97 protein-coding genes, 1 tRNA gene, 1 pseudogene and 1 riboswitch (1 of these 100 only partly in view) are annotated in these 115,343 nt (G+C 37.9%); of the genes and pseudogenes, 55 read left to right on the top strand and 44 right to left on the bottom strand.

All coding sequences use genetic code 11. The annotated features are described in order from the left end of the window. Nucleotides 1-175: 175 nt before the first annotated feature. Nucleotides 176-637 carry a DciA family protein gene (locus DBO93_RS16130; protein ID WP_108457257.1) on the bottom strand — a complete coding sequence of 154 codons (462 nt, stop codon included), beginning with the start codon at nucleotides 635-637 and terminating at the stop codon, nucleotides 176-178. 32 nt (nucleotides 638-669) lie between these two features. Here DBO93_RS16130 and DBO93_RS16125 point away from each other — a divergent pair, with 32 nt between their 5' ends. The 3 genes from DBO93_RS16125 (at nucleotide 670) to mutT (ending at nucleotide 4,954) form a co-directional block, all read left to right on the top strand. Continuing rightward, on the top strand, nucleotides 670-1,566 hold the full coding sequence (locus DBO93_RS16125; protein ID WP_108457256.1) for a M23 family metallopeptidase: 897 nt from the start codon (nucleotides 670-672) through the stop codon (nucleotides 1,564-1,566). Nucleotides 1,567-1,692: 126 nt separating this feature from the next. Beyond that, nucleotides 1,693-4,371, top strand: a complete 2,679-nt coding sequence (gene secA, locus DBO93_RS16120; protein ID WP_108457255.1) for a preprotein translocase subunit SecA — start codon at nucleotides 1,693-1,695, stop codon at nucleotides 4,369-4,371. Nucleotides 4,372-4,555: 184 nt separating this feature from the next. After that, entirely contained in the window at nucleotides 4,556-4,954 is a 399-nt protein-coding gene (gene mutT, locus DBO93_RS16115) for an 8-oxo-dGTP diphosphatase MutT (RefSeq protein WP_204100692.1), read from the top strand. A 76-nt stretch (nucleotides 4,955-5,030) separates the two neighbouring features. On the opposite strand, the gene yacG is transcribed toward mutT, so the two are convergent. The 9 genes and pseudogenes from yacG to DBO93_RS16070 all read right to left on the bottom strand — a co-directional run bounded on the left by yacG (nucleotide 5,031) and on the right by DBO93_RS16070 (nucleotide 13,546). Then, nucleotides 5,031-5,267: a DNA gyrase inhibitor YacG gene (gene yacG, locus DBO93_RS16110; RefSeq protein ID WP_108457253.1), complete on the bottom strand. Its 237-nt coding sequence runs from the start codon at nucleotides 5,265-5,267 to the stop codon at nucleotides 5,031-5,033. Between the two features lie 155 nt (nucleotides 5,268-5,422). After that, complete coding sequence (gene zapD / locus DBO93_RS16105) at nucleotides 5,423-6,169, bottom strand: cell division protein ZapD (RefSeq protein WP_108457252.1); 747 nt, start codon at nucleotides 6,167-6,169, stop codon at nucleotides 5,423-5,425. Between the two features lie 118 nt (nucleotides 6,170-6,287). Further along, nucleotides 6,288-6,902: a dephospho-CoA kinase gene (gene coaE / locus DBO93_RS16100; RefSeq protein ID WP_108457251.1), complete on the bottom strand. Its 615-nt coding sequence runs from the start codon at nucleotides 6,900-6,902 to the stop codon at nucleotides 6,288-6,290. A 106-nt stretch (nucleotides 6,903-7,008) separates the two neighbouring features. Continuing rightward, complete coding sequence (locus DBO93_RS16095) at nucleotides 7,009-7,881, bottom strand: A24 family peptidase (RefSeq protein ID WP_108457893.1); 873 nt, start codon at nucleotides 7,879-7,881, stop codon at nucleotides 7,009-7,011. A 132-nt stretch (nucleotides 7,882-8,013) separates the two neighbouring features. Next, nucleotides 8,014-9,267, bottom strand: a complete 1,254-nt coding sequence (locus DBO93_RS16090; protein ID WP_108457250.1) for a type II secretion system F family protein — start codon at nucleotides 9,265-9,267, stop codon at nucleotides 8,014-8,016. Nucleotides 9,268-9,489: 222 nt separating this feature from the next. Then, nucleotides 9,490-11,195: pseudogene (gene pilB / locus DBO93_RS16085) on the bottom strand (type IV-A pilus assembly ATPase PilB). 132 nt (nucleotides 11,196-11,327) lie between these two features. Beyond that, nucleotides 11,328-11,774, bottom strand: coding sequence for a prepilin-type N-terminal cleavage/methylation domain-containing protein (locus DBO93_RS16080; protein ID WP_108457249.1), 447 nt, complete (start codon nucleotides 11,772-11,774; stop codon nucleotides 11,328-11,330). A 362-nt stretch (nucleotides 11,775-12,136) separates the two neighbouring features. Further along, entirely contained in the window at nucleotides 12,137-13,024 is an 888-nt protein-coding gene (gene nadC / locus DBO93_RS16075) for a carboxylating nicotinate-nucleotide diphosphorylase (protein WP_108457248.1), read from the bottom strand. Beyond that, a complete protein-coding gene (locus DBO93_RS16070; RefSeq protein ID WP_108457247.1) occupies nucleotides 13,025-13,546 on the bottom strand; it encodes a TIGR02281 family clan AA aspartic protease in 522 nt (173 codons plus the stop codon). 105 nt (nucleotides 13,547-13,651) lie between these two features. On the opposite strand from DBO93_RS16070, the gene ampD reads away from it, so the two are divergent. The 8 genes from ampD (at nucleotide 13,652) to DBO93_RS16030 (ending at nucleotide 31,158) form a co-directional block, all read left to right on the top strand. Beyond that, nucleotides 13,652-14,245, top strand: coding sequence for a 1,6-anhydro-N-acetylmuramyl-L-alanine amidase AmpD (gene ampD / locus DBO93_RS16065; RefSeq protein ID WP_108457246.1), 594 nt, complete (start codon nucleotides 13,652-13,654; stop codon nucleotides 14,243-14,245). Nucleotides 14,246-14,387: 142 nt separating this feature from the next. Further along, nucleotides 14,388-15,296 (top strand): beta-lactamase regulator AmpE, encoded by a 909-nt coding sequence (ampE, locus tag DBO93_RS16060; protein WP_108457245.1) that lies wholly within the window; start codon nucleotides 14,388-14,390, stop codon nucleotides 15,294-15,296. Between the two features lie 467 nt (nucleotides 15,297-15,763). Continuing rightward, nucleotides 15,764-16,531 carry a pyruvate dehydrogenase complex transcriptional repressor PdhR gene (gene pdhR, locus DBO93_RS16055; protein WP_108457892.1) on the top strand — a complete coding sequence of 256 codons (768 nt, stop codon included), beginning with the start codon at nucleotides 15,764-15,766 and terminating at the stop codon, nucleotides 16,529-16,531. Nucleotides 16,532-16,684: 153 nt separating this feature from the next. Then, on the top strand, nucleotides 16,685-19,360 hold the full coding sequence (gene aceE / locus DBO93_RS16050) for a pyruvate dehydrogenase (acetyl-transferring), homodimeric type (RefSeq protein WP_108457244.1): 2,676 nt from the start codon (nucleotides 16,685-16,687) through the stop codon (nucleotides 19,358-19,360). 25 nt (nucleotides 19,361-19,385) lie between these two features. Continuing rightward, on the top strand, nucleotides 19,386-21,365 hold the full coding sequence (aceF, locus tag DBO93_RS16045; RefSeq protein WP_108457243.1) for a pyruvate dehydrogenase complex dihydrolipoyllysine-residue acetyltransferase: 1,980 nt from the start codon (nucleotides 19,386-19,388) through the stop codon (nucleotides 21,363-21,365). A gap of 261 nt (nucleotides 21,366-21,626) precedes the next feature. Continuing rightward, nucleotides 21,627-23,057 carry a dihydrolipoyl dehydrogenase gene (lpdA, locus tag DBO93_RS16040; protein ID WP_108457242.1) on the top strand — a complete coding sequence of 477 codons (1,431 nt, stop codon included), beginning with the start codon at nucleotides 21,627-21,629 and terminating at the stop codon, nucleotides 23,055-23,057. 156 nt (nucleotides 23,058-23,213) lie between these two features. Then, nucleotides 23,214-30,722: a PQQ-binding-like beta-propeller repeat protein gene (locus DBO93_RS16035; RefSeq protein WP_108457241.1), complete on the top strand. Its 7,509-nt coding sequence runs from the start codon at nucleotides 23,214-23,216 to the stop codon at nucleotides 30,720-30,722. Nucleotides 30,723-30,810: 88 nt separating this feature from the next. Next, complete coding sequence (locus tag DBO93_RS16030; RefSeq protein ID WP_162533810.1) at nucleotides 30,811-31,158, top strand: hypothetical protein; 348 nt, start codon at nucleotides 30,811-30,813, stop codon at nucleotides 31,156-31,158. Between the two features lie 248 nt (nucleotides 31,159-31,406). Here the strand turns inward: DBO93_RS16030 and DBO93_RS16025 are convergent, their stop codons facing one another. From DBO93_RS16025 to DBO93_RS16015, 3 genes are all read right to left on the bottom strand, one after another. Then, nucleotides 31,407-34,202, bottom strand: coding sequence for a bifunctional aconitate hydratase 2/2-methylisocitrate dehydratase (locus tag DBO93_RS16025; RefSeq protein ID WP_108457239.1), 2,796 nt, complete (start codon nucleotides 34,200-34,202; stop codon nucleotides 31,407-31,409). A gap of 628 nt (nucleotides 34,203-34,830) precedes the next feature. Next, nucleotides 34,831-35,661, bottom strand: coding sequence for a hypothetical protein (locus DBO93_RS16020; protein WP_162533809.1), 831 nt, complete (start codon nucleotides 35,659-35,661; stop codon nucleotides 34,831-34,833). Between the two features lie 73 nt (nucleotides 35,662-35,734). After that, complete coding sequence (locus DBO93_RS16015; protein WP_162533808.1) at nucleotides 35,735-36,436, bottom strand: transporter substrate-binding domain-containing protein; 702 nt, start codon at nucleotides 36,434-36,436, stop codon at nucleotides 35,735-35,737. Nucleotides 36,437-36,824: 388 nt separating this feature from the next. On the opposite strand from DBO93_RS16015, the gene DBO93_RS16010 reads away from it, so the two are divergent. Beyond that, nucleotides 36,825-37,205, top strand: a complete 381-nt coding sequence (locus DBO93_RS16010; RefSeq protein WP_108457236.1) for a YacL family protein — start codon at nucleotides 36,825-36,827, stop codon at nucleotides 37,203-37,205. A 46-nt stretch (nucleotides 37,206-37,251) separates the two neighbouring features. Here the strand turns inward: DBO93_RS16010 and DBO93_RS16005 are convergent, their stop codons facing one another. From DBO93_RS16005 to rapA, 3 genes are all read right to left on the bottom strand, one after another. Continuing rightward, nucleotides 37,252-38,250, bottom strand: a complete 999-nt coding sequence (locus DBO93_RS16005) for a DUF3530 family protein (RefSeq protein ID WP_108457235.1) — start codon at nucleotides 38,248-38,250, stop codon at nucleotides 37,252-37,254. 115 nt (nucleotides 38,251-38,365) lie between these two features. Next, nucleotides 38,366-39,049: a pseudouridine synthase gene (locus tag DBO93_RS16000; protein ID WP_108457234.1), complete on the bottom strand. Its 684-nt coding sequence runs from the start codon at nucleotides 39,047-39,049 to the stop codon at nucleotides 38,366-38,368. An 80-nt stretch (nucleotides 39,050-39,129) separates the two neighbouring features. Further along, a complete protein-coding gene (gene rapA, locus DBO93_RS15995) occupies nucleotides 39,130-42,042 on the bottom strand; it encodes an RNA polymerase-associated protein RapA (RefSeq protein ID WP_108457233.1) in 2,913 nt (970 codons plus the stop codon). A gap of 409 nt (nucleotides 42,043-42,451) precedes the next feature. Between rapA and DBO93_RS15990 the strand changes: the two genes are divergently transcribed. Both DBO93_RS15990 and DBO93_RS15985 read left to right on the top strand, forming a co-directional pair. After that, entirely contained in the window at nucleotides 42,452-43,831 is a 1,380-nt protein-coding gene (locus tag DBO93_RS15990) for a PhoH family protein (RefSeq protein WP_108457232.1), read from the top strand. A 207-nt stretch (nucleotides 43,832-44,038) separates the two neighbouring features. Beyond that, the gene (locus DBO93_RS15985; RefSeq protein ID WP_162533807.1) at nucleotides 44,039-47,350 is read left to right on the top strand and encodes a response regulator; all 3,312 of its coding nucleotides are present in this window, start codon (nucleotides 44,039-44,041) and stop codon (nucleotides 47,348-47,350) included. 10 nt (nucleotides 47,351-47,360) lie between these two features. Here the strand turns inward: DBO93_RS15985 and DBO93_RS15980 are convergent, their stop codons facing one another. Then, nucleotides 47,361-48,305, bottom strand: a complete 945-nt coding sequence (locus DBO93_RS15980) for a hypothetical protein (protein WP_108457230.1) — start codon at nucleotides 48,303-48,305, stop codon at nucleotides 47,361-47,363. Between the two features lie 152 nt (nucleotides 48,306-48,457). Between DBO93_RS15980 and DBO93_RS15975 the strand changes: the two genes are divergently transcribed. The 6 genes from DBO93_RS15975 to DBO93_RS18720 all read left to right on the top strand — a co-directional run bounded on the left by DBO93_RS15975 (nucleotide 48,458) and on the right by DBO93_RS18720 (nucleotide 54,222). Continuing rightward, nucleotides 48,458-50,236, top strand: coding sequence for an acyl-CoA dehydrogenase C-terminal domain-containing protein (locus DBO93_RS15975; protein WP_108457229.1), 1,779 nt, complete (start codon nucleotides 48,458-48,460; stop codon nucleotides 50,234-50,236). Nucleotides 50,237-50,630: 394 nt separating this feature from the next. Continuing rightward, a complete protein-coding gene (locus DBO93_RS15970; protein ID WP_108457228.1) occupies nucleotides 50,631-51,935 on the top strand; it encodes an alpha/beta hydrolase in 1,305 nt (434 codons plus the stop codon). Continuing rightward, nucleotides 51,935-52,690 carry a VacJ family lipoprotein gene (locus DBO93_RS15965; protein ID WP_204100630.1) on the top strand — a complete coding sequence of 252 codons (756 nt, stop codon included), beginning with the start codon at nucleotides 51,935-51,937 and terminating at the stop codon, nucleotides 52,688-52,690. The genes DBO93_RS15970 and DBO93_RS15965 overlap by 1 nt, the downstream gene beginning before the upstream one ends. A 152-nt stretch (nucleotides 52,691-52,842) precedes the next feature. After that, the gene (locus DBO93_RS15960) at nucleotides 52,843-53,616 is read left to right on the top strand and encodes a 1-acylglycerol-3-phosphate O-acyltransferase (RefSeq protein WP_108457227.1); all 774 of its coding nucleotides are present in this window, start codon (nucleotides 52,843-52,845) and stop codon (nucleotides 53,614-53,616) included. Further along, complete coding sequence (gene rraB / locus DBO93_RS15955; RefSeq protein ID WP_108457226.1) at nucleotides 53,616-53,966, top strand: ribonuclease E inhibitor RraB; 351 nt, start codon at nucleotides 53,616-53,618, stop codon at nucleotides 53,964-53,966. The genes DBO93_RS15960 and rraB overlap by 1 nt, the downstream gene beginning before the upstream one ends. Nucleotides 53,967-54,063: 97 nt before the next feature. Beyond that, nucleotides 54,064-54,222 carry a hypothetical protein gene (locus DBO93_RS18720; RefSeq protein ID WP_162533806.1) on the top strand — a complete coding sequence of 53 codons (159 nt, stop codon included), beginning with the start codon at nucleotides 54,064-54,066 and terminating at the stop codon, nucleotides 54,220-54,222. A gap of 81 nt (nucleotides 54,223-54,303) precedes the next feature. On the opposite strand, the gene ccmE is transcribed toward DBO93_RS18720, so the two are convergent. The 5 genes from ccmE to ccmA are packed head-to-tail and all read right to left on the bottom strand — an operon-like array spanning nucleotide 54,304 to nucleotide 57,120. Continuing rightward, the gene (ccmE, locus tag DBO93_RS15950; RefSeq protein WP_108457225.1) at nucleotides 54,304-54,789 is read right to left on the bottom strand and encodes a cytochrome c maturation protein CcmE; all 486 of its coding nucleotides are present in this window, start codon (nucleotides 54,787-54,789) and stop codon (nucleotides 54,304-54,306) included. Then, nucleotides 54,786-55,031 carry a heme exporter protein CcmD gene (ccmD, locus tag DBO93_RS15945; RefSeq protein ID WP_108457224.1) on the bottom strand — a complete coding sequence of 82 codons (246 nt, stop codon included), beginning with the start codon at nucleotides 55,029-55,031 and terminating at the stop codon, nucleotides 54,786-54,788. Before ccmD ends, ccmE begins: the two co-directional genes overlap by 4 nt. Beyond that, complete coding sequence (locus DBO93_RS15940) at nucleotides 55,021-55,776, bottom strand: heme ABC transporter permease (protein WP_108457890.1); 756 nt, start codon at nucleotides 55,774-55,776, stop codon at nucleotides 55,021-55,023. Before DBO93_RS15940 ends, ccmD begins: the two co-directional genes overlap by 11 nt. 4 nt (nucleotides 55,777-55,780) lie before the next feature. Next, nucleotides 55,781-56,464, bottom strand: a complete 684-nt coding sequence (ccmB, locus tag DBO93_RS15935; RefSeq protein WP_108457223.1) for a heme exporter protein CcmB — start codon at nucleotides 56,462-56,464, stop codon at nucleotides 55,781-55,783. A gap of 11 nt (nucleotides 56,465-56,475) precedes the next feature. Then, complete coding sequence (ccmA, locus tag DBO93_RS15930) at nucleotides 56,476-57,120, bottom strand: cytochrome c biogenesis heme-transporting ATPase CcmA (RefSeq protein WP_182256200.1); 645 nt, start codon at nucleotides 57,118-57,120, stop codon at nucleotides 56,476-56,478. Nucleotides 57,121-57,458: 338 nt separating this feature from the next. Between ccmA and DBO93_RS15925 the strand changes: the two genes are divergently transcribed. Both DBO93_RS15925 and hemH read left to right on the top strand, forming a co-directional pair. Continuing rightward, the gene (locus DBO93_RS15925) at nucleotides 57,459-58,037 is read left to right on the top strand and encodes a glutathione peroxidase (RefSeq protein ID WP_108457222.1); all 579 of its coding nucleotides are present in this window, start codon (nucleotides 57,459-57,461) and stop codon (nucleotides 58,035-58,037) included. A gap of 9 nt (nucleotides 58,038-58,046) precedes the next feature. Next, nucleotides 58,047-59,063 carry a ferrochelatase gene (gene hemH / locus DBO93_RS15920; protein ID WP_108457221.1) on the top strand — a complete coding sequence of 339 codons (1,017 nt, stop codon included), beginning with the start codon at nucleotides 58,047-58,049 and terminating at the stop codon, nucleotides 59,061-59,063. A 119-nt stretch (nucleotides 59,064-59,182) separates the two neighbouring features. Here hemH and DBO93_RS15915 read toward each other — a convergent pair whose 3' ends face one another. From DBO93_RS15915 to pepA, 4 genes are all read right to left on the bottom strand, one after another. After that, a complete protein-coding gene (locus tag DBO93_RS15915; RefSeq protein WP_108457220.1) occupies nucleotides 59,183-59,392 on the bottom strand; it encodes a cold-shock protein in 210 nt (69 codons plus the stop codon). Between the two features lie 305 nt (nucleotides 59,393-59,697). Continuing rightward, nucleotides 59,698-62,568 carry a valine--tRNA ligase gene (locus DBO93_RS15910; protein ID WP_108457219.1) on the bottom strand — a complete coding sequence of 957 codons (2,871 nt, stop codon included), beginning with the start codon at nucleotides 62,566-62,568 and terminating at the stop codon, nucleotides 59,698-59,700. Nucleotides 62,569-62,589: 21 nt separating this feature from the next. Beyond that, nucleotides 62,590-63,066: a DNA polymerase III subunit chi gene (locus tag DBO93_RS15905; protein ID WP_108457218.1), complete on the bottom strand. Its 477-nt coding sequence runs from the start codon at nucleotides 63,064-63,066 to the stop codon at nucleotides 62,590-62,592. Nucleotides 63,067-63,097: 31 nt separating this feature from the next. Continuing rightward, nucleotides 63,098-64,603: a leucyl aminopeptidase gene (gene pepA / locus DBO93_RS15900; RefSeq protein ID WP_108457217.1), complete on the bottom strand. Its 1,506-nt coding sequence runs from the start codon at nucleotides 64,601-64,603 to the stop codon at nucleotides 63,098-63,100. A 252-nt stretch (nucleotides 64,604-64,855) separates the two neighbouring features. Between pepA and lptF the strand changes: the two genes are divergently transcribed. Both lptF and lptG read left to right on the top strand, forming a co-directional pair. Further along, a complete protein-coding gene (gene lptF, locus DBO93_RS15895) occupies nucleotides 64,856-65,980 on the top strand; it encodes an LPS export ABC transporter permease LptF (protein WP_108457216.1) in 1,125 nt (374 codons plus the stop codon). Beyond that, nucleotides 65,980-67,047: an LPS export ABC transporter permease LptG gene (gene lptG / locus DBO93_RS15890; protein WP_108457215.1), complete on the top strand. Its 1,068-nt coding sequence runs from the start codon at nucleotides 65,980-65,982 to the stop codon at nucleotides 67,045-67,047. The genes lptF and lptG overlap by 1 nt, the downstream gene beginning before the upstream one ends. 87 nt (nucleotides 67,048-67,134) lie before the next feature. On the opposite strand, the gene DBO93_RS15885 is transcribed toward lptG, so the two are convergent. Continuing rightward, complete coding sequence (locus tag DBO93_RS15885) at nucleotides 67,135-67,635, bottom strand: RDD family protein (RefSeq protein WP_108457888.1); 501 nt, start codon at nucleotides 67,633-67,635, stop codon at nucleotides 67,135-67,137. A 139-nt stretch (nucleotides 67,636-67,774) separates the two neighbouring features. On the opposite strand from DBO93_RS15885, the gene DBO93_RS15880 reads away from it, so the two are divergent. The 3 genes from DBO93_RS15880 to DBO93_RS15870 all read left to right on the top strand — a co-directional run bounded on the left by DBO93_RS15880 (nucleotide 67,775) and on the right by DBO93_RS15870 (nucleotide 69,082). Further along, nucleotides 67,775-68,173 carry a hypothetical protein gene (locus DBO93_RS15880; RefSeq protein ID WP_162533805.1) on the top strand — a complete coding sequence of 133 codons (399 nt, stop codon included), beginning with the start codon at nucleotides 67,775-67,777 and terminating at the stop codon, nucleotides 68,171-68,173. A 143-nt stretch (nucleotides 68,174-68,316) separates the two neighbouring features. Further along, a tRNA-Leu gene (locus DBO93_RS15875) sits at nucleotides 68,317-68,401 on the top strand. Nucleotides 68,402-68,803: 402 nt separating this feature from the next. Further along, complete coding sequence (locus DBO93_RS15870) at nucleotides 68,804-69,082, top strand: peptidylprolyl isomerase (RefSeq protein WP_108457213.1); 279 nt, start codon at nucleotides 68,804-68,806, stop codon at nucleotides 69,080-69,082. A 17-nt stretch (nucleotides 69,083-69,099) separates the two neighbouring features. On the opposite strand, the gene DBO93_RS15865 is transcribed toward DBO93_RS15870, so the two are convergent. After that, on the bottom strand, nucleotides 69,100-70,038 hold the full coding sequence (locus DBO93_RS15865; protein WP_108457212.1) for a diguanylate cyclase: 939 nt from the start codon (nucleotides 70,036-70,038) through the stop codon (nucleotides 69,100-69,102). A 425-nt stretch (nucleotides 70,039-70,463) separates the two neighbouring features. Next, nucleotides 70,464-71,798, bottom strand: a complete 1,335-nt coding sequence (locus DBO93_RS15860; RefSeq protein WP_162533804.1) for a PAS domain-containing sensor histidine kinase — start codon at nucleotides 71,796-71,798, stop codon at nucleotides 70,464-70,466. 431 nt (nucleotides 71,799-72,229) lie between these two features. On the opposite strand from DBO93_RS15860, the gene DBO93_RS15855 reads away from it, so the two are divergent. Further along, entirely contained in the window at nucleotides 72,230-72,862 is a 633-nt protein-coding gene (locus tag DBO93_RS15855; protein WP_108457210.1) for an N-acetylmuramoyl-L-alanine amidase, read from the top strand. Between the two features lie 37 nt (nucleotides 72,863-72,899). Here DBO93_RS15855 and thiE read toward each other — a convergent pair whose 3' ends face one another. The 5 genes from thiE to thiC are packed head-to-tail and all read right to left on the bottom strand — an operon-like array spanning nucleotide 72,900 to nucleotide 78,741. Beyond that, nucleotides 72,900-74,516, bottom strand: a complete 1,617-nt coding sequence (thiE, locus tag DBO93_RS15850; RefSeq protein ID WP_108457209.1) for a thiamine phosphate synthase — start codon at nucleotides 74,514-74,516, stop codon at nucleotides 72,900-72,902. Continuing rightward, a complete protein-coding gene (locus tag DBO93_RS15845; RefSeq protein ID WP_108457208.1) occupies nucleotides 74,516-75,319 on the bottom strand; it encodes a thiazole synthase in 804 nt (267 codons plus the stop codon). Before DBO93_RS15845 ends, thiE begins: the two co-directional genes overlap by 1 nt. A gap of 3 nt (nucleotides 75,320-75,322) precedes the next feature. Continuing rightward, the gene (gene thiS, locus DBO93_RS15840; RefSeq protein ID WP_108457207.1) at nucleotides 75,323-75,541 is read right to left on the bottom strand and encodes a sulfur carrier protein ThiS; all 219 of its coding nucleotides are present in this window, start codon (nucleotides 75,539-75,541) and stop codon (nucleotides 75,323-75,325) included. Nucleotides 75,542-75,589: 48 nt separating this feature from the next. Continuing rightward, nucleotides 75,590-76,765 carry a glycine oxidase ThiO gene (gene thiO, locus DBO93_RS15835; RefSeq protein ID WP_108457206.1) on the bottom strand — a complete coding sequence of 392 codons (1,176 nt, stop codon included), beginning with the start codon at nucleotides 76,763-76,765 and terminating at the stop codon, nucleotides 75,590-75,592. A gap of 17 nt (nucleotides 76,766-76,782) precedes the next feature. Next, nucleotides 76,783-78,741, bottom strand: coding sequence for a phosphomethylpyrimidine synthase ThiC (gene thiC / locus DBO93_RS15830; protein WP_108457205.1), 1,959 nt, complete (start codon nucleotides 78,739-78,741; stop codon nucleotides 76,783-76,785). Between the two features lie 91 nt (nucleotides 78,742-78,832). Further along, nucleotides 78,833-78,931: riboswitch (TPP riboswitch) on the bottom strand. A 306-nt stretch (nucleotides 78,932-79,237) separates the two neighbouring features. Here thiC and DBO93_RS15825 point away from each other — a divergent pair. Genes DBO93_RS15825 through DBO93_RS15815 form a run of 3 tightly spaced genes read left to right on the top strand, consistent with a single transcriptional unit; the run spans nucleotide 79,238 to nucleotide 81,412 of the window. Then, nucleotides 79,238-80,131 (top strand): mechanosensitive ion channel family protein, encoded by an 894-nt coding sequence (locus tag DBO93_RS15825; RefSeq protein WP_108457887.1) that lies wholly within the window; start codon nucleotides 79,238-79,240, stop codon nucleotides 80,129-80,131. Between the two features lie 27 nt (nucleotides 80,132-80,158). After that, complete coding sequence (locus DBO93_RS15820) at nucleotides 80,159-80,890, top strand: 16S rRNA pseudouridine(516) synthase (RefSeq protein WP_108457204.1); 732 nt, start codon at nucleotides 80,159-80,161, stop codon at nucleotides 80,888-80,890. Nucleotides 80,891-80,938: 48 nt separating this feature from the next. Next, complete coding sequence (locus tag DBO93_RS15815) at nucleotides 80,939-81,412, top strand: FKBP-type peptidyl-prolyl cis-trans isomerase (protein ID WP_108457203.1); 474 nt, start codon at nucleotides 80,939-80,941, stop codon at nucleotides 81,410-81,412. A 59-nt stretch (nucleotides 81,413-81,471) separates the two neighbouring features. On the opposite strand, the gene DBO93_RS15810 is transcribed toward DBO93_RS15815, so the two are convergent. The 3 genes from DBO93_RS15810 to DBO93_RS15800 all read right to left on the bottom strand — a co-directional run bounded on the left by DBO93_RS15810 (nucleotide 81,472) and on the right by DBO93_RS15800 (nucleotide 84,975). Next, nucleotides 81,472-82,845, bottom strand: coding sequence for a sigma 54-interacting transcriptional regulator (locus tag DBO93_RS15810; protein ID WP_275403654.1), 1,374 nt, complete (start codon nucleotides 82,843-82,845; stop codon nucleotides 81,472-81,474). A gap of 79 nt (nucleotides 82,846-82,924) precedes the next feature. After that, nucleotides 82,925-83,512 (bottom strand): hypothetical protein, encoded by a 588-nt coding sequence (locus DBO93_RS15805; protein ID WP_108457202.1) that lies wholly within the window; start codon nucleotides 83,510-83,512, stop codon nucleotides 82,925-82,927. After that, nucleotides 83,512-84,975, bottom strand: coding sequence for a HAMP domain-containing sensor histidine kinase (locus tag DBO93_RS15800; RefSeq protein WP_108457201.1), 1,464 nt, complete (start codon nucleotides 84,973-84,975; stop codon nucleotides 83,512-83,514). The genes DBO93_RS15805 and DBO93_RS15800 overlap by 1 nt, the downstream gene beginning before the upstream one ends. A 403-nt stretch (nucleotides 84,976-85,378) precedes the next feature. Here DBO93_RS15800 and DBO93_RS15795 point away from each other — a divergent pair, with 403 nt between their 5' ends. From DBO93_RS15795 to DBO93_RS15760, 9 genes are all read left to right on the top strand, one after another. Continuing rightward, a complete protein-coding gene (locus DBO93_RS15795) occupies nucleotides 85,379-85,684 on the top strand; it encodes a hypothetical protein (RefSeq protein ID WP_108457200.1) in 306 nt (101 codons plus the stop codon). A gap of 94 nt (nucleotides 85,685-85,778) precedes the next feature. Continuing rightward, complete coding sequence (locus DBO93_RS15790) at nucleotides 85,779-86,129, top strand: hypothetical protein (protein WP_108457199.1); 351 nt, start codon at nucleotides 85,779-85,781, stop codon at nucleotides 86,127-86,129. 58 nt (nucleotides 86,130-86,187) lie between these two features. After that, entirely contained in the window at nucleotides 86,188-86,799 is a 612-nt protein-coding gene (locus DBO93_RS15785; RefSeq protein ID WP_108457198.1) for a fumarylacetoacetate hydrolase family protein, read from the top strand. A gap of 85 nt (nucleotides 86,800-86,884) precedes the next feature. Beyond that, nucleotides 86,885-87,115 (top strand): glutaredoxin family protein, encoded by a 231-nt coding sequence (locus tag DBO93_RS15780; protein WP_108457197.1) that lies wholly within the window; start codon nucleotides 86,885-86,887, stop codon nucleotides 87,113-87,115. Between the two features lie 159 nt (nucleotides 87,116-87,274). Further along, a complete protein-coding gene (locus tag DBO93_RS15775; protein WP_108457196.1) occupies nucleotides 87,275-89,134 on the top strand; it encodes a diguanylate cyclase in 1,860 nt (619 codons plus the stop codon). Between the two features lie 128 nt (nucleotides 89,135-89,262). Continuing rightward, a complete protein-coding gene (locus DBO93_RS15770; protein WP_108457195.1) occupies nucleotides 89,263-90,366 on the top strand; it encodes a hypothetical protein in 1,104 nt (367 codons plus the stop codon). A 53-nt stretch (nucleotides 90,367-90,419) separates the two neighbouring features. Beyond that, on the top strand, nucleotides 90,420-91,691 hold the full coding sequence (gene ovoA, locus DBO93_RS19210; RefSeq protein ID WP_343215933.1) for a 5-histidylcysteine sulfoxide synthase: 1,272 nt from the start codon (nucleotides 90,420-90,422) through the stop codon (nucleotides 91,689-91,691). After that, a complete protein-coding gene (locus DBO93_RS19205) occupies nucleotides 91,667-92,527 on the top strand; it encodes a putative 4-mercaptohistidine N1-methyltransferase (protein ID WP_343215953.1) in 861 nt (286 codons plus the stop codon). Before ovoA ends, DBO93_RS19205 begins: the two co-directional genes overlap by 25 nt. A gap of 40 nt (nucleotides 92,528-92,567) precedes the next feature. Next, nucleotides 92,568-93,737, top strand: coding sequence for a pyridoxal phosphate-dependent aminotransferase (locus tag DBO93_RS15760; RefSeq protein ID WP_108457194.1), 1,170 nt, complete (start codon nucleotides 92,568-92,570; stop codon nucleotides 93,735-93,737). A gap of 38 nt (nucleotides 93,738-93,775) precedes the next feature. On the opposite strand, the gene DBO93_RS15755 is transcribed toward DBO93_RS15760, so the two are convergent. Both DBO93_RS15755 and DBO93_RS15750 read right to left on the bottom strand, forming a co-directional pair. Further along, a complete protein-coding gene (locus tag DBO93_RS15755; RefSeq protein WP_239059019.1) occupies nucleotides 93,776-94,411 on the bottom strand; it encodes a hemolysin III family protein in 636 nt (211 codons plus the stop codon). A gap of 373 nt (nucleotides 94,412-94,784) precedes the next feature. Next, a complete protein-coding gene (locus DBO93_RS15750) occupies nucleotides 94,785-95,003 on the bottom strand; it encodes an EF-hand domain-containing protein (RefSeq protein WP_077286225.1) in 219 nt (72 codons plus the stop codon). A gap of 427 nt (nucleotides 95,004-95,430) precedes the next feature. On the opposite strand from DBO93_RS15750, the gene DBO93_RS15745 reads away from it, so the two are divergent. From DBO93_RS15745 to ribBA, 10 genes are all read left to right on the top strand, one after another. Further along, nucleotides 95,431-96,930 carry an alpha/beta fold hydrolase gene (locus DBO93_RS15745; protein ID WP_108457192.1) on the top strand — a complete coding sequence of 500 codons (1,500 nt, stop codon included), beginning with the start codon at nucleotides 95,431-95,433 and terminating at the stop codon, nucleotides 96,928-96,930. A gap of 3 nt (nucleotides 96,931-96,933) precedes the next feature. After that, nucleotides 96,934-97,680: an ATP-binding cassette domain-containing protein gene (locus DBO93_RS15740; protein WP_108457191.1), complete on the top strand. Its 747-nt coding sequence runs from the start codon at nucleotides 96,934-96,936 to the stop codon at nucleotides 97,678-97,680. After that, nucleotides 97,677-98,840: an ABC transporter permease gene (locus tag DBO93_RS15735; RefSeq protein ID WP_108457190.1), complete on the top strand. Its 1,164-nt coding sequence runs from the start codon at nucleotides 97,677-97,679 to the stop codon at nucleotides 98,838-98,840. Before DBO93_RS15740 ends, DBO93_RS15735 begins: the two co-directional genes overlap by 4 nt. 13 nt (nucleotides 98,841-98,853) lie before the next feature. Continuing rightward, entirely contained in the window at nucleotides 98,854-99,480 is a 627-nt protein-coding gene (locus DBO93_RS15730) for an RNA polymerase sigma factor (RefSeq protein ID WP_239059018.1), read from the top strand. Next, nucleotides 99,477-100,169 (top strand): hypothetical protein, encoded by a 693-nt coding sequence (locus DBO93_RS15725; protein ID WP_108457189.1) that lies wholly within the window; start codon nucleotides 99,477-99,479, stop codon nucleotides 100,167-100,169. The genes DBO93_RS15730 and DBO93_RS15725 overlap by 4 nt, the downstream gene beginning before the upstream one ends. Nucleotides 100,170-100,462: 293 nt before the next feature. Continuing rightward, nucleotides 100,463-101,719: a serine hydroxymethyltransferase gene (glyA, locus tag DBO93_RS15720; RefSeq protein ID WP_108457188.1), complete on the top strand. Its 1,257-nt coding sequence runs from the start codon at nucleotides 100,463-100,465 to the stop codon at nucleotides 101,717-101,719. A gap of 210 nt (nucleotides 101,720-101,929) precedes the next feature. After that, nucleotides 101,930-102,385 (top strand): transcriptional regulator NrdR, encoded by a 456-nt coding sequence (gene nrdR, locus DBO93_RS15715; RefSeq protein ID WP_108457187.1) that lies wholly within the window; start codon nucleotides 101,930-101,932, stop codon nucleotides 102,383-102,385. Between the two features lie 51 nt (nucleotides 102,386-102,436). Next, nucleotides 102,437-103,573, top strand: a complete 1,137-nt coding sequence (gene ribD, locus DBO93_RS15710; RefSeq protein WP_239059017.1) for a bifunctional diaminohydroxyphosphoribosylaminopyrimidine deaminase/5-amino-6-(5-phosphoribosylamino)uracil reductase RibD — start codon at nucleotides 102,437-102,439, stop codon at nucleotides 103,571-103,573. A gap of 46 nt (nucleotides 103,574-103,619) precedes the next feature. Continuing rightward, complete coding sequence (locus DBO93_RS15705; protein ID WP_108457186.1) at nucleotides 103,620-104,279, top strand: riboflavin synthase; 660 nt, start codon at nucleotides 103,620-103,622, stop codon at nucleotides 104,277-104,279. 10 nt (nucleotides 104,280-104,289) lie between these two features. Further along, the gene (ribBA, locus tag DBO93_RS15700; protein WP_108457883.1) at nucleotides 104,290-105,399 is read left to right on the top strand and encodes a bifunctional 3,4-dihydroxy-2-butanone-4-phosphate synthase/GTP cyclohydrolase II; all 1,110 of its coding nucleotides are present in this window, start codon (nucleotides 104,290-104,292) and stop codon (nucleotides 105,397-105,399) included. Nucleotides 105,400-105,819: 420 nt separating this feature from the next. Here ribBA and dxs read toward each other — a convergent pair whose 3' ends face one another. Genes dxs through xseB form a run of 3 tightly spaced genes read right to left on the bottom strand, consistent with a single transcriptional unit; the run spans nucleotide 105,820 to nucleotide 108,863 of the window. Then, a complete protein-coding gene (gene dxs / locus DBO93_RS15695) occupies nucleotides 105,820-107,703 on the bottom strand; it encodes a 1-deoxy-D-xylulose-5-phosphate synthase (protein ID WP_108457185.1) in 1,884 nt (627 codons plus the stop codon). 22 nt (nucleotides 107,704-107,725) lie between these two features. Further along, on the bottom strand, nucleotides 107,726-108,616 hold the full coding sequence (gene ispA / locus DBO93_RS15690; protein ID WP_108457184.1) for a (2E,6E)-farnesyl diphosphate synthase: 891 nt from the start codon (nucleotides 108,614-108,616) through the stop codon (nucleotides 107,726-107,728). Continuing rightward, entirely contained in the window at nucleotides 108,609-108,863 is a 255-nt protein-coding gene (xseB, locus tag DBO93_RS15685; protein ID WP_108457183.1) for an exodeoxyribonuclease VII small subunit, read from the bottom strand. Before xseB ends, ispA begins: the two co-directional genes overlap by 8 nt. A 250-nt stretch (nucleotides 108,864-109,113) precedes the next feature. Here xseB and pomA point away from each other — a divergent pair, with 250 nt between their 5' ends. The 3 genes from pomA (at nucleotide 109,114) to thiI (ending at nucleotide 112,511) form a co-directional block, all read left to right on the top strand. Continuing rightward, a complete protein-coding gene (gene pomA / locus DBO93_RS15680) occupies nucleotides 109,114-109,878 on the top strand; it encodes a flagellar motor protein PomA (RefSeq protein WP_108457182.1) in 765 nt (254 codons plus the stop codon). Between the two features lie 12 nt (nucleotides 109,879-109,890). Then, nucleotides 109,891-110,826, top strand: coding sequence for a flagellar motor protein MotB (locus DBO93_RS15675; protein WP_108457181.1), 936 nt, complete (start codon nucleotides 109,891-109,893; stop codon nucleotides 110,824-110,826). Between the two features lie 230 nt (nucleotides 110,827-111,056). Next, nucleotides 111,057-112,511, top strand: coding sequence for a tRNA uracil 4-sulfurtransferase ThiI (thiI, locus tag DBO93_RS15670; RefSeq protein WP_108457180.1), 1,455 nt, complete (start codon nucleotides 111,057-111,059; stop codon nucleotides 112,509-112,511). A gap of 80 nt (nucleotides 112,512-112,591) precedes the next feature. Here the strand turns inward: thiI and DBO93_RS15665 are convergent, their stop codons facing one another. Together DBO93_RS15665 and DBO93_RS15660 are read right to left on the bottom strand one after the other, a co-directional pair. Then, nucleotides 112,592-113,494, bottom strand: a complete 903-nt coding sequence (locus DBO93_RS15665; RefSeq protein ID WP_108457179.1) for a 2-dehydropantoate 2-reductase — start codon at nucleotides 113,492-113,494, stop codon at nucleotides 112,592-112,594. Further along, nucleotides 113,494-113,874 (bottom strand): VanZ family protein, encoded by a 381-nt coding sequence (locus tag DBO93_RS15660; protein ID WP_108457178.1) that lies wholly within the window; start codon nucleotides 113,872-113,874, stop codon nucleotides 113,494-113,496. Before DBO93_RS15660 ends, DBO93_RS15665 begins: the two co-directional genes overlap by 1 nt. Before the next feature lie 178 nt (nucleotides 113,875-114,052). On the opposite strand from DBO93_RS15660, the gene DBO93_RS15655 reads away from it, so the two are divergent. Then, complete coding sequence (locus DBO93_RS15655) at nucleotides 114,053-114,535, top strand: YajQ family cyclic di-GMP-binding protein (protein ID WP_108457177.1); 483 nt, start codon at nucleotides 114,053-114,055, stop codon at nucleotides 114,533-114,535. Between the two features lie 273 nt (nucleotides 114,536-114,808). Continuing rightward, nucleotides 114,809-115,343: the beginning of a sodium-dependent transporter gene (locus DBO93_RS15650; protein ID WP_108457176.1), read on the top strand. The gene runs 812 nt beyond the window's last position; 535 of the gene's 1,347 nt are visible here — the first part of the coding sequence; it begins with the start codon at nucleotides 114,809-114,811; the stop codon falls past the right edge of the window.

Genomic DNA, 115,343 nt, shown 5'->3' with positions numbered 1-115,343 from the left:
TAGATCTTCCTTTCAATACTTAGCAATTAAAACCAGTCGATGACTGGTTTTTTTATAGCTAAAAAAGGGATTGTTTAAGCAAAAAACTTTCAGGTAATAAGATGAAGGTATGCATAGGTGAAGAATTGCTAATCGTTATTGATATGCTCTTTGTTAGTTACAATAGATAGTCCTATTATTTCTTTGCATGTGCTGCTAGTTTTTCAAGTTTCTTGCGCAAACTATCGGGTGCAGTTTCAGCAATTTTTAATAAATGAGCTGCAGTTGCTGCCGAAATAGTCGAATTAATCGCATTAGGTATTATCGTTTTTTCAGGAATTTTGGGTCGAAATGGTGTGATTTTAATCTCGACTTGATTATAAGTATTGTCGGTCACTTTAATTAACTCACGACAAATATTTACTTTTTCAAATTGTAATCGTTGGCTCCAAACCGCTGAATTAACCTCAATAACGATGGCATTTGCCCTGAAATTGGCTATTTTCCACACATCTGCTGGCAGGTCGGGGCAGATTTGTCGTACAATGTCTGACAATACTGTTAAAGAGTTGGTTTTTGCGGCTATTTGTGCCAAAGTGCCTGACGTTGAATTAAACAGCGCTGACATGTCTGTAGGGATTCTAGATTTTCTTGCCATGAGTCAGCTCTGAACTATACGATGAATGAATTATGAGTTTAACATTACTATACCGTGGAAAGAACGTTAGATTTTCAATGAAGCTAAATAAGCTACATTGGTTTTCTGCTTTGACAGCCTTTGCGCTCGTATCTGGCTTTATTGTTCATTTAGTTATTTCTGCTGATGACATACCACAAAACCCAATATATGGTATGTCTAGTCTACCGAGTACCCAAGCGCCTAAGGTAAATAGCCAAGTAACCGCTGTCACCATGAAATTAGCTGAGTTACAAAGCCAGGTATTAAGATTAAATGCCCTTGGAGATCGTTTAGCTGAAGAAGCTAATATTCCTGATAACGAATTTAACTTTCAGCAATCACCACCAAGTGGTGGGCCTATGATCCAGAGCAATGAAGATAAGCAACAGAGCTTAACGGAGTTACTGCTGAGCATAACATCATTAGAAAAAACCTTAGAACATGAAGAAAAACAATTAAAAATGCTTGAATCTGTCAGTTTTGGCCACCATATAGAAAATACAAGGTATTTATCTGGTCGACCTATTGTTAAAGGTTGGTTGTCTTCATATTATGGTATTCGTAAAGACCCTTTTAATGGCAAAGCTGCCATGCATAAAGGTGTAGATTTTGCCGGAAAAGAAGATGCCGACATTATTGCGACTGCATCAGGTGTTGTAAGTTGGGCAAGTGACCGTTACGGGTATGGGCAATTAATTGAAATTAACCATGGTGACAGTTTAAAAACTCGCTATGGGCACAATAAAGAAATACTCGTTGCAGTAGGTGATGTGGTTAATAAAGGCCAGGTTATTGCTAAGATGGGTAGTACAGGGCGCTCTACAGGTCCACACGTACATTATGAAATTTTACACAATAATAAACAAATAGATCCAAAAAAATACGTTTATCGAAAAGCAAAAGAATAGCTTAAGCACTAATTTCAGTTGTGTAAAATACTCCTGCGATTACAATACTAAGCAAGTTTATGTGATCGGTTATACCGATCATTTTATTTTCAGCGGAAGATTTTCTTCTCAATATGGTTTAACACGATGTTTGTAAGTTTAATGACAAAATTGTTCGGTAGTCGTAATGATCGATTACTTAAGCAAATGCAAAAAGAAGTAAGTAAAATAAATGCACTAGAACCGGTTTTTGAAGCACTCAGTGATGAAGAACTAAAAGCAAAAACAACTGAATTTAAAGAACGTGTTGAGCAAGGTGAAGAACTAGATGTTATTCTGCCTGAAGCTTTTGCTGTAGTTCGTGAAGCAAGTAAACGCGTATTTGGTATGCGTCATTTCGACGTGCAAATGATCGGCGGCATGGTACTTAATTCAGGTAAGATTGCAGAAATGCGTACGGGTGAGGGTAAAACACTTACCGCCACATTACCGTCGTATTTGAACGCTCTAACGGGTAAAGGTGTGCATGTTATTACTGTTAACGACTACCTTGCTACACGTGATGGTGATTGGTGTCGTCCTTTATTTGAATTTTTAGGCATGACAGTGGGTTGTAACATCGCTGGTATGGCACCACAAGATAAACAAGCAGCTTACAATTCAGATATTACTTATGGTACCAACAATGAATTCGGTTTTGATTATCTTCGCGATAACATGGCCTTTTCACCAGAAGAGCGCGCTCAAAAACCATTAAACTTTGCCGTGATTGATGAAGTTGACTCTATCTTAATTGATGAAGCAAGAACGCCACTTATTATTTCAGGTCAAGCTGAAGATAGCTCAGAGCTATATCGTAATATTAATCTTGTCGTACCAACACTTGTACAGCAAGAAGAAGAAGATAAAGAAGGTGAAGAAAGTACCGGTGACTTTACTATTGATGAAAAAGCGAAACAAATTTATTTGACTGAGTTAGGTCAAGTTCACATTGAAGAAATCATGATCGAAAAAGGTTTAATGGAGCAAGGAGATTCACTTTTCTCTGCAGCAAACATTACCTTGCTTCATCATGTTATGGCCGCCTTACGTGCGCATAAGTTATTTCAAAAAGACGTTGATTACATCGTAAAAGATGACGAGATTGTTATTGTTGATGAGCACACAGGCCGTACAATGGAAGGTCGACGTTGGTCAGAAGGTTTGCATCAGGCTGTAGAAGCCAAAGAAGGTGTGAACATTCAAAATGAAAACCAAACATTGGCTTCTATCACTTTCCAAAATTTCTTCCGTATTTACAATAAATTATCGGGTATGACAGGTACAGCTGATACTGAAGCATTTGAGTTTAACCATATTTATGGTCTAGAGACTGTGGTTATTCCAACTAACCAGCCTATGGTACGTAAAGACTTACCTGACCTAATATATTTAACTGCTGAAGAGAAATTTGAAGCTATTTTAGAAGATATAAAAGATTGTGTTGAACGTGGGCAACCAGTATTGGTTGGTACTATCAGCATAGAAACATCAGAATTCTTATCTTCATTTTTAAAGAAAGCAAAAATTAAGCATAAAGTACTTAATGCTAAGTTTCACCAACAAGAAGCTGAAATTGTTGCCGATGCAGGTAAAATTGCAGCCGTAACAATAGCTACAAATATGGCTGGTCGTGGTACTGATATTGTCTTAGGTGGTAATTTAAGTACTATGTTGGCTAAGCTTGAAAACCCAAGCGAAGATAAAATTGCGCAAGTTAAAGCAGATTGGCAAGAAGAGCACGATAAGGTATTAGCGGTTGGTGGTTTACATATTGTTGCCACTGAACGTCATGAGTCTCGCCGAATAGATAATCAATTACGCGGTCGTTCAGGTCGTCAAGGTGATGCTGGTTCAACACGTTTTTATCTGTCTATGGAAGATGGTTTAATGCGTATTTTTGCCTCAGAACGTATTACTAACATGATGCGTAAATTAGGCATGGAACGTGGCGAAGCTATTGAACATCCTTGGGTGACCAAAAGTATTGAAAACGCACAACGTAAAGTTGAAGGTCGTAACTTTGATATTCGTAAGCAATTACTAGAATTTGATGATGTATCAAATGATCAACGTAAAGTTATTTACGAGCAACGCAACGAGTTAATGGACGAAGCTGATATCGCTGATGTTATCAAAGCGATACGAGCAGATGTTGTAAACGGCTTAATTGCTCAACATATTCCACCACAATCGATGGAAGAAATGTGGGATGTTGAAGGCTTAGAAGAACGCTTTAAAGGTGAACTTACGCTTGAACTACCGATTGCAAAATGGCTAGAAGAAGATAAGAAGTTACATGAAGAAACCTTGCGTGAGAAAATTTTAGCAGAAGTTGAAGCCAGTTATATCGCGAAAGAAGAAATGGTTGGTGCTGAAGTTTTACGTCAATTTGAAAAAGCAGTTATGCTACAAAGCTTAGACTCGCACTGGAAAGAACATTTAGCGGCGATGGATCATTTACGTCAAGGTATTCACTTACGTGGCTATGCGCAAAAAAATCCTAAGCAAGAATTTAAACGCGAGTCGTTTGAGTTATTTGCTGAGTTGCTTGATAACTTGAAATATGATGTTATTGGTATTTTAAGTAAAGTGCAAATTAGAGCTGAGTCTGATGTTGAAGCCGTTGAGGAGCAACACAGAAAAGCAGATGAAGCGCCAAAAGAATTTAAACATGAATCAGCTTCTGAGCCAGAACAGGCAGCTATGCCGCGTGTGGGTCGCAATGAAGCTTGTCCTTGTGGTTCAGGTAAAAAATATAAGCAGTGTCACGGTAAATTAACCTAAACACTTAGCGAATTAATCGTAACCAAATGCCAGTCAATTGACTGGCATTTTTATATTCAGCCGTTCACTATTTCAACATAAGAACTTTTTTGTAGGCCGGGTTTTAGCGTATCACCTTTCAAACAAGCATAAATGAGATATCATCTGTACTGGATAAAAGCTTTTGAACTGGAATTTAGGATAAATTATGACAAAAATTGTGCATGTAGCTGTTGGTGTGATCAAGCTTGAGAATAAGTTTTTTCTTACTAAGCGCTTAATGGATAGCCATCAGGGCGGTTTGTGGGAGTTCCCAGGTGGTAAAGTAGAAAAAAATGAAACGGTACATCAAGCGCTTCATAGAGAGCTAAAAGAAGAAGTTTCGATAGATACTTTGTCATGCACATCACTAATGCAAATTAGCCATGATTACGGAGACAAAAAGGTGTTGTTAGATGTATTTGTAGTGGATAACTTTACTGGCGAGCCATTGCCGTTAGAAGGGCAAGAATCAGGTTGGTTTACTTTAGCTGAATTTGACGCTTTAAACTTTCCTGCAGCTAATCAGGAAATTATTGAAAAGCTGCAAAAAACTTACCAATAATAACTGCATGTTTTAGTTATTATTTACTGTCAGCTTATTTTTAATTGTTTTATAAAAATAAGCGTGTTGAGGTTTGTTATTCTGGTTCAACGAAAAACTTATTATGCTGGAGAAATTCGGCTTCTAGTGCATCGAGCATTTCTTCATTCAAATCAACAGCACCTTGAACAGGTTGACTAATTTTATGATTTTCATCAGCCCAATCGCCTATATCAATTAATTGGCAGCGTTTACTACAAAACGGTCGATATTTACTATCTTCTTGCCAAATAACTTCTTTTTTACACGTGGGACAAGCAACTTTTAGTGCCATATTAATTTGAATCCGTCGGTATGAGTAACGATTAGAAAGATAGATATTATAAGAGAAAATTAACTATGCGGCTATAAAAAGCAGTCGGCTTTAAATTTTATAGCTTACGACAATTATAATTAGGCTGCTGATTGGACAAAATAGCTTATTAACTATTAACAGCGAGCTAAATGAAATGTAGTCGCTTGTTTTGAATACTTACGTCCTGTTTCATTGCAAGGCATCATAAAGCGAATAGAGTATCGAAATCGATTACCACTGATCGTAGGATAAACAGGGTAATTATCTGGTACTTTGATACGTATAAGGATTAAACCCTCGCCATTGTCTTGGTAAAAACCACTGTCTGTCGTTATTTCTTCAAATGCCGAACGTTGGCGGATAAACATCAGGTTAAGTGATAAAGCCGCTTTAATTTGTTCAAGCAGAGATAGCCAATAACGGCATTCCTCTTCTACTTTAGCGCTAGGTTGGTTTAACCAAAACTGCAACTGAGGTAAGTCAAAAAGAGAGCTTCCACCTTGAATAGCAAACCGTTGCTTTAAACTTGTTAAGAACTTATCCGCTTTTAATTGTAGCCATAATGCCGAATGCACTTTTAGTTTACTGGAAAGTTGCACCGTTTTTTGTAAGTTATCTTCAAGCGCTGCGCTATCAATATCTGGGTTCTGTGACCAAATGACTAAACTTTGCTCTAATTTTTCTAGATCTTTAATTAAATCGCCACGTATATCATTACGTTCAAGCGTGTCTAAAATTGCAAACAAAGCATTAAAAAACACACTGTGGCTACTGACAATATTATATTGTAAACAATCTGAAGCTTGAGCAAACAATTGCTCTAGTTTTAGGTAGTTACGTATACGCTCATTGAGCGGATGCTCATACAATATTGAAGTCATTTATTTGAAACTTTGTTTGAAGGTTAAGTCGGTTATTAGCTTATAGTAACCATAGCGAAGATAAATGGCGAATTTTTTGTAAAAAAACACCTGTCTACACACGTTTATTTATAATGGATTATCTCTCATTATTGAGTAACAAAGTACGATATTTTTGATCTAACTTTGTAACCTGCTGCCGAATATTATCTAAGCTAAGGTCTTGGTTGTTGATAATATCATCTGCAAAACTTAAGCGTTGCTCACTCGACATTTGACTCGCAATAATACGTTTTATTTCAGCCACAGAGCTTGGATCGCGCGCAGCAGTTCGAGCAACTTGATGCGCTTCATCAATATTAATCACTAAAACTCGGTTTACTAATTTTTGTAAGCCATTTTCAATTAACAAAGGCGCAACGAGTACACAATAACTGCTGGTTGATTTTGAAATTTGAGTTAATATTTCCTCACGAATAAGCGGGTGTAATAGGTTATTGAGCCAAGCTTTATCGTCAAGATTACTAAAAATTTGGCTGCGAAGTTTTGTTCTATTCAGCTCGCCCATTTCTGTTATAAAATCAGAACCAAAATAAGCTTCAATTGCAATAAGGGCTTTACTACCGGGCATTACAACAATACGGGCGGCAATATCAGCATCAATAATATCGATATCTAAATTGGCAAACATATCACTAACCGTGGTTTTTCCGCTACCAATGCCACCGGTTAAACCTATAATGAATTTAGACATATTTGAGCCTTTGTTTGTTTAAGCTATTAGTTTGGTTTAGCTTAATGAGTGCGATTATTTACTGAAAGCTTCTGTTACAGACAACTTAAAGATTTTATAGCTTTCTTTAAGTTAATGTACTTAAGTACCAAGTCCAAATACCATTACCCCAAAGCAGCGTAATCCAACCCGCTACTGCTAAATATGGACCAAAAGGAATGGCTTGCTCTCTTTGATGATTTTTAAATACCATTAAACTAATGCCGATAACCGCACCAACGGCCGATGCCATTAGAATGAGTAATGGTAATAACTGCCAGCCTATCCATGCCCCAAACAGTGCAACTAACTTGAAATCACCATGGCCCATACCGTCTTTGCCGGTAATTAGCTTAAATAACCAGAATATGCTGAATAAACTCATGTAACCGGCAACAGCACCGACAACGGCGTCATGCAAAGGAACAATTGCTCCATTTATATTAACCAATAAACCTAACCATAATAGCGGAAGCGTAATTTGATCAGGCAATAACATATGATCAACATCAATCAAGGTTAAACAAATTAGCCCCCAAGTTAATACGAGAAGCATGAATGTAGTGAAAGTAACACCATAATTAGCTGCAATAACAACACTCAGCATTGCCGTGGCAAGCTCAACCATAGGATAGCGAAGCGAAATCTTAACCTTACACTGGCTGCACTTACCCTTTAAAAACACCCAGCTTATAACGGGAATATTTTCATAAAAACGAATTTTATGTTGGCATTTAGGGCAGCTAGAACTTGGTGTCGAAAGCGTGATTGGGCTTTCATCAACTTGTATGGGTTTAGCTAATTCATCAGCAAGAAACTCGCGGCACTCACTTTTCCAGCCTTGCTCAAGCATTTTAGGTAAGCGATATATAACAACATTCAAAAAGCTCCCAATCAATAAAGAAAAAACTACCACTATAGTGTAGAAATAAGCTGGAGAATTTGTCATCAGGGTAATCATATCGGTCAAAATTGTTGCCTCGAATTTATGTAAATCTATTAACGTGCACTAAAGCTAGGTTTGCTATGGTAATAAAAAAACGATGACAAGCATCGTTTTATTTTTCTGTAAAGTAGCCTTTCAAATTGGCCTTTATACCACCATACCAATTTGAAAAATCGGTAAATACATGGCAATAATCAAACCACCGATAACCACACCTAAAACAGCCATTATCATAGGCTCTAATAAAGTGGTTAAGTTATCAACCGCATTATCGACTTCTTGCTCATAAACTGTCGCGACTTTAGCTAACATATCATCAACGGCGCCAGACTCTTCACCAATAGCAACCATTTGAATAACCATATCGGGGAATATGGCACAATTTCGCATGGCTAAATTCATTTGCATACCAGAAGTAACTTCAGCGCGTATTTCTAGTATAGCATCACGAAAAACTGCATTACCTGAAGCGCCAGCAGCAGATTCTAGTGCATCGGGCAAAGGCACACCGGCGGCAAAGGTTGTTGAAAGTGTTCGAGCATAACGAGCAACTGCAGCTTTTTTAAGTACATCACCAATGATTGGAAGCTTTAATATTTTCTTATCTACGCTATCACGAAAACTAAGGCTGTTTAAATGTGCTTTTTTAAAGAAATATCCTGCAGCAAAAATAGCCGCAAGACCAAAGTACCAATAAGCCTGCATAAATTCAGATATTGCTATAACTAATAAAGTGAACGCAGGTAACTCAGCCCCAAAGTTTGCAAATATTTCTTGGAATACAGGGACAACAAATATTAATAAAATAGCGGTTACAACAAAAGCGATGACTAATACAGAAATGGGATAAGTCATCGCTTTTTTAATTTTGGCTTTTAACGCTTCTGCCTTTTCTTTATATGTGGCAACCCGGTCATATATAGTTTCAAGCGCACCTGATTGCTCACCAGAGTTGACCAAATCACAATATAAGTCATCAAAGTATTGTGGATGTTCGCGCAAGCACTCAGAAAGCGGGATACCAGATTGTAATTTATTACCTATAGTACTCAGTAACTTCTGCATATTGCCATTGCTGTGGCCTGAGCTAATCATTTCAATGGTTTGTACTAAAGGTACGCCTGCGCCTAGCATAGTGGCAATTTGACGAGTGACTACGGCGATGTCTGCCGGGAGGATTTTTTTATCGCCTCCTAAGCCAAATAATGGTTTAGCCTTTTTACTGATTTTACCAGGCGTTATACCTTGCTTACGTAACTGGGCTTTAAGCTCTAAAATACTGGTGGCATTTAGCTCACCACTTATTTTTTTACCTTTACGATTGAGACCTTGCCATTTATAAACATCTACTGATTTGACTTTGCTTTTTTTATCTTTTGTTTTTGTCGAAGTAACAGCCATTCGCTTAACCTAATTTTTAGTTTCTAGAAAGTGTCTAGAAAGTGCTTCGTAAATGCTTAGTTAATACCCAGCTTTACCTTGTGGATTTAAGCTGGGAAGAGTCTGTAATTAATGCAGTTAGCTTATATCTATTGTTCTTAGATGGCAATTATTAGCTATTTAACTCAAATTATTACTATAAAAATAAATATATCAAATCGTTAGGTTATTTAGTTAAAATAACTAAGCGTTGGTTACCCTGTTAACTTCTTCTAAGCTGGTTACGCCCAGCGCTGCTTTTTCTAAGCCTGATTGGCGTAAGTTATTATAACCTTCACGTTGACATTGTGCGGCAATGTCTAATGAGTTAGAGCCTGTCATAATTAAATTTGCTGTAATTTCACTAATTTTTATTACTTCGTAAATACCGACTCGGCCTTTATATCCACCAGTGCACAGATCACAACCAACAGGTTTAAATAATTTAACCTCAGAAAGTTGCTCAGGTAAAAAACCTTGAGCGAGCAATTCGTTTTCTGGAATATGTTCTTCTTCTTTACATTGAATACATAAGCGTCGGGCGAGTCGTTGGGCAATAATAATAGAAACTGAACTGGCTACGTTATATGACGGCACCCCATGTTTAATAAGCGGGTTAATGTTTCTGCTGCGGAATTAGTATGTAATGTAGATAATACCAAATGACCTGTTTGTGCCGCTTTAATCGCTATTTCAGCGGTTTCTAAGTCGCGAATCTCACCAACCATAACAATATCGGGATCTTGACGTAAAAATGAGCGTAATGCACTAGGGAAGGTTAAGCCAGAGCGAGTGTTAATTTGTACTTGGTTAATACCATCGAGGTTAATTTCAACGGGGTCTTCTGCGGTTGAAATATTGCGCTCTTCAGTATTTAAAATATTTAAGCCAGTATAAAGAGATACGGTTTTTCCTGAACCTGTTGGCCCAGTAACGAGTATCATACCTTGTGGCTGTGCTAGGGCATCCATGTAAATTTTCTTTTGTGCTGGTGCATAACCGAGCATATCGATACCTAGCATGGCACTTGACGAGTCAAGAATACGCATTACTATTTTTTCACCCCACATGGTGGGCAAGGTACTGACACGAAAATCAATCGATTTCTTTTTTGATAAGGCGAGTTTTATACGGCCATCTTGAGGGACACGACGTTCAGCAATATCTAATTTCGACATCACCTTTAATCGGGCAGCCATACGAGAAGCTAGTGAAATTGGCGGTTTAGCAACTTCGTTTAGAATACCGTCAATACGAAAACGAATACGATAAGACTTTTCATAAGGTTCGAAATGTAAATCTGACGCACCTTTGCGAATGGCGTCGAGTAATATTTTATTTATATAGACAACAATCGGCGCATCTTCTTTGTCACCGCCGCCAATATTATCTTCTTCTTGACGTTCTTCTTGAACGTCTATACCGGCTAACTCTTCCGCGTCCATGTCGGAAATATCAAGGGCGTCGCTATCTTCTTCTAATATTTTCTCAATGCAGGCAGTTAGTGCTGTATCGTTGGCAAGAACTAATTCTGTAGAAAAACCCGTATTGAACTGAATTTCTTCTAGAGCATCAAGATTTGTTGGGTCAGACATAGCGACGAATAGCACTTTACCACGAAGATATAACGGCAGGGCATGGTGTTTACGAATTAATTTTTCATTACGTACACCCTCCGGTACCAAGCTGGTATCGAAATTTGCTAGGTCAATTAACGGACAGCCAAAGCTGCGGCACAAGGTGCTCGCAATATCTTCTGCATTAATGCTTTTATCTTCAACTAAATAACGAATAAAAGGTTTTTTTTGTTGGATAAAATCGGCACTAATTGTTTCTGCTTTATCGCTAGGCACAATATTATGCTTAGTTAAGGCAGATAGCAGGCTTGATTGTTGATGAAGTCCTTTCATAGATCTCTTAATAAAACTATTAATAACTGCAAGTTACAGTGTAACTATATTAGTCAGGAAAAACAAAAAACAATTTCTGTTAATTCAAAGCAAAAAAAAAGCTCCAAAAGGAGCTTTTTATTTAAGCAAAAATTAACATAAGCTTTTAGCTACACAACCGCCAGATTTAGCCCAAGTAACAGCTCCGTTAGCGACAGTACCAGTCAATACATACGTATCAGCGGCTAAAATACTTCCAGCTTCTACAGGAACTACTGAAATAGTATAACCAGCAGCGGCAGAACCACCAAGAGTAACGCTAGTCACTGCAGTACCAGCAGACCAACCTGCTTTATTTGGAATGGTTGAGCAGTCTGCCGGTGTAGCAGCAGCACCACCTGTTCCTGTTTGTACACAAACTTCAATATCTGTTTGTGCTGAACCAGCAGCTAATACTACTTCCGAGTATTTAGCACGATCAGAGTAACTTTGATAAGCCGGTAATGCTACCGCGGCTAAAATACCGATAATCGCTACTACGATCATTAATTCAATTAGAGTAAAACCTTGAGCTTTTTTCATTGTATTTAGTTTTTTCATTGTTTTAAATTCCATACATAATTACGGGGGCTGAATTGATACTGCGACAAAATTTGCTAAATGTAAAACATTGTGACGATATTTTTTAATTTTTTTACAATTTAAGCCATTTTTAACGCTCTATTTCTAAATTTTATGGCATTTAACAAAATCTTAGCTAAATCTAAAGTTGATTTTTAGCTAATACAAAATTAGTTTGTTGTTGATTTAAGCATGTTAAATTTAGTAGCTTGGAATCATTTGAGGTAAACTTTAATAGTATCAGCAGGCGTTTTTTAAATAGTGCCTGCTAAAGGTTTAGATGTTTAATACTTAACTGTTATAGCGAAGTTGAATAAATACTTATTATACGCAGCTATCCATTATACAAAGCGCATCGAAAGGTCTACTGCTTGTACGTGTTTTGTTAGTGCGCCTACCGAGATAAAATCTACGCCTGATTTCGCATAGTCTTTTAGTGTAGCTAAGGTCATGTTGCCTGAAACTTCTAACTTCGTGTTACCTGCCGATATATCAGTGGTTAACTTAACGGCTTGCTCGATCATTTCAGTACTAAAGTTATCTAGCATAATGATGTCGGCACCTGCGTTTAGTGCTTGAGTTAACTCTGCTATGCTTTCAACTTCAACTTCAACGGTTTTATCAGCATGATTAATGCGTGCTGTACTAATGGCTTTTTCTATCGAACCACAAGCGGCTATATGATTCTCTTTAATTAAGAAAGCATCAAACAAGCCAATTCTATGATTAACACCGCCGCCACAAGTTACGGCGTATTTTTGCGCGCTACGAAGGCCTGGCAAGGTTTTACGTGTATCGAGTAATTTGGTTGTTGTACCTGTAAGGTGTTTAACGTATGAACTTGTTATGGTTGCCGTACCTGAGAGGCTTTGTAAAAAATTTAATGCGGTACGCTCACCGGTTAATAAAATACGGGCATTGCCGGCTAATTCAAATAACGTGGTATTCGCTGTTACATGTTGTCCGTCGTTAACAAACCAAGTGATCTTAGTAGTTGTATTATAAATACTATCAAGCTGCTTAAATACTTCATTTACCCAAGCTACACCACAAATTACGCATTCGTCACGGCTTATAATATTGGCTACCGCTTGGTTTTGTGCAGGAATTAATTCAGCGGTAATATCACTACTGGTAGCAAGTTCGCTATAGCTATTTACGCCTAAGTCTTCACATAATGCCCAAGTAACGGTTTTGGTGATGTCGTGTAATAATGATGCTGGTAACATTTAATACTGCTCTCGTAAAATTAGTTGTTTTCCGGTTTGGCTAAATTCTACTCTTTTTAGGGCGCTCATGCCCAACAGAATTTCATCAGCAGCCATACTCGGGTTGATATTCGCAGCAACATTATACAGATAGATATTGCCAATGCGTAATTCATTTATTTGTGTTTGATAAACCGTAATAGTGCCATTAGCTGTTTGTACTCGCATTTGACCTTGAGCTTCTAACGATAAGTTTTTTGCTATGTGCCCTGGAATAGAAACGTGCGTGGCACCAGTATCAAGTAAAAAAGTAACTTGTGTGCCATTTATATCGCCATTGGTTACATAATGTCCTTGGCGGTTTTGTTGCAAGGTAACTGCTGCTTTACCGTTGGGTTGTAAAGACAATTGTGGTGTTTCGTTCGGGTTATATTGGGCGTCTAACAAATCTTGAAACACAAACACTAATAATGCAATGCCGATCAACCAGGCTATCCAGACAAAACTTTTGCCAAAATTTGTTGAAGTGTCATTTTTAGTCATATTTGCCCATCATTTAGATTAATTTATTACCTTGTTCTGGTGCTAACTTTACTATGTAATAGTGCTTTGATAAACAAGGTGTGAATTTAAGGTGTGAATTATTGTATGTCATTTTTGACAAATGGCGGGGAAAATAGCCCTGAACTCATCATTGAGGCAGGTTGGTTAAACCATGCTGAAATACAACGTTCTAGTCATTTTGAGCCCCGAACGGCAGGTGAAGCAATCAACTTATTGGTTGTGCATAATATTTCTTTACCTCCAGGGCAGTTTGGTGGTGATCACATAACCAATTTTTTTCTCGGTAATTTAGACCCCAATATTCATCCCTATTTTGAAAACATATATAACATTCGTGTTTCTGCGCATTGTTTAATTCAACGCAATGGTCATATTATTCAGTATGTTTCATTCAACGATAAAGCATGGCACGCTGGTGTTTCGGCTTATAAAAGCCGAGAAAAATGTAATGATTTTTCAATCGGAATTGAACTAGAAGGCACTGATGATATTCCTTATACTGAAGCGCAATACCAACAACTGACTCTTTTGAGCCGATGTTTGATTGATACTTATCCTGCGATGAAAAATAATATTGTTGGACATTGTGATATTGCCCCGGGGCGAAAAACAGACCCCGGAGAAGCTTTTGATTGGCAACACTTTCAAGCTTTAATGGTCAGCAAAGTTAATAAATAAACAAGATTACGAACAAGTTATCAACTACAAGCTGTCATTTAAATTAAATGTTAGCTTTGGATGATACAATCGACTTTAGTGAGTTGACTATAACTGTTAGCTAAATACTAAAACTAAAAACTTTTTTAATGGGTAAACCACAATGAGCTTAATTAGTTTATTAATTGCATTAGCCGCGGAGCGTTATTTGTCATCAAGCGCTTGGCAATTTTCTACATTATACCAACGATATATGACAGTAATTAAGCGGACGAAGTTACTGGCAGATTTTAAAAACTCTATCGTGCTAAGTTATGCGGTTATTTTTATTCCAGTGATAGGTTGTTACTTTTTACTAGCGCAAATTGATAACGCCTTACTTTACTTAATTGCTTCTACATTAATACTGATTGTTTGTTTTGGTTGTATGAAAACACGCGACGCCTATAAAAGTTATTTAGTGTCGGCTTTTAAAGGAGAGTTAACCAGTTGTGAATTTCAGCAATTGCAACTGCAACAAGATAAAAACATTGGCAATATGGGCTTTGGTCAAACGATGGTTTGGCTAAACTATCGCTACTTTATTGCTGTTATGTTGTTTTTCGTACTGTTTGGCCCAGCCGGCGCTTTATTTTATCGCTTACTGACTACGGTGAATGAATGCTCAAATGAACTGGATATTTGCGAAGCTAAATCGGGTGATAATACAGCAGAGCATAATATTGAAATAGACAATACTGAAGTTGATAAAAAAAGCAGACAAGAAGTTAACCAAAGCAATCAAAGACTATTATTTTGGGTAGATTGGTTGCCTGTGAGGTTAGTCGCTTTTGGTTATATGTTTGTTGGCCACTTTTCGAAAGCTATGCCGGTTTGGTTGGAAAACTTATTTGAGTTTGAAAAGCCACCTAGTAAGGTATTAATTGCCGTTGCACAAATGTCTGAAGATTTCATGGTCGATGCTGACGACTGTACTGCAGAGCCTTGTTTGTTAGTAAAATTAGCCAAGCGAACTTTATTATTGTTTTTAGCGGTAATTGCGGCGCTTATATTAACTGGCGTATTATCTTAACAGCGACATAATAATTTTGGCTGATAACTTGATCTATCAGCCAAATTCGCCTGATTTATATTCGCTTTTTATTACAAAATTCAAGTTGATCCTTACCCACGGTTATTACTGAAATGTAATGTTGATTTCTATTCAATACTTACTTACCCATTTCTCTCTCACAATGTGAAATCAATAATGGTATATTCTAAAATATATCATTATTGATTTAGAACGACTTTTCTTATTTTTACTTGTTGATATTGCTACCTTTATCTCTTTGATGCTGCCCTTTACCTACTAACATTATGCTTTATTGTATTGTCGATAAATTATGCACTGTGTTTACAACAGCGTATTCATTTGCTACATTATATCTCAAAATATCAAATGGTAAGACCAATTTACCACGTGATTTGCGATTTGAGTTAATGAATTTAGATACGTTTTATCTGAATAATTAAGGGTTTTAAATGTCGATTCCGAATATTGAAAAGCCGGTAAAGCAAGCTAAGTTGTCAGATATAATTTTGGCTCAGCTTGAGACAATGATCCTAGAAGGTAGCTTAAAGCCAGGGCAAAAATTACCAGCCGAGCGAGAGTTAGCGAAACAGTTTGATGTTTCTCGACCTTCATTACGCGAAGCCATTCAAAAGTTAGAAGCAAAAAATTTGGTTACCCGTCGTCAAGGCGGCGGTACATTTGTAAGTGATAAAGTCTTAAGTGGGCTGTCTGACCCTCTATTCGATTTAATGGCTAACAGTAAAGAATCGCAATTTGATTTATTAGAGTTTCGCCATGGTATTGAAGGTATGTCAGCTTATTACGCTGCTATGCGAGGCACCCAAGCAGATTTTGATGAAATTCAGCGTAAGCATGACAATATTGGCACAGCACAGTTAGAAGATAGTTATCGTCTTGAAGCTGAGGCTGTTTTTGAGTTTTACATTGCTATATGTGGTGCAAGTCATAATGCCGTTATTTTACATTTAGCCACAAGTATGGCGCCATTGCTGATTGATAATATTGAGAAAAATTTAACAACCTTGGCTAAGCGACCAGACGTGTTTAGCCGAATATCTGATTATCGTACGCGCTTAATGAGTGCGATTGTCAGTGGTAAACCCCAAGCTGCTTGGGGAGCCAGCCATCGACATTTAGCTTTTATTGAAGAAGTGCTATTAAAAATGTCGCAGGAAAATAGTCGTATGGAACGTTCAATACGAAGAATGAAACGAGCAAGAATAGATACTTAATTAATGATAAAGGTGGCTCAATGTGCCGATTCATCATTTATAAACAGTATTTAACTGATACAAAACAATACGAATTAAGGTTATCTGCTCAAAAGCAGCTATCTTTAAACAACTAAATTTACTTAACAAATAACTAATGGAGACTAAGTAATTATGTCTGAGCTCCCAAATCAAGATATTGATTCAATGGAAACCCAAGAATGGTTGGAATCAATGGAGTCTGTGTTAGAAAATGAAGGCCCTGAACGTGCTCATTTTCTACTTGAAAAGTTAATAGATAGAGCCCGTCGCAGCGGTACACATTTACCGTTTGATGCCAAAACTGCTTATGTAAATACTATTCCACCAGGGTTAGAGCCGCATATGCCGGCTGACCAAACGATTGAAGCTCGTATTCGTGCTGCTATTCGTTGGAATGCTTTAGTATTGGTTTTACGTGCATCTAAAAAAGATTTAGAGCTTGGTGGACACATTGGCAGCTTCGCTTCTTCTGCCATGTTATACGATGTAGGTTTTAACCACTTCTTTAGAGCCGCGTCTGATAAAGACGGTGGTGACTTTATTTTTGCTCAAGGTCATATTTCTCCAGGTATTTATTCACGTGCTTTCTTAGAAGGGCGTTTAACTGAAGATCAAATGAATAACTTCCGCCAAGAGTGTGATGGTAAAGGTTTGTCTTCATACCCTCATCCGCATTTAATGCCCGACTTTTGGCAGTTCCCTACTGTTTCAATGGGCTTAGGTCCATTACAAGCTATATATACTGCGCGTTTCCTTAAGTATTTAACTGACCGTGGTATTAAAGATTGTTCTGGTCAACGCGTTTATTGTTTCTTGGGTGACGGCGAAACTGATGAGCCAGAATCATTAGGTGCTATTGGTTTAGCAACTCGTGAAGGCCTTGATAACTTAACTTTTGTTATTAACTGTAATTTACAACGTTTAGATGGTCCTGTTCGTGGTAACGGTAAAATTATTCAAGAACTTGAAGGTACATTCCGTGGCGCAGGCTGGGAAGTAGTAAAAGTTATTTGGGGTTCTTACTGGGATGCACTAATTGCACGTGATACCTCAGGTAAATTATTGCAACTGATGAGTGAAACTGTTGATGGTGAATACCAGAACTGTAAAGCTAAAGGTGGCAAGTACACACGCGAAAACTTCTTCAATAAGTATCCTGAAACTGCGGCACTAGTGGCTAATATGTCAGATGAAGATATTTACCGCTTAAATCGTGGTGGTCATGACCCAGTTAAAGTTTACGCAGCATACAAGCGTGCAATGGAAACTAAAGGTCGCCCAACAGTTATCTTAGCGAAAACAGTTAAAGGTTTTGGTTTAGGTGCATCAGGTGAAGCATTAAACATCGCTCATAACGTGAAGAAAATGGACGTTGATTCACTTAAGCATTACCGTGACCGTTTTAATATTCCGGTAAGTGATAATGATATTGCTGACCTACCTTTCTTCAAATTCCCTGAAGACAGTGAAGAATTTAAATATATGAAAGCACGTCGTGAAGCATTAGGTGGTTCATTACCTGCGCGCCGTGTACAAGCGGAAGAATCGCTTGATATTCCAGCATTAAAAATATTTGAGCCTATTTTGAAAGGTTCAGGTGAGCGTGAAGTTTCATCAACAATGACTTTTGTTCGTGTGCTTAACAGCTTATTAAAAGACAAGAAAATCGGTAAGCGTATTGTGCCTATTATTCCTGACGAAGCACGTACTTTTGGTATGGAAGGTTTATTCCGCCAAGTCGGTATTTATGCTAGCGAAGGTCAAAAATATATTCCACAAGATGCTGATCAAGTTGCTTATTACCGTGAAGACAAAAAAGGCCAAGTGTTACAAGAAGGTATTAACGAGCTAGGCGCTATGGCGTCTTGGGTTGCTTCTGGTACGTCTTACTCAACCTGTAATGCAACAACAATTCCTTTCTATATTTACTATTCAATGTTTGGTTTTCAACGTGTTGGTGACTTAGCATGGGCAGCTGGCGATAGCCAAGCGCGTGGTTTCTTATTAGGTGCAACAGCCGGTAGAACAACGCTTAATGGTGAAGGTTTACAACATCAAGATGGTCATTCACATGTGCAAGCTGGTTTAATCCCTAACTGTGTTACTTATGATCCAACTTACGGTTATGAAATTGCCGTTATTGTGCGTGAAGGTTTACGTCGCATGTACGAAGAAAATGAAAATGTTTTCTTCTACTTAACGCTAATGAATGAAAACTATCAACATCCGGCTATGCCAGAAAACAAAACGGTTGAAGACGAAATCATTAAAGGTATTTACCAACTTGAACGCGTTGAAGCTAAAAAGGCAAAAGCGAATGTTCAACTAATGGGCTCAGGCACAATTTTACAAAAAGTGCGTGAAGCAGCACAAATTTTGTCAGCTGATTACGGTATATCAAGTGATGTATATTCTGTTACTTCATTCAATGAATTAGCACGTGAAGGCCAAGAAGTAACGCGTTGGAACATGCTACACCCTGAAAGCAAGCAAAAAACAGCTTATCTTTCAAAGATCATTACCGCAGATAGTGGTCCAGCGATTGCTGCAACAGATTATGTTAAAAACTATTCTGACCAAGTACGCGCATACATCAACACTGAATACCGCGTTTTAGGTACAGACGGTTTCGGTCGCAGTGATAGTCGCGATAATTTACGTCAACATTTTGAAGTGGATCAAAACTACATTGTTGTAGCTGCTCTTTTTGAATTGGCAAATCGTGGTGATATTAAACGCACTGTAGTAAGTGAAGCGATTAAACGCTTTAACATTAATGCTGACAAACTTAATCCGCTTTACGCGTAATTAAGACTAGATAAGGAATTAAGAAATGTCTGATATTGAAAAAATTCTAGTCCCAGATGTCGGTGGCGATGAAGTAGAAGTTATCGAAATATGCTTTGCGGTTGGCGATAGTTTAGAAGCCGACGAAGGTATTATTACTGTTGAAACAGATAAAGCATCAATGGATATCCCAGCACCGTTTGCGGGTGAACTTGTTGCGCTTTCTGTTAAAGTTGGCGACAAAATTAAAGAAGGCGATGTTATCGCTGAAATGAAAGGTGCTGCTTCAGGCAGTGCCGATGAAGCACCAACACCTGATGAAGCTGAAACAAAAGCTGAGCCAGAAGTAGAAGCTGAAGCGCCTGCTGAAGAAAAAGCACCTGCAGCTGCAACAAGTAGTGAAGTTATCGAGATTGCCGTACCTGATATTGGTGAAGATGGCGAAGTTGACGTAATTGAAGTGCTAGTTGCTGTTGGTGATGTAATCGAAGCTGAAGATGGCTTGATTACACTAGAAACTGATAAAGCCACCATGGACGTGCCTTCTCCGCACGCTGGCAAAGTAAAAGAAGTTTTCATTAATACTGGTGATAAAGTTAAGCAAGGTTCAATTGTTATTAAGCTTGAAACTTCATCAAGTGCTCCGGCTGAAGCTGATTCAACGTCAGAAGCTCCGGCAGAAACGCAAGCACCTGCTGCTGAAAAATCAGCACCTGCAACAAGCAGTGAAGTTATTGATATTGCCGTGCCAGATATTGGTGAAGACGGTGAAGTTGATGTTATTGACGTACTCGTTGCTGTTGGTGATGTTATTGAAGCTGAAGACGGTTTAATTACTTTAGAAACTGATAAAGCTACAATGGATGTACCGTCATCACATGCCGGCACAGTAAAAGAAGTGTTGATCAGCACGGGTGATAAAGTTAAACAAGGCTCTATTGTTATCAAGCTTGAAACTTCATCGGATGCACCTGCTGAAGAAGCGCCTGCAGCACCTGCTCCTGCGGCTAAAACAGCAACGGTTGCAACTCCAGCACCTTCAGCTAAAAAAGCCGCGCCTGTACCGCATCACCCGCAAATGGGATTAACGAATGCGAGTGCTATCTACACTTCACCTTCAATTCGCCGTATAGCGCGTGAATTTGGTGTCGATTTAACTTTAGTAAAAGGTTCTGGACGTAAAGGCCGTATATTAAAAGAAGATGTTCAGTCATATGTTAAATATGAATTGTCTCGTCCGAAAGCTAATGCGGGTAGTTCAGTAGCGTCTGGTGAAGGTGGTTTACAAGTTGTTAGTGCTAAGCAAATCGATTTTTCTAAGTTTGGTGAAATTGAAACGAAAGCGTTAACGCGTATTCAGAAAATATCTGGACCATTCTTACATCGTAATTGGGTAACTATTCCGCATGTTACACAATTTGATGAAGCTGATATTACTAATGTTGAAGCGTTCCGCAAAGAGCAAAATGTTATTTGTGAAAAGCAAAAGCTTGGCTTTAAAATCACCCCATTGGTGTTTATTTTAAAAGCAGCTGCTGATGCACTTCGAGCTTTCCCAGTGTTTAATTCAAGCTTAAGTGAAGATGGCGAAAGCTTAATCCTTAAAAAGTATATTCACATTGGTGTTGCGGTTGATACGCCTAACGGTTTAGTTGTACCTGTAGTGCGTGATGTAGATCAAAAGGGCATTCATCAGTTATCGCGTGAATTACTTGAAATCAGCATGAAAGCACGTGATGGCAAGTTAAAAGCGACAGATATGCAAGGTGGTTGTTTTACTATTTCTAGCCTAGGTGGTATTGGCGGTACGGCATTTACGCCGATTGTTAATGCTCCAGAAGTGGCCATTTTAGGCGTTTCTAAATCAGAAATGAAACCTAAATGGAATGGTAAAGACTTTGAGCCTAAGTTAATGTTGCCATTATCGATGTCTTACGACCATCGTGTAATTGACGGCGCGTTAGCGGCACGCTTTACTGTACATCTGGCAAGTGTGATGAGTGACATTAGGAAACTCATTTTATAATTTGCCTAATGTCGTTTGAAGCTAATCAGTAAGATGACATAAAGTTGGTAAAGTGAAAGATATTGATTAATTTCACTTATACCAACTTTATGCTGATAATTACTGATTTAAAGATGGCGATCCTAGTGCGGTTTAAGTAAAATCGCCGACAAGTAAGAAATAATGAAAATGCTGATAAATTAATTGTTCACGCTCTTAATTAGGTTCGGCAAATATAGGCTGGCAAAACCAGCAATACATACATCAATTTTTGAGGTTAGCATGAGTAACGATATTAAAACTCAAGTAGTAGTTTTAGGTGCGGGTCCTGGTGGCTATTCAGCAGCATTTCGCGCAGCAGATTTAGGTTTAGACGTAATTTTAGTTGAAAGCCGTGAGACGCTTGGTGGCGTTTGTTTGAATGTGGGTTGTATCCCTTCAAAAGCACTTTTACACGTAGCTAAAGTTATTGACGATGCGGCAGCAATGGCATCACATGGTGTTACTTTTGGTACTCCTAAAATTGATTTAGACAAAATTCGCGACTGGAAAGAAAGCGTTGTTGGTCAATTAACGGGTGGTTTAGGCGGAATGGCCAAAGCACGTAAAGTTAAAACAGTATTTGGTTACGGTAAATTCACTTCAGATAAAACCATTGAAGTTGAAGGTGCAGACGGCAAAACAACTATTACTTTTGATAATGCGATTATTGCTGCTGGTTCATCAGTGGTTGATTTACCTTTTATTCCAACTGAAGATCCTCGTGTTATCGACTCAACGGGTGCATTAGAGCTTCAAGATATACCAAAAGAAATGTTAGTACTTGGTGGCGGTATTATCGGCCTAGAAATGGGTACGGTTTATAAAGCACTAGGTTCAAATGTTTCTGTTGTGGAATTTGCTGATCAACTAGTTCCAGCGGCTGATAAAGACATTGTTAAGGTTTACACTAACTTCAACAAGAATAAATTCAACATCATGTTGTCAACTAAAGTGGTTGCTGTTGAAGCAAAAGACGATGGTTTGTATGTCACTTTTGAAGGTAAAAATGCTCCGGCTGAGAAAGTGCGCTACGACAAAATATTAGTTGCTGTTGGCCGTAAGCCAAATGGCCACTTAGTTGCTGCAGACAAAGCGGGTGTTAATGTTGATGAACGTGGTTTTATTAACGTAACAAATGAGCTTCGTACTAACGTTAATCACATTTTCGCCATTGGCGATGTTGTTGGTCAACCTATGCTTGCTCATAAAGCTGTACATGAAGCGCATTGTGCTGCTGAAGTGATCTCTGGTAAGAAACATACTTTTGAACCACGTTGTATTCCTTCAATTGCTTATACTGATCCAGAAATGGCTTGGGTAGGTGTAACAGAGCGTGAAGCGAAAGAGCAAGGTTTGAACATTGAAGTTGCTAACTTCCCTTGGGCTGCTTCTGGTCGTGCTATTGCTTCTGCACGTACTGAAGGTAAAACTAAGATGATCTTCGAAAAAGAAACCGGTCGTGTATTAGGTGGCGCAATTGTTGGTATTAACGCTGGCGAAATGCTTGGTGAAGTATGTTTAGCGATTGAAATGGGCGCTGATGCTGAAGATGTTGGTTTAACAATTCATGCTCACCCAACGTTGAATGAATCTATTGGCTTAGCGGCTGAAATTTTTGAAGGTTCAATTACCGATTTACCAAATGCTAAAGCTGTTAAAAAGAAAAAATAATTTGATAATAAAGCGTTATTTTAACGTTTTAACATAATCAATTGAAAGCCAGCTAATTAGCTGGCTTTTTTGTGTCTCGACATAAATTGAATTTAATTCTTTAGTTTGTTAAAGTTCTGTTAATAAAAATAATAAGTTATTTAAAAGGATTTAATTATGCTAACGCATTGTCATTCGCTTGTTCGGTTTTTAAGTGTACTTTCCATTTGTGTTTTATCAGCATGTGGCGGCGGTGGAGGCGGTGATAAATCTCCACCAAAGGTGATTGTAGCACCAAAATTAATTGCCTTATCGGGTGTTCCTGAAACATCTATCAACGAAATGCAAACCTACTCTTTTCAAGTGATAGTAAAAAATCAGGCTAGTTCAAATCTTTCATATTCATCAGAAAATACCCCATTATGGGCAACAGTCAATACTGAGACAGGTCTGCTGTCTGGAACACCTAGTTTCGACGATTCTGGTAATTATTCCAATATAATTATTACAGTCTCAGATGGAACTAACTCTGCCTCACTTACGCCATTTTCTATTGAAGTTGTTAATGTTAATCGCAAACCTGAAATGTTATCGCAAACAAGTTATGAAGTGCTGGAGCGTGATGAAATAGCCTTTGTGGTTGAAGTGTCAGATCCTGATATGGATGATGTGGCTATTTCAGTTCAAAACCAACCCGATTGGTTGATCTTTGATGAAGCTAGTTCTAGTTTAACCGGATCCTCTGGACTAGAAGACTCTGGCCAATATCAATTTAATATTGTGCTAAATGATGGTGGTGAAGAAGCCGTTAGTATCGAAGTTTCATTTTTGGTTAATGATGCAGTTGAAGTCCAAGGTAAAGTTATTGATGGCTATATCAGTGGTGCTATTGTCTTTATTGACGAAAACTTGAATAAAATTTTTGATGACGGTGAGTTTTCAAGTACATCAGATGACACCGGAAGTTATCGGTTTTTACTTCCACTTGATAAAATTGACCTATTCGCAACCTCACCAATAAGGGCTTACGTTGGTGAAGGCGCACAAGATTTATCACGCCCTGAGTTAGATTTTACTGCGACCCCGATCACACTTTCGTTACCACCTCTTGATATTCGTGACCGTGAAAGTGACTTAATCCAGGGTGCTGCTATTTCACCATTCACCGAGCAACTTTTTGATATGGTGAGTGAGAAAATAATATTGATGACATCAGGGCAAATCTCTATTGATGAAATGCAATTTTATATTGAAAAAGCTAAGCAAGCGATTACTCGAAAACTGATTGCTGACGGTAATATTTCTGTTAATGAAACTCAAACCGAAGCCGATATAAACACCCTTATTTTTGGTGATTTTATAGCGAATGCAAGTGACTTTCCGGTTATAGCTACAACAGCAGAAACCTATGTTGATGTCATGATCAGTCAGCATCCAGCGTATGACTTTGATGGCGATGGTATCACAAATGATGTCGATACAGATGACGATGGAGATGGCATTGATGACAGTGTGGATCTGTTCCCGTTTGATGCCACCGAATGGTTAGATACTGATGGTGATGGCGTTGGTGATAATGCTGATGTATATCCTGATAATGGGCTTTGTTATGTCGTTAGCGATGGTGACGGAGAAAGCTGTTATTTAACCTTATTAGCTGAGAACTCAGCCAATCTAGTCGCGATATCCGAACAAGAAGTTGCTTATTTATACCAGGACAATGGCAACTTAGTCACTTTTGACTTAATTTCGCAGCATGTTTTGAACACACAAGTCATAGATAATGTCAGCGCGATGATATTTCATGAGGGACACCAACGCTTATATCTTAGCTTTAACTCCTCTACAATAAAATATCTTGAAGAAGACTTTTCATTGGTCGATTTTATTGAAGATGAACAATGTGCTGACGCTTTAGTTGAGGCGGATGACTTTTTAATTGTTCATGCCTGCCAAGGATATAATGGCAGTTACCTTACCTTTAATCGCAGTGGTAGCTTGTTAGCTGAAACTGATGATTACAATTACTCTTCGCGCGACAATGCGTGGAATAGCATTAATAATCGTTTATACCACTTCAGGGATGGTTCTTCACCCAATGACCTCTATTACCGCACTTTAAGTAACACCGGTCAGTTTATAGATGTTCAAGAGTCTCCTTACCATGGTGATTATCGAATCGTTGGACCAATTATTGTTTCTAATGATGGTAGCAAGGTGTTATTAGGCAGTGGTGATATATACGATGCGAGCTCATTAACTTGGTTAAAGTCTATTGGTGAACAGTTTACACATGCATTCTGGTTAGAAAATGGCGATTTAGTGACATTGGTGCAGTCACCTACAAATAACCAAGTAAACCTGAAAAGACGAGATGCAGATTTCAACCTAGTTGAAGTTAATATTGTTCAGGGTTCTTTAACAGCCGTTAAATCATTTGAAGATAAAGCTGTGTTAGTTATTGAAAATGATGAAAGCGTTCAATTTATTAATTACCTACCAAGTGACGACACAGATAATGATGGGGTTAATAATCTTATTGATGCCTTTCCATTCGATAGCGAAGCATCACTTGATAGTGATTTTGATGGCTACCCAGATAGCTGGAATGAAGGTAGTACCGGTGAAAATAGTCTACTTACGATAGATTTATTTCCTCTAGACTCAGCATGTTGGTTAAGTGCTCATGGCAATGCTAACGGTTGTGACTTTTTATCAACTCAACCGGTATTTACCCCTGACAAAGTTATTTCTGATGATGCAGGCAATATCTATTTCCTAAGCAATATAAATAAGAGAATTTACCGTTGGTCTTCAACAACTAATCAATTTACAAATCCTATCGTGATGTCAGCTAGTATTTACAATGACTTTGGCGAAAGTCGTGTGATGACTTATTCAGCTGAGCATAACCGAATTTATATCGGTTATTCATCGGGTGTTGTTTCTCGCTTTACTTTGGATGAGTTAAGCGAAGTTGCTTTTGCAAGTTTAGGGCGATCCATTAATGGTATTGGTTCTGCTGGGGATTTCATCCTAGTTGAAAATGAAAATGGTGCTTGGAATACTCACTATATTATTGATGAATTTGGTGAGATAACGGATAGCAAAGATTGGAATACGAGTTCAGCGAGTTATGTTTGGAATGAAGCTGATTCAAGAGTTTATTCTATTGAATATGGTAACGTTCATTATCAAACTATCGATCAAACACTTGGACATATTACGGGAGAGGGGGATATTTACAGTAGTGTTGGTGCTGCTCATCCTTTAAGGATTTCATTGGATGGAAAATATCTTATTTCAGCTAATGGTGGTCTGTACGATCTCGAAACAGATTTACCCGTTGCCAATGCTCAATTACAAGCGACTGATATAATTGCAACTGCTGAACTTATTATTTCAATTGAAGATAATGGTGATAATTCTACTCTTAAAATATGGCAATTAAATAACTTCACTTTAGAAGCCAGTATTAATGTCTCTGGCAACCCAATTGGGTTAGCCGCTAATGGTGATGATGTTAATGTTATTACTCTTTTAAGCAATGGTGACTTAAATGTTGCTACGGTTGGAATCGTTGATGCGGATCAAGACGGTTTACCATTATGGTGGGAGTCGTTATACAACTTTGATGATAACGATGCTGCAGATGCCGCGTTAGATTCAGATAACGATGGCCTGACAAACCGTGAAGAATTTACCCTAAAAACTAATCCTACTCTTGATGATACTGATAACGATGGCTTGCTTGATGGCGCTGAAGTTAATACTCATAACACATCACCGCTGATTGCGGATACTGATGGCGATGGACTTTCTGATGGTATAGAAGTTAATGAGTACGGCACAGACCCACTATTAATAGACTCCGATGAAGATGGTTTAACTGATAGAGAAGAAGTTCAGGACTACTTTTCAAACCCATTAAGCAGCGATACTGATGGAGACGGTTTATCAGATTCATATGAAGTGACTCATCAGTTAAACATTAATGTCGATGATGCTGCAGAAGATGCAGACAACGATGGCTTAGTTAATCTAGATGAAATGACTTATCAAACTAACCCTAATAATGCGGACTCGGATAGAGATGGCTTGAGTGATGGTGATGAAGTTCATACCTATTTAACTTTACCGCTAAATCGTGATTCAGACGGCGATAAAATGCCAGATGGTTGGGAAGTCAGTTATGGTTTTGCACCGCTGTCGAGTGCCGACAGAGAGTTAGATTTTGATGAAGACAACTACGCTAATTACATCGAGTTCTTTTTAGAAACTGATCCTACTGATAGTAGTGATGTTCCAACGCCTAAATTGTGGAATAGCTATCAAGGAAATGCCGATCATGCTGGATTTTCGGCTATAACGATTAATCCTGATGATTTATCGTTACGTTGGGCCGTGAGTTTGCCAATAACAAGCGAGCTAAACCCTGTGGTTGCCAGTGGTGGTAAAGTATTTGTTACTAATACTAGCTATTATGATGAACAGTTTGCTTTTGGAATTAATGCTACAAATGGCAGTGTAAGTTGGCAAAAAAGCTACGGAAATGTTCATTCGATTAATGCGCCTGCTTTTGCTGATGGTAAGGTTTATTACCAAACAAGAGAAGATGATGGTGCATACCTTAATGCTGTTAGTGAGCAAAATGGTGCCAGTATATTTTCTACAAGATATGACAACCAATGGGAACGCTATCAAGCCCCTACTATTTTTGATGGCGATTTATACGTTGGCGGAGGTACCTATGGTGGTAGTTATAAGTTTGATGGATTAACTGGGGAAGAGTTGTGGTTTCAAGACTTAACTCAATGTGATGATTGGACACCTGCAGTTGATAATGAGCATGTTTATTACTTCTCAAATGGTTTTGTTATTGCTGATAAGTCCTCCGGCGCAGCGATTGAAAGCAATGAAGAGTTTGCTATAAATTGTCGTACGCCAGTATTAGCCGGCAATGATATAGCATTAGTGACTTCTAACAATAATCTATATGCCTTTGATACTCAGACAGCAGATAAAGTGTGGAGTTATGAAAGTGACGGTTATGACAATCGATTCATCGGTACTCCTTCCGTTGCATTAGGCAAGGTTTATGCTAATCAATCAGGCGAATTAACAGTTTTAGATCAATTTACAGGTGAAGCGCTTTGGCAATGGCGACCACGAAACAATAATGACATACAGGGCAGTATTGTTTTAACGTTAAATCTTGTGTTTATTCAAGATAATACCAATACCTATGCTATTGATATAAATACACACGAACAAGTTTGGAGCTATCCTGTTTCAGGGAAACTATCTCTCTCGTTAGAAGGTGCGCTTTATATTGCAGGAGCAGAGGGCTTATTAACCGCAATTGATTTTGGCAGTGACAGTGATGAAGACGGGATGGACGACTGGTGGGAAGACTTGTACGGCCTTGATCGTTTAGACGCCAGCGATGCGGCACTTAATTCTGATACCGATGAATTAACGAATCTTGAAGAGTTTCAAAATTCTACCGACCCTACAAATGATGACTCAGATAATGATGGTTTGAGTGATTCAGATGAAGTTAACCTTTATTTATCAAATCCAATTAATTCGGATTCAGATAATGATGGAATGCCTGATGGTTGGGAAGTAACACACAATTTTGATTTACTTAATGATAGTGATGCCCTGCTAGATGCTGATGGTGACGGTATTACAAACCTTGAAGAATATTCGGAACTCACTGACCCTAACGACGCGACTTCGACTCCTGAAGTTATAGAAACATTAAGCTTTTCATTTGAAGACGCCGTTATACCAACAGATTGGGTTATTGATGAGACGCTAGCAAGTAGCTGGGGTGTTAGTAATTTAGAAAGCTCTGATGGTGACTATAGTATTTTCTCTTCTGGGGTATCAGCTATTTCATTCGATGGATTTTTCAATGGCAACGACTTAGCGTTTGATGTGAAAAGCGCTTGTCAATATAACGGTAGTATATCTGTTTATGTGGATGACGAACTGAGTAAGCAATTCTCCTTTGGTGATACATGGCAGGAAAAAAAGGTTGTTATCCCTAGAGGCAGACATACAGTTTTATTCAAAGTAGAAAATTGTGGCGTGTATTTAGACAACCTTAAAATAACACCTTTATTAAGCTTATTCGATAGAGGTGTACAAAGTGTTATGGTTTCAAATCAAAATTTATATTTATATAATTTTGAAGAATACCTTTTATCATCAATTAAAATTCCAAGGTTTGACAACCAAAACGCAAGAGATCTAACCGTTTTAGATGATGGTCGAATTGCTATTTTTAATGGTCATAATTCCCCATCACTTTCAATTTATAATCCTCTTCATGCGACTTGGCGACATAAGCAATATCAAAACTGGAGCATTTTAAATAATAATTCATATGGCGGGATTGCACACTTTAATCATTATGTTTATGTCACCGATATGGCTGTTTATGGTAATGACACTGCGGGAATTGTGCGCTTTAATTTAGAAAGTGACTCTGAGGAGTTCTTTTCTGGTGACGACTATATAGATCTTTCGCTTGGGGGAGATAATATGCTTTATGCTCTTTCAGGCACACAAGTAGATAAATATGACCCTGAAACAATGGTATTAGTAGCCAGCTACACTATTAGTGAAGCTCGAGTTATTGCTGTTGATGATAATAGTAATATTTATACCGCTTCTTGGGGGAGTACTATTAAAATGTATGATGCCAATGGTATTGAAACTGATTTGCTTAATGTAGATGATTATAATATTTCAGGAAACTTTTATGATCTTGATATTTATGCACAAAATACTCTAGTTTTAACTAACTCAAATCAGCAAGTGGTACTAGTTAGTAATGATTTCACTTCTGTTCAATTACAAAACAGCGTCATTAGAGGCTCATTTATTGCTCAGGTGCCCGTTATTGATGAAGATAACGATGGCATGCCCAATTGGTGGGAAAGAAAGTTTGGTCTTGATCCTAATGATGCTACTGATGCGCTAACCGAACTTGATAGTGATGGCTTAACTAACATGGAAGAGTACGAATCAGCCACTTTACCTAATAATAATGATACAGATAATGATGGCTTAAATGATTTTGAAGAAGTAAAAACGTATTTAACTAATCCGTTAATTACAGACACTGATGGTGATAATTTAACAGATGGAGATGAAGTGCTTGAATACTTAACTGATCCACTTGAATTGGATAGCGATGGCGATTTATTTAACGATGGCGATGAAGTGTTAATATTTGAAACAGATCCTAATGACCCATCTTCATTACCTGATTCTATCACTGAGCTGATGATTGACTTCTCAGCCGCTGAGTTGTCTGGAAACTGGGCACAAGGTGTTAACTCTGATGCTGATTGGGCTGTTGAAACTGAAATGCTTCGTTCGGGTGTTATTGGTAATAGTCAAATCAGTAGTATTGTTTATAGCAATGTATTTACTGCTGGCGTATTAACCTTTGATTCATTAGTCGACTCTGAGTCTTGCTGTGATTATTTAGAAGTCTCTTTAGATGGTGAAGTAGTCTTTCGTATAAGCACACAGGATTGGCAAGCAAATGAGATTACTCTTGAGTCTGGTTTTCACGAAATCAGCTTTAACTATTTAAAAGATGGCAGTGTGGCTCGAGGAGAAGATGCTGCATTTATTGATAACTTAGTTTTTTCTTCGAATTAACACTATTATCTAAAATGAAAGTGGGTATTATGCTCACTTTCATTCCTGTCATATTTGTATTTAATTAATTTGTTGTATATGAGGTTATATGAATAAACTTAACGTACTGACTCTGTTGCCGCTAGTCATGTTATTTGGTTGTGCGCAAAATATTGAAACACCAAATGGCGCATCGCAGTGGGACTTTGATCACGAAGTTCAATTTAAACAAACTGACTTAGAAAACGGTAAACATCATTTACAAGTTATTGCTAAGCAAAATACTGAGTTTAGTAAGTTGGCCACTTTTTTAATGCGTCAATCTCTACGTATTTGCAAAAGTTACGGCTTTAAAATTGAAGTGTTAGAAGGGGTAGAGCGCTTTGATGATAAATTATCATTTCCTAATATGATTATGCCTTCATTATCTGCGAATATTGAATGCCCTAATCCGTAGTTTTTTGAAAGTTTCTACAGTCAGTAATAAGTAAAAATAAAGCAAGCTAAGAGGCACAGAGGTGTTAAATTAATTTTACTGCTAGCTAATATCAATTTAGTGAAGACATAAAAAAGGTGACTTATATTAAGTCACCTTTTTTGCTATTGAATCTTAAATGTTCTCTCAACTCTTGATTTAAGCATTGAGTCGAACACCGAGTTTAGCTAACGTTAACGAGCCATGTTAGCTAAACAAATAGACCAAGCTTATACCATTTTAATCGGTACGTACTTAGTGCTCATCTCTTCTGTAGGAGGAGCGAAGCGAGTTAAGTCAATACCTTCAACAGCAGCTTTATATTCTTCTAATGATGGGAAACGACCAAGTACAGCTGAAAGCACAACTAGAGGTGTTGAACCTAGTAATGATTCACCTTTTTTCTCAGCAGTATCGGCAACAACACGACCTTGGAATAAACGCGTTGATGTTGCGATAACCGTATCGCCAGGTTCAGCTTTTTCTTGGTTACCCATACATAAGTTACAACCAGGGCGTTCCAAATACATGATGTTATCGTACTTAGTACGTGCAGCACCTTTCGGGTTAGCATCATCAAATTCAAAACCAGAATATTTACGTAAAATATCCCAATCGCCTTCAGCTTTAAGCTCATCAACAATGTTGTAAGTTGGTGGCGCAACAACTAATGGCACTTTAAAATCTACTTTGCCATTTTGTTTTTCAATGTTACGTAACATTTGAGCGATGATTTGCATGTCACCTTTGTGCACCATACAAGAGCCTACAAAGGCTAAGTCGACAGTTTTGCCGTCATAGTATGATACTGGACGAATAACATCATGTGTGTAACGCTTAGATGCATCATCGTTGTTTACATCAGGGTCAGCAATCATTGGTTGGTCGATAACGTCTAAGTCGATAACAACTTCTGCATAGTATTTAGCTGCGTCGTCAGGTGCTAGTGCTGGACTAGTGCCTGATTTAACTTCTTCAATACGCTTGTCAGCTAATGCGATTAAACCGTTAAGCGTTTTAGCTTCGTTTTCCATACCCTTTTCGATCATTATTTGGATACGGCTCTTAGCAAGCTCGATTGATTTAATTAAAGTTTCATTATTTGAAATACAGATTGAAGCTTTCGCTTTCATTTCTGCAGACCAATCAGTAAAAGTAAATGCTTGGTCAGCCATTAACGTACCAATATGTACTTCGATGATACGACCTTGGAATACGTTTTCACCACCAAACTGTTTAAGCATTTGTGCTTGTGTTGCATGCACAACATCACGGAAATCCATGTGACCTTGCATTTTGCCTTTAAAGGTAACTTTAACAGATTCTGGAATTGGCATAGCCGCTTCACCTGTCGCCAGTGCAATCGCAACAGTACCTGAGTCAGCGCCAAATGCTACACCTTTAGACATACGAGTATGCGAGTCACCACCAATGATGATTGCTCTGTCATCAATTGTAAGGTCATTCAATACTTTATGAATAACATCCGTCATCGCAGGATATACACCCTTAGGATCACGAGCTGTGATAAGGCCAAACTTGTTCATGAAACTCATAAGCTTAGGAATGTTAGCTTTAGCTTTACTATCCCAAACTGATGCTGTGTGACAACCAGATTGGTATGCACCGTCAACTAAAGGAGAGATAGTTGATGCAGCCATCGCTTCTAGCTCTTGGCAAGTCATAGGGCCTGTAGTGTCTTGTGAACCTACAATGTTCACTTTAACGCGCACATCTGAACCCGCATGAAGATCGGTTTCAGAAAGAACACCAACAGCATTTCTGTTGAATATTTTTTCTACAGCTGTCAGGCCTTGACCTGCATGTGAAATTTCTTTCGAAGCAGCATAAACAAGTTTAGTTGCTACACCTAAAGCTTCAGAGGCAAACGTTTGTAGTTTTTTACCAAATACAACAGCGTAAGAACCACCGGCTTTCATGAATTCCACTTTTTGTGGAGTGAAAGCTGAAGAGATGTCTGCTAGCTCTTTATCACCGTTTAATAACTTCTTCGCTTTAGTATCAATCGTTAACACTGTGCCAGTAGCAACAGAGTAAGCTTCTTCTAATACGGCATCGCCATTTTCGTCAACAACAGTCTTACCGTTGGCATCAACTTTCTTAACCCAGTTTTTAAGATCAAGACCAATACCACCAGTTACATCAACGGTTGTTAAGAAGATTGGAGAAATACCGTTAGTACCTGCAACTACAGGTGCAATGTTAATAAATGGTACATATGGACTTGCTTGTTTACCGGCCCAAAGTGCCACGTTGTTAACACCAGACATACGAGAAGAACCAACGCCCATTGTGCCTTTTTCAGCAATAAGCATAACTTTTGCTTTCGGGTGCTTAGCTTGTAATGCTTGTATTTCTTTTTGTGCTTCAGGTGTGATCATACACTGGCCGTGTAACTCACGGTCAGCACGAGAATGTGCTTGGTGACCTGGAGAAAGTAAATCAGTTGAGATATCGCCTTCACCAGCAATATAAGTTACAACTTCAATTTTTTCTTCAATGTTAGGCAGCTTGGTGAAAAATTCAGCTTCTGCATAACTTTCTAAAAGTTCTTTAGCAACAGCGTTGCCTGCTTTAAAGGCTGCTTCAAGACGAGCTGTATCAGCATCGTATAAGAATACTTGTGTTTTTAATACGTTAGAAGCTGGTGTTGATAATGCTGAATCGTCACTTAATGCTAGGTCAAGTAGCACTTCGATAGATGGACCACCTTTCATGTGCGATAGTAGTTCAAAAGCAAATTCAGAGGTTATTTCTGCTACAGCTTCTTCACCTAAAATGATTTTTTTCAAAAAAGCGGCTTTTTGACCGGCAGCACTTGTGGTGCCCGGTAACGTGTTATAGATAAAGAAATTCAAAGAGTCTTCGCGGTGTGCGTGCCCTTGATCTTTAATTTGCTCAATGATTTCCGCTAATAACTCAGCACTATCGATTGGCTTAGGTGCTAAACCTAGCTCATTTTTACGATTTTCAATTTCTGCGATATATTCTAAATACAGACTCATTTGATTCCCTCTCTGACTTTATTTACTAATAACAATTTAACTAAGCACTATTAAACTTTGTTTATTGTCGCAATAAAAGTTAAAAAGAATGGTGATGTAATCATTCTTGGTTAGCGATCAAGCGCAATTAATTTGAACAAAGTATAATTGTAAGATCAATAATGCATAGCAGTATAAAATTTGCCTATATTCTACCTGATTTTTTGATGACTACTAATCACTTGGTTCAATAAGCACTATTCACCAAATTTATGGTTAGTAGAAAGAACGGTTATACTGGTTGGGTGTGTTCAGTTAGTCATTGATATTATTAAAAATAATGGATAGTTCTTTTGGGCTTTACTATCGGTTAACATCATCAACCCAAAATTTAAGCTGACCTATCTTGAAGAATTTATGGATAAAATTCTGTTTATAATTTTTGCATTCAAGATGATATCTATATGCGTTTTAATTTGCTCAAAATATTAACGGTATTTAATGCATTTAGGTGTTTATTTAGCTTGAGACCCAAGTGAAGTTATTTATATTATAGACCAATATGTTCAATCGAACTTTTCATCTTATTTATATACTTATGGCTTTTAAATTTCAGCGCTTTTTGCTCAATTATCAACAAGAGCCAAAATTAGTTTTTGCCCAGTTTTTCCTTAACGGCTTTCATATGTTCTCGAAAGCTTTTATCAAACTTTGATTCACCGCAACTGAAAAATTGCACAGAGGAGCCTTCACTTAAACCGTATGCACTCATGTCTTGTGTTACCGAGCACCTACCATCATCTCCTTTTGTAATCGCTATTCCTGCACCCATATTTTTAGTGTTTTGTTCTCGTTCTTTATCTTCATCTTTCAAGGGTACTGAGTGGGGAACCGTTTTCGATGTAGTGTTAAAAATTGAAGGAGGTTGATCGTGTTGATAAGGGTTATCTACAGTAGGGGCAGAACCATTATTTAGCTTACTACGCAGCCTTTGTAATTGAGTGAAACTATCGAGTTTTTTATTACTAGGTGCTGGTAGAGGAAGAGGTGAGTCCGGCTCTGTATTGCTAGCTTTCGGTAGTGTTATCGTATGGGTAATTGTTGATGGTATTAAAGACTTTTTGATTGTTTTATTAAGAGGAGTAAGCGTATTTTTATCGGCTAAATCAATAGCAGGTTTATTAGTATTAGGTTTATTAGAAATAGGTTTATTAGTAATAGGCTCTTCAGTAACCAGTACTTTCTGCTCATTATGATCAGCCTCGATGCGCTTTGGTTTTTCTATTGGTTTTTGTTTATTTTGATTTGCCTGCGCTGTGGTTAAATTGGGAGCATAATATAGGAAGCTTTTTATCGGTGGGCTTTTGTTGATTTTCTTTATTGATTTTTCTTTATGTGAATGAGTGATAAAAATCAATAAAATGATAATGCCGTGGACAACCAAGGAAAATAAAATAGCAGTGTAAGTTCCTTTTCGCACAATGATTTCAATGTCGGCTAGAGTAGGTAATTTATAGACGATAAATCACTTCGTAAGTTCAATTGAATTCAACCTAGTTTCTTACCTTGTTAAGAATAGTTTGAATTTCGCCGTTGTCTGATATTGCCTTTAACGCTTTTGATAAGTGTGCAATTTCATTTCTTAATGGCGATCTTTTAGATACCACGATGTAAGAGCCAACCGTTTCATCATAAGAAAATTTTGCTAACTTAATCTTGGTTTTATAAATTTTTTGATCAACCCAAGGGGTAATAGTTTCTTCCCGCTCCAGAAAAGTATCAATACGCCCTTTTAAAAGCATATCAACGAGTTGCTGATAATTAGTTAACGGGATTTTAGTCAGCTGTGTATCATGATCAAATTTATCAAAATACGAAGCGCCTCTTAAAACCCCAACTTTCAAGGGTTGCAGGTCTTGATAGCGATTCAATTCAATTTTACTTTCTGCGCGAATATAAAACTGTAGCGGTAAGTGCTGAATTTTTATCGGAGGCTCAAGGTAGTTAAGAAATTGCTCTCTTATTTCGGTTTTTCTGATCGCAATCATCATATCAGCTTGGCCGTTTTGTAAAAAAGCAAAGCAGCGGGCTGGCGGGCAATAGATAAACCTGACTTCTCGTGATAATTTTTCTGCTAATGCATTGGCAATATCGATGTTTTCGCCGACAAATTTACCGTCTACAATGTTAGAAAATGGCGGTTCAATATACATCGCCACGGTGATTGTTGGTAAAGGTTGTGAAACAACTTTCATCGACATAAACAAAAAGAACACGTAACAAATTAGAGTGACATAAATTTTGAATCGTCTTCGTTGATTTAAACGTAAGTATGCTGATAGAAAACTCATGCCATTATTTGTGATAAACCATCTCCTTATTACATCAACTAAAGTTATTCTAGTAATTAAGCTTCGTAATCTAGTGTTAAAAACTCGGGGTTTGCTACAATTAGATTGTGATAATTATTATAACAATGTCCTTGTTAGTATTAGAAGATTTTCTTTAAAATAATGGTGACGAATCTAACGTTATCTAAATAAATATCAACTAGGTTAAATCATTTTTATACGAAACTAGGTTATATAATTTAGTAACGGCTAAATAGGTTTTCTCGCTAAAGGTTTTCAGAACGAGGTATATATGGAATATCAATTTATAGATGATCCCTTAACGGGTAGTGCTATCGCTAAGTTTTCGCTCGACCATGAAGTCATTGGTCCATGGTTAGAAGTTGAAGTAGGCACAGATACAGATAAGCTTTCGGAACTATTGTCTGCGATCGCAGATATTGAAGCAGAAAAACAGTTAGAAATTACGATTACAGGTAACGAGTATACGGTTATTTTTAATCGAGGTGATGTAACCGTTCAAACCAATGCGAGTATGGACGGTTTAGAAGTATTACCAGACTCACTTATTGAAGAAGGTATTGATTTTGATTTACAAGACTCCTCTTCTTGTGGGCGCGAAGACTTTCGAGAATTATTACTGTCTTGGGCAAAATTTGTCAGCAAAAAATAGCATGACAATAATCATGCTGTTTTTAAGAGATGTTTCACTTGAGAACTTACCAACCCATTGAGTTAAGCCAGCTTATAATTTCTTTGGTTAAGCTATTTTTAGGATAGTAACCTGTGACTTGATTACTTAATTGTTTTTGTCGAAAATATATTTTCAGTTCTCTTTTCGCTGACGCTTTTCTTAATATAGCGTTGGCTTGTACTAAATGATGATCGCGCTGTAAATATAAATCAAGAATTGGATAGTCTGTAACAGCCAGTTGTTGAGCTATTTTTTCGCTCGCTGGTTGTGTCGGCATATAGCTGCTAAGCATAATAAACGCAGCGGGTGCGCCTACTAAGCCTTGTTGGTAAATATCGAGCAATACCGCACTATTATTACCCTCAGCTATTACAATAATTCCACCAGGAAAACGCTTGGCTTGTTCAATAGTCGCTTGCATGACCTCAGCAAATTTTTTGCCATAGTTTTCAAGTATTTCAATATTTTCTTTATTTCGCTCTTCTGCTGTTAATGCCTGTGAAGGGTAGCCTTCAGGCTTATTTGGTGGGTGTAACGTTATTGTTGTCCAACCCTGATCAGGCATATTTTTACGCAGCTGATTAAGTGCATAAGGGGTTGTTATACTTTGCTGCCAATCCGGAATTAACACCATAACGCCTTTATTTACGGGTGTGGTGTGTTGATTGATTATCGTTAGATATTTGTCTGTTCCAACCATTATCGGGATGATTTTCTCTTGCGTTAAATAATGCTTAATATCTTGCTGTTGTTGGTCAAATGCATTTACGGGCAGATTAATAATGACATCATGTTGATGGTCGTCTTCTGTTGCTTCGTCTTGTGTCGCCTCAGTGTTAGTTGCTGCCACCTCAGGTTTAATCTCTTCAGCTTTTTCAGGATCCCCTTTGCCATTGGGCTGAGTATCTTCTGTTTGTTGTGCTTCCTGGTATGGCAAAAATGGAGATGAGTAAACGTTATTTATAACTAAAGTCGATACAGCTAATAATATGAAAAAAACTATAGGCTTTGTATTCAAATGCATAAAAAGTTTTCCTCTGACCGTTGATTAATTAACACTATAGACTTACTAAAGGTGATGTAAATATATTATCGACGTTATTGATGTTTTCTTTAATTAACCCTAGTAATTCATCGTATTAATCAAATGGGCAAGCTTTTGTAAAGGCCAAGGTTTTCTCAGTAACGGGGTGTGCTATTTGTAGAATTTTGGCGTGTAACTGCAAACGATTACTACAATTTAATGCTTGTTCGTGAGCATACAGTCGGTCACCAATAATGGGGTGACCAATAAATAACATGTGCACCCGTAGTTGATGAGAACGACCCGTTATAGGAGTTAGCTCAAGCAGGGTTGTTATTTGGTTGTCTTTGTTCTCACGATAACTTAAAACTTTATAATGAGTTAATGCCGCTTTACCTTGTTCATGATCTACCTTTTGTTTTGGTCTATTTGGCCAGTCACAAATCAAGGGTTGATCAACAGAGCCCTGTGCGTTTTCAACTTTACCAAATACTCTAGCTATGTAGCTTTTTTGCGTTAATCTTTTTTCAAATTGACGACTTATCGCGACATGAGCAGGCTTATTTAATGCCATTAAAATAATGCCTGAAGTTGCCATATCTAAACGATGCACAACTGTTGCTGTTGGCAGCACTTTTAGCACTCTATTTTGCAAGCAGTCTTGGTGCTCAGGTAATCGACCTGGCACAGTGAGTAATCCGCTGGGTTTATTAAGCACAACAATATCGTTATCTTGATAAATAATATCAAGATATGGGCTCATTGGTGGTTGGTAAATAAAGTCAGGGTTAGCACCCATCTTAAGATATTCCTTTTGAATTTTCGTTAGAAAAAAGGCTACACAAAGGGTGTAGCCTTTTTGTCATTTATGGCGGAAATTTAGTTACTAACAACAATGAGGCGAACCGCTTCAAATTGAATTTTTGCTTTTTCAATATATTCAGCTAACGCATTTTTTTGCATCAAAATAAAATCAATTTCTTGCTGACGCACGCTAGGGTTTATTGCTTTTAGCGCGGTTAGACGCTGATGCTCTTCATCCATGGCTACTTGCATTCCAGTAAGCGCTTTTGCTTGTATTGATGTTGTTTGTTGCTCGGCATGCGCTTCTGCTTTAGCCACCAAGGGGGCTATTTGGCTTCTTAATGCTTTAACTAATTGCAGCGCTACTTGTTTCTTCACGGGTGATAATTGTTGATCTAATACGGCTTCACTCACTTTATCGGCAAGGTTGTTACCATTTTTATCAACTAATATGCGAATAGGTGTTGTTGGTAAATATCGGCCTAATTGCAAGTTACTCGGTGCAATAGCTTCTAAGGTAAAAATACACTCTAAGAAAAATGTACCTGCAGGTAGTGCAGGGTTCTTTAATAAGCCAATACTCGAATTGCCGGTTTCATCAGATAGCACAAGGTCCATTGCCCCGCGAACCATAGGGTGATCCCAAGTTATAAGCTGGTAATTTTCCACTGCTAATGCAGTATGACGGTTAAAGGTTATGGTTGTACCGTCTTCAGGTAAGCATGGGAAGTTGGCGCACAACATATGCTCAGAAGGTTGCAAGGCAATGGCATTATCAGCTTTATCATCTTGTTGAATACCAAAAACATCCAATAACTGAAACATAAATTGGGGCAAATGAATTTGTTGATCTAACTGCTCAATTTTTTCAACTAAGGCATGCGCTTTACCTTGGCCAGATGAATGCAATTCAAGCAGTTTATCTCGGCCTGATTCAAGATCTTGTTTGATGGTTAAGTGTTTCTGATGGCTTTGCTGGATTAAGGTGTGTGCTTCGTTAGAATCCCAACTGGCGCTAAGTGCTAAGTCAAATAAAGTGTCACCAAAAGCGTTAAAAACGGCATGGCCAGTGATACAGGTATGTTCGAATGCATTTAAAGACTGTTTATACCATTTAAACAGTAAACTCTGAGCCGAGTCTTCAAAATAAGGCACGTGAATTCGAATAGTTTCTGTTTGGCCTATACGGTCTAATCGACCAATACGCTGTTCTAGTAAATCAGGGTTACGCGGTAAATCAAATAATACTAAGTGGTGGGCAAATTGGAAGTTTCGTCCTTCACTACCAATTTCTGAACACAATAGTACTTGAGCACTATCTTCATCTTGGGCAAAGTAAGCCGCAGCACGGTCACGTTCAAAAATGCTCAAACCTTCATGAAATACTGCAGCTCGCATACCTTCTTTAACACGCAGTGCGGTTTCTAAATCGATAGCGGTTTGCGCATTGGCACAAATAACTAAAACTTTTTCTTTTTTTAACGATTGTAGCAACTCAATTAAATATTCGACACGTGGGTCAATATCATACCAATCTTCATGGCTGTCTAAGCTGAATAATGTTTCAGGTGTAAAAATAAGTTTTGCTTGTGCTTGTGACTTTAAGTCTTCAGCGGTACCTGATAGTAATAATTCATTAATAGCATCTTGATAAGCATCAGGCATTGCCAGCGGCGCTGGATGTAATTCACGACCAGGAAAACCTTTAATGGTGTTGCGACTATTGCGGAACAAGATACGACCCGTACCGTGACGGTCTAAAAGTTGGTCGAGAATATGCTGTCGAGCATTTTTTTGCTCTGTAATATCCGCGTGATTTATCGCTGCAATATGGGCACTAACGTCTGCTTCATGTAACAGTGTGGTTAACGTTGTTATTTGTTCGCTAGCTAATGGCTCATCAGTGATTAAGGTATTTGCGGCATCGGCAACTTCAGTATAATGCTGTTCTTCTTCAGTAAACTTTTGATAATCGAAAAAACGATCTGGGTCAAGTAAACGCAAACGCGCAAAGTGACCTTCATGGCCTAATTGATCAGGTGTTGCAGTTAATAGCAAAACCCCAGGAATAGTTTGCGCCAATTGCTCAATACATTGATATTCAATGCTGGCATTATCTTGTTGCCAATTTAGATGATGTGCTTCATCGACAACCATTAAGTCCCATTCTTCATCGATCATCGCTTCATACCAGCGAGGATTTTTAGTAATAAAACCAAGGTTAACCAGTACTAATTGCTCTTGGCTAAATGGATTTTCACCTTCGCCGTTATCAGATGTTTCTTCACAGCGGCTTTCGTCAAAAATACTAAATGGCAGATTAAAACGGCGTAACATTTCAACTAACCATTGATGCATCAATGATTCTGGCACAATAATAAGTACACGTTTGGCGCGACCTGTTACCAACTGTTGATGAATAATTAAACCCGCTTCAATGGTTTTACCTAAACCCACTTCATCAGCTAACAAAACGCGAGGAGCAAAGCGACTTCCCACTTCTTCGGCAATGTATAATTGGTGAGGGATTAAGCTAACACGGCCACCACTTAGGCCTGTTAAATCTGATTGTTGTTGGCTAAATTGATGATGTAAACAGTCTTTTCTTAAGCGGAACCAATCAAGGCGATCAATTTGGCCGTTGAGTAGACGATCATGAGGCTTATTAAATTTAATAAAATGGTCAATCATCATTTCTTTGATTGAGCAAGCTTCACCTGTGTCTTGTCGAATGCCAAAATAGGTTAATAAATTATTACTTTCTTCAAAAGACTCTACGGTAAGTGTCCAGCCTTCATGGCTTGGAATATTATCGCCAGCATTAAAAATAACACGTGTTAAAGGTGCATTATCCATGGCATATTGTCTTGCATCCCCTGTTGCCGTAAATACGATAGTAACAAAACGACCCTCAACAGCGGTAACCGTACCTAACCCTTGATCTGACTCACTATCACTAATCCAGCGTTGTCCGGGATAAAATGCCATAAAAAAAAACTCCAACTCAATAACTCGCGTAAAAATTACACGTAAAAAAAAGGCGCTATAATATCGTTAATCATAGATGTGATCATTAAATAAATCAGTAAAAGCGTACTTTTTTTGCTTAAAATTTATAGAATAGAGTTTTGTTTTAATGGCAACAGCATTTTGAGTATGAATAATGTTCATAGCTGGTATTTAATTAATCCAAAAAAGCAGCTTGATTGCAGGTAAATAAACTGTAAAGTAGTTATTGTCTTAAAAGAAAAACTGTTCTTATGCATTGCAGATGCAATAATAAAAGGAACGAATCAATAAATTATTTTGGTTAGATGCGTTATCAACTTTTGTGGTTTCTAGCAGCTGTTTCTAACAAATATTGCTGTGGAACCTTCAACTTAGGTAAGGATTTCATATGACAGCAAATAACATTATTTACGTTTTAGATACCAACATCTTATTACACGAACCCTTCGCTTTTCTCTCCTTCAAAGAACACGATGTTGTAGTTCCAATGACGGTACTAGAAGAATTAGATTCAATTAAAGATCGTAACAAAGATGTGAGCCGAGATGCGCGCGTTGCCATCAGAGCGTTAGAGGATACCTTAGTCAATGCCTCACCCGAACAAGTTCTCGCCGGCGTTAAGTTACCGCAAAATGATGAGCTGCACCCCAGTGGTTGTTTATCTATTTTCAATGATTATGCTTTAGACGAAAGTAAGATTAAGTTGTCGTTTAATGAAAATGATAATCGCATTATAAGTACGGCTATTTATCTACAAGAAAAAAATCTTAATAATAAAGTGGTATTAGTAACAAAAGATATCAACATGCGTTTGAAAGCTAAAGGGGCAGGCCTTGCTTTTGTTGAAGATTACCGCACAGACCAACTCATTGATGATATTCAATTTTTAACCAAAGGCTACCACCAATTTACGGGTGATTTCTGGCAGCATGTAAAAGAATGCGAAAGTGAAACTCAAGGCCGAAATACTACCCACTATATTAAACGCGATTTACTCCCTAATAGTTATATCAATGAATACTTAATTGATGAAGGAGATCATTTTGCCGGAAAAATTACCGGAGGAGATGATGAAAGCCTCGCCATAACTGATTTGAGTCGAGAACGATTAATGGCAAAGCAAGCGTGGGGAATCCATCCAAAAAATATTTATCAAGGTATGGCGATGGATGCTTTACTTGATCCAACCCTTGATTTAGTTATTCTTACTGGCCCTGCAGGGTGCGGTAAAACCTTACTGGCATTGGCCACAGCATTAGAACAAGTTATTGAACGTGGGTTGTACGATAAAATTATTGTCACGCGCAGTACACCTGAAATTGCTGAATCTATTGGCTTTTTACCTGGTACCGAAGAAGAGAAAATGGCACCTTGGTTAGCGGCAATAACCGACTCGCTAGAAGTATTGCACAAGCAAGATGAAAATATGAACGGCAGCCTTAATTACATTATGGAAAAAGGCAATATTCAGTTTAAATCGGTAAATTTTATGCGCGGTCGTAGTATTCAAAATGCATTGGTGTTGTTAGATGAATGTCAAAACCTTACTGCCTCACAACTAAAAACTATTATCACCCGTTGCGGTGAAGGCACTAAACTGGTTTGCTCTGGTAACTTAGCGCAAATTGATAGTAACTATTTAACAGCTGTTACTTCAGGACTTACTTATATAGTTGAGCGTTTTAAAGACTTCCCTGGCAGCAGTAATATCAATTTAAATGGTGTTGTGCGAAGTAGATTAGCGGCCTTTGCGGAAGAAAACCTCTAGTAATTCAATGTTTGGGCCATGTATTATCCGTTTAAGTTAGCATTTGGATTTAGCATGGTTAATTTTTCAATACTATCCTATGTTGCAACTTTGATTTACTATTAAGTGATTAATTTCAAGGTTCATCATTGATACAAATTACTTGGCTAATATTTAGCGATAAATATGTGCTTATTCGTTTTTAATTGGCATTATCAAGGCTTCTCAGTGTTAGCAGAAAACTCAAAAGAGCAAATTTTTCAACGTTATAATAAATCAGTTGTCGTGGTTTTCTCTGGTATTATGCTGCTAACGTTCATTATCACGATTTATAATTATTATATTGCTCGTGAGGAACACCTTGGCGATAAATTAGTTGAGATGAGCAAATACAGTACTCAGCTTAATAATAAACTTACCAGTACGGTTGAAACCCTAAATGGTATTCGAGATTTAGCTCAATATTACCTACGCTTTCCAGAAGAATTACCCAGTAAAGCTCCCTTGCTGAAACAAGAAGGGAAATATTTTTATCAAAATAAAAACCGCCAAAACTTAATGACCAATAACCGTATTATGAGTGGCAACATCACGGGTGTTGGTCGTATTGATGTATTTAATCAATCTTTTATTGATGAGTTGATCATGGCTAACGCATTAACTCCTGCATTTGTTACCGCGCAAGAATCGATTAAAGCAGCGAACTGGTTATATTATATTTCAGTTAGGCGTTTTGTTAACTTATATCCTTGGGTACCTAGAAATATTTGGCAATATAGTGACCAAAGCTTAACTAATGATTTGATGTTAAAAATAAAGGCTTCAAAACTCAAAGATGAAACATTTTGGTCGCAACCCTATGTTGATACTGCTGGCAAAGGTTTAAATGCGGCATTGGGTGTAGGTGTTTATTTAGATAATGAAATGAAAGGGGCGCTGTTGATTGATATTAACACAGCGGGTTTATATCACTATTTACCGCAAGTAACAGAGCAAGGTCATGGTTATATTATTGTAGATAAACATAGCCATGTTTTATTACACAAAAACAATGCGAATTTAACGCTAAATGCCCATACCGCTTTTAGTGATGCTGCCCCCAAGAAATTAAGCGATTTTACCTACCAAACGTTATTAAATATGCCAGAAAGTACTGTTGTCGATAATTGGGTTGTGCAAAGAAAAAAACTCCCTGTTAATGATTGGATTTTGTTGGAATATCAACAGAAAGAAAGTTTCTTTTCAGCCATCAATCAACGTTTTATTACTATTTTTGTTGGGGTGCTTTTAGGTTTTTCTAGCTTATTTATTGTTGTTTATTATTTTACACATCGCTCATTTATTGCCCCATCAAAAAAATTCATCAGTCATATTGAGCATTGCTCTGAAGGTGATCCTGGTAAAATAAAACCTTCTGAAGAGTGGCGTCACTGGTTTAAAATTGTAGAAGATTTATTTGGCGAAAACCGTAGTTTAATGCAGCGTATGAAAGATCAAAATAATGAGTTAGATTTACGCGTAAAAGAAAAAACTCAAGCTTTATATCATAAGAGTGAGCAGCACCAGCGAGATTATGCATTGCTTCGCTCGGTAATGGATGCAATTCCAGATTACATTCTTTTTCATGATCAACAAGACCTACTCATTGGTTGTAATCAGGCTGTTGAAAAATTAGTTTTACAAAAAGAAGCTGATATTATTGGTGGGCAAATGTATGACTTTATTGCCAGTGATATCAGTGAAGAGGTTGCACAGTGTTTAGGAGAAAACCAAACAGGTACTTCTCCAATTTCTCATCACCAAACAGTGTCGAGTGAGCATCATACTTACGAAGTTTATCATGCCCCTTTCTATGGGCAGCATAATGAATTACTTGGTAGTATTGTGCTAATACGTGATGTTAGTCAGCAATTTGAGATCAACCAAGCCTTGCAACGCGCTAAAACCCAAGCGGAAGAAGCAAACCAAATCAAAAGCCAATTCCTAGCAAATATGAGCCATGAAATACGAACGCCGATAAATGCTATTCAAGGTATGTTTTATCTTTTGCAGCAAAGTAGCCTTAACTCCGTTCAAGAGCAGTATTTAGGTAATGCGCAAACTGCTTCAGAAACTTTGCTTTATTTAGTCAACGAATTACTCGATTCAGCCAAAGTTGAATCAGGTAATATGTCAGTACATAAAGAACTGATCGAACTAGAGAACATTGTATCGCAAGCCATTAACCTAAATATTGCCGCTCTTGCAGGTAAAGATTTAAGTTTACATGTTGCGATTGATAGCCAAGTGCCATTACATATTCATACCGACACTATGCGTTTGGTGCAAGTTCTGAGTAATTTACTGAATAATGCGATTAAGTTCACTGAGCAAGGCAAAGTAGTGCTGAGCGTGTCATTATCATCGGTTATTAGTGAACAAACCGACGCTAACAATGTTGCGATTTTATTTCGACTGAAAGATACCGGTATTGGCATAGAAAAATCAAAACATGCAGGACTATTTGAAGCATTTAAACAAGCGGATGAGTCTATGACCCGGGTGTATGGAGGTACTGGGCTCGGTTTATCTATTTGCCAGCATATTACGCATTTGTTGGGCGGTGAAATCTCCATTGACAGTGCCGAAGGTCAAGGTGCTGAATTTACTTTGTCGCTACCTTTAAATGAGTCTAATGTGACCCGTTGTAATAGCGATTATTCTGAACGCTGCTTAACTAAATTTACACCTCAGTTTTCGACAAGTGTTGTTATTAACTTTGGTGTTAATGTACCGGAAAAATTACGCGAAAACTTTGCTGATATTTCACAAAAAATTATCGACGTTTCAGACCTTAATGCGTTAAACGAAAATATGGATGAAGCCGCTAAAATATTGTTTGTTGATAGTAGCCATTATCCGCAAGGTTTTACAAAAGACAACTTAGCAATAATACAGAAAAACGTAGCTGTACTCGCGCTATGCCAACCTACTGCCAGTATTATATCAACAGCATTGCTTGAGCAGTTAACTCGACTTAATATAAATTACCTGCTGCTTGAAATGCCATTGTATCGGCAAGTTATTACGAAATTAGCAAAAGCCCTAGAGCAGCTAACAGCAAGTAAACAGCACATGGTGCAAAGTGCTAAACCAGAAGGTATTAAGTCGATAGTTGATAGCTTGTCAGGACTTAACATTTTGTTAGTGGAAGATAACCTTGTTAATCAGTTAGTCGCGATTAAGTTATTGGAGTCAATGCAGGCTAAAGTGGTTATTGCGCAAAACGGGCAAGAAGCCCTCGACAAACTAGCGCTAGCAACTTTTGATATAGTATTGATGGATATCCAAATGCCTGTGATGGACGGATTAACGGCAACTCAGCATATACGTGCTCAACAGCAATATAGTCAATTACCCATTATTGCCATGACAGCCCACGCACGTGAGGAAGATAAACAGCAATGTTTAGCTGCTGGCATGAACTTACATATTGCTAAACCGATCAGCTTGAATGCACTACGAGAGAGTATTTTATCGCAAGTTCTGCGTTCATCTTAGGATCGGTAATTTAGATAAAAGGCTCTGCATAGTAGCGACCATTTCTAATGGCAAACTCAGAGTCATTTGATATTTCACCAAGCTTCATCATGGCTGGGCCGGTAGGTTCAGCTAATATGTAGTCTTCACCATCAACTGTAATGGTAAGCTCATTTTCCTCGGGTTTTATATTCATGGCGAGTAAAGCATGATTATCTATAAAAACTAACATCATTTTCATCCGTGGCATTAAGGCTCTAAAAATAGCCGTAGTCAGAGTAACTTTGCTGTCGCAGTCACCTTGGTTTTGCCATAGCGTTTGTAAAGGGGGGTTAAATCCTGCACCTGTAGAGGTCACTCTAGATTCTAAGGTTGAATAGGGAATACTTTGCACAAAACCCAGTACGTAATTAGCTACTTCTCTTACGTTTTGATCAGGAAAATTATTCAATATCAGGTCTTTAAGTTTGGTGAAATCAATAACAGATGCTTGAGCAAAACGCACATGATCGGGTTTGATGGCTAAGTTATTATCAAATGAAATAAATTGTGTGTAATAATTTTGTTCTAAATGCTCCAACATGAAGTTTTTTTCAAGTTGCGCTATAGATGAATATGCCTGATCAATGGCGGTTTGGGTTTTCCCTTGAAGTTCAATTTGTAAGTTATCTGCATAACCCAAAAAGTTTACTTTAACCTCAGGTAAAGGAGACTTGATGAGGCTTTGTCTAATTTTTTGATCTACATATTTTTTTGCATGGTCAGCACTATAACTTTTAAAGTTTCTAAACTTGTCAAATATCATGACTTTATCAATAGTAAAGCTCAACGATTGCGTTTGTTGTGCTTGGTCTAGCCACTGATAGTTAAATTCTACAAAGTCATCGGTCGTTACTTTATTGAACTGGAGTTGCTTGGCCCAAGCCTCACCTGAAAAATTCAATATTAAAATAACAACAGCACCTATAAATTTCACCGCAAATCTTCCCTTCAACTTTACCTTTATAGAGCTTACGTTAATTTTTACTGGCAGGCTATTTTCTCGTTTTACTTTACTTTTACTGTGTTTAATATATATTCAAACAAGTGTTTTAATTAATTGTTTAAATTACCTGTTCGGAGAATGTAATGGCTGATTATCAAGTGCCTTTGAAAGATATGAATTTTTTGTTATTTGACGTATTTAATGCTGACAAGTTATGGCAGTCATTACCAACGTTAGCTGAACGGGTTGACCGAGATACCGCTGAAGCTATTTTGCAAGGTTGTGCCAAAATTGCTGAACAAGAAATTGCGCCATTATCACGCAACGGCGACGAAACTGGGGTAACTTTTAATGCCGGGAGCGTAACTACTGCACCAGGTTATAAAGCCGCTTTTAAAACTTATGCAGAAGGCGGGTGGTCATCATTAGGTGGTGACCCTGATTTTGGTGGCATGGGTATGCCTAAAGTTATAACCGCATTTCATGAAGAAATGTTGTGTTCGGCTGATATTTCATTCTCATTGTATCCAGGTTTAACAGCAGGCGCAGGTTTGTCGTTGGCTAAACATGGTAGTGAAGCATTAAAAAATCGCTATTTAACGCGTATGTATGCTGGCGATTGGTCAGCAAGTATGTGTTTAACTGAAGCACATGCGGGTACAGATTTAGGCATGATAAGAACAAAAGCAGTGCCACAAGCCGATGACAGTTACTTAGTATCAGGCACCAAAATATTTATTACGGCAGGCGAACATGATCTCACTGAAAATATTGTTCATTTAGTGTTAGCAAAATTGCCTGATGCACCTGAAGGTCCGCGAGGAATTTCATTATTCTTAGTACCAAAGTTTCATGTGAATGATGATGAAACGATAGGTGAGCAAAACAACGTCAGTTGTGGCTCTATCGAACATAAAATGGGCATTCATGCTTCAGCCACTTGTGTTATGAACTTTGATGGCGCTAAAGGCTATTTAGTGGGTGAGCTCAATAAAGGCTTAGCTTGTATGTTCACTATGATGAATTTTGAACGTATTGGCGTAGGTATTCAAGGTTTAGGCGCGGCTGAACGCTCTTATCAAAATGCTTTAGAATATGCCAAAGATAGAATTCAAGGGCGCTCGTTATCTGGCGTAAAATCTCCAGATGCCCAAGCAGATTCATTACTGGTACATGGCGATGTCCGTCGCATGTTACTAAACATGAAAGCCTTAAATGAAGGTTCTCGTGCCTTGTCTACTTATACGGCAATGCAATTAGATATTGCGACATACGGTACAGGCGAAGCGCAAGCTAAAGCAGACCAATTAGTAGCTTTAATGACACCTATTGCCAAAGCTTTTTTCACCGATCTTGGTTTTGAAAGTACGGTAGCTGGCCAACAAGTTTTTGGTGGTCATGGTTACGTTAGAGAATGGGGACAAGAGCAATTAGTGCGAGATACACGTATTTCACAAATTTATGAAGGCACTAATGGTATTCAAGCCATGGATTTACTAGCGCGAAAAGTTGCGGGTAGTAAAGGTAAGTTAGTATTGGTATTTCTTGAAGAAGTACGCGATTACATTGCACAATGTAACAGCGAAGCTATGCAAGAGTTTACTCAACCTTTAGCGTCTGCCACTGATGAGCTTGCTAATTTAACAGAACACTTGTTAACGGCAGCACAAGCATCTCCAGAAGAGCTTGGTTGTGCCGCTAATGACTATTTACATGTTTTTGGTTACACCGCTATGGCGTATGTTTGGGCTAAAATGGCTGAAGTATCACTTGCTGCAACGGATGACAAAAACTTTCATGAAAGTAAGATCCGCACCGCACGCTACTATTTTTCAAGGTTATTGCCGCGTTGTCAGTCGTTGATCGCATCAGCTAAATCTGGACAAAGTGCTTTGTTTGATATTGATGAATCGCTTTTTTAATTAACTGAAGTTAAATAATTAAATCGTAATTTATACTTGAGCCAATTCATTAATTTGAATTGGCTTTTTTATTGTTTACATTTTTTATTAAGTTTATTTACTGACATAAAGCGATATATTTAAGCCGATATGATTAAAAGAAATAACCCCCTATTGTGAAAATTACTGCGCTAAGATAGATACTTTTCTGTTTTCAAAAGTTAGAATATATAAAAGCTATTAACTTAGTAGCTCAATTCAAATAATGTGCGTTTACGTTCAATAGTGTTGGCGTATGTTATTCAAGTACTCAAAAGCAGAGCTATAATAGTTAAATACAGCACACTAAAACGCTGTATTTTCGAAGTTTTAGAGGATGCTTAAACTTTTAAATACATGGCGAAAAGGAAATTTTGTGCGAATTTTGAGTATTTTATTCATCCTAATATTATCAGGATGTACCAGTAAAGAGGCAAACGAAGTCGTAGAAGAAGTTGCTCTACCTGTTTGTGATTTAACTTATTCCCCTTACCAGGCAACCGTGACAGGTTATTGCCAAGCCCCTGCAGCAGACTTACCTGAATCACTAGACACAATTAATAAACGTATAACGATTAAACCGTTAAATGAAATTTCTGAAATTTTTTGGTTTAACAAGCAAATGAAATACTCACTGGTTAAGCAAGATGACATTGCTCCACTTATTTTTATTATTGCTGGCACAGGGGCAAGTTTTAACAGCGCTAAGATGGTCAGCCTTCAAAAAAGTTTTTTTCAACAGGGTTATCATGTCATTTCAATATCTTCGCCGACGTTTGCTAATTTTATTGTTAACTCGCCTAACACTAAGTACATGCCGGGAGACTTAGCTCATGACGCTGAAAATCTTTATGAGGTAATGAGTTTAGTTTGGGCACAGGTTCAAGCCGAAGATGAAGTGCAAGCATCATCAATTTCGCTTACTGGTTACAGTTTAGGCGGCGCACACTCGGCTTTTTTAGCGTTACTTGATGATGAGAAGCAAGTCTTTAATTTTGAAAAAGTGTTGTTAATTAACCCGCCAGTAAGTTTATATAATTCGGTGAGCATTTTAGACCAATATTTTGATTTGCGTAATAACCGCCATGCGGCTGTGGCAATGTTTGATGAAATATTCTCTCGATTTTCAACTATCTATTCAGCACAACGATCTTCAACGTTTGATCAAGGCTCAATATACGGTTTATTTAAAAATGCAGAGTTAACTGAAGCTGAATTGAAACTGTTAATTGGTGCATCGTTTAGAATGTCTTCCTCAGATATGATATACGCCATTGACGTTAGTTTTAATACCGGTGCAATAACCTATAAAAACCATACTGTAGATAAGCTTGAGAGCATAACTCACTCAATGCAACGCGCCAGTGACATTACCTTTGGAGATTACTTTACTCGGGCTATGTTACCTAGAGCACAACGAGAAAATGCTAATTTAACCAAAGCGGATTTGATCAAACGTTATAGTTTGCGCGAGATTGAGGACTATTTAAAAACATCAGATAAAATTTACTTAGTGACCAACCAAGACGATATTATTTTACAGACTGGAGAAGTGGATTATCTAAAATCGCTTTTTGGAGACAGAGCTAAAATTTTTCCTCGAGGCGGACATTGTGGCAACTTCGAACGACAAAGTTTTGTTGAATACCTTGATACAACCTTTCAGGGAGGAATAAATTAATGCTAGTAAATTCTAATATATGTATTAAGTGTATATCTCTGCTGACTTGTATCATGTTAACCGCATGCTCTTCTGTACCTGAATTGGAAAGTTCAGCGGTTGAACCGATAGTGCCTTTACCTGATTACCATCAAGAACTGGGTGTTTTCAGTGCCTATGACGATCCTTGGGAGGGCTTTAATCGGCGCGTATATTATTTTAATGCTAAAGCTGATGAGTATGTTTTATTACCGATAGTTGATAGCTATAAAAAAATAACACCTGATGTGGTTGAAACAGGGTTGAGTAATTTTTTTAATAATTTAGGTGAAATATCAACCTTCGTTAACTCGGTTTTACAGCTTAAATTTTCAGTAGCTGGTGAAACATTTGGTCGCTTTTTCATTAATTCAACTTTAGGCATGGTCGGTTTACTTGATGTAGCAACCCCCATGGGCTTGGCTGAACAAAACGAAGACTTTGGACAAACATTGGGCTTTTGGGGAGTGGAAGCCGGCCCATATTTAGTTTTACCGCTGTTGGGACCGTCGTCTCTGCGTGATGCCACAGGACTAGCGTTTGATGCTTTAGCTGACCAACAAACTTTAGATGTATTAGGTATGAAATCTGAAGAAGAACTCTACCTTTCGCTCATTAACAGTATCGACGCTAGAGCCCGATTACCTTTTAGATACTATGCTTCAGGGTCAGCGTTTGAATATGAATATTTGAAACTATTATATAAAAAATTTCGAGAAATTCAGGTGGCACGATAAGCCAGCTTAGGGCTGTTACATCAGATAATTAGTGTTAGTTTTTGCATCATGGGTTAATTTTAAATGTTTGAGTCAATAGAATGTATAGTAGTTTTAGCTATTTTATCAATTCAAGGTATAATCACGCCTTATAAATTTTCTAGGAATGTCTTTTGTTAGCTGTTATTCGTGTCATATTGATGACTTTGGCTTTAGTTATCATCTCTCTTTGTTCAATTTTATTTTGTTTGATCCGACCATTTCATCGCGATAATGTTCATCATACGGCTAAATACTTAGGCAAAGTTGCAAAAATATTGGGTTTAGAGGTTGAGGTAAGAATACCTGAATCAGTAAAAAATATTGGCCCTGTTGTGTATATTTGTAACCATCAAAATAGCTATGATATTTTTACCGTTAGTAACGCTGTGCAACCCGGAACAGTGAGTGTTGGTAAAAAAAGTTTAAAATGGATCCCTTTTTTCGGACAAATGTATTGGCTAACGGGTAATATTTTAATTGACCGTAAAAATAAAAATAAAGCCATGAATACTATTGATATGACCGCAAATAAAATTCGTGAAAAAAAGCTATCTGTGTGGCTATTTCCTGAAGGAACGCGCAGTTATGGTCGTGGTTTATTACCCTTTAAAACGGGCGCATTTCGTACTGCAGCAAAAGCTGAAGTGCCTATTATTCCTGTATGTGCGAGCAATACCCATAAAACCATCGATTTGAATCGTTGGGATAACGGTAAAATGATTGTTGAATTTTTACCTCCGGTTTATTTATCGAGCGAAGATAAAGAAAAAATTCGTACTATAACCAATAAAACACGTAACGATATGTTAGTTAAAATAACACAATTAAACGATGAAACTGGTCATGAGTTACCACAAGTTAAAGACAAAAATTCACAAAATAAGCAAAAAAGTGAGACAAAATAATGATCGATGAAGAACTACAAGAATGGAAGTTGCATACTGAAGAACTCATTGCAGCGTTAGTAGAAGACGGAACTAACGAAGAAGTACATCATACGATAGAGCACCACTTTTCTAGTGTTGATTTTGATGTGCTTGAAAAGGCGGCTATTACTGCATTTAAGAGTGGTTTTGAAATTGAAGAGCCAGAAGAAGCTGAGCTTGAAACAGGTGAAAAGGTTTTCGCTTTTGATATCATTACCGAACAAGCTTTAGATTTTGATATTATTTTTGATGAAACCCAAAAAATGTACGAGCTAGCAAAGCAATGTAAAGTTGATTATGACGGTTGGGGCACATACTTCGAAGAGTAAGTATATCGATTAAGGTTAATGAGCAGATTAAGGCTAATGAGTCAGTACCTTCGACCTTTGCTTGAATTAACAGTCATTAAAAATAAAAGGTTATCCGATGGATTGGTTAAATACTTTGTTAAGACCTGAAACATTAGCGTTATTAATTCCGATTGTCGCTATCGTTGGTGCATTCTCAGTAGCAGCGCTTAAAGCACATCATAGACATCAAGAGCGAATCGAAAAAATTAAAAACGGCATTAATCCCGATTCATAAAAAACGCAAAGTGTTAACACTTTGCGTTTTTATTTATTACGGTAACGAATCATTGAAACAATTCAGTAGGCGTAAATGGCACTAATATTTTGGTTTTTCGTGTTTTTTACCCATATCGTCAGCTAGCTCTTTAGGCATGTAGTTCTCATCGTGCTTAGCTAATACCTCACTCGCTTTAATGATACTACCATCGACTAATACACCGTTCGCTACAATTCCTTGGCCCTCACGGAATAAGTCAGGCAATATGCCATCGTAGGTAACCGTAACCGTTGGATCTGCTTCAGAGAAGCTAATAGGCATTCTCATGTCGGTTAGCTTAAAGCTTACATGCAAGCTTTCGCTATCGCGATGGACGCTACCTGGAACAACTAAACCACCAATACGTAATCGTTGACCATTAATGGCTTTTAGACCTGTATCTTCTTTACCATTATATATTTCAGAAGGCTTATAGAATAAATCAATATTTTGACTTAATGCATACAAAACTAGACCTGCCACTAAACCTAAACCTATGATTAATGACGTTACTATGGTTAATCGCTTCTTACGACGGGGATTCATGATGTTACCTCTTGAGTATTAATACTACTGTCTTTGATTTGTGCTTTTTGTTGCTCGGCGGCTTGGCGTAATTTTGCTTCTCGCTTGATGCGTTGCACTATTTGTTGCTTAATTTTTTTATGACTATTCATACTAGAAAAAACTAAAACTGTTAAGGCAAATATACTGACGCCATAAGATAACCAAACATAAAAGCCATATCCGCCCATATCTAGAAAAGCACTGATACTATCAAATTGCATTTGATTTATCCTCTGAAGTCACTAAGTCACGTACCCAAGGTCGCATACTATTACGGTTTAATACCTCGGTACGAAATCGAAGGCATATTAACGTTGTTACTAAAAACGAAAACCCGATAAAACACACTAAAAATGGCCAAAACATATCTGCAGTCATCGATGGTTGGCCTAATTTACTTACCGTAGCGCCTTGATGTAATGTGTTCCACCACTCAACAGAATACTTAATAATAGGTAAGTTAATTACCCCAACTAAAGCCAGAATACCTGCGGCTTTTCCTGCTAAAGCTTTGTCGTCAAAGGCGTTGTGTAAAGCCATAACGCCTAAGTATAAAAATAATAATATCAGTTCTGATGTTAACCTAGCATCCCAAATCCACCAAGTACCCCACATAGGTTTTCCCCATGCTGAACCTGTAACCAACGCGATAAAAGTAAAGGTAGCACCAATGGGCGCCATCGCTGCAGCTGAAGCGTCAGCTAATTTCAATTGCCAAACTAAACTTGATAAAGCCGCAATGGCCATGCCTAGGTATATCCCCATCGATAACATTGCTGCAGGAACATGCAAATAGAAAATTCGAAAGGTATCACCTTGTTGATAATCGGCAGGGGCGAAAAGTAAGGCCCAAGTAATACCTATTGATAAGAAAACAAAAGCTAAACGTGCGCACCAAGGTAGTAATTTACCGGTAAAATGATAGCTAATCTCAGGGTTTGCATAAGGGTGCAGCCATTTCCACATCATATTAATTTGTACTCACTTTAAGCGCTGCACTTACAGCAAAGGGGGCCAAGGTTAACGAGGCAAAAAATATTGCCGCGATTATAGCAAGTTGACCGTTATAAGGTAAGTTCATTCCTGCGGTATCAATTGCGCTTGTGGCGAAAATAAGTACCGGAATGTAAAGTGGCAATACTAGCAGGCTTAGCAATACACCACCTTTTTTTATGCCGACTGTTAAGGCAACGCCAATCGCGCCTAATAAGCTTAATACCGGCGTACCTAATAATAATGTCAACATTAATGCACCGTAGCTACTTTCCTGCAAATGTAATAATACGGCTAATAATGGCGCGATAAGTATTAAGGGTAAGCCTGTCAGTAACCAATGCGCGACAATTTTGGCCAGTACTAGAATAAATATTGGGTGTGGGCTTAACAACATTTGTTCAAGTGAGCCATCAGCATAGTCAGACTTAAACAACCTATCTAATGAAAGTAAAGTTGATAGTAAGGCAGCGACCCAAATTATACCGGGTGCAATGCGCGATAACATGGTGCTTTCAGGGCCAACCCCTAATGGAAAAAGGGTGACGACAATAACAAAGAAAAGTAATGGGTTGATGATATCGTCGCGGTGACGAAATGCGATCATTAAGTCTCTTTTTACTATTAAAGCAAAGGCAGCACGATAAGAAAGTTGTGTCATGAATAATTACTCTAGTAAATTCGGTAAGCTAAAGAGACTTTCTTCACTCGCTCGGCAGGCAATGAGAGATCTTGATGTGTAGTGAGTATTACACAACCGCCGTTATTGGCATGTTCAACAAACAGTTGTTCTAATTGCTCTACGCCTAACTTGTCAATTGCCGTAAAAGGTTCATCCAAAATCCAAATTTTAGCTTGGCTCTGCCACAACCGTGACAAAGCAATACGTCGGTGCTGTCCTGCACTCAAATGAGAGGCTAATGCATCTTCAAAACCTAATAAATTAACTTTAGCTAATGTGCTTTCAGCTGTTGTGCTATCTAAGCCATGCAGCGCAAGATTAAACTCAAGATTTTCTTGAGCTGTCATCTCATCTTTAACACCAGGTAAGTGCCCTAAATACAGTAAATCTTGATGAAATAACTCGCGCTGTTGTGTAATGTTTTTATCTTGAAAATAAACACCACCATCGTAGGGTTGAGAAAGGCCAGCAAGAATACGCAGTAAACTGGTTTTTCCTGCGCCATTTGGCCCTTCAATTTGCAATATATCGCCAGGTGAAATACTGATGTTAAGCGCTTCGAATAATACACGCTCTTCACGAATACAGGTTAAGCTTTTGGCGCTTAACAAGTTTTTACTCATTGATGGTGTAATTTTATTTTCGATGTTTAGGTTTTGCAAACTTCTTCACTTAACGATTTAATAGATTTTAATAAAAGGGGAATAACACCAGCTAGATATTTATGTTAGTCGATGTAAACATTGCTTATGATACTATATCGCTCAATAAAGGCTAGTAACAGATATTCCGTAAGCTTTCTTATTTTGGGCTGATAATTTACCTTATGTGATCAAAACAGTTACTTCATTCGTATAACGAAATAATTGTATTAACAATGCATTATCCAACACATTATCAAAGTTATGGACAATTCCTTTGCTTGAGCAATTACGATAATATGTTAGTAGCAACAGCGCAAAAAAGGAAACCTATGAGAAACCTTACATTGATTACCCTTATTGCTTTAACCTCATTTGCAGTTAAAGCCCAAAATGATGTTGGTCAGACTCAATCCGAGTATGTCGAATCAACACCTTCTTGTTTAGCGTTTATGCAGCATAGTGAGAAAAAGTTACATGCGAAAGAGAAACTAGATTTATGTCAATTAACCGCTGGTAAGGCAATACTAATTGTTAATACGGCGAGTCATTGTGGTTTTGCTCCACAATTTAAAACACTTGAAAGCATACATAAAGAATATAAAAGCCAAGGCTTAGTGGTTATTGGTTTTCCTTCAAATGACTTTTTTCAAGAAGAAGATAACGAAAAAGATACTGCTGAGATATGTTTTGTTAATTATGGCGTAACTTTTACTATGTTATCGCCTGTGCATGTTTATGGCAGTGAAGCACACCCCATATTTAAAACATTAGCGGATAAAACTACAGCACCTAAGTGGAACTTTTATAAGTACCTAGTGAGCGCAGATGGGAAAACGGTTAAGCACTTTAATAGTCGTGTTAAACCTGATTCAGTAGAATTCACCAACGCTATCAACGAAATTTTATAGAGAACATTCATGTCAAGATACGCAGGGCAAAGTAAAAAAATTCATGATTGCACCTCAAAATCAGGTGTGCTTTTAACGAATTTAGGAACACCAGATAGTCCGACAACCGGAGCGCTCAGACGTTATTTACGTGAGTTTTTATCTGATCCGCGAGTGGTAGAAATTCCTCGCTTGGTCTGGTTGGTTATTTTGCATGGCATTATTCTCAGAGTACGTCCAAAAAAGTCAGCCAAGTTGTATGAAAGCATCTGGACCGAGCAAGGGTCACCATTATTAGTGATTAGTCAGCAGCAAAAAGCCAAAGTTGAGCATATTCTTACTGAAAAGTATGGCGATAAAGTCATCGTTGATGTTGCTATGCGTTATGGTAACCCATCTATTGGGAATGCTTTGGAGCGCTTTCAAGCAAGTGGTGTGGATAATATTATCGTATTACCGTTATACCCACAGTATGCGGGTCCCACAACAGGGGCTACTTTTGATGCCGTATTTAATAAAATTAAAACTTGGCGTTGGATACCTAGTATTCACTTTCAGAGCAGTTACCATGATAATCCGCTTTATATTAAAGCCTTAGCACAGAGTATTACTAAGCATATTGAAGTACACGGTAAACCCGATAAGTTAGTTTTTTCTTATCATGGTATGCCAAAGTACTTTCTAGAGCAGGGTGATCCTTATTATTGCTTTAGCCATAAAACTACTCGCTTAGTGGTTGAAGAACTAGGTTTGAATAAAGAAGATTATGTAATGACTTTTCAGTCTCGTTTTGGCAAAGCTGAATGGCTTAAACCTTATACTGACGAAACTTTAGAAAATCTTGCTGAAGAAGGTAATAAGCATATTGCTATTATTAGCCCAGCATTTAGTGCTGACTGCTTAGAAACGTTAGAAGAGTTAGTACACGAGAATAAAGATATATTTATTAAAGCTGGCGGTGAGCAATATCATTATATCGCTGCTTTAAATGATCAGGACGCACATATTGACGTGATGCTTGATTTAATCGAGCCACATATCACTTAATAACCTAGATACTTTAAGCTCACTTATATTTTACCAAGAGCCAGAAACAAAAAAACGAAACATATGTTTCGTTTTTTATTTATCTTTAGTATTAACTAAAGAAAGTTTTGCACTTCAGATTAAGCTGCAACTACGTTTTCAGCTTCAGGACCTTTTTGGCCTTGTTTTACGCTGAAAGTTACCGCTTGACCATCAGTCAAAGTACGGAAACCGTCACCAGAGATTGCACTAAAGTGAACAAAAACGTCAGCGCCGTTTTCTTGCTCGATGAAACCGAATCCTTTAGATTCGTTAAAAAATTTTACTTTACCAGTTACTGTATCAGACATACTAACATTTCTCGCAGATCAAAAATTAAAGTTTAGCCAAAATGGCCATATGCGGAGTAAATGCTCTTTACCTAAAAGAAGGCAAAGAAAGGTTTCCAGTAACACATATTAAAGCGTCTAGGCTGATCATAGGTCTGTTGACCACAAGATCTCTCCTTATCCCGAAACGCAAAAACTCAACGCGAAGTCATATTAACACAATAGAATTTAGGAATCTCTAAAAAATACTAAGATTGATAGACTTTTTTATAATAAAAAAAGCCAGCTAAGATGCTGGCTTTTAAAGTTTATTTTGAATTAACTAATTACATTTCAGCAATTTGGGCTTTCTGGTCAACCATTTTAGCCATAGTAGATTCAGCTTCGGCTAATTTGGCCTTTTCTTTATTAATGACTGCTTCAGGTGCTTTGCCAACAAAACTTTCGTTATTTAGCTTGCCTCGAACACGGTCTGCGTCTTTTGATAACTTATCAATTGCTTTATCTAAACGCGCTAACTCAGCATCTTTATCAATTAAACCCGCCATTGGAATTAATAGTGATAAATTCCCAATCACGGCAGTTGCTGAAGCAGGACCGTTATCGTCATCGGCAAGTATTGTAATACTTTCGAGTTTAGCTAAGGCACTAATAAACTGCTCGTTTTCAGATAAACGACGTTGGTCGTCAGCATTTACGTTTTTCAAAAGCACTGGCAATGGTTTGCTAGGAGCAATATCCATTTCGCCGCGAATGTTACGAATAGCTACAATAAGTTGTTTAACCCACTCTAAATCGTCAATTGCGGTTTGGTCGCATTGGCTTTCATCAAACTGCGGGAAGCTTTGGATCATAATGCTATCGCCAGTTTTCTCAAAGTTAGTCAAAGGCACTACACGTTGCCAAATTGTTTCAGTGATAAACGGCATAATAGGGTGCATTAATCGCAATAAAGCTTCTAAAACAGTGACTAAGGTATGACGAGTTCCACGCTGTTGCGCTTCATTACCTTTAAATAGCACAGGTTTAGTGAGCTCTAAATACCAGTCACAGAATTGATTCCAGGTAAATTCGTATAAAGCTTGTGAAGCAAGATCAAAGCGATAAGAGTTAAACGCTTCATGCACTGTTTTAACTGTTTGTTGAAATTGTCCCATAATCCAGCGATCAGCTAATGAAAACGTCATTTCTCCAGCCGATTGGCTTGATGACGTTCGACCACAGTCAAACTCTTCTGTATTCATCATTACATAACGGCTGGCATTCCATAATTTATTGGTAAAGTTACGGTAACCTTCAAGGCGTTTCATGTCCCAGCTGATATCACGACCGGTCGTTGCTACTGACGTTAAAGTAAAACGCAAGGCATCAGTGCCATGTGCTTCAATACCGTTTGGATACTCTTTTCTGGTCAGCTTTTCAATTTTAGCGGCCAACTTAGGCTGCATCATATTACCGGTGCGCTTTTGTAATAAGTCTTCAAGAGAAATACCGTCAATCATATCGAGAGGATCAACAACATTACCTTTTGATTTACTCATTTTATCGCCATTTTCATCGCGAATAAGGCCGGTCATGTAGACTTTTTTAAATGGTATTTGTGATTTGCCATTCTCGTCTTTGTTGAAATGCATGGTCATCATGATCATACGAGCAACCCAGAAGAAAATAATGTCAAAACCGGTTACCAAGACATCCGTCGGGTGAAAGGTTTTTAAATCTTCAGTTTCTTTTGGCCATCCTAGAGTTGAGAAGGTCCAAAGTGCTGATGAAAACCAAGTATCAAGCACGTCATCGTCTTGTTTTAACTTCATATCATCGGCAATGGTGTTGTTAGCGCGAACTTCAGCTTCAGTTCGACCAACATAAACTTTACCATTTTCGTCATACCAAGCTGGAATTCTGTGTCCCCACCAAAGTTGACGTGAAATACACCAATCTTGAATGTTATTCATCCAAGCAAAATACATGTTTTCGTATTGCTTAGGTACAAACTCAATTTGGCCGTCTTTTACTGCATCAACTGCAGGCCCTGCTAATTTTTCAACACGTACATACCATTGGTCAGTCAATAATGGCTCGATAATAACACCAGAGCGATCGCCATATGGCGCGACTAAGTCATGCTCTTTTACTTCGACTAATAAACCTAATTCGTCGAATTTAGCAACAATAGCCTTACGAGCAACAAATCGGTCCATACCAGCAAACTCTGCTGGTAATTCAGTGCTGTATGCATCGCACACTTCACCTTTAGTATCATAAATTTCAGCAGTGGCTAATACGGCAGCGTCTTTATCAAAGATATTGATTTGTGGTAATTGATGACGTTTGCCCACTTCATTATCGTTAAAGTCATGAGCAGGGGTTATTTTTACACAACCTGTGCCTTTTTCCATATCGGCATGATCATCACCAACAATAGGAATTAAGCGATTAACTAAAGGCAATAATACTTGTTTGCCGATTAAATCTTTATATCGAGGATCTTCAGGATTTACCGCAACACCCGTGTCACCTAATACTGTTTCAGGACGAGTGGTGGCAACGACTAAGTAGTCAAGACCATCTGCGGTTTTCGCTCCGTTAGCTAACGGATAACGCAAATGCCACATATGACCTTTTTTGTCTTTGTTTTCTACTTCTAAATCAGAAATAGCGGTATGAAATTTAGGGTCCCAATTTACTAAGCGTTTACCACGGTAAATCAAGTCGTCTTCAAATAAGCGAACAAAAACTTCTTGTACCGCTTCAGACATACCGTCATCCATGGTAAAGCGCTCTCGGCTCCAATCAATTGAATTACCTAAACGACGCATTTGTTTGCCGATAGTGCCGCCTGACTCTTCTTTCCACTGCCAAATTTTGTCTATAAAACCTTCACGACCATAGTCATGACGAGTTTTATCTTCTTCTGCAGCAATTTTACGCTCAACGACCATTTGAGTTGCAATACCTGCGTGATCACAACCCGTTTGCCATAAGGTGTTTTTACCTTGCATACGTTGGTAGCGAATTAGTGTGTCCATAATAGTCTGCTGAAAAGCATGACCCATATGCAAACTACCCGTTACGTTAGGCGGTGGAATAGCAATACTGTAGCTGTCACCTTCACCAGTTGGGCTAAAGTAACCTTGTTCTTCCCAACTTTTATAAAGGGATTGTTCAATGTCAGAGGGGGTAAATGTTTTATCCATCAGAGTTTCCGTCAGAAATTTTTAACTGCTTGTATCAATAGTTTGTGGTGCGCTTGCAACTTGGTGAGCTACATTAAAACCCCATTGTCGACAAGTTCGAAAACGGTTTCGAGCTTGTTCTTTTAAGGTGTCATCGGCAGGCACAAAATCTATTAGATGCGAAAATTGGTTAGCGAAGTTGGGTACCTCGCTAGTTAAATTAATTAAAACCGCTCGGCGGTTCTTGGGTGGTTGCCAACTTATTTCGACAGCAGCACCTTGCTTTGGACCTTCACCAATTAAATTGTGTGGTACAAAGCTGTCAGGATCAAAAGCCCATAACATTTCGTCAATATCATGCGCGCTTTGTTGATCTTGAGTATAAATAAATACCCGTTGATTTTGTCGGTAAAAGTGAGCCGCTTGCAAACAGGCATAGTGCAGGTGCAACTGTGCATCAGTTACACCTGTGACTGTACTTTTTTCTTCTATACTGTAGAACATTGCTTGGGTTAGCATGACATTATTCCGCGCATAAATTCACAGAGAATTATTCGCCTTGCTCAGCGCCAGCGCGATTTAATAAAAATTGCGTTAACATGCTTACCGGGCGGCCTGTAGAACCTTTATTTTTACCACTGCGCCATGCCGTACCGGCAATATCTAAATGCGCCCAATGATATTTTTTGGTAAAACGCGATAAGAAACATGCTGCGGTTATAGTGCCTGCTTCTTTTCCGCCTAAATTGGTGAAATCAGCAAACGGGCTTTCAAGTTGATCTTGATAGTCGTCCCATAAAGGCATACGCCATGCTCTATCGCCACTTTGCTCTGAAGCATTTAATAACTCATGTGCCAGCGGATTATGGCTACTTAATAAGCCGGTAGCGTGTGCACCTAAAGCAACAACACAAGCGCCGGTTAAGGTGGCAACATCGATAACAAGTTCAGGGTCAAAGCGTTCAACATAGGTTAATGCATCACACAATACCAAACGGCCTTCAGCATCAGTATTTAATACTTCAACAGTTTGACCAGACATCGTGGTTAATATGTCACCAGGACGATATGCATTGCTGCTTGGCATGTTTTCACAGCCCGCTAAAACGCCAATAACATTGATCGGTAATTGCAGTTCTGCAAGGGCATGCATAGCACCTAAAACACCTGCGGCACCACCCATGTCATATTTCATTTCATCCATGCCAGCGCCTGGTTTTAATGAAATTCCGCCGCTGTCAAAGGTTAACCCTTTACCGACTAATACCAGTGGTTTTGAATCATCGCCAGCACCATTATATTTAATAATGCTCATCAGTGATTCATTAACAGAACCTCGGCCTACGGCTAAATATGAGCCCATGCCGAGTTCTTCCATCTCTTTTTCGCCAACAATTTGCGTAGTAACATTGTCGTAATCGGTACCCAAAATTTGCGCTTGTTCAGCTAAATACGCTGGATTACAAATGTTTGGCGGCATGTTAGCGACGTTTTTACAGGTCGTTATACCTTCAGCAATCGCCAATGCATGGTTAATTGCGCGTTCGCCAATCGGTAATTCACGGCGCGTTGGTACATTAAAGACGATTTTACGTAAAGGACGACGAGGCTCTTCTTTACGAGTTTTTAAACTGTTAAAGCTGTAAAGGCAATCTTGTGTTGCTTCGATCGCTTGACGTACTTTCCAGTAAGTATCGCGGCCTTTTACGTGTAATTCAGATAAAAAGCATACCGCTTCCATTGAGCCGGTTTCATTTAGAGTACTAATAGTTTTACTGATAATTTGACGATATTGACGTTCGTCTAACTCACGCTCTTTACCACAACCTACTAATAATACGCGTTCACTAAGAATATTGGGTACATGATGCAATAACAGCATTTGCCCCGACTTTCCTTCAAGATCGCCACGACGAAGCAAGTTACTGATATAACCTTCACTGATTTCATCTAGTTGTTCAGCGATAGCCGACAAACGACGTGGTTCAAAAACACCGACGACAATACACGCGCTACGTTGTTTTTCTGGACTGCCACTCTTTACACTGAACTCCATGATGTCTCCTAATTTGACTCAAATGCGTATAAATTATAGAAAATATACTAATAAGCTTGCTAAAAACAGTAAATAATCGCTAAGCTTGCTTTTAATTGTATTCTGCTAAAGGCTATAATTATAGCCGGATTGCACAGCATTACCTGATAAGCTTATATTTAACTTAATGCTAAAAATAACAAGTTTACGCAAAAAATGGCTGTATGTCAGAAAAAAACTATGTTTTATAGAAAGTTTTTATAGGATCACTTTGTGATTATATTTCGTTATTTACTCAAAGAAGTTGCCAAAACTCAGCTTGCTGTATTTCTTGTCATCATGACAATATTTATCAGCAATAAATTTGTGCGCGTACTTGATGACGCCTCGGAAGGAGGTATTCCAGGTCATTTAGTGATGACCTTTATTGGTCTGAAAATCCCCGATTTGGCTGGCATGATTTTACCGCTGAGCTTTTTTCTCGGCGTTTTATTGGCTTATGGTCGGATTTACGCTGATAACGAAATGACAGTGCTGCATGCTTGTGGTGTCAGTGAATGGTATGTGGTGCGTGTGACGCTAATATTGGGTTTTGTAACGGCCATAGTTACGGGCATATTTACGCTGTACTTGTCACCCATGGCTGCTGAGTATGAATATCAAGTTAAAGATCAAATTGCAGCTGACTCAGGATTAAGCTCGCTTATTGCTGGGCGATTTCAAGCTACAGGTAATAAAAAAGCGGTGGTCTTTATCCATGATAAAAATAGAGATGACAATACTTTTGAAAAAGTATTTGTTGCTCAACTTCCTGATGAAGATACGCCAAACTCAAGTGTTATTGACTCAAGCCTCGTTTATGCGGCTACAGGACAAGTCGTTGAAGAAGAAACAGGCTTACAACGCTTGATACTCTCTGCAGGTACGCGATATCAAAACGATATTAAAAATAAAGAGTTTCGACAAGTTACTTTTGATAAATACTATATTCAAATTCAAGATCAGAAAGTTGAGCATAAACGCCGTAAATTAAGTGCAATACCTACTGATGATCTATACCAAGAAACTACGCCTGAAGCGAGCGCTGAAAGCCAGTGGCGAATTGCCTTTCCATTGGCCTGTATTATCATGACTTTGGTCGCGGTACCGTTAAGCGTAGTTAATCCACGCCAAGGTAAATTTGGTAAAATGCTACCTGCGCTCTTACTTTTTTTAAGTTATTTCTTATTGTTAACGGCAGTTCGCTCAGGCATAGAAAAAGGCTCTGTTGCGCAATATATAGGGTTATGGCCCGTGCATTTTGTGGTGCTGATATTAGGTTTTAGTCTATTGGTTAAAGGTCGCGCGAGCGGACGTAAATTTAAAGCAAAACTAGTCAACAATAAAGGGGCTTCTTAATGCGTATTTTAGATATGTACATAGGTCGTATTATTGCCTCAACTACCTTTCTCACTTTAGCTGTATTTGTCAGTTTAAGTGGCATCATTAAATTTGTTGAACAAATGAAGTCAGTGGGCAAAGGCAATTACGATTTAGCTCATGCTGCGCTTTACGTTCTTTATGCTGTTCCGCAAGATGTGTCGTTATTTTTCCCTATGTCAGCTTTAATTGGCGGTTTAATCGGCATGGGCATGATGGCAAGTAGCAGCGAATTGATTGTTATGCAGGCGGCAGGACTATCTCGTCTTGATATTATTAAATCAGTAATGAAATCAGCCTTGTTGTTAATTGTAGTTAGCATGGCGGTTGGCGAATGGCTAGCACCTCAAGGTGAAGCCGCTGCACGTCAAGTGCGTGCTCAGGCAATTTCAGGCGGTAGTTTGATCTCATCAACAGCTGGAACTTGGGCCAAAGATGGCGACTATTTTGTCCATATTGGTGAAGTACAAGATCAAGGTTCTTTAAAAGATGTTCAAATCTACCGATTTAATGAACAACTTAAGCTGTCAAGTTGGGTATCGGCGAGTAGTGCTGTTTATCAAAAAAATGCCTGGCAATTACGCGATGTGATTGAAACTAAAATCAGCGCAAAAGAAATTACTAAAGAAAGCCAAGACGTAATGTCTTGGAGTTCAACCTTAACACCAGACAAATTAGGCGTGGTAACGGTAAAACCAGAATCTTTATCACTGAGAGGGTTAAGTGATTATTTAGACTATCTTGATGCCAACAAACAAGATAAGAGTCGGTATTTGCTCGCATTTTGGCGTAAAATAGCACAACCTATCACCTTAGCTGTGATGTTGTTGGTGGCGTTATCATTTATCTTTGGTCCATTACGTTCGGTCTCGATGGGAGCAAGAATTATGATGGGTGTGGCAACAGGAATTTTATTCTTTATTGTTAATGAAGTGCTTGGCTCGCTGAGTTTAGTGTATCAGCTGCCCGCTATTTTTGGTGCTTTTATGCCCAGCATTATTTTTGTCAGTGTTGCTCTTTATTTAATGAATAGGCGGGCAAGTTAGCAAAGTTAGATAACTATATACTCAAACATCAAGATGAATATTGTGCCTATTCCTCTTGATGTTAAACAACCTCTTAATGACAAATTATTAAAGCCTGCCACGATTAGCTTCAAGGGTTAACAACACCACTTCAGTATTCGTAAGTCTATCTTGAAGGCTCAATTTATGCTTTCTATCAACTAAAACAGTAAAATTACCCAAGCCAAATAATGTTGGGAATAAACGTTTTAATGCCGTTGTCTTGGTTATTAAACTACCATCTTGGTTTTGAACTTTTAATCGCCAAGCTTTCATTCCTAGAGTTTGCCCGCTTTTAGACCAAAACCATATGAAAAATAATGAAACCCAGCCCAGTTTCCAAAGCTCATTTGGCCAGAGTAACCACGGAGTGTTTCTTATAGTGTCGCTTAAGTGCTGATAACCTTGCAAGTCAAAAACACCAAAATGAACCATAAGTGAAATAATTAAAAATGAAGCTGCGCCAGCTGTCATATAAACAGCAACCGCGATTAATGCGTCATAAAGCCATGAAGCTAAACGGCGACGAAAACCTGCCCGAGGAAAATGTGAACTAGAAGTTAATGACATAGCCATATCAATAGAAAAATTTGCGCTAGTCTAACAAAAGGCATATAAAAGTATAAGTAAGTGAGCATAATATTTAATTTTCATCCAATTTTAGCTAGCGGATATGAGTTATTAAGTGCGAGCAAAAACAAGGTGCTTAATGATGACTTTATATGAAAACAATAGCTCACTGGAGTTAACAATCGAGGACAACCTTATCTTGATTGAAGCACAAGGCCCTTGGAATATTCAGTACCTAGCTTATTTACACAAGCAGTTGATATGGGCAGTCAAACAAGTTGACCAGCGTAATTATGGTGTATTATTAACACTTAAAGGCGAGGCTATAACTGTAGAAGAGGGCTTAGAGTATCATCTGAATTTCATTCGTAAGAGTAATACAAAAGCCGTAGCTTTAAACCTAGGTTATTGCACAACATCGCTATTAACAGAAAACTTATTTTCTAAAATATATCGTGCGGCTGGTTTTAATCATGCCTTTTTTGATAATGCATTTGACGCAAGAGTTTGGCTGGATAAACAACTGGCCTCTACTTAGATTATTGCATCATGAACAAATAAACAGCACTCAGGCGATAATAAAAGAAAAACTATTGCCAAAGGAGTTATTTTTCGTATAATGCCTGCCTCTTCAGGATGTTTACGATGTAGACATGCTAAAGAAAGTTATAGAAAAAGAATGCCAGCGTGATGAAATTGGTATACATGGGGGATTCAAAATCCCCTGTCGAAAGACGTGTCGGTTCGAGTCCGACCGCTGGTACCATTCTTTTCTCCTTTTTTTAAAGGGCTATAACAAACAAGCCGACTTTTAAAGTCGGTTTTTTTGTGTCTGAAATTCGATGAACTTCTCATCTAGATAGCAAAAGGTGATACTTTTACTACACCAATAGGGGCAGTACGTAAGTTTAAGCAAAAAGGACAAGGCGATTGTATTTTGTATATTACACGCAGAAATGATCACCCTAAAGCACCAAAGTTTATTTAACTGAGTAGACTTTACTATTGTCATTTGATGTAGTTGTTAACGTTTAGTTTATAAATGATTCAAAAGCCCTGATTCGAAAGCGTTGGGGCTTTGTTATGTCTGAAAGATTATATTAAAATAGTTAACTCATGATCCGCTATAATACGCGTGTTTATCAAATGATATTAAAAAGGCTTATACATGGCAGCTACTGCGCACGCACTTCACATATTGGTTAAGCACAAAGAAATTGCAGAAGATATTATTAAGCAGTTGGGTAAAGGAGCGAAGTTTCAAACCTTGGCTAAAAAGTATTCGACATGTCCGTCTGGCAAAAAGGGCGGTGATTTAGGTGAGTTTAAACGAGGTCAAATGGTACCTCAGTTTGATAAAATAGCATTTAAAGGAGCCATATTAGAACCACACCTCGTTAAAACTAAATTTGGTTGGCATGTCATTAAAGTGCTTTATCGAACCTAATGTACAACGCGTGTTTATTAATTCGAGCTAAATTTAAGCGCTTCTTTATGCTGATAAAATACATAGGGTAGATTATCATTTTTAGCTTGATACATGGCAGTATCAGCACTTTTAATCAGTGCAGAAGTATCTTCGCCATGATCAGGGTAAAAGGCAATACCTATGCTGACACTTGTTTTTATTAAATGCCCACCAATCAACACGGGCTTTTCGAATAAAGCACTTATTTTCTCTGCTATAGTGGCACTGATTTCTGCAGATTCTTGAGATTTAGCATCTAAGTGCACTACAAATTCATCACCTGCAAAACGGGCTAGCATGTCAGATGAACGTAAGCCAGAGCGTAGAGTTTTTGCAATATGTTGAAGCAGCAAATCACCAACATCATGTCCTAAGGTGTCATTGACTTGTTTAAAGTTGTTTACGTCCATAAACATAACTGTTTCGGTTCGCTTCCAACGAGAGGCACGTACGAGCCAAGGTCTTAAATAATTATTAAATGCACGTCGGTTATGTAAGCCGGTTAATTCATCTTTATTAGCTAATTGATATAAATGTCTTTCAAATGCTTTGCGCTCAATGGAAGACAGTATAGCTAAGCCTAGCTGGCGGCTATTGTAGTTAGATTTAATAATATATTCTTGAGCACCACCACGAATTGCTTCCAATGCCGTATTAGTATCATCAAGACCACTTAACACAACGATAGGTGAATCGGGACTCAGTTCTTTAATTTCTCGAAGATTTTCTAAACCTTGATCATCGCCTAGGTTTAAGTCTAACAAGATCACGTCGAAATAAGATGTTTTAATGGTTAACAGCGCATCATCTATTGTATGGGCACGCGTTAAAGTGAAATTTCGCTCTTCAAACTCTTTAGCGCAATCGCGTTTAACTTGTATAGCGTCGCCATCGTCGTCTTCAATATGAAATATTCTCAGTGTTGATTGAGTCATATTTTTTAAATTATTCCTGATTTTTTTATTATTATCAATTGGCTAACTAAGGTTACGCGTAAAACGTAATACCATAAAGCCAGTATTTATTAAATCAGCGTTATAGTATGCTATTTGGGGCATTATAAATAGGTTACAGGTGGTTAGGACCTCTGTATGACTAAAATATTTCACGAGTAACTTAAATAAATGAGTAGTGGCTAATAGCTATCTATTAATATTATAGCTTTGATTTAATATGCGCTTTCACTGTGTGCTTATCGGGGATGAATAGTTTAGCGAATAATCAGGTTGGCACCATGATGCTTTTAATACTCTGATTATTGCTTTCATCATATAGTAAACATATTTTAAACCAGTAATTGAAAGGACTAATTTATATCGAGCCTTATTTTTAGGCACTATTTATATTGAGTATGACAAGCTTAGTTTGGTTTTTTCGGCCATTTAAATATGAAAGTGCTACCTTTTCCTACTTCTGATTCAACTCTTATTGTGCCACCAAGTAATTCAATATGCCTCCGGACAATAGAAAGCCCCATGCCACTGCCTTCAACTTGGTCACGTGGTTTAAGTGTTTGCAGCATTTCAAATATTCGTTGATGGTATATTGGAGCAATGCCAGGGCCGTCGTCTTTAACACTTACGGTATATTGAAGATTACTTTCTTTTATATCAATTTCGATTAAGCCATTCTCTTTATTATGATGTTTGATAGCATTATCTATAAGGTTTAATAAAATTAGCTGTAATGGCATTTTATTAACCTTAAGCGGTAAAAACTCCTTGTTAACAATCATGCGAAAACCATCAGGTATAGAAGCTAATAAGGTTATATCTTGAATGAGTTCATCGCCACTGATCATTTCATCGTAGCTTTTTTCAGGTTTAAGGCCTATGCGAGAATATTCTAGAAGATCTTTTAGTAGTTTTTCCATTCTATGAATTCGGCTACGCAAAAGTAACAAGTTTTCTTTGCTGCTGTTATCTAAACGTTCGCCTAAATCTTCTTCTAGCCAATGTGAAATGTTTTCAATTACCCGCAGAGGCGCTTTTAAATCATGTGAGGCAATATAGATTAAGTTGTCTAATTCACTATTATTTTTTTCAAGTGCTTTAATTAAGTATTCATGCTCAAAATATATTGCTTTGCTGTGGGTTATATCATTCATACCACCAATCATTTGTATTGCTTTGCCGCTGTTATTAAATCGTGCTTGTCCTTTTGAATGAAACCAATACCAAGATTCATCTTTCGCTTTCATGCGAAACTCAACATTATAAGGTGTGTTATTTACTATGTGACTATTGAGCGCGTTGAGGGTGTTATCTTTATCTTCAGGGTGCAGCTGTTTAATCCACTCATCAAAAGTATGATGTTTTTTATCAAACTCAATACCAAGTTGGTCAAGCAAACTACCAGAAAAACCTAAGGTATTAGCGGTTATATTCCAGTGCCATATAATGTCAGCACAACCGTCTAAGACTAGCAGTTCTGCATTTATAGATGATTTTTCTTGGGTATTTTTTTGCAAATAAAGTACTACAGCGAAAAAGCATACTAACACTGCTGAAAATAGGCTAAAGCCAATTAATAAAAAATCAAATACGGTACCGTTATTTAGCATCGAAAAAAAATGGGGTTGTGGTATTAACTTGCTGCTGTTAATAAAAAAGCCAGCTAAAATGAAGATGCCAAGTAAAAAAGCATATAAAGCAGCAAAAATTATAAATGGTTTGTTAGTTGATTTTATTGTCATTTTTATCCACTTTCGAAGACTCATTTTAAATAGTAGAGTTTTTAGCTCTGAAAATACAATACTAAATTTAAAATGGGGATCCTTTTCTTTTAACACGCTACTAAATTTCACTAAAAATTTATAAGCACTTGAGTAAGCCATTTAACTGACATTGTTTTGTCTTCAAAAGCAGCTAAACTTTGTTGTGATAATTAAAACTAAATGTGGCGACTTTGGGTTTGCTTTATCAGCATCAGGCACGTTATTAATTGCTACCTAATAAATTATTTACTCTCTATGAAGTCATACACCAAATGGTGCTATAGCGAGTTAGGTGGAAATTAGCTCATTAACTGCTTTAAAAGCATCATTCCTCATTGGCTGTACCTCTCCTCATTTTTATAATTGCTCTAGCATAACTGCAAGTAACATCTTTAATAAGGATAACTCCGATGTTTCCAGAATATATTGTGCTCCATACAGCTGCTTTTACTGGCAAAAATTGTGACCGAGATATGATTGACCAATGGCATAAAGCACGAAATTGGTCAGGTATTGGCTATCATTTTGTGATTTTAAATGACCAGCATGACCTCAAAATCGACGGTGAAATTGAAATAGGTCGATTAACCAATAAAGCGGGTGCGCATGCTTTAGGATTAAATAGCCGTTCTTTAGGTATCTGCTGTATTGGTCACGGTGATAAATTTGATTTTACACTTGCTCAATATAAAAGCCTTTATGGCTTAATAGAACAGTTGATGACAGAGTTTTCAATACCGTTGGATAAAGTTATTGGTCATCGAGAGTTAAATGAATTAGTGAAAAAAAATATTATTTCATCGCGTTATAGAACCAGTAAATCTTGTCCTGGGACTAAAATAGATATGGACGTTATTCGTAATACATTGTCTCAAAGTCACTCGTTGGTGAAAGATGAAAAAGCAGAAATTGATCTACAAAGTAAATTAGCGATGAATAATGCCATTGCCATTCTACAAAAACACCGAGCTCAATTTCCTAATGCCCAAGATGAACTTGATGAGTTTATTAACCATCCTGAAATTATTTCAATGACCCGGTAATTATTATTGTTCCGCGTTTAACTTAACTTAACTTAACTTAAGTTAAACGCGCTTGCATAGCTTGAGCTGCGATAATGGGGTGCTTAGCTTCGGTGATAGCGGTAACAACTGCAACCGCATTCACTCCTGTGCTCCATACCTGTTCTAGTCGTTGTTGGTTAATGCCACCAATGGCGACTACAGGAATAGTATCTGCTAGTGCCAAAATCTGCGTTAAGTTCGTTAATCCTTGAATTTGGCCTGTCATATTTTTGGTTTTTGTTGGGAAGATAGCACCAATAGCAAGATAAGAAGGCTGTAGTTGCTTTGCTAATAAAAACTCATAACAGCCATGAGTACTGATACCCAAACGTAAACCCGCTTTAGCAATAGCGCTTAAATCTGCACAGTTCAGATCTTCTTGGCCGATATGAACGCCATATGCCCCGTATTTAATAGCAAGTTGCCAATGATCGTTAATAAATAATCGACACTTATAATCACGGGCCATTGCCACAGCTTTAGCTATCAGTGGTTCTACTATTTTTATATCGTTATTTTTAATACGCAGTTGAATAATATTTAAATTCAAAGGTAATAATCGCTCGAGCCAAGTCAGAGAACCTATTACAGGGTAAAGGCCAAGCTTTTCTACATCGGCTAAATTGAGTGACTTGAAACAAGGTGATGACTGAAACCGCCGATAAAGTGGGTTGACAATAACGGGGAAGTCCGTTGGTTTTAAAGGCCACATACCTTGCTCAAATGCACCATAATAGCGATTTATTTCACTTTTATTATTGATATTGGCGTTAACTATTTCAGTACTTATTTCAGTTGTTAACGATAAGCCTTGATTAATAAACGCTTTAGTCAGTGTGAAGGCATCACGCAATAAATAACCATGCGCTAGAAAGCTCGCTAGTGCACTGGCAAAGCTGCAACCACCGCCATGACTATAATTTGTATCAAGTTTAGGTGATTGCAAAGTGAATAACTGGGTTTTAGTTATAGCTTCACTCGGTGTAGAGCTTAAGTTTTGTAAGCATATATCAGTGCAATATGTTTTAGCGTTACTCGATATTTCAGCGGTCGCATGTCCGCCTTTAATGATCACCGCGTTACAACCTAAAAGTAAAATATTTTCCGCCATGTTAAGTGTATCGTTGTTGGATCGTTTTTCGTGAAGGGCATTTAATTGCTTCGCTTCAAAAACGTTTGGTGTGATGACATCAATTAGTGGGAGTAGTGATACTAAGTTGGTGGCCGATAATGTTGTTAAGCAATCACCGACACTCGCTTGACCAACAGGATCATAAACCACAAGTAAGTCAGGCAATTGCGCTTTAAGTGACAATAGTAATGCGACAAGCCAATTGATTTGCTCGCCGTTAGCAATTAAGCCTATTTTTATTACAGCTGGCGGCTTATCAATACGTAGAGCTTGTGCTTGCTCGGCTAAAATTTTCACATCAATGGGATTAATCGAGCTTACTCGTTTGGAGTTTTGTACGGTATTGGCGGTAATTAAATGGCAGACCTCAACCTTGAGACTATGACCGGTTTTAATATCAGCAGCAATTCCAGCACCTCCTGAGCAGTCGGCACCGGAAATGCTCCAAATTATTGGCTTTTTTGTCAACTTGCTGGCGAGAAACGAAGGGTTTATGGTCATTACATATGTTCCGGTTGATGCCAAAAAGGCGTATCTAGCGTTGGCGTGCTCGGGTGAGCAGTCTGACGCTCAGGCATGGTTCCGGCGATATATGCAGATTCTCCTGCTGAAACTGCTCTTGCGAAAGCTTTTGCCATCAGTATCGGATTATCGGCAAGGGCAATGGCGCTATTAAGTAGCACGCCGTCATAGCCCATTTCCATGGCAATACAGGCATCTGAGGGTTTACCAATGCCAGCATCTAGTATCAATGTCGCTTCCGGTAATCGTTGGCGAATAGTGGCCAAGTTATATGGGTTCATTAAGCCTTTACCTGTGCCAATTGGTGAAGCCCACGGCATGATTACTTGGCAACCTAGAGCATATAAACGTTGGCAAATGACTAAGTCATCGGTGCAATAAGGTAAAACCTTGAAGCCATCCGCAAGGAGCACTTCGGTAGCGATCAGCAACTCTATTGGATCAGGTTGTAAATTGTAATCATCGCCAATAACTTCAAGCTTTATCCACTGGGTTTGAAATAACTCTCGGCTCATTTTAGCTAAGGTTATCGCTTCTTTAGCACTTTTACAGCCTGCTGTATTTGGTAGCAAAAAGCCTTGATTCTGTTTAACGGTTTCTTGAATGTAACGCCAAATTTTATCACCTGACTCGGCCAGTGGGTTTTGACGTTTAAGTGATAAAGTCACCACTTGTGAACCGCTGGCTACAATGGCTTGTTTCATCACTTCAGGTGATGGGTAAAGCGCAGAGCCAATTAATAGACGACTATTTAGCGGTTGACCATAAATGTTAAGTGACATGCCTTAACCTCCTACAATTGGGAAAAGTACATCAATACTGTCTTTATCGCTCACAAAGGTGTTTTGGTATTCATCTCGACCAACAAAGTCCCCATTAAGTGCTAGCGCAAAGCTTTGCTGTTGCTGGTTTTTGGGTAATGTTTTTGTTAATACCATTTCGATACTATTTTTCTTTGAACTGTTAGGCAGCTCAAAAGCGTTGCCATTAATATATATTTTCATTGTTATCTCCTCTATTCGCAGAAATGTTATTGCGATTGCAGCTGTGCTTTAACAAGAAATATTGCTCATAGATTGGCTAACCGGTAACCAATGAGCATATTGATAATTATCAACTGACTTTTTCTGCTTTAGCATTATATTGTCGACATGCTCTACTACTTGAGCAAGCACTACTGGGGCAATTAAGAAGCCATGACGGTATAAGCCATTGACTTGTATTAGGGCATTATGCGACATGATTTTTGGTTGATTGTCGCTAAAAGCCGGACGCAGTTGGCTAATATGTTGACGAATATTAGCTTCAGCAAAACCCGGATGAACACTATAAGCTGCACTAAGTAACTCCATGGCTGAGCGTACTGTCATGGGCGCGGTGTCATCACTTTCAATTTCTGTCGCTCCAACGACAAAATGGCCTTTACCCTTGGGTGCTATATAAATTTGATAGCGCGGATGCATGAGTCTAATCGGTCGTGAAAGATTAACTTCAGTACTGAAAAGTTGAAAAATTTCACCACGAACAGCTCGTAAATCTTTAAGTTCAGCACTGAGTTGATTATTGCGTTTAATTGATTTTTTTGCGCCAACTCCCCGACAGTCAATGGCAAGGTCAAACAGCTGATATTGGCTGCTATTACCACAAGTTTGAAAACGAATATGACAGCCAGCACTAAAACTGTCTGTTTTTATGGCAATAACTTCAGACTCGCTGTGCCATTTAACGCCTTCATCGATTAATTGCTGACGTAAAGCGAGCAGTAATTTTCGATTACCAATTTGGCCTTCCTCTGGTAAATATAATGCTTGTGAGAATTTACGGGCAAGTTCTGGTTCTAGTGCCGAAAGCTCGGTTCTATTTAGCTTTTGTTGTGTATGGTTTGGGTAATTATTCGCAAGAAATCGCGTTAATCTTTGGTAGTCAGCTATGTCTTGTTCATGACTAACAACGAGTGAACCTGTTTGCTGAAAAAAATTATAACCAGACAATGTGCTAAGCAATTTTGGCCATAGCGGTAAAGCAGCAAAACCCATTTCAACAATGTTGGCAGGGCTATGCATAGCTTCGCCAAGCGGTGTTAATAAACCGGCGGCGGCATAAGCCGCACTTTGCTGAGCGTTTTTTTTGTCTTTATCGAATAGCGTTACTTGGTAGCCTTGTCGATTTAACGACAAGGCTACCAAGCGGCCCATTAGGCCGGCGCCTATAATAGCGATGGTTGGCATAATTAAGCTAAATTGCGCTATTGGCTAAACGATTTTGTAACGGGATGATAAAGCTCGCTGCCGCTGGCTTTAAACTCGACAGATTTTTCTGCCATGCCTTGTGCTGAAATGCTGATAGTTTCATCAAGTAGTTTGATTTCAATGCTCTGTTCAGTGTTTGCAGCATTGCTTAAGTCTGCAGCATAGTCTCGCACTTCTTGCGATATTTTCATCGAGCAAAACTTAGGGCCACACATCGAACAAAAATGCGCGACTTTACCTGACTCTTGTGGCAATGTTTCATCGTGATAAGCACGTGCTTTTTCAGGATCTAAACCAATATTAAATTGATCATACCAACGAAACTCAAAACGAGCTTTTGACATGGCATTGTCACGGATCTGTGCGCCCGGATGACCTTTGGCTAAATCACCAGCATGAGCCGCGATTTTATAAGTCATCAAGCCCTCTTTTACATCTTCTTTGTTTGGTAAACCTAAATGCTCTTTTGGCGTTACATAACAAAGCATGGCGCAACCATACCAACCTATATTCGCGGCGCCAATACCTGATGTAATGTGATCATAGCCAGGTGCAATATCTGTCGTCAGTGGCCCTAAAGTATAAAAAGGCGCTTCACCACAATGCTTGAGTTGTTCAGCCATATTTCTTTCAATCATATGCAGTGGTACGTGACCTGGACCTTCAATAATGGTTTGAACGTCATGATTCCATGCTATTTTTGTTAACTCACCTAAAGTGCGTAATTCAGAAAATTGTGCTTCATCATTGGCATCGGCAATTGAACCCGGACGTAAGCCATCTCCTAGAGAAAATGAAACATCGTAGGCTTTTAATATTTCACAAATATCTTCAAAATGGGTGTAAAGAAAGTTTTCTTGATGATGTGCTAAGCACCATTTTGCCATGATTGAACCGCCGCGAGAGACAATGCCAGTCAGGCGTTTAGCGGTCATCGGGACATATCTTAATAATACGCCCGCATGAATAGTAAAGTAGTCAACACCTTGCTCTGCTTGTTCAATTAAAGTATCTCGAAATATTTCCCATGTAAGGTCTTCAGCGATACCATTAACTTTTTCTAATGCTTGATAAATAGGCACTGTGCCAATGGGAACCGGAGAGTTGCGAATGATCCACTCTCGGGTTTCATGAATATAACGACCAGTCGAAAGATCCATCACAGTGTCTGCTCCCCATTTTGTTGACCAAACGAGTTTTTCTACTTCTTCTTCGATAGAGGAGGTTACGGCAGAGTTACCGATATTAGCGTTGACTTTAATCAAGAAGTTTCGGCCGATTATCATAGGTTCCACTTCTGGGTGATTAATATTGACGGGAATAATCGCACGACCTCTAGCGACTTCTTCGCGAACAAACTCTGGCGTAATTGTTTCTGGAATACTGGCACCAAATGATTGACCTTGGTGTTGTTGCAGCAACATTTCGTCTTTAACTTCTTGTCTTTTCATATTCTCACGAATGGCAATATATTCCATTTCTGGCGTAATAATACCTTGGCGTGCGTAATGCATTTGCGTAACGTTTTTACCATTTTTTGCTTTACGCACTTTGGGCAAATGTTCAAAGCGAATATGGTCCAGACCTTCATCCGCTAAGCGCTGTTGGCTATATGTCGACGTTTTTCCTGATAAGAATTTAACATCCTTGCGTGACTCAATCCAGCTATCACGTAAGCGAGGTATTCCTCTATGCACATCTATATTGACGGTGTCATCGGTATAAAACCCTGAGGTATCGTAGACACATAATGGTTGGTTTTTCTCATAGCTAGGATTGTCTTGATTACCATTAATTAAGGTGTCAGATAACGAAATTTCACGCATGCCCACACGGATATCGTGAATTTCACCCGCAACGTAAACTTTGTTGGAATTTGGAAAAGATTGATCGGCAACGTTTTTTAAAAATTGTGTTGCTTGGTTTCGACGCTCGCGTCTTGATATTGAACTCATGTTCTCTCACCTGTTTTTATAAAATAAAAGTTAGGCGGAGCTTTATGGGGTAGTAACGAGGAATAGCACTTAACGCAAAATATACTCGCGTTAAATGCTACTACTTGTTCCCTTCGCAGATGTTAATCTAATCAGGTTCTACGGATCCCGCTTTCGCGATCTCAGCCCTTTGGCACTCCGACAAGTCAAACGTTTAAGTTTTTTAATATGCTTAAATGTGGCTAGATTCTAGCCTGATGATTTATTGATAAGCAACCGTTATTTTATTTTTATTATGATTAGTGGTTACCTAAGTTATTGAAAATAAGTATATCTGGCATGTTTTAAGCTGCTCAATAACAGGTTTTGTGCTTTTGGTTTATTCTTAATCAGCGAAAACGAACATAGCTTAATAATTATGAACTTTATCTAGTAATTACTAATAATATTGTAAATTAAGCGGAAAATTGTCGTACTATAGGCACACTGAGTAATGAACATTAAATGGAATGAATTTATGGCTGAATCTAGTCCCGAAAGCACCACTGATCAGGTTATAAAAACCTTAGATCCCGCAAGCTTACTTAAAAATGAAATTGACCAAGTCGGCCGGATTTACAATATTATTGTCGAATTTTTTACCAATTATAGTTTTCAACTTATTGGTGCGATAATCATTCTGATTATTGGTTTTCTTTTTGCGGGTAAAATAGCCAACATAGTACTCAGGTTATGTGAACGACATAAACTTGATGTTACCTTAAGTCGCTTTTTAGCGAACGCGAGTAAAATGCTGATTGTGGTGATGATTGGTATCATAGCCTTAGGTAAATTAGGTATTAGTGTTACCCCTTTTATTGCCGCTATTGGTGCTATTTCACTTGGTGCGGGTTTAGCACTGCAAGGGCTGTTATCTAATTATGCCGCGGGTTTTAATATTATCATTATCCGACCTTTTGTTGTTGGAGATACTATTGCCGTACAAGGCGTTCGAGGTTTAGTTAAAGAGGTACTTTTAGCCTATACCATTTTGACTGATGAAGATGATGTAGAAATTACTATTCCCAATAAGCATATTGTCGGTGAGGTTTTACATAACTCCAAACATGATTCGCTTTTAGAATTGAGTGTTGGCATAGATTATAGTGAAAATCCGTTAGAAGTTGTGGCAATGCTTGAAGATGCACTTGGTAAGCTAGATATCGTCAGCAAAGCCCGTAAGCCTTTGATTGGTATTGATGCCTTTGCTGATAGTTCAATTAATATAGCGGTGCGTTTATGGACGCCAACTGAAAATTTATATAGTTCGAAATATAAGGCCTATAAAGAAATTTATACCACGTTGGATAATGCCAATATTAAAATACCATTCCCACAACGTGATATTCACCTTATTAAAGATTTGGTTTAGCGCGTTGCTTTTTAGTCGTTACTAATTGTGGCATTAAATAAGGCGAGGCTAGATCGATATTTAGCTCAACATTGCCAAGTCAGTCGCAAAAGAGTGCGATTGATTTTGGCACAAAATAGGGTGTTGATTAACGGCGAAATTGCTCATGACGCTGATGAAATAATCGATACCTTTAGCCACATAATATTTGATGGTCAGGTAATCCAAGATAACCCTCCCTATTATATTATGCTTAATAAGCCAATAGGTGTGGTAAGTGCTACCCGTGATACTCAGCATAAAACAGTGATTGATTTACTTAGCTGCTCTTACAAAAGCGAACTGCATATTGTTGGTCGTCTTGATTTAAATACTTCAGGTTTAGTATTAATGACGAACGATAGCCGTTGGTCTGAACGTTTAACCTTACCTGAGAAGAAAGTAACCAAGCGCTATATGGTGACGTTAAAAAATAAACTTGATGAAGAGTACGTGCAGGCGTTTGCCAAGGGGATGTACTTTGCTTTTGAAGATATAACCACGAAGCCGGCAAAGTTAACCATAATTTCTGACTATCAAGCACAAGTTGAGCTTATTGAAGGGCGTTATCATCAAATTAAACGCATGTTTGGTCGTTTTCGCAACCCTGTAATGGCTCTGCATCGATGCGCTATCGGAAACTTAGCACTTGATAACAACCTAGCGGCAGGAGAAAGTAGAGAGCTGACAAAGTTGGAAGTTGCAGGTATTGATAGAGGTAGCACAGTATTTGATTTGTAAACTTTAAAATAATAAATAATAAATAATAAATAATAAATAAGGAATAAAATGACTAAGTACATCTTGTTAATCATAGTGTTAGGTTTAATTGTAAGCTATTTTATTCGCAGTAATGCGAACCAAGAGGCGGCAAAAGTAAATGCACTTCAAGCCGAGCAGTTTTTACAAAAAAATAAACAGCTTGAAGGTGTTATTGAAACTGATTCTGGATTGCAGTATCAAGTATTATCAGCAGGAGATGGCGAAACACATCCTGTGGCTAGCTCAAAAGTGAAAGTTCATTATCATGGGACTTTACTTGATGGCACAGTTTTCGACAGCTCTGTTGAAAGGAATCAGCCGATCAGTTTTGGTTTAAATCAGGTAATTAAAGGCTGGACTGAAGGCTTACAGTTAATGGTTACTGGAGAGAAAACCCGTTTATTTATCCCCGCAGCTCTCGGCTACGGAAATAGTGCAACAGGTAAAATACCCGCAGGTGCCTTGTTAATATTTGATGTTGAATTATTAGCCATTGATTAAGTCATTTAAACGGTAATTATGATGAAATAACCGCCATAAAAACTTTGGCGGCAATGACTTTACTCATCTCTGAATGCCTCTGCAGACAAATGATGGCGGTTAAGTAATTTATAAAATTCAGTACGATTTCTTTGTGCTATTTTAGCCGCTTGAGAAACATTTCCCGCGGTTATTTTTAAAAGCTTGGCGAGGTAGTCACGTTCAAATTTATCTCTAGCTTGTACAAAAGAAGGTAAAATAGTGGCTTTATCGCGTAGGGCATTTTTTACTAACATTTCGCTAATGAGTGGCTCATTAGATAAAGCGACTGTTTGTTCAACAACGTTTTGTAATTGGCGAATATTTCCAGGCCAAGTAGCACTGATCAATATCTCCATCGCTTCTTGTGAAAAGCCGGTAATATTAATATGAGATTGTTCAACAGACCGACTTAAAAAATACTGGGCAAGTAATGGGATGTCTTCTCTTCGTTCACTTAACGGGGGTAATTCTAATTCAACGACGTTAAGCCGATAATATAAATCTTCACGAAAAGTTTTATCTATTATGGCTTGCTGTAAGTTTTTATGAGTTGCTGAAATAACTCTTACATCAACTTTTATCGATTGTGTGCTACCTACAGGGCGAACTTCTCGCTCTTGTAATGCTCGTAAAAGTTTGACCTGAAAATTCATGGGCATATCACCAATTTCATCTAGAAAAAGCGTTCCGCCATCAGTCGCTTGGAATAAACCAATATGATTTTTTTCAGCACCAGTAAAGGCACCTTTAGTGTGACCAAACAGTTCTGACTCTAATAATTGTTCAGGAATTGCAGCACAGTTTATCGCGGTAAATGTTTGTGTGTGCCTTGGACTAGCTAAATGTATAGCTTTAGCTAACAGCTCCTTACCTGTGCCGCTTTGGCTATGGATAAGTAAGCTAAAGTCGCTTTTTGCGACTTGTTTACTTTGTTGTAAAAGTGACTCCATTATTGTGCTGCGACTAATAATTTTATCACGCCATTGGCTATCTACTTGATTATAGTTCAGCTCTGCTGGTTGCAGTCGAATAGCCTGCTGCACTATATCGAGTAACTCTTTACTTTCAAATGGCTTAGTGAGAAAGCTAAATACGCCTTGTTTTGTGGCATTGATCGCATCAGGTATTGTGCCGTGGGCGGTCATAATAATTACCGGAATATGGGGATGTTTAGCTCTAATTTGTTCAAACAAGGCCATACCGTCCATGCCTTCCATTTTTAGATCGCTGATTACTAATTGCGGGTGAAAACTTTCTAGTCTTCCTAAAGCTATTTTGGCATTTTTTGCTGATTCAACTTGATAGCCTGCCGCGGATAAACGAATACCCAGTAATCGCAATAAGCTAGGGTCGTCATCAACGATTAAAATTTTACTATCAACTTCAGCGATAGTCTGATTAATTTGGGTCATGAGGTATTCTCGGTATTTATAATGTATAAATTTAGCTAGTTAGCGTGGCATTAAACAAATATTCCGCTTTAACTTCTAATTACTGATCGCGCTTATCAATAGCTTGTTCAATATCTTTTAGCTGCTTAATTGTTTGTTCTAATAATTTAACCTGCTCGATTAAATTCTGTTGTATTTTTATGGCATTTTGTTGCTGCATAGAGCCAGTTTTTTGGAAGTTTTCTTGTTGTAATTTTTGCTCCGCTATCAATCTATTTCTCATTAACAATCGCTGATTTAACTGATCATGTAATAACGAAATAAGGGCTTGCTCGCTAGGCGTAATAGATGCGAATGCAGCATCGTTTTCTTCATTTTTTAACTTATTTAATAACATTTTTGCGTGAAAACTATTATAAATAGGTGACTTGGGTGAGCTGTAAAGTAAGAGCAATTTAATTTGTGCGTTGTAGTTAGGCGATTCATTAGATATTTGCTCTACCTGCGTTTGCTGTTTTATCACCTCTTCTAAAATTTGTTGTGGGCTCAGCTGCTGCAACGCTAGGTAATACTCACCATAAGTTAAACGAGAATTAACGTTATTTGAGGTAAGTTGGCACCCTGAAGATAACACTATAGTCATACACAATAGTGAAATTACAAAAAAGCGTTGCTGACTATAGGCCATTAGACTTGTTCCTCTTGATAAAAAGCGCGTGGCAATGTTATTTGTATTCTTGTGCCTTGACAATTGTTTGGAACATTTAACACTTCAATGCTGCCGTTAAGACGTAATAAAAGTTCTTTAACAATGGTTAGGCCTAAGCCGCTTCCTTTTATAATACTGATTTCAGGTGGGGGACCTTGGTAAAAAGCATCAAAAATTTTGTTTTGATTTTCTTGAGCTATCCCTATTCCTTGATCGCTAATTTGGAGTTGTAATTGCTCGTTGGATAGAGAGGAAGAAATATTTATTTCGCCTTCATCGGGAGAGTACTTTATGGCGTTGGATAATATATTATCAATAATAACGGCTATTTGTTTGCGGTTACTAATTAAAACGATGTCATTTAAGTTTTTGTTAAAAGTCAATTTTTTACGTTTTATGTCTAATTTTCTATCTGAAATAACTTGCAAAACCACGTCATTTATTTGTATTAATTCTGAGTCTTGTAAACTTGTAGAGTCGAGTACAATATTGAAGTCGAGTAGATCTTCAATGTGTTTTTGCAAACGAAATACACTGTCTTTAATGATATGAGCAATTTCTTGTTGTTCTGCATTTAACTCACCCACACTATTGTCGTATAGCAATTCAGTGCCTTCTCTAATAGCAGCTAAAGGTGTTTTTAATTCATGTGATATATGACGGATAAAGCTTGATTTTTGCAACTCTAGCGCTTGAAGTCGTGTCCGCATATTTTCTAAAGCCTGTGCTATTTCTTGAATTTCTGGAGAGCCATGCACATTAATTTCATGATCAAAGTTTCCTTGCTGTAATTGAAAAATATTTCGAGTTAATATTTTCAATGGGCTCGTGATTAAGTAAATAAATATCGCGGCTAAAAGTATACTCACTGGAATAATAACTAAGCTTTGTATCATAATATCGCGAACGGCCTGTGCTGCTTGCTTTATGTTATTAATGTATGTTGTGTTAAGGACGTTACTGCGCTGGGTAATGTTTTCATAAATAGTGTTCAAAGCATTAAATTGAATCTGTAATGGCTTGAGTATTGTACTGTCAGTGGGGGGCTTTGTTTCAGCTTCTGGTATTGTCGACTCTATCAGCTCAGTGATAGTTAGGGCGTAGTTCGTTAGCAGGTCTTGAAATTTGTTGTCTTGGCTTGCAAGCATTAGTTGCTCAGCCAAATGTAAAATCTGTTTACTTTGCTCAATATAATTTTCGGCTAAAGCAGGGTCGCGTAAAACTAAAAATTGTGCAGCACTTCGTTCCAACTTAATTTGGCTGCTTTTGAGTAATTGTTGCTGATCCAATATTTTCGTAATATCTGTAATAGCTTCTGCACTTTTATTCGCTAGGGTATTAACTTGTGATGCCCCAAAAATTAATGCGATTACCAATGGCAAAGCAACTAAGCCAAAACCTAACAGGGTTAACGACTTTATTGATAAGCTTTTCAGCGTCAAACTCCTTTTATGTGCTCGACTAATTAATTTTGTTAAATTCCCCACAATGCTTATTACGGCCTCTTAGCTAAATATATACCACCGTAGTGTTAGCTAAAAACATGAAAAAAACAATGGTGTCTCAAAATGGAGACAAAAATTTAACAGTACTTTTTATTTTATAAGTTATTGTTTTTTATTTGATTTTACTTTTATTTTAAGTTTTATAATTGGTTTTTTTTAAATCATAGCGATAAGTTGTTGCTAGATGGTGACACTATATTTGATTTATTGAAATTAATTTATTATTAATCATAGGGTTATGTTTTGGCATGACATGTGCAGTACTACATCAGTAAGTAGTATTTTCCATGTTTGACATAGTTAATTATGTCCTCTTAATTAATAAAAAAAGGATTCAGGTATGAACAGTTTTAGTTTAAAAACACTTTCAATTACGGTAGTTGCGGCATCACTAGTATCAAGCATAGTATTTGCTGGAAACGATGTTAGCAAATCACTCCCTAAAATGTCTGATAAAGCAGCATCTTTTTCAAAATTAGTAGCAGACTATGATATGGATAAAAATAATACCTTAAGCATTGCCGAAGTAGTAAAAAATGATATGTTAACGAAAAACTTCGCTAAAATTGATGCAAACAGCGATCAAGAAATTAGTGAAGAAGAATTTAATCAATATTTAGCAAATATGAAAAAATCTTTGCTATAGTTGCTTAGCTATGAGCTAATAGCTCGTTTTTTCGACTGTCTGCGTTATTCCCAACCAAACAGTCGACTTTTTTTACTCAATTAAAGGCCCCCACATGAAAGATCAACCTTCCGCAGATACTTTGTCCCGCTATGTTCAAATCGATAAATGGATTTTTGAAGTAAAGTCAGTACGCGCAATACGTGTAGATGATTTTGGTAAACCCTACTCAGCCGTTGCTAATTTTGCTTTAAATGGTAATAGTGCTTATATCGATGGTTTACTTACTAGGGAAGATGACGATTTCACCCGTGAGGACTACCAAACATTTGTTAAAATGAGTCAACAATTAGGCTTGGATACAGTTAACTTTGACCGTTTTAAGCAAAAGCAAAGAGTATCGGACATTGTTAAAGTTCCACCGTTGCACGTTGCTAAACCTGAATTAAAGTTAGTTAAAGTATAGAAAATAGATCATATTAAGCTTTAGAATGGTGCTTTAACTTATTTGAAAGGGCTGTCAAATGAATTCGGTTAAAGTCGCTAATAGCAATATTACACCTTCTAAAATAATCTGTGTTGGACGTAACTATGTCGAACATATCAGTGAACTTGGGAATGAAGTTCCTGATAATATGGTACTATTTATTAAACCTAATGCCGCGATTTCAGAACAACTCCAGTCTTACCATCAAGAAGTGTTGCATTATGAAGCAGAGCTTTGCTTTATGTATCAGCAAGGTGAGTTTTGTGCGGTTGCTATAGGTTTAGATTTAACTAAAAGAGCATTACAATCTCAATTAAAAATAAAAGGCTTACCTTGGGAGCGTGCCAAAGCGTTCACAGGCTCAGCGCTGTTCAGTGACTTTATTACATTAAATTCGATTGATGATGATTTATCCTTGGCACTATATATCAATGGTGAGTGTCGACAGTCAGGTTCAGTTGCTATGATGTTACACTCCCCCCAAGCAATTCTTAATGAAATTCAATCTTTTATTGCACTTGAAGATGGCGATATTGTTATGACTGGCACACCTGCGGGTGTTGGCGAAGTTATAGCTGGTGATACTTTTGAAGCACAAGTGCTGCATCAAAATAAGGTCTTAGTGACTAAGCAATGGCAAGCAACTTAATCTCTTCAGACTACGATAACATCGCATAATAATTTTCAAATTATGCGATAATTATTATAAAATCAACTTCAAAAAATTTATTATAATGAAACGTATAATCCTCTATACCATGAGTAACTGTCCTCATTGTCAAACAGCTAAACGTTACCTTGAAGATAAAAAAATTGCTTTTCGAATGTGTAATATTAAAACACCGGCAGGACAAAAAGAATTTTCAAAGTTAAACTTGCGTGGTGTACCTGTACTTAAAATAGGTGACCAAGTGCTGAAAGGCTTCGACGTTAAGCGTTTTAATCAACTTTATCAAAATGACTAAATTCCATTTTAAAATAATAAGTGCTTCATAGCTTGACTGTCTCAAATTTTAAGACAATATCAGTGTATTTCAGTTTGCTTTGTATGATTTTTGATCGTTCATTTTCTGTTTTTGTGGTAGTTTAATAACAAGCGTATATATTCTCACCATGGACCCGCTATGAACAAAGCTTTGCAAATTGCCTATGCAAGTTTAATCATAATACTGTTAAGCTTTGCTGTCGCATCGAAAGCTAATGAGGCTATCAACTTTCGAGACATGGATCACGATGTCTACCTTAAACCATGGCAATCCTATCAAAAAATTATCGGTTTAGAATCAGCAGCTCAGTCTTACGACGAACTCACTTATCTGTGGTGGCTATTACGTAAAGCTCAAACAGAAAACTTAATTTACTTTTACGATGATTTTATTCTAACAGTTGCTCAAGCTAATGGACTCATTTCAGTTAAAACCCCCTTAGCAATAACGGCGCGTTTAAGTTTATACCAAGGGCTTATTCATCGTAGGCAAGGTAATTACAAATTATCTAAAGAGGTGCTAACCAAAGGTTTAATGCAGGCAAAGGAAGCCAAGTTAAGTAGTTTGTATATATATACAAAACAAGAGCTTGCCTATACCAAAACCTTGACCGAGCTGTTTGACACATCACTAGTCGATATTCAAGAAGCTTACGTTGAAGCCTTTGCCCTCAAAGATCAGTTTTTAATTGCCACAATAAATGACACTTATGGTGCTATTTATGGCTATTTAAATGATTATGAAAAATCAATTGAGTATTATCAAAGGTCTTACGAAGCCTTTCAAAATTTACAATATCCTGCTCATATTGCTGTGGCCGTATATGGTTTAGCATCTACTTATCGTTATTGGAAAAAATACGATCTAGCGATTGAGTATTTTAAAAAGTATCAACAACAAATTATTTACACTCCTAATGCTAATATTAATTTTTTTGCTGAATATGGTCTTGGTATGACTTTAGCAGAAAAAGGTGATTGCCTTGAAGCGATTAAGGTAATAAATACAGCGCTGAAACTTGAAGGTATTCTTGATTACAATGCAGAACTGTATAAGCGTAAAGCAAGTTGCTTGATCGCATTAGGGCAACTTGAAGCAGCAGAAGAAGCGCTATTTAATGCAGCTAATATTTTTGCCAATATTCCTGAGTTAATAGGTACAACTTGGCAGCTTGAAGTGATCAAAATATCAAGTGAATTAGCTTATGCGCGAGGACAATACGATATTAGTTATAGTATCCTCAAAAAATATCATCTCGAAAATACTGACTTATTGATAAAAAACTCATCAGATAGGTTATTACAAGTTAGAGCAAGAATGGAGGTTGATCGTCATAAAATAGCTCAAAACTTGGCAGAAAAACGCTCACAAGTGCAGATGCTGGAAATAGAAAAACGGCAGAATGATAATGTGCTTCAGGTATATTTCAATATTTTTATTATTTCAGTTATATTCATTGTTATCGTCATTATGGTGGCACAATATAGAACGAATAAAAAAATGCATCTACTGTCTATAAAAGATCCTTTAACGGGGCTGTTTAATCGACGATACATTTTTGAATATCTACAAAAAGCACTAGAAGGCGGTTGTCCTGACAAAATAGCATTGACCATAGTGCTGATCGATATTGACGATTTTAAAAAAATAAATGACAGTTATGGTCACCCCATTGGAGATAACGTTATAAAAAAAGTTGCTCAAGTGGGGCGAGATGTTTTTCGTCAAGATGATATCTTCGGGCGTATAGGCGGTGAAGAATTTTTATGTATTTTACCCAGAACTAATATTGTTGACAGCACTAAAATTGCACAACGATTCTTAGCCCTAACAGCAGCATCTACTATGGTTGAAGATCATTCAGATCAGGTAACAGTAAGTATCGGTATCGCCGAAGTTTCACTTCAATGCAAAGATGTAAATCAATTATATATCAACGCAGATAAAGCACTTTATCAAGCAAAACACTTAGGTAAAAATCAAGTTAATGTTTTTTAATCCAAAATCATCCTTGTTACGTATAACCTTTTATTAATAAAATTTATCTTTCAATTTTACTCTAAAAATCACGAGAAGATTAATTTTTCAGGATATACGTAATATCAAAGTTTAGACATTTGTCCATTATGAATAGTTTACATAGGCTTGCTGAAGCCATCATTTTAAGTTTGCAGGAATATATTAACCAGCGAGGATTTCGTGCGTTAATTCATTTTGAATTAGAAGGGTGTTATCAAAAGCCAGCGAATAAAACTGTTGATTATAAACGAGTGAATAAAGAACTATTATCGCTAGGTATTGATGGTGAGGTAGTTGCCGAATTCTGGAGTAACCAATGGGAGTATGTTTCACTTTTTAATGGTCAAAGCCCATTAAAAGAAGCTCAAAACCTGCATCGTGCTATATATTTTTTACCGAAAATATTTGCTGAACAGGGTATTAGCAAAACACTCATAAAACCTGTGGTTTGGGCTGGTGATCAAGGCAAATTAGCATTGGGATGCAAAAATATTTTTAGTGGCGATAATCGCTCAGTGCATATACCCAATGCAATTCAAATAAATGTTAGCGTGCAAGATTTACTCGGAAATAACTTACTCGTGTCAGGTAATTTTGGTGAATGTTTACAGCAATGTTTTTTACATACAAGCTTAGCGAATAGTTTAATTTACTTGCCGGAAGAGGAGGCTTTTGAACGCTTAGTGCTTAAATCAAAATATGGCTTGGCAGAAGAGCTTTGTTCACCGGTTGATATTTCTGGTGGGCATCAAGGTAGCATCGCGCTTTATCGTGATATTGGTAAACACAATCAGGAAATGGGTGTTGAACCATTATTATATGATGATAAAAATAATGTCATTTTGAGTCAGAGAAATTGGCATAAAACAGCTCGTATAGAACACAGGTTAGGTGCATCAAGCGAACATTACAATCCTTACTTAAATGTAGTGTTTGCTTTATTAAATGTGATTGATGCACTCGATGATGTAAACATGAGCATTTCACAACAAAATAAAGATTATGGTCAACTACCGAGCTCATTACATGACACGGCAAGTAACCTTGGCGCCATTTCATTATTTGAAAATAATGATTGGTTTAGTCGAAGCATAGACAAAGTGCTAAGCGCGACAAGTTTTAATATTGAAAATACAACCGGATATACGGCAGGGCAGTTATTGCAACGGCATTATTTAATACAGTTTCAAACGCCTAGTATCGTTACGTAAAGTATCTGATTTAAATACTACATCAAACTATTATAAAATTTAGTGAATATTACATGATAAATCAATTAAATACGCCAACACTTGATGGCAATTCAATAACGGAAAAACGCGTAGAGTTAGCTGCATATTTTAAAAATACGTGGTCGACTTACGAGTCATTGTTTTCCTTAATTAATAATGACGATGCTTATCTTTTAAGACCTGAGTCGTTAAGGCATCCGTTGGTGTTTTATTATGGGCATACCGCTACTTTTTATATTAATAAATTGATATTAGGCAAGTTCATTCAACAGCGAGTGAATAACCATATAGAAGCTATTTGTGCCGTTGGTGTTGATGAAATGAGCTGGGATGACCTCAACAGTGAACATTACGACTGGCCAAGTGTTAATGAAGTAAGAGATTATCGCAAAAAAGTCTATAACCTCGTTTTAAACTTGATTGACACCATGGAGTTAAGCTTACCTATTACCCAAGATTCTTTAGCGTGGATTATTTTAATGGGTTGTGAACATGAGCGTATTCATCTTGAAACATCTTCTGTGATCATGCGCATGCTGCCCTTGAAATGGTTAACAACGACAACACAATGGCAACCATGTTTGCAGTCATCAGCTGCACCGGAAAATGAATTAATACCTGTCAAACCTCAAAGCTTATCTCTGGGTAAAAAGCACGAAGACAATACCTACGGTTGGGATAATGAGTATGGCCATCAATTGGTTGACGTTGAAGAGTTTAGTGCGGCTAAGTTTTTAGTGTCGAATCATGAATACATGGAGTTTGTTAATGCCGATGGTTATTTATCGAAAGAGTTTTGGTGCGAAGAAGGGCAAGCATGGTTAGCCTTCACTCAGGCAACTATGCCAAGGTTTTGGCAATGTAGTAATGGCATATACACTCAACGTAATTTAACGAGCGAAATGCCATTACCATTAGATTGGCCGGTAGAGGTTAACTGTTTAGAAGCAAAAGCATTTTGCCAGTGGCGACAAAAATACAGTGATGACTTTATCCGCTTACCTACTGAGTCACAATGGTATTGTTTGCGCGAGCAAGTGCAGGGCGATCAGCATCAATGGCCTAAAGTGCCTGGCAATATCAATTTAGCTTACTATGCTTCTTCTTGTCCGGTTAACCAACATCAAAACGGTAACTTTTTTGATGTGGTAGGTAATGTTTGGCAATGGACCGATTCAGCAATAGATGGTTTTTCTGGCTTCAAAGTCCACCCATTATATGACGACTTTTCAACACCAACCTTTGATGGTAAGCATAATTTAATAAAAGGGGGTCTTGGATATCTACTGGCAATGAAACATTAGCTTCATCGCGCTATGCATTTAGACGACATTTTTATCAACATGCAGGTTTCAGATATATAGCCAGTAAACAGCCCCAAAGTGAGCAATTAAGTGTTAATAAATATGAAACAAGTAAAGATATTTGCCAGCAACTTGAATGTTATTTTGGTGACAAAAAACTTGGTTTTGACAACTACGGGCAACAAATAGCGAAACAAGTGGTTAGTGCAATAGCTACTGAAAGTATTGCACCTAAACGTTTGCTGAACCTAGGTTGTAGTGTAGGCCGAGTGGCATTTGAGCTTAGTCAGCATTTTCAACATATTGATGCCGTGGATTTTTCTGCAAGAACAATACAATATGGTGTGCAATTACAATCGGGCGGTAGTGTGCGTTATACCGATACTATTGAAGGTGATATTTGTCAGTTTAATGAAGTGTTTTTGGCTGATAAAGTCAAGGGTGCTTGTAGTGAACGCGTACTTTTTAATCAAGCCGATGGATGTAATTTAAAAAATAAATTTAATCACTATGATGTTGTTTTGATTCAGCATGCGTTAGAGCAAAGTTATGATCCTAAACGCTTGCTGGAGAATGCTAAAAGTCGTCTTAACCCTTTAGGTTTACTGATCATTATTTCAGATTATAATTATCAATTACAGACAACAGAAAAGTCTAAATGGTTGAGTGGAATTAAAATCAATGGCGAAAACGTATCAGGTATTGATGCTTTAACTAACCAGCTCAGCGACGATTTTGAACAAATATTGGTCACTGACTTAACACGTGTTATTACAGACTCTGCGCGTAACTTTAACGTAAGTAATTGCCATCTCAGTGTTTGGCGAGCATTATGATAATCACGCTTATCTACGTTTTAAGTATAATTAGTTAAATATGCCGACATACACATTGCCCAAGCATATTGCTTTTAGTCAGAGCCTAGCGGGTTATATTAAATATAATTTAAGTGATTCGACCGCTCAGGCACTGACACTCGCACAGCTATGTCAGTTGAGTGCCAGTGATTTGGTTACACAAAAAGGGCTAGAGACCAGTATAGGTGATACTCTTCTCCAATATGCACCTGTGCAAGGTGATGTCGCATTACGACAAGAAATAGTTGATTTTCATCAAGAATTAAACTGCCATCGTAAAGTCATTAAAGCAGAGAGTGCTATAACATTTTGTGGTGCACAGGAAGTATTGTCAGCTATTTATCATAGCGTGTTAAATGCAGGAGATGAATTGGTAGTTATGACGCCTAGTTACCCTTCTTTGGTTGATATGGCAAAGTCGATGGGGGTTGTGGTTCGAGAAATACCGCTTTGTGCTGATAATAATTGGCAAGTTAATATTAACGACTTCAAACATGTGGTGAACGATAAAACTAAACTCATCGTGGTTAATTCTCCACACAACCCAACGGGCAGTATTATAACGACTGAACTGGCCGATCAAATACTGCAATTAGCGCAACAATACCAATGTTACTTATTAAGTGATGATGTTTCTCAAGCGAGTAATTATCATGGTCTAGCTTTAGCGCATCGGTATTTAGATTATCAAAATAGCATTGTAGTTGGGGTTATGTCGAAAAGTTTAGGTTTAGCCGGTATTCGTATTGGTTGGGCAATCACATCGAATAATGAACTACTAGATAGCCTAATTGCGATTAAAGCGGTAAATGCTATTTGTTGCTCTAAAGTCGATGAAAAGTTGGCTTGTTTAGCACTGAAAAGTCACCGTGAAATTTTGGCTATTAACAACAAAATTATACTCGATAATATTAAGTTGTTTACGGCTTTTATGACGAGACATTCAGACAAGCTAAGTTGGCAACCACCCAAAGCAGGAATATTAACGTTAGTTGAAGTTAAGAATATTGCCGAAATGAAACGTTGGTGTTCTAATTTTACTCAACAAAGTGGTGTGCTTTTGTTGCCAAGCGAATTGTTTGGTTTAACAGGTAATTATTTTCGCTTGGGCTTAGGTCAAAAGAGTTTTGCTAACACATTGTTATTATTTGAACGTCATTTGTTATCAATGAGTCACAACATTACTTAAGAGCTGAATTTAAGGTTTTAAATTTATAATACCTGCTATTAAAGTACGTAGAAAAATATCATAAAAAAGTGACAAACAGCGGCTGAAAACACAAAAAAGTGCCAAATTGCGTGGCTAAACTTTGAGTTTTTTCTCACATAAAAAATAGTTCCTAGCCCATAAATAATTCCACCTAAGGCGAGTAAAAACATACCTTCTGGTGCGAGTTTATCATTTAGTTTACCGATAAACGTTAGTGAAATTAAGCCAAGCCCTAAATAAGTTGAAAGCGAGAGCTTTTTATATTTATTACCAAATTTAATCTTAAAAACTATGCCCAATATGGCTAAAGTCCAAATAATGGCTAATACTGATGGGCCAATATCGTCGGCTAATGTAACTAACATTAGTGGGGTATATGTGCCGGCAATTAATAAGTAAATAGCGCAATGATCGAGCAGTTTAAATATACTTTTTGCCTTTTCATGCAATAACGCATGATATAGCGTAGAGGCGCTAAAAAGTAACACCAAACTGACACCATAAATACTAAAGCTGACAACTTTTACTATGTCAGCTTGTATCCAAGCTAAAGTAACTAAAAGTGTTAAGCCAGCAACACTAAGTAGTGCAGCTAGCCCATGACTTACTGCATTAATAATTTCTTCTGCTAAACCATATTCTTGAGTTTGCACGTTATATAATCCTATTTCAGTGTACATGTGTACGCTGAGCATCATAGCAAACCACAACGCATATTACTAGTGGTCTGACCTTTGGCTCTTTTGATAACAATTTAATTTATATTATGCTAATAAAATGAATAACTAAGGGGGATTTTTAACGAAGGGGGAACAGAAAGTATCGCAATAACAAAAAAAATGTGATGTAAAACGCAGGTTAATATCGAACTTATTTACACAAGTTCAAAACTAAAGGTATGACAGATAATTTTTTATCTAAACAAAAGGCACAAATAAATAAATTTATTTGACTATTATTTTATATGCTCTTTTAATTAAAATTTGCGCTTATAAAAAGCGAGTAAAGTATAAGCGCAAATAAGAGTTACAATGCTAGGTCGATAACCATTTCACGTAACTCATCTTTCGAAATCGAGTTATCATGATTTTTATCAAAGCGATTGAATATGGTTTCACACATGCGAATACCTTTATCCTGTAACAAGCAGTCAATCAATTCGACAAATTCACTTCTATTGATAACCCCATCCTTGTCTTCATCAAACACTTCAAATAGTTCATCTACCCACTGATTTAATTCCATCAGTCATCCTCTTACTTGGCGGTTAATTCCTGTAATAGACTTTATCGTTATTTTAAGAGTATGTGAATAATTAATTATTTTATTTCGTGTAATTGCGCTTTTTTAACGCATTAACTGATTATTTATCACGAGTCCTGCTGTGAATCAAAAGTGTAAAGGTTAAGGTACCTAGATAAATGGCTATATCCCTTGCAACATCCAATGTGCTTACTTTAAATTTAATCACTTATGACACCAGGATAATTAAAGCTGCATATATTATGGTGATGCTTAAGTGGCTGGAAATAAATTTCAATCCGATGGTATTTGAAGCTAGGTTATTCATAAATAAATAAAAAATGTAGTGTATAAAATTTAATTTTAAAAAAAGTGTAATAAAGTCACCGTTACTGAGACTAAGTAGTCAATATTTTAAAAGGAAGTCAAAATGAAGATAAATTGGAAAGCTTTGTTTAGTGTGAGTCTGCTATTGGCATTATCAAACAGTGGTTTTGCTGTAGAAATTGAAAAGCCACAGCTGTTATTGAAAAGTTGTCATGTAAAAGGTATTAGACAACAAGTGCAATGTGGCTCGTATACCACCCTTGAAAATTATGCTAAACCCGAAGGCACTACATTAAACATCAACTTTGTTGTTTTACCTGCGATTGATAAGAGTCAGGACAAGCTACCATTAATGTTTCTTGCTGGCGGACCCGGCCAAGCCGCCGCTGAACTTTCTGCACATATATATCGTGGTTTTAATGAAATTAGAAAAACACGCGATTTAATTTTGATTGATCAGCGTGGCACAGGGAAATCTAATCCTTTGCAATGTGAAGATTCGTTAGAAGTTAACCCATACACTAGTTTACCGGAAGACTTTTCAGTTGCTGATATAGAACAATGCTTAGAAAAACTTAATGGAGACTTAAGCCAATACAACTCAGAAAATGCTATCCGGGATTTTGACGCTGTTCGAGCGGCGTTAGGGCATAAACAGGTACACATTTATGGTGGCTCATACGGAACACGTGCAGGCTTAGTTTATATGCGCATGTTTCCAGAATCGTTAAAAAGTGTGGTACTCGATAGCGTTGGTCCAATAGAAGTACCTATTGGCTTATTTGGCAAAAGTGCTGAACAATCTTTTAAAAAGTTAATCGATAACTGCCAAAATGAACCCAGCTGTGCAGCAGAATATCCGGCATTGTTAACAGAATTTAATGCTATTACAGACAAATTATCTAAAGCACCGGTAAGTGTTGAAATTGCGCACCCAAGGTTGGGAACGAATACGGTTTTTAATATCAATAATGATAAATTTATTTCGAGCTTACAAATGCAATTGTACTCTATGGAAACTCGAGGATTAGTGCCGCTGTTAATTCACCAAGCCTACATCGGAAACTATAAACCACTGGCGGGGTTAATTGCGCAAAGTGAAGGTGGAATGGGGGTCTATGTTGGTTTGCATTTTAATATCGTATGCAATGAAGATTTTCCAAAAATATCAACTAACATGAAAGCCACAGATGCTGATAATGATTTTGCTCAAGGTATGAGTTTAGAAATGGTCGCCAAAGTTTGTTCTGTTTGGCCTAAATATCAGCCCAGCGATGACTTTTATCAAACGGTTGATGCCGATATTCCAACTCTTATTATGTCAGGCGAGCTAGACCCTGTGACCCCTGCGAGTAATGGTGAGAAGTCGCATGAAAACTTACCCAATAGTCATCACATTATTTCTAAAAATAATGCACACATAGTTGCTTCTACCGTGTGTGGTATTCAAATTGTAAATGAATTTTTAACACAGCAAACACCAAAGGAACTTGATGAGTCATGTTTAGAAGAAATTCCTGATGAATCATTTATGGTGGGTTTAAATGGCGGTGCATTCCCAGAAGTAAAGCCGCACGCTATGCCAACAACCGCAAAGGAGTAAATCATGATTGAAGTTAATAACTTACATAAAAGTTTTGTGAGTAAGAAAAATACCGTTAAAGCCCTAGACGGATTGTCTTTTACCGCTAAAGACGGTGAAATTACCGGTATTTTAGGCCCTAATGGCGCAGGAAAAACCACTTGTCTGCGAACGCTTTATGGCTTACTTCGCGCTGATGAAGGTTATGCAACTATTGATGGCATAAAAGTAACAGAAGAGCCGATAAAGGCGCGAAAACTGTTAGGTATTTTTCCAGACAAATTTGGTTTATACGAACGCCTAACTGCTTATGAGCAAATTGACTACTTTGCCAGTATTCACGGTATGAAAGGCGCGAATAAGCATGCCGCTATTGAACAAATATTAGCAGATTTAGAAATGACAGAATTAGCACATCGTAAAACAGTAGGGTTTTCTCAAGGACAGCGGATGAAAGTGACATTAGCTCAGGCTTTAGTGCATCAACCGAAAAACTTTGTACTCGACGAACCCACTCGCGGCTTAGATGTTATGAGTACACGCATATTGCGTAACCATTTAGCTAAATTCAAAGAAAAAGGTCACTGTATTTTATTCTCCTCACATGTAATGCAAGAAGTTGCGGCGTTATGTGATCGCGTGATTATTGTCTCTAACGGCAAACTAGCAGCGCAAGGTACACCGCAAGAGTTATGTGATTTAGCAGGAGAAAGCCTTCTCGAAGAGGCTTTCGTTAAATTAATTGGCTCGGATGAAGGAGTAGCAGCATGATGCAATTAAAAGCCTTAATGGTGAAAGAATTTAAAGAGGCCTTTCGAGACAGGCGTGCATTAATGGTTGCGATGAGCATGGCATTACTTATGCCAGTCATGATCATGGTGATGTTAAATGTGGCGATTAAAGAGGCGGTTGATAACCCCGCTGTCTATGTGAAATACAGTGGTGAACAGTACGCACCGAAATTAATTAAGGCAATGATAGACGAGAATATTTTATCGTTTGCTGATGTACCCGCTGATGAAGAGCGTAACTGGAATGAACGTAATATTGAGCTCACTATTCCAGACTCGTTTGCTGCCGATATGGCCGCTGGTAAACCTATCGAACTAACTTTGCGAGCCGACTACAACGAGAAGTCACTTTCTACGCCTATTCGCCGAATTAAAGATGTGATTAGCCAACACTCGTTGGCTATTGGTTACAAGCGTCTATTAGTTCGTGGTATTGATACCAAGCTATTACAGCCAATTAAGCTACTTGAACAAGACACGGCCCTTCCCAGCAGTAATGCGATGATGATCACCTTAATTTTAGGTGTATATTTAATGATGGCGGCATTTATGTCGGGCTTGCCTGTTGCTATTGACTCAAGTGCAGGCGAACGCGAGCGTAATGTATTGGAAATGTTATTGTGCCAGCCAGTGAGTACGCTAAAAATAGTACTAGCTAAGTTAAGTTGTGCAAGCTCAATTTCAATTATCTCTATTATATTAATGCTGGTGCTTACCTCCGTTGCGATGAATTTTGTTGATCTGACTAAAATAGGGGCAACGTTCAGTATTGACGCGAGTACCTTCGTAATTTTACTGATGTTATTGGTTCCTATTTGTTTTCTCGCAGCTTCACTGCAGTTATTATTTGCTTTTCAAGCCAAGAGTTTTAAAGAAGCACAGTCAACGGTAACTATGTTGATAATGGCTCCTAGTTTTATTCCTTTTGCTCTGATGATGATGGACGATAAACCTGCCTGGGTTGAATGGATGCCTATTTCTGGTCAGTCATTACTTATGGAGGACGTATTTAAAGGCTTACCGATTGACTGGAGTGCATTGTTATTCACCAGTGTTGCAACAATAGCGTTAACCGTGGGGTTGGTGTTAATTTTAGCAAAAAGGTTAACTTCTGAAAAAGTAGTAATGTCACTGAGTTAGTAACGAAGCGTTCATGTTGTATAAAATGAGTAACCCAGTAAAATTAGACATCACAAAACAAGACTGTGTTCAAACGGCTAAACATAAACAGGGTTATTCATTGAGCAATCAAGAGATATTTATAAACTGGATTTCTGAACACGAGAAACTCTTGCGTCATATTATTAACGGCTTTGAAGCGACCCCAGCAATTCAAGAAGAGCTCTTTCAAGAGATAGCCTTAAATATATGGCGAGCTTTACCAAGTTTTCGCGCCGATTCAGCAGTGAAAACTTTTATCGCCCGAATTGCCCATAATGTTTTAGCAACCCATGTGGCAAAAGCGGTCAAAACAGTAAAAACAGAGCAGACTTCTAATGCTGTAGATACTGATGAATTAAGTCATGAAAGCGTGGCGCTGAATATGTCTGTTTGCCCACAACTTACCCCTTATCAATCGTTAGCTCAAAGTCAAAGGCAACAACGGCTTGCTCAAGCTATTCGATTGTTGACACTTGAGCACCAACAAGTGATCACCCTAGCGCTTGAAGGCATGAGTTATCAAGATATTGCTGACGTGCTCGCCATTACCACGACGCTTGTGGGTGTTAGATTACAAAGAGCAAAAGCTAAATTAATGCAATTGTTGGAGGCAGTATGAGCAAAGAAAGCGATAAAATTAAACTGGCTGGCGAGAATGAAAACCCAATAAATAGTCAGGCAACTTCAGCGTTGCTAAATACTGAGCAAGAAACTCAAGCGGATAGCTCAGCTGAATTATCCGATGATACCTGGGCAGAGCTTCGTCAAGACTGGCAAAGTCAGCCGTATCAAAAAGTTGATGTTCAAGCATTATTAACTCAAACAAGAAATCGCACATTTTGGGCTAAATTTTTATTAGCTATAAATATTTTAGCTACCATGACCTTTATTGTGGTGGTGATTGTTTTATGGATGAATAACTCGCAAGACAAAGCAACTATCTCCTATCTTACTTTTGCCACGATTGGTTCTGTTGTCTTTGTTTATTATGAAATAAAGATTCGTTTAAAAGCTTGGAAGCAAATCTCTGCAAGTCCAGATTTAGCAATTAAAAATGCCATAAAAGGGATTGAATCATCAATTAATTACATTAGATTAACCAAATTTTCATGCTGGTTTTTAATCCCTGCGGGCAGTTGGTATGTAATTGAAATGGCAAAACAAAACGATAAATCAATCTGGTTTGGCTTAATTATAATGAATGTATCTGTCGGCGTTATGTGGGGAATTACGCATTTATTTCACCGCAAACGTAAAATGGAATTAGATAAGTTAACCTCTTCCTTATCTGAACATGATACTGAATAAAAGCCTGTATTTTCTATTCTTGATGAATTTAATTTGAATTTAACTCTTGTATGTTGTTTAAAATTTGTTATTTTGTTATTTATTAGGCAGTATGTTGTAGATATTATTTACTGAAGTGAGTGGTAAAAGTTTTTATGGCTCACTTCAGAGTATATTTGATTGCAAAATGAACTAACAGCACGCAGTTTTTGCGTGTACAAGCACCTTAATTTCAGGCAAAATATGCCGCAATTAATTTTGAACTAACGCCCACACCCCTGTATTGCCAATGGCAAACTATTTGAGGATAAAACATGTTTACACGTGATATGAATATTGCAGACTTTGATCCAGAACTTTATCAAGCAATGAGCAAGGAAGTTGTTCGTCAAGAAGAGCACATTGAACTCATCGCTTCAGAAAACTACTGTAGTCCACGTGTACTTGAAGCTCAAGGTTCACAGCTAACCAATAAATATGCCGAAGGTTACCCTGGTAAACGTTATTATGGTGGTTGTGAGTATGTTGATATTGCAGAGCAACTTGCTATTGATCGTGCAAAAGAGCTATTTGGTGCTACTTATGCAAACGTGCAACCACATGCTGGATCTCAAGCAAACTCAGCTGTCTTTCAAGCGTTAGTTTCTCCAGGTGGTAAAGTATTAGGTATGAGCTTGGCTCATGGTGGTCACTTAACTCATGGTTCTCATGTTAACTTTTCAGGAAAGTCTTACGAAGCTATTCAATATGGTTTACACCCTGAAACTGGCGATATTGATTATGTTGAATTAGAGCGTTTAGCATTAGAGCATAAACCAGAAATGATCATTGGTGGCTTTTCAGCGTTTTCTGGTGTAGTTGACTGGGCACGTATGCGTGAAATTGCTGATAAAGTTGATGCTTACTTTTTCGTAGACATGGCGCACGTTGCCGGTTTAGTCGCTGCTGGTTTATATCCAAACCCAGTTCCACATGCTCATGTGGTAACAACGACAACACACAAAACTTTAGCAGGCCCTCGCGGTGGTTTAATTGTTTCTGGTTGTAATGATGAAGCGATTTATAAAAAACTAAACAGCGCCGTATTCCCAGGTGGTCAAGGCGGACCATTAATGCACATTATTGCTGCGAAAGCCGTGGCATTTAAAGAAGCATTAGCACCTGAGTTTAAAGTTTATCAACAAAACGTTTTAGATAACGCTAAAGCGATGGTAGCGGTTTTACAAGAACGCGGATACAAAGTTGTATCTAACGGTACTGATAACCATTTACTATTGCTTGATTTAATAGATAAAGATATCACGGGTAAAGATGCTGATGCCGCGTTAGGTCGTGCACATATCACGGTGAATAAAAACTCTGTACCAAACGATCCACGTTCACCATTTGTAACGTCAGGACTACGTTTAGGCACACCGGCTATTACGCGTCGTGGTTTTGGTGTTGAAGAAACAAAAACTACCACAGGTTGGATCTGCGATATTTTAGATGATATCAACAACGAAGATGTTATTGCTAAAGTTCAAGCTGGTGTTAGTGAACTTTGTGCTCGTTTTCCTGTTTATAAGTAATTAGCGTTAGTTTAAAAATTAGCGGTTAATTACGTTATAAAACGTAAATAAATAACTTAGAATGGCCACATTAGTGGCCATTTTTTTTGACTGATTTTTATTTGCTAGGTTATAGTGCGAATAATGCTAAGTTATTTCGCTTAATGAACTGTTTTCAATTAAAATACTGACATTAAAATGCTCATGACTTGTTAACAACGGAATTTATCAATGTATTGCCCCTTTTGTTCAGCCAACGATACTAAAGTTATTGACTCTCGATTAGTCTCAGACGGTCATCAAGTCCGTCGCCGTCGTGAATGTTTAGCCTGTCATGAAAGATATACCACTTTTGAAAGCGCTGAATTAGTGATGCCACGCATTATTAAACGTGATGGCTCTCGCGAACCTTTTAACGAAGATAAAATGCGAAATGGCTTATTACGCGCATTAGAAAAAAGACCGGTTAGCACTGAACAAATGGAGTTGTCGATTAATAAACTGAAATCGCAACTGCGAGCAACCGGTGAGCGTGAAGTGTCAAGTGAAATGCTCGGTACAATCATAATGGAGCAGCTTAAGAGTTTAGATAAAGTCGCTTATATTCGCTTTGCTTCTGTTTATCGCTCGTTTGAGGATATTAAAGAGTTTGGTGAAGAAATTGCACGCTTAGGTGACGACGACTAACCAGCGATATTGAAATAAAACACATTAAAATGATTTAACCTTGAGTCAAAAATGAAAACTTTTTCGTTACAAGATCATCAATTTATGCAACGCGCTATCCATTTGGCAAAGCGTGGGCACTATACAACATCGCCTAACCCGCGTGTTGGCTGTGTTATTGTGCTTAATGGCGAAGTGATTGGCGAAGGGTTTCATCAAAAAGCAGGGCAAGGGCACGCGGAAGTTCATGCCTTAAAACAAGCAGGTGCGAAAGCTAAAGGTGCTACAGCATATGTTACGTTAGAGCCTTGTAGCCATTTTGGGTTAACACCGCCTTGCGCAGAAGCATTAATTAAGGCGCAAGTGGGCCATGTTATTGCTGCTATGGTTGATCCTGACCCTAGAGTATCAGGTCGTGGTCTTGAACGGCTGAAAAGCGCAGGTATCACCACAAAATTTGGTTTATTAGAGCAAGATGCTAGGGCATTAAACCTAGGCTTTATTACATTGATGACGACTAAGCTCCCCTATGTTCGCTGTAAATTAGCAGCAAGCTTAGATGGAAAAACGGCAATGGCCAGTGGTGAAAGTAAGTGGATAACTTCACCTGAGGCTCGCGAAGACGTGCAACGATTAAGAGCCCAAAGTTGTGGCATTATTTGTGGTGCAGACTCTGTTATTTGTGATGATGCCCAAATGACAGTGCGTTGGAATTCTCTAGGTGAATTAAAAGACAGTTATGCAGAGGCAGACGTTAGACAGCCGGTTCGAATTATTATTGATGGTAAGAATCGTCTAACACCCGATCTCGCTATGTTCAAAACCAGCGGTAAAATATTATTAATTAGATCTTCTATTGAAAATAGCCAAACATGGCCGCATTTTGTAGAACAAGTCGCCATTTCTCAGGCTAAAGATAGCGAGTATATCGATCTCAAACAGTTATTATCTTATCTGGCTCAACAAGGTTTGAATGACGTCTTAATTGAGTCTGGTGCCAAGTTAGCAGGCGCGTTTATGAGTAAAGACTTAGTTAATGAACTGATACTTTATCAAGCGCCAAAACTTATTGGCAGTGACGGTAAAAGTTTAGTTAACATGCCTGCTTTATTGCAGTTATCAGATGCTAAAAACCTCAATATTAACGATGTTACTCTGGTAGGTAAAGATATCAGAATAACGGCACAGTTTACTGATAAATCAGTATGAAATTTAAATGTAAATCATCAGTTATAAAGACAACGAGATATAATATATGTTTACAGGGATCATAGAAGCCGTAGGGCAATTAAGCGCTATTAATAGTTCAGCTGGTGGCGCACGAGTTAGCATTAATACGGCGGCATTAGATTTATCAGATGTAAAGTTGGGTGATTCTATCGCCACTAATGGTATTTGCTTAACTGTGGTCGCTTTAGATAACACTAGCTTTAGTGCCGATGTTTCTAGTGAGACTTTAACACGAACGGGTTTAGCGCATTATAAAATTGGTGATAGTGTTAATCTTGAAAAAGCGATGTTACCTACCACGCGATTTGGTGGCCATATGGTATCAGGCCACGTTGATGCAGTGAGTGAAATTAGTGCCATTGAACATAAAGGTAATAGCATAGACTATTGGCTAACAATGCCAGAGGAACTATCACCCTATATTGCTGAAAAAGGCTCAATAACGATCGATGGAACAAGCTTGACGGTAAACAGCTTAAGTGATGATAAATTTCGTTTAACGATTGTACCGCATACCACAGACCAAACAATTATTAGCAAATACCAAGTGGGCACTAAAGTGAATCTAGAAGTAGATTTAATTGCTCGCTACATTGAAAGATTACTTACCAAGCAAACAGCTGATGAGCCAAAAGCATCAGGTGTTACACATGCGTTATTAGCGCGTAATGGTTTTATTAAATAAAGAGGTTGTCATGAATTTACACACGCCACAAGAGATTATCGACGATATAGCTCATGGTAAAATGGTCATCTTAATGGATGATGAAGATCGCGAAAATGAAGGTGACTTCATTATGGCGGCAGAAAAAGTTACACCAGAAGCGATTAACTTTATGGCAACCCATGGTCGTGGTCTTATTTGTATGCCAATGTCAGCAGAGCGTTGCGAACTTTTAAAGCTTCCGTTAATGGTTGATAAAAATGATGCGCAGTTTACCACTAACTTTACTGTTTCTATTGAAGCTGCTGAAGGTGTAACAACCGGTATTTCTGCTGCGGATCGTGCTACAACTGTTTTAGCTGCTGTTGGCAAAAATGCTAATCACAATTCTATTGTACAGCCGGGTCATATTTTTCCTCTTATTGCTAAAGATGGCGGTGTTTTAAATCGTGCTGGTCATACGGAAGCTAGTGTAGATTTAGCTCGTTTAGCGGGTCTTGAAGCCGCTGCGGTTATTGTTGAAATTTTAAATGAAGACGGCACCATGGCGCGTCGTCCTGATTTAGAAATTATTGCCGAAAAACATGGCATAAAAATGGGCACCATTGCTGACTTAATTGAATACCGTAATGCCAACGAAACAACTATTGAGCGTGTTTCTCAATGTAAATTACCAACCGCCTTTGGTGATTTTGATTTAACGGTATTTAAAGACACTATTGACGGCCAAGCACATTTTGCCTTAACCAAAGGTGAAATTAAGCCTGAAGAGCCAACGTTAGTGCGTGTGCACTTAGAAAATACCTTTAGAGACTTACTCTTTAGCCAACGTGAAAGTGTTGCTAAATGGCCAATGGCTGACGCTTTAGAAAAAATTGGTAAAGAAGGTGGCGTACTGGTCTTATTAGGTAAGCACGAAACGCCGCTAGAGTTAATCGCCCAAGTACAAAAGTACGCCAAGCTTGACGCGGGTGAAACTGTGAAAGAAGTGAAACGTCATGTTGGCTCACGCAATGTAGGTGTTGGCTCACAAATTTTAGCAAATTTAGGTGTGAGTAAAATGCGCCTGTTAAGCTCGCAAACAAAATATCACTCACTTTCAGGCTTTGGTCTAGAAGTAGTAGAATACATTGCTGATTAACGGTTTTTTACCATGAAATACGTTCAGTATTTCATGGCTTAATAGACCTACATGGCTGAAAATATTTAAAGCGGTTTGATAATATTCAAATCGCTTTTTTTGTGTCTAGCTTCTTCCAATTGTCTTTAAATCTTATACTATTTAAGCACTAATATTCTTAGACACAATGTTTATTATATCGATGTTTTCAGTTGATTAAGTGATGGTGCTAAATGAGCCAGTGGGATGGTCATCTTAATGTTTTTTTTCAGATGACTATTGTGAATAGAATTGTGAAAAGTAGTGTGAATGAAGCAATGTAGTATTGAGGTAAATAGCGACTTGAGTATTCTTGAGTATTCGACATCAACACTGTATTTTATAGAAAAAACACAGCCATATTCAATGGAAAGTGGCTGTGTTTTAGCAAGTGTATGCTACTTATAAATTAATAAACTTACTTATTTTATCAATTATGCCAGTGGCATCTAAACCCAATTCCTGATGGATTTCTGCTTGTGTACCGTGTTTAATAAAGTTGTCTGGTAAACCAATGTTGAGAATTTTTTTCGCCATACCTTGACTAAGAATATACTCATTAACCCCTGAGCCTGCACCGCCTGCTATAGCGTTATCTTCTATGGTTACAATGTAGTCATGGCTTTCACATAGTGATTGAATTAGCGTTTGATCTAACGGCTTAACAAAGCGCATATCCACCAAGGTGGTATTAAGTGTTTCAGCTGTAATGGTTGCCTCTGCTAACGTTGTACCAAAATTAAGTATCGCGATTTTTTCGTTAACGCTGTTGTTTTCTAATGAACGAATAACATTAGCTTTACCCAACTCAATGGTTTCATCAATGCTAGGTAGCTCTGCTCCATTACCACTGCCACGAGGGTAACGTACGGCTGCAGGCGCGTTTAACTTATAGCCTGTATTTAGCATGAGTTGGCATTCACGTTCATCAGATGGCGTCATGATGGTGATGTTAGGAATACAGCGCATAAAACTTAGGTCGAAAGCACCTTGGTGAGTCGCGCCATCAGCACCGACAATACCCGCTCTATCAATAGCAAATAACACCGGTAAATTTTGAATGGCGACGTCATGAATAAATTGATCATAACCACGCTGTAAAAAGCTTGAATAAATAGCGACAACAGGTTTTTGTCCACCAATAGCTAAGCCGGCTGCAAAAGTAACTGCATGTTGCTCAGCAATCGCAACATCATAGTATTGTTTAGGAAAACGTTGGCTAAATTGCACCATGCCTGAGCCTTCTCGCATGGCTGGCGTAATAGCGGCAAGTTTTGAGTCTTGCTCTGCGACCTTACATAACCAATCACCAAAAATTGCTGAATAGGTGGGTAAACTTGGCGCACTCTTAGGTAAGCTAGTTTCAGTGTGATCAAATTTTGGTACCGCGTGGTACTTAATAGGGTCTTGCTCGGCTTGTTGGTAACCTTTACCTTTTGTGGTGGCAATATGAAGTAATTGCGGGCCTTTAAGGTTACGCATATTGGTGATGGTATCGACTAAACCATTAACGTCATGACCATCAATTGGGCCAATATAGTTAAAACCAAGTTCTTCAAAGAAAGTGCTTGGCACAACCATGCCTTTTAAATGTTCTTCAGCTCGGCTCGCTAATTCTTTGATCGGTGGAATATTGTTAAGTATGCGCTTACTACCTTCGCGGATCCCAGTATAAATACTTCCGGAAAGCATTTTTGCTAAATGATTATTTAACGCTCCAACATTTTCTGAAATCGACATTTCGTTATCGTTTAAAATAACTAGCATATCTTTGTTGATGTCGCCGGCATGGTTTAAGGCTTCAAATGCCATACCTGCTGTCATAGCACCATCACCAATAACGGCAACGACTTTACGGTTTTTAGCTTCTTGTTCAGCTGCAACAGCTAAACCTAATGCGGCCGATATTGACGTGCTTGAGTGACCTACGCTAAGTACGTCGTACTCACTTTCTTCACGCCAAGGAAAAGGGTGCAAACCATCTTTTTGTCGAATGGTATGTAATTGGTCACGACGGCCAGTTAATATTTTATGAGGATATGCTTGATGGCCAACATCCCAAAGTAAATGATCAAAGGGGGTGTTGTACACATAATGTAAAGCGACCGTTAATTCAATTGTGCCCAAACCTGAAGCAAAATGTCCGCTACTTTTACTAACAGAATTTAAAAGATAACGCCTTAACTCTTCGCTGGTTTTTGTTAATTGATTTTTATTTAATTTGCGCAAATCATCTGGACAATCAATGTTGGCCAGTAAAGGATATTCAGCTAGGTTTATAGTCATATTATTCTATTAAATTTAAAAATTAATTTTTGCGGCTAACAATGAAAGTCGCAAAGTCGGACAAGCTTTGTGTATTGTAGGGCAAAGTGTCTAAAGCTTGAAGTGCTTGTTGATATAAGTTTTCTGCTTTTTCTTGTGCACCATGTAAACCCAGTAATGCAGGGTAGGTACTTTTATTGGCAGCAAGATCAGAGCCGGCTGGTTTACCCAGCTCTTCTTCCGTTGATGTAATATCGATTATATCATCACGTACTTGGTATGCTAAGCCAACAAGCTTAGCATAATGTGCTAGCTGTGCTTTATCTTGTGCTGTGGCATTATTACTGCATTCTGCCGCCATTTTTACTGAAGCTTCAAGTAAAGCACCTGTTTTTAATGAATGCAAATTTTCTAATTCTGCTAATGAAATGGCTTTATCTGTTGCGGCTAAGTCTAATGCTTGGCCTCCGCACATGCCTTGATAACCTGAAGCGGCTACCAAGTAACGCAATAAGTTTATGCGTTTTTTATTCACAATTTCAGAAAAATCATGATTGGCGATAATATCAAAAGCTAATGTTTGCAAACTATCTCCAGCGAGAATAGCGGTAGCTTCATCAAAGGCTTTATGACAAGTTAATTGCCCACGGCGCAAATCATCGTCATCCATCGCGGGTAAGTCGTCATGTAAGAGTGAATAAGCATGAATACATTCTATTGCCGCGGCAACACCATCAATATCACTTTGTTCTGCATCTAAAGTCGCACCTGTGATATATGCTAAATAAGGCCTCATACGCTTGCCACCAATAAGCAAGCCGTAACGCATAGCGTCTAAAAGCTTCTCATCGTTAATGACTAAACTGTCGAGCTTTTTAGTTAGATAATCATTAATGCGTGTTTGCACATCGTCAATAAAGGCAAGTTTAGTCAATGCTATCAGTCTCGTTAGTATTAAATTTTTCTAATGTTGCTTGGCCGTTTTTTTCGAGTAAAATATTAATTTGCTGTTCAGCACCTTTGAGCTTTTCTTGATTGTGTTGGCTCAAATGCAAACCACGCTCAAATAAGGCCATAGAATCTTCAAGATTCAGATCGCCTTGTTCTAAATTTTGCACAATTACTTCTAATTCAACCAATGATTCTTCGAAGCTTAAGTTTTCTATTTTTTTTCTGACCATGGACTTTTGTTAGCGTGATATGAACTCTAGGCGCAAACTTACCTTAGCTGGGGCGCTGGGTCAATTAATGATGAATTTAAGACAATATTGCTAATATTCATATTATCTTCTTAAGTTATTGACAATATGGGCGATAATAGAGCTATAACTAACACTATAAGTATTCGCGTAAGACCTATTCATCAGGTATTATCGAACAAGTAATACCAATTGGTATCAGTATATCTAAGAAAATTTATCGGAGGCATTTGTGGATTTAGCAACGTTAATAGGCATAGTCGGTGCAATAGGGTTACTGGTTATGGCGATGTTACTAGCTGGTGACATTGGCATGTTTATAGATGCTCAGTCAGTGATCATTGTATTTGGTGGCTCAATATTTGTTGTGTTGTCCAATTATAATCTAGGCCAATTTTTCGGTATTGGAAAAATCATCGGCAAATCCTTTATGTTTAAGCTAGAAAAACCTGAAGAGCTAATTGAAAAGTCAGTTGAAATGGCTGATGCAGCTCGCAAAGGTGGTTTTTTGGCATTAGAAGAAGCTGAAATATCTAACGCGTTTATGCAAAAAGGGGTCGACATGCTAGTTGATGGTCATGATGCTGATGTGGTGCGTGCTACGATGCAAAAAGATATCGACTTAACGACTGAACGTCATGAAACAGGCTCCAACATGATGATGGCATTAGCCGATGTTGCCCCTGCGATGGGGATGATAGGTACATTGATTGGTCTGGTTGCCATGTTATCTAATATGGATGACCCTAAAGCGATTGGGCCTGCGATGGCTGTTGCTCTTTTAACAACGCTATATGGAGCCTTCTTAGCTAACGTTATCGCCATACCCATTGCCGCTAAATTAAAGCTACGTTTAGCGGAAGAAAAAATGAACCAAGAATTAGTACTTGATGCTGTTTTAGGTATTCAGGATGGTCAAAACCCACGCGTTATAGAAGGTTTGCTGAAAAATTACCTTGCTGAAGGTAAGCGTGCTGTTGATACCACAGAAGAATAGCAGGAGTTAATTATGGCCGATAAATGTAAATGTCCACCTCCGGGACTACCAGCATGGATGGGTACATTCGCTGACTTAATGTCGTTGCTGATGTGCTTTTTCGTGTTGCTTTTATCTTTTTCTGAAATGGACGTTTTAAAGTTTAAGCAAATTGCTGGCTCGATGAAATTCGCATTTGGTGTGCAAAATAAAATTGAAGTGAAAGATATTCCTAAAGGCACCAGTATTATCGCCCAAGAATTTAGACCAGGTAAGCCTGAACCAACACCCATTGAAGTGATTCAACAGCAAACTATGGAAATGACCCAACAAATGTTGGAGTTTCAAGCGGGTGATGAAACAGAAGCTGGTGGTCGACAAGAGCAACGTGGCGCTGAACGTGGCGGACAATCACAAAGTACGGCAGACGCAATGTCGTTAGAAGCTATTCAACAGGCGAAAGATGAGTTAGAGCAAGCATCACAAGAAGAAGTGAATGAGCTTGTGAAAAAAATAGCCGAACAATTAGAAAAACAAATACAAGATGGTGCTATTGAGCTCGAGTCTTTAGGCCAGCAAGTGATTATTCGCATACGAGAAAACGGTTCATTCCCTTCAGGATCTGCATTTTTGCAGCCACAGTTTAAACCGATTATGCGAGAAATTGGTTTGTTATTAAATACGGTACCTGGTGAGATAATGATCTCTGGCAATACAGATAACCAAGGCATAAGTTCTGAATTATTTACTTCTAATTGGGATTTATCAAGCAAGCGCGCGGTAGCTATTGCTCATGAAATCATTAAAGTACCGGGCTTTGACCAATCACGCTTATTGGTTGTTGGTCATGCGGATACTCGCCCCTTAGTGCCAAATACCAACCGGTTAAATAGACGACTTAATCGTCGGGTAGAAATTGCCATTAACCAAGGCAAGGCAAAAGAGACTGATCCCATATCAATTAAATAATGAGTTAGGTTAGTTCTGCTAAGTTATTAAATTTAACAAGGAGTACAAATGATGTACTCCTTTTTTATGTCTGAATTTACCTGTAAGTCTCTATAAAAACTATGGTAGATAATTGCTCCTTCACTATTATTTAGTCTGAAGTTGTCATGCTTTGTTAGTACTGAAATTTTGCAAATTATAGTCGAACGAGTATATAATGCGCGCCATTCTATGTGTGGGTGTTATTGTTAATGAAATTTATTGTTAAATTACAGGCTGAAATTACCATCAAAAGCCGTCCGGTGCGAAAGCGTTTTACTAAGATTTTAGAGTCGAGTGTAAAAAACGTTTTACGTCGTGTTGATGAGCAAGTTACAACGCGAATGAACTGGGATAACATTGAAGTTAACACCGCTAATAATAGTCCAGAAAATCGATTAAAATTAATCGATACCCTAAAATCGATCCCTGGCATTCCAATGTTTCTTGAAGTTCAGCAGACAGACTTTACTGATTTGCATGATATTTATGAAAAAACTGCAGCTGTACATGCTCAAAACATTGAAAATAAAACCTTTTGTGTTCGTGTAAAACGCACCGGTAAGCACGAGTTTAACTCTATAAAAGTTGAGCAATATGTTGGTGGTGGTTTAAATCAACAGGTTGAATCGGCACGGGTAAAATTGTCGAAACCTGACTTTACTGTGCACCTTGAAATTAAAAATGAAAATCTATTTATTGTTACCGAACGCCACAAAGGTATGGGCGGCTTTCCAATTGCTACGCAAGAAGATGTATTGTCACTTATGTCGGGTGGTTTTGACTCAGGTGTTGCTAGTTATCAAATGATAAAGAAAGGCGCACGTACGCATTATTGTTTCTTTAATTTAGGTGGCGCGGCGCACGAAGTTGGTGTTAAACAGGTTAGTTACTATTTATGGAACAAATTTGGTGCATCACATCGTGTTAAATTTTTCGCCGTTGATTTTGAACCTGTTGTCGAAGAAATATTGGAAAATATTGATAATGGCTTAATGGGTGTTGTGCTTAAACGCATGATGATGCGAGCCGCCGAGAAAATAGCCAATAAAATGGGCATTCAAGCGCTTATTACGGGAGAAGCGGTAGGACAAGTATCGAGTCAAACATTAACGAACTTGAATGTAATTGATCGCGTAACCGAAACGTTAATTCTTCGACCATTAATTGCTTACGATAAACAAGATATTATTGATATTGCACGCAAAATTGGTACGGAAGATTTTGCTAAAACCATTCCTGAATATTGTGGTGTTATTTCTAAAAAGCCAACGGTCAAGGCGGTATTAGCTAAAGTTGAAGCTGAAGAAGCTAATTTTGATTTCTCAATCCTTGATAAAGTTATTGAAGAAACACGTATTTTCGACATTCGCGATATCGGCAAAGAAAGCGAAGAAGAAATTCATGCCGTTGACACCTTAGATAATATTCCCGCTAACTCAATTGTGCTTGATATTAGAAGCCCTGAAGAAGAAGATGACAACCCATTAGCGTTAGATGGTGTAGAAATAATGCACATGCCGTTTTACAAGCTGTCGACTCAATTTGGTGACTTAGATAAATCTAAAGAATATTTATTGTATTGCGACCAAGGTGTTATGAGTAAATTACAGGCACTTTATTTATTAGGTGCAGGCTTTACAAATGTGAAAGTCTATCGCCCATAACTTATAAACTAACGTAAAACGTTAGGTAAAATTAAAGCTCTTTAACATCTGTTTTAGGGCTTTTTTTATATCAAAAACAGTTATTGTTGCACTTCTAACGCTTTAATCTCACGCAGTAGCTTTTCATTTTCTGGAACTGATAAATTCATTCTGTTTGCTACTTTGACAATATAGCCATTAATATAATCAATTTCTGTTTTTCGTTTATTTAATATATCACTGCGCATTGATGAGCAGTTTTGTGCGGTACTTTGAGCCACAGTCATAATCTTTTCTCGTAACTCATTAAAGTTAAATTCTATATTTTCAAAAGCTGCAATGGCAATAATTTCAAGTATTAAAGCCGTTACTTGTGCTTGGAATTTATCATTGAGGAGTTGGCCATTGTCGATGTTTTCTAATGCCGTGATTGGGTTAATTACACAATTAATTGCTAACTTAAGCCATTGCTTTTCTTTTATATTGTCGGAATAAGTAAGTGTCGGTAAAGCGCTCATGAATGTTGAAGTTATATTGTTGCGGTCAGCATTGGAAATATTGCCATTGATAAGGCCTAAATCACTATGTCCTAAGCCGGTGTGTTGTGCATGAAAAGGCTGGTTTATTTTACAGCCATGCGTGGTTAATAAAGCTAAACACGGTTGCTCAAGTGCTGAAAAATCATTGAATGCTCCTAGGCCGTTATGACAAAAAATGATTTTTGCTTTAGTTGATATTTTATTTTTTAGGGCAAATATTGCTGCATTTACCTGATAAGACTTCACGCAAAGTAATACTACATCAGCGCTAGTAAACGCGTTATCGGTGGCGATATTTAATGAAAATTGAGCGTACTTTTGGTTAATATCTGTAAATTCATAATTCTTAGGCACAGATGTGACGCTTGAAGAACAGTGTAAGCTAACTAAGTTATTAGTTGCTTGTGATAAATGATGATACCAGAGAAGCCCAATAGCACCTTGACCAATAACGGCTATATTCATTACCGAGGCTTGCGACTAGAACGATTGCGATACATAAGAATAGACCACCTAATAATACCAAACATAGCAATACCAATTAAGTCAGAAATAAAGTCACTGACTTGAGCACTGCGAAAGCCTAAATAATATTGCCCTAATTCGGTCAGCACGCCATAAAACGCAACGGTTAACATGGTATTAAATAGCGGTAATTTCAATATGCTATGTAAGACCCAAGTTAAACAAAAAAAACTGATAATATGGCCAATTGAATCAATTTCAGTGCTACGAAAAACGACTCGTCTCAAGTCGGCAGAGCTAAAGTAAAGGCAAAAAAATAGTATGACAATAATAGCTAGAATGGATAAATGATAGCGACTTTTCATTGAGGTGTTAGTCATTGTTCTTTAGAGAGTTAAGTAATATTTATCATATCAGGGCTCAGCAATGAAAACTATCACTGTTCTAAAGTCTTAAATATATTACTCAATTAAAGTTAACTACTTAGAAATATCGCCAATGGAATTAAATCTAATTAATTGATAATATATGTCTAATTTTTTTAGATAGAGAACTGTCATGCCTTCAATGGATATTGTTTCCGAAATTAATTTGGAAGAAGTAAAAAACGCGACTGAAAATGCTAATCGTGAACTTGCAACTCGTTACGATTTTCGTGACGCCGCAGCAAGCTTTGAATGGAAAAGCCCTGCAGTGACTATGAAAGGTGATTCAGATCATCAATTAAAGCAAATGACAGACGTACTGCGCGGACAATTGGTCAAAAGAAAGGTTGATGCTAAAGCGTTAACATTAGGAAGCATTGAAAGTTCGGGCCGAAACTATAGCCAAGTGGCCACTTTCAAAGAAGGCATAGAGCAACCTGTTGCTAAAAAAGTGGTTAAGCTGATCAAAGACAGCAAGTTAAAAGTGCAAGCTTCAATCCAAGGTGAACAAGTGCGCGTTACAGGTAAAAAACGTGACGATTTACAAGCCGTGATGCAATTACTCCGAGAAACAGAATTAGAACAGTCGTTTCAGTTTAATAACTTTAAAGATTAAATGTTTAAGGTTTAAGAATAGGTCTTTACTAAAGCTGACCGCTGCATATATAGATTTTTAAAGAGGCATTAGCCTCTTTTTTGCTTTTAATGTCTTTGATAGTCATAGAGAAAAGTAAATTCACTTTCGACTGTAATTTAACCAGTACTTAAATCTTTACGGTGTAAATATGAATTAAAACACCTTTCATGGCGATTTTTCATAAGAAACGCTGTTTTTTTCTTGGCAGTTTAAGTAAATTAGCTTATTCAATAATAATAATGATGATTTTAAATGGCTGCTTCTAGAGGTGCGTTCAGTTCTCGTATAGGTTTTATCATGGCTGCTGCGGGTTCTGCCGTAGGGTTGGGTAATATATGGGGTTTTCCTACACAAACAGCAAGTAACGGTGGTGCGGCTTTTGTACTGGTTTACTTGGTGTTAGCATTTTGTTTAGCATACCCAGCCTTTATGGCTGAATTGTTAATTGGTCGATATGGCCAAGCCAATGCCGTGACTTCCTTACAAAAAATATCTCGAAATATCTTTCATAAGCGCTTTGCCTTTGTCGTTGGTTTTGGCGGTATTATTTGTGCGGCTTTAATTTTAAGCTTTTATGGCATACTCGCTGGATGGATGATGTCGTTTGCTATTGAGCCTGTTACCTCTTTAATGGGCTTTAATGAAGCATCTAATTGGCTTACGTCTCAATCTATTGGACGTAATTTACTTTTTACAGCATTATTTATGTTACTGACCATATCCATTATTCGACGCGGTGTTGAACAAGGTATTGAGAAATGGTCGAAACGTTTAATGCCAATGTTGA

The organism is Colwellia sp. Arc7-D, from assembly GCF_003061515.1.
Lineage (GTDB): Bacteria > Pseudomonadota > Gammaproteobacteria > Enterobacterales > Alteromonadaceae > Cognaticolwellia.
Note: the sequence above shows the minus strand (reverse complement) of the source record. Positions and strands in the feature narration are given on the sequence as shown.

What these genes read in the sequence shown, in the direction of transcription:
- DBO93_RS16130 (WP_108457257.1), bottom strand. Translation starts at nt 637, where the DNA reads ATGGCAAGAAAATCTAGAATCCCTACAGACATGTCAGCGCTGTTTAAT.
- DBO93_RS16125 (WP_108457256.1), top strand. Translation starts at nt 670, where the DNA reads ATGAGTTTAACATTACTATACCGTGGAAAGAACGTTAGATTTTCAATG.
- secA (WP_108457255.1), top strand. Translation starts at nt 1,693, where the DNA reads ATGTTTGTAAGTTTAATGACAAAATTGTTCGGTAGTCGTAATGATCGA.
- yacG (WP_108457253.1), bottom strand. Translation starts at nt 5,267, where the DNA reads ATGGCACTAAAAGTTGCTTGTCCCACGTGTAAAAAAGAAGTTATTTGG.
- zapD (WP_108457252.1), bottom strand. Translation starts at nt 6,169, where the DNA reads ATGACTTCAATATTGTATGAGCATCCGCTCAATGAGCGTATACGTAAC.
- coaE (WP_108457251.1), bottom strand. Translation starts at nt 6,902, where the DNA reads ATGTCTAAATTCATTATAGGTTTAACCGGTGGCATTGGTAGCGGAAAA.
- DBO93_RS16095 (WP_108457893.1), bottom strand. Translation starts at nt 7,881, where the DNA reads ATGATTACCCTGATGACAAATTCTCCAGCTTATTTCTACACTATAGTG.
- DBO93_RS16090 (WP_108457250.1), bottom strand. Translation starts at nt 9,267, where the DNA reads ATGGCTGTTACTTCGACAAAAACAAAAGATAAAAAAAGCAAAGTCAAA.
- DBO93_RS16080 (WP_108457249.1), bottom strand. Translation starts at nt 11,774, where the DNA reads ATGAAAAAACTAAATACAATGAAAAAAGCTCAAGGTTTTACTCTAATT.
- nadC (WP_108457248.1), bottom strand. Translation starts at nt 13,024, where the DNA reads ATGTTACCAGCATCATTATTACACGACATCACCAAAACCGTTACTTGG.
- DBO93_RS16070 (WP_108457247.1), bottom strand. Translation starts at nt 13,546, where the DNA reads ATGACTAAAAATGACACTTCAACAAATTTTGGCAAAAGTTTTGTCTGG.
- ampD (WP_108457246.1), top strand. Translation starts at nt 13,652, where the DNA reads ATGTCATTTTTGACAAATGGCGGGGAAAATAGCCCTGAACTCATCATT.
- ampE (WP_108457245.1), top strand. Translation starts at nt 14,388, where the DNA reads ATGAGCTTAATTAGTTTATTAATTGCATTAGCCGCGGAGCGTTATTTG.
- aceE (WP_108457244.1), top strand. Translation starts at nt 16,685, where the DNA reads ATGTCTGAGCTCCCAAATCAAGATATTGATTCAATGGAAACCCAAGAA.
- aceF (WP_108457243.1), top strand. Translation starts at nt 19,386, where the DNA reads ATGTCTGATATTGAAAAAATTCTAGTCCCAGATGTCGGTGGCGATGAA.
- lpdA (WP_108457242.1), top strand. Translation starts at nt 21,627, where the DNA reads ATGAGTAACGATATTAAAACTCAAGTAGTAGTTTTAGGTGCGGGTCCT.
- DBO93_RS16035 (WP_108457241.1), top strand. Translation starts at nt 23,214, where the DNA reads ATGCTAACGCATTGTCATTCGCTTGTTCGGTTTTTAAGTGTACTTTCC.
- DBO93_RS16030 (WP_162533810.1), top strand. Translation starts at nt 30,811, where the DNA reads ATGAATAAACTTAACGTACTGACTCTGTTGCCGCTAGTCATGTTATTT.
- DBO93_RS16025 (WP_108457239.1), bottom strand. Translation starts at nt 34,202, where the DNA reads ATGAGTCTGTATTTAGAATATATCGCAGAAATTGAAAATCGTAAAAAT.
- DBO93_RS16015 (WP_162533808.1), bottom strand. Translation starts at nt 36,436, where the DNA reads ATGAAAGTTGTTTCACAACCTTTACCAACAATCACCGTGGCGATGTAT.
- DBO93_RS16010 (WP_108457236.1), top strand. Translation starts at nt 36,825, where the DNA reads ATGGAATATCAATTTATAGATGATCCCTTAACGGGTAGTGCTATCGCT.
- DBO93_RS16005 (WP_108457235.1), bottom strand. Translation starts at nt 38,250, where the DNA reads ATGCATTTGAATACAAAGCCTATAGTTTTTTTCATATTATTAGCTGTA.
- DBO93_RS16000 (WP_108457234.1), bottom strand. Translation starts at nt 39,049, where the DNA reads ATGGGTGCTAACCCTGACTTTATTTACCAACCACCAATGAGCCCATAT.
- rapA (WP_108457233.1), bottom strand. Translation starts at nt 42,042, where the DNA reads ATGGCATTTTATCCCGGACAACGCTGGATTAGTGATAGTGAGTCAGAT.
- DBO93_RS15990 (WP_108457232.1), top strand. Translation starts at nt 42,452, where the DNA reads ATGACAGCAAATAACATTATTTACGTTTTAGATACCAACATCTTATTA.
- DBO93_RS15975 (WP_108457229.1), top strand. Translation starts at nt 48,458, where the DNA reads ATGGCTGATTATCAAGTGCCTTTGAAAGATATGAATTTTTTGTTATTT.
- DBO93_RS15965 (WP_204100630.1), top strand. Translation starts at nt 51,935, where the DNA reads ATGCTAGTAAATTCTAATATATGTATTAAGTGTATATCTCTGCTGACT.
- rraB (WP_108457226.1), top strand. Translation starts at nt 53,616, where the DNA reads ATGATCGATGAAGAACTACAAGAATGGAAGTTGCATACTGAAGAACTC.
- DBO93_RS18720 (WP_162533806.1), top strand. Translation starts at nt 54,064, where the DNA reads ATGGATTGGTTAAATACTTTGTTAAGACCTGAAACATTAGCGTTATTA.
- ccmE (WP_108457225.1), bottom strand. Translation starts at nt 54,789, where the DNA reads ATGAATCCCCGTCGTAAGAAGCGATTAACCATAGTAACGTCATTAATC.
- ccmD (WP_108457224.1), bottom strand. Translation starts at nt 55,031, where the DNA reads ATGCAATTTGATAGTATCAGTGCTTTTCTAGATATGGGCGGATATGGC.
- DBO93_RS15940 (WP_108457890.1), bottom strand. Translation starts at nt 55,776, where the DNA reads ATGTGGAAATGGCTGCACCCTTATGCAAACCCTGAGATTAGCTATCAT.
- ccmB (WP_108457223.1), bottom strand. Translation starts at nt 56,464, where the DNA reads ATGACACAACTTTCTTATCGTGCTGCCTTTGCTTTAATAGTAAAAAGA.
- DBO93_RS15925 (WP_108457222.1), top strand. Translation starts at nt 57,459, where the DNA reads ATGAGAAACCTTACATTGATTACCCTTATTGCTTTAACCTCATTTGCA.
- hemH (WP_108457221.1), top strand. Translation starts at nt 58,047, where the DNA reads ATGTCAAGATACGCAGGGCAAAGTAAAAAAATTCATGATTGCACCTCA.
- DBO93_RS15915 (WP_108457220.1), bottom strand. Translation starts at nt 59,392, where the DNA reads ATGTCTGATACAGTAACTGGTAAAGTAAAATTTTTTAACGAATCTAAA.
- DBO93_RS15910 (WP_108457219.1), bottom strand. Translation starts at nt 62,568, where the DNA reads ATGGATAAAACATTTACCCCCTCTGACATTGAACAATCCCTTTATAAA.
- DBO93_RS15905 (WP_108457218.1), bottom strand. Translation starts at nt 63,066, where the DNA reads ATGCTAACCCAAGCAATGTTCTACAGTATAGAAGAAAAAAGTACAGTC.
- pepA (WP_108457217.1), bottom strand. Translation starts at nt 64,603, where the DNA reads ATGGAGTTCAGTGTAAAGAGTGGCAGTCCAGAAAAACAACGTAGCGCG.
- lptG (WP_108457215.1), top strand. Translation starts at nt 65,980, where the DNA reads ATGCGTATTTTAGATATGTACATAGGTCGTATTATTGCCTCAACTACC.
- DBO93_RS15885 (WP_108457888.1), bottom strand. Translation starts at nt 67,635, where the DNA reads ATGTCATTAACTTCTAGTTCACATTTTCCTCGGGCAGGTTTTCGTCGC.
- DBO93_RS15880 (WP_162533805.1), top strand. Translation starts at nt 67,775, where the DNA reads ATGATGACTTTATATGAAAACAATAGCTCACTGGAGTTAACAATCGAG.
- DBO93_RS15870 (WP_108457213.1), top strand. Translation starts at nt 68,804, where the DNA reads ATGGCAGCTACTGCGCACGCACTTCACATATTGGTTAAGCACAAAGAA.
- DBO93_RS15865 (WP_108457212.1), bottom strand. Translation starts at nt 70,038, where the DNA reads ATGACTCAATCAACACTGAGAATATTTCATATTGAAGACGACGATGGC.
- DBO93_RS15860 (WP_162533804.1), bottom strand. Translation starts at nt 71,798, where the DNA reads ATGACAATAAAATCAACTAACAAACCATTTATAATTTTTGCTGCTTTA.
- DBO93_RS15855 (WP_108457210.1), top strand. Translation starts at nt 72,230, where the DNA reads ATGTTTCCAGAATATATTGTGCTCCATACAGCTGCTTTTACTGGCAAA.
- thiE (WP_108457209.1), bottom strand. Translation starts at nt 74,516, where the DNA reads ATGACCATAAACCCTTCGTTTCTCGCCAGCAAGTTGACAAAAAAGCCA.
- DBO93_RS15845 (WP_108457208.1), bottom strand. Translation starts at nt 75,319, where the DNA reads ATGTCACTTAACATTTATGGTCAACCGCTAAATAGTCGTCTATTAATT.
- thiS (WP_108457207.1), bottom strand. Translation starts at nt 75,541, where the DNA reads ATGAAAATATATATTAATGGCAACGCTTTTGAGCTGCCTAACAGTTCA.
- thiO (WP_108457206.1), bottom strand. Translation starts at nt 76,765, where the DNA reads ATGCCAACCATCGCTATTATAGGCGCCGGCCTAATGGGCCGCTTGGTA.
- thiC (WP_108457205.1), bottom strand. Translation starts at nt 78,741, where the DNA reads ATGAGTTCAATATCAAGACGCGAGCGTCGAAACCAAGCAACACAATTT.
- DBO93_RS15825 (WP_108457887.1), top strand. Translation starts at nt 79,238, where the DNA reads ATGGCTGAATCTAGTCCCGAAAGCACCACTGATCAGGTTATAAAAACC.
- DBO93_RS15815 (WP_108457203.1), top strand. Translation starts at nt 80,939, where the DNA reads ATGACTAAGTACATCTTGTTAATCATAGTGTTAGGTTTAATTGTAAGC.
- DBO93_RS15810 (WP_275403654.1), bottom strand. Translation starts at nt 82,845, where the DNA reads ATGACCCAAATTAATCAGACTATCGCTGAAGTTGATAGTAAAATTTTA.
- DBO93_RS15805 (WP_108457202.1), bottom strand. Translation starts at nt 83,512, where the DNA reads ATGGCCTATAGTCAGCAACGCTTTTTTGTAATTTCACTATTGTGTATG.
- DBO93_RS15795 (WP_108457200.1), top strand. Translation starts at nt 85,379, where the DNA reads ATGAACAGTTTTAGTTTAAAAACACTTTCAATTACGGTAGTTGCGGCA.
- DBO93_RS15790 (WP_108457199.1), top strand. Translation starts at nt 85,779, where the DNA reads ATGAAAGATCAACCTTCCGCAGATACTTTGTCCCGCTATGTTCAAATC.
- DBO93_RS15785 (WP_108457198.1), top strand. Translation starts at nt 86,188, where the DNA reads ATGAATTCGGTTAAAGTCGCTAATAGCAATATTACACCTTCTAAAATA.
- DBO93_RS15780 (WP_108457197.1), top strand. Translation starts at nt 86,885, where the DNA reads ATGAAACGTATAATCCTCTATACCATGAGTAACTGTCCTCATTGTCAA.
- DBO93_RS15775 (WP_108457196.1), top strand. Translation starts at nt 87,275, where the DNA reads ATGAACAAAGCTTTGCAAATTGCCTATGCAAGTTTAATCATAATACTG.
- DBO93_RS15770 (WP_108457195.1), top strand. Translation starts at nt 89,263, where the DNA reads ATGAATAGTTTACATAGGCTTGCTGAAGCCATCATTTTAAGTTTGCAG.
- ovoA (WP_343215933.1), top strand. Translation starts at nt 90,420, where the DNA reads ATGATAAATCAATTAAATACGCCAACACTTGATGGCAATTCAATAACG.
- DBO93_RS15760 (WP_108457194.1), top strand. Translation starts at nt 92,568, where the DNA reads ATGCCGACATACACATTGCCCAAGCATATTGCTTTTAGTCAGAGCCTA.
- DBO93_RS15750 (WP_077286225.1), bottom strand. Translation starts at nt 95,003, where the DNA reads ATGGAATTAAATCAGTGGGTAGATGAACTATTTGAAGTGTTTGATGAA.
- DBO93_RS15745 (WP_108457192.1), top strand. Translation starts at nt 95,431, where the DNA reads ATGAAGATAAATTGGAAAGCTTTGTTTAGTGTGAGTCTGCTATTGGCA.
- DBO93_RS15740 (WP_108457191.1), top strand. Translation starts at nt 96,934, where the DNA reads ATGATTGAAGTTAATAACTTACATAAAAGTTTTGTGAGTAAGAAAAAT.
- DBO93_RS15735 (WP_108457190.1), top strand. Translation starts at nt 97,677, where the DNA reads ATGATGCAATTAAAAGCCTTAATGGTGAAAGAATTTAAAGAGGCCTTT.
- DBO93_RS15730 (WP_239059018.1), top strand. Translation starts at nt 98,854, where the DNA reads ATGTTGTATAAAATGAGTAACCCAGTAAAATTAGACATCACAAAACAA.
- DBO93_RS15725 (WP_108457189.1), top strand. Translation starts at nt 99,477, where the DNA reads ATGAGCAAAGAAAGCGATAAAATTAAACTGGCTGGCGAGAATGAAAAC.
- glyA (WP_108457188.1), top strand. Translation starts at nt 100,463, where the DNA reads ATGTTTACACGTGATATGAATATTGCAGACTTTGATCCAGAACTTTAT.
- nrdR (WP_108457187.1), top strand. Translation starts at nt 101,930, where the DNA reads ATGTATTGCCCCTTTTGTTCAGCCAACGATACTAAAGTTATTGACTCT.
- ribD (WP_239059017.1), top strand. Translation starts at nt 102,437, where the DNA reads ATGAAAACTTTTTCGTTACAAGATCATCAATTTATGCAACGCGCTATC.
- DBO93_RS15705 (WP_108457186.1), top strand. Translation starts at nt 103,620, where the DNA reads ATGTTTACAGGGATCATAGAAGCCGTAGGGCAATTAAGCGCTATTAAT.
- ribBA (WP_108457883.1), top strand. Translation starts at nt 104,290, where the DNA reads ATGAATTTACACACGCCACAAGAGATTATCGACGATATAGCTCATGGT.
- dxs (WP_108457185.1), bottom strand. Translation starts at nt 107,703, where the DNA reads ATGACTATAAACCTAGCTGAATATCCTTTACTGGCCAACATTGATTGT.
- xseB (WP_108457183.1), bottom strand. Translation starts at nt 108,863, where the DNA reads ATGGTCAGAAAAAAAATAGAAAACTTAAGCTTCGAAGAATCATTGGTT.
- DBO93_RS15675 (WP_108457181.1), top strand. Translation starts at nt 109,891, where the DNA reads ATGGCCGATAAATGTAAATGTCCACCTCCGGGACTACCAGCATGGATG.
- thiI (WP_108457180.1), top strand. Translation starts at nt 111,057, where the DNA reads ATGAAATTTATTGTTAAATTACAGGCTGAAATTACCATCAAAAGCCGT.
- DBO93_RS15665 (WP_108457179.1), bottom strand. Translation starts at nt 113,494, where the DNA reads ATGAATATAGCCGTTATTGGTCAAGGTGCTATTGGGCTTCTCTGGTAT.
- DBO93_RS15660 (WP_108457178.1), bottom strand. Translation starts at nt 113,874, where the DNA reads ATGACTAACACCTCAATGAAAAGTCGCTATCATTTATCCATTCTAGCT.
- DBO93_RS15655 (WP_108457177.1), top strand. Translation starts at nt 114,053, where the DNA reads ATGCCTTCAATGGATATTGTTTCCGAAATTAATTTGGAAGAAGTAAAA.